This is a genomic window from Acidovorax sp. GW835-FHT14G06 (assembly GCF_058793595.1).
The window spans coordinates 57106-171688 of record NZ_JBXAGA010000008.1 but is presented as its reverse complement, the minus strand read 5'-3'; the positions used below and the strand labels follow the sequence as shown (position 1 = coordinate 171688).

Genomic DNA, 114583 nt, shown 5'->3' with positions numbered 1-114583 from the left:
TCGTGGGCCAGTTCCTGCAGTTTGCGCGGATCGGTTCCAACGCAGGCGAGGCCGAGGTGCCCACCACGGCATCGCTCAACGACCTGGCCCAGGCCGTGGCCGAGGCGCAGGCCGACCATGGGCGCACCGTGCGGCTGGCGCTGGGCACGCTGCCCGACGTGCCGGTGCGCCCCCAGGCCCTGCGCCGCGCGCTGGACAACCTGGTGGAAAACGCCTGGCGCCACGGCACGCCGCCGGTGCTGCTGCGCACGGGGGCGGATGCCGACGGCGTGTGGCTGGAGGTGCAGGACCAGGGCCCGGGCATCGCCCTGGCAGAGCTGGACCGCATCCGCCAGCCCTTTGCGCGCGGCGATGGCGCGGCACGCTCGGGCGCACCCGGCGCAGGGCTGGGCCTGGCCATCGTGGAGCGTGTGGTGCGCAGCCACGGCGGGCGGCTGGAGCTGCACAGCGCGCAGGGCGCGGGGCTGCGCGCGCGGCTGGTGTTGCCACGGGGCGGGCAGGCCTGAGAGGGTGATGCCACCGGACGCGCCCTGCCCCCAGGACATGCTGCACACTGAAAATTCAGCCAAAAGTGCCGCATGCGCCAGTGCAATATGCGGCAACAGCTCTTAAATCAATAGCAATTCAGTAAACCCGGCATGCCCTCAGGCCACCGGCATCTTCAGCTTGCGGTACAGCGTCTGGCGGCTGATGCCCAGCTGGCGCGCTGCCTGCGACAGGTTGCCGCGCGCGGCCTGCAGCGCCTGGTCGATGGCGGCCTGGGACAGCTGCTGCAGGCTGAGGGCGGCGGGCAGGACATCCGCGCCAGTGCCTGCTGCGGCGTTGCTGCGCGGGGATGCGGGCGCCGCCGTGAGTGCCTGCACCAGGTCGTCGGGCATGTGCTCCCAGCCCAGGGTGTCTTCGCCCTCGGCCAGCATGGCGCAGGCCGTGCGCAGCACGTTGGCCAGCTGGCGCAGGTTGCCGGGCCAGGGGTAGGCGGCCAGGCGGGCCAGCAGGTCGGGCGCTACCTGCACCTCAAAACCCAGGCCCTGCTCGGTGGCCAGGTCGGCCAGCAGGCGCTGCAGCAGCGCCACAAAGTCACTGCGCTCGCGCAGTGCAGGCAGCTGTACCGTGAGGCCGTTGATGCGGTAGTACAGGTCCTGCCGAAAACGCCCTTGCTCCGCCGCCTGCATGAGCTGGTTGTGGGTGGCGCAGACCAGTGCAAAGTCCACCGGAACGGCCTTGCTGGCGCCCACCGGCGTCACGCTGCGCTCTTGCAGCACGCGCAGCAGGCGGGTCTGCAGGGCCAGCGGCATGTCGCCGATTTCGTCGAGGAACAGCGTGCCGCCATGGGCCTCACGCAGGCGGCCCAGGTGGCCCTCCTTGCGCGCGCCGGTGAAGGCACCGGCCACATGACCGAAGAGTTCGGATTCGATCAGGTGCTCGGGAATCGCCGCGCAGTTGATGGCCACAAACGGTGCGTCGCGGCGCGGGCCGCTGGCGTGCAGCGCGCGCGCAAACACCTCCTTGCCCACGCCCGATTCGCCCTGCACCAGCACCGCAATCGGTTTGCCCACCACGCGGCGGGCCTTGTCGGCGGCGGCGCGCCAGCGGGCGTCGCCGGTGTCCAGCAGGGCCAGTGCGTCCTGCGTGGGCGCTGCGCGGGCCGCCGTGGCGGGCTGCGACGGGGTGACCCACGCGGCGGCATCCATCTGCACCTGGGCAAACAGCAAGGCACCGTGGGGTGTGCGCAAAGCCTGGGGCTGCTGGGGGCGGCGCTTGTGGTGCGAGAGCAGGTCGTCCAGCCGCACGTCCAGCACCCGCTCCAGCAAGGTGGCGCCCACGTCGCCCGCGTGCAGGCCCAGCTGCGCCAGGCCTACGCGGTTGGCGCCCACGATCCAGCCGTCGGCCGACACCGCCACGATGCCCTCGGCCACGCTGCCAATGCCCTCGGGCGCGCTGTGCAGGTGCAGGCGGATGTTGCGTTTGCAGGTGGCGGCCAGCAGGCGGTTTTCGATCATGCGGGCTGCCGTGCTCACCAGGCCCAGCGTGTGGGCGTGGCCGTTGCGGTAGTCGCCCGAGATGTCGAGGATGCCCAGCAGCTCGCCCGTGGCCGACAGGATGGGCGAGGCCGCGCAGGTGAGAAAGCTGTTGCGCTCCAGAAAATGCTCGCCGCCGTGCACCTCCACCGCGCAGGCCTCGGCCAGGGCCGTGCCGATGGCGTTGGTGCCCCGGTGGGCCTCGTGCCAGGAGGCACCGCTGGTCAGCGCCACGCGCTCGGCCTTGTCCACAAAGTACGGGTCGCCCAGCGTGTGCATGAGCATGCCGCGCCGGTCGGCCAGCACCACCACGCTCTGGCTGTGGCGCACTTGCTCGAACAGGTACTCCATCACCGGCCGCGAATGCGCCAGCAGCTCGGGGTTGCTGGCCAGCACATGGCGCAGCGTGCCGCTGCTGGGGTGGTCGATGGCCTGGGGCCGCCCGGTGGGAACCAGGCCCGCCGCCATGCTGCGCGACCAGGAGCGCGCCAGGCGCTCGTCCACCAGGCCGCTGGGGCACTGGCCAGAGTCCAGCAGGTGCTGGCGGGCCTGTCGCAAGGCGACGGGGGAAGTGTTGGGGCGCACGCTTTGTCTCCGTGCGGGCTCAGGGCGGCCCGCTTGTGGTGTGTGGGCCAGTATGGCGGGCTCCACGGCGCGGGGCAAGGGTGTGGGCGCAAGCGGGGTGCCAACTGTTCCATTTCGTGACAGGTGTCGCGGCCCGGCACAGCGCCGCTGGGACTGCTGCGACAGGTGAGCCCCCGGGTCAGAAGAAAAATCCTAATGAAATCAACACGCCGCGCGCCTCGGCCCGCTGGCATGGGTTTTGAGTAGGGGGTTGGTATCGGACAGGCCCTATGGGGCCCGTCCGATGCACACAACCATCGCAGGAGACAACACCATGACCGTTTACGCAGCCCCCGGCGCCGCTGGCGCCAAGATCGCCTACAAGGCCCAGTACAACAACTTCATCGGCGGCCAATTCGTGGCCCCGGTCAAGGGCCAATACTTTGATGTGATCTCGCCGGTCAACGGCAAGGTCTACACCCAGGCCGCCCGCTCCACTGCGGAAGACATCGAACTGGCGCTGGACGCCGCACATGCTGCTGCCGACGCCTGGGGCAAGACCGACGCCGCCACGCGCGGCAACATCCTGCTGAAAATTGCCGACCGCATCGAGCAGAACCTGGAGCTGCTGGCCTACGCCGAAACCGTGGACAACGGCAAGGCGATCCGCGAAACGCTGAACGCCGACATTCCGCTCACCGTGGACCACTTCCGCTACTTTGCGGGCTGCGTGCGGGCGCAAGAAGGCGCCTTGAGCAATATCGACGAGAACACCGTGGCGTACCACATCCAGGAGCCGCTGGGCGTGGTGGGCCAGATCATTCCGTGGAACTTCCCGATCCTGATGGCGGCCTGGAAGCTGGCCCCGGCGATTGGCGCGGGCAACTGCGTGGTGCTCAAGCCTGCAGAGTCCACGCCGATTTCCATCCTGATCCTGGCCGAGCTGATTGCCGACCTGCTGCCGCCCGGCGTGCTCAACATCGTCAACGGCTATGGGCGCGAAGCAGGCATGCCGCTGGCCACCAGCAAGCGCATTGCCAAGATCGCCTTCACCGGCTCCACCAGCACCGGCCGCGTGATTGCGCAGGCTGCCGCCAACAACCTGATCCCCGCCACACTAGAGCTGGGCGGCAAGAGCCCCAACGTGTTCTTTGCCGACATCATGGACAAGGACGATGCGTTCCTGGACAAGGCCGTCGAAGGCTTGGTGCTGTTCGCGTTCAACCAGGGCGAGGTCTGCACCTGCCCGAGCCGTGCGCTGATCCAGGAAAGCATCTACGACCAATTCATGGAACGTGTCTTGAAGCGCGTGGCCGCCATCAAGCACCAGAACCCGCTGGACACCGACAGCATGATGGGCGCGCAGGCCTCCAAAGAGCAGCTCACCAAGATCCTGAGCTACCTGGACCTGGGCAAGCAAGAGGGCGCCGAAGTGCTCGCCGGTGGCGGCCAGGCCCACCTGGGCGGCGACCTGGAAGGCGGGTACTACGTGCAGCCCACGCTGTTCAAAGGCCACAACAAGATGCGCATCTTCCAGGAAGAAATCTTCGGCCCCGTGCTGGCCGTGACCACCTTCAAGGACGAGGCCGAAGCCCTGGCGATTGCCAACGACACGCTGTATGGCCTGGGCGCCGGTGTGTGGAGCCGCAACGGCAATGTGGCCTACCGCATGGGCCGCGCCATCAAGGCCGGGCGTGTGTGGACCAACTGCTACCACGCGTACCCCGCGCACGCGGCGTTTGGCGGCTACAAGGAGTCGGGCATTGGGCGTGAGACGCACAAGATGATGCTGGACCACTATCAACAGACCAAGAACCTGCTGGTCAGCTACAGCGAAAACAAGCTCGGTTTCTTCTGAGGGGTGGCGGTCCACAGACCGTCCCTGGCGTCGTTGCTCCGTCTTGCCGTAGCGTTGCTACTGTCTGCGACGGAGACGCCTAGCCAGAAACGGCCTGTGAACCGCAGGACACGCTGCTGGCGGCGCGTTGTTCCAACGCGCCGCTTTTTGCTTCTTTTGCATCGCACGCTGGAGACAACCATGGTCGAAAAAGTCATCGCCACCCCTGCCGCGCTGGAGCTGGTGGCCTTTCTGCAAGCAAAGCATGGCCCTGCGCTCATGTTCCACCAGAGTGGGGGTTGCTGCGACAACAGCGCGGCCAACTGCTATCTGCCGGGGGAGATCACGATGGGCGCAGGCGATGTGTACCTGGGCGACATCGGCGGCTGCCCGTTCTACATCGGGCGCGCGCAGTACGAGACCTGGAAGCACACGCAGCTCATCATCGATGTGATCGAAGGCACGGGCGGCACCTTCTCGCTGGAGGGGCCGGAGGGCAAGGCCTTCCACACGCGTTCGCGGGTGTTCACCGACGCAGAGCTGGGCGAACTGGGCATCGCGCACGGGCCTGCGGCCTGAGCGCCCTGGGGGGAGTACATCGGCCCTTTGAGGGACTTTGGAGGCTCAGGGGCAGGTAGCGCTAGTGGAACATGCCTTGGCAGCTATTGAATTCGTAGCGCCGCCGTGGCACCACGGCCACCCGCTTCATCCCCCAGGCGGAACACCGACACCACGTGCACCAGGTCTTCGGCCTGGTTCTTGAGGCTGCTGGCGGCGGCGGCCATTTCTTCGACCAGCGCAGCGTTCTGCTGGGTGACCTGGTCCATCTGCGTCACGGCCTCGCCCACCTGGGCCACGCCAAGGGACTGTTCGTGGCTGGCAGCGCTGATCTCGCCCACGATGTCGGTCACGCGGCGGATGGCGCCCACCACCTCGCTCATCGTGGCGCCTGCGCGGTCTACCAGGGCGCTGCCCTGGGCCACGCGCTCCACGCTGGCGCTGATGAGCGTCTTGATCTCGCGTGCGGCCTCGGCGCTGCGCCCGGCCAGGCTGCGCACCTCGCTGGCCACCACGGCAAAGCCACGGCCTTGCTCGCCCGCACGGGCAGCCTCCACTGCGGCGTTGAGCGCGAGGATGTTGGTCTGGAACGCGATGGAATCGATCACGCCGATGATGTCGGAGATCTTCTGCGAAGACGCGTTGATGCCATGCATGGTGTCCACCACCTGCGCCACCACCTCGCCGCCCTGCACGGCCACGGTGCTGGCGTTGGCAGCCAGCTGGCTGGCCTGCTGCGCGCTGTCGGCGTTCTGGCGCACGGTGGCGTTGAGCTGCTCCATCGACGCGGCGGTTTCTTCCAGCGCGCTGGCCTGGCTTTCGGTGCGGGCCGACAGGTCGGTGTTGCCCTGCGCAATCTGCACGCTGGCCGTGGCCACGCTTTCTGACCCGCTACGCACGTTGCGCACCACCTGCGTGAGTTGTGTGCGCATCTGCTGCAGCGCCTGCAGCAACTGGCCCACCTCGTTGGTGCCATGGGGAATGGGAGCACCACTCAGGTCCCCCTGCGCCACAGCGCGCGACAGCGCCACGGCCTGGGACAGCGGCCCGGTCATGGAGCGCACGAACACCAGCGCCGTCGCACTGGTGGCCGACAACGTAACGACCAGAGCCAGCGCCACCCACAGCAGGTTGCGCTGCAACCCCGCCACGCGCGCCTGCAGGGCCTGGTCCAGGCTGGCCATGGACAGGTTGTTGAGCGCATTCAGTGCCTCGATGGTGCGGGTGAACGCGTCGAAGTAATCCTTGGACGGCAGCTGCAGCTCGGTGGCGTTGATCACGTCACGCTCCACCATCTGCAGCGACTGCTGGATCTGCCCCTGCACCGCCTGCACGCTGCTGCCCAGTGCGCGTTGCAGTTCGGCGTTGCCCTGCAAGGAGCGGTCCAGTCCCCGGAAGGTATCGGCCTGCAGTTCAGCCACGCGCTGTTGCAGCACCAGCAGCTGGCCCTTGCCCTGGGGTGTGAGCTCGCGCTTGCCCAAAGCGCTGGCGCCCTGGGCGCGCAGCATGCCCAGCTTTTCGCCCAGCATGGGGGCTTGGGCCAGCGATGCCTGTACCAGCGCGTGGGTGTCGGCCTCGGGGTCGATCTGCAGGCCATAGGCATGCACCAGCGACTCATTGAGCTGCAGCAGCGTCGCGATGAGCTGGGTATGCTGCGCGGTGCTTTGCGCCTGCTCGATGCTGCGCGCGCCCACGGCCTGCTCCAAGGTGCGCCAGGTCTGCTGCGCCTGGGTCCAGGCCGCCATCTGCGCGGCGGGCACCTTGGCGGCGGCAAAGCGGGCGCTCACGTCGTCCAGCGCGGCGTTGACCGCATCGCGCGCTGCGGGGCGGCGCGCGGCCAGCGACTCGTCGCCGCCGAGCATGCCCACCGACAGGCCCCGGTGCACCTGCACGCGCTGCACCAGCAGTGTGAGCGCCTGGGCGGGTGCCACGCCCTGCGCCTCCAGGCGCGCGTGGTCGATGGCGTGGAGGGAGTCGCGCACCACCAGGTAGGTGGGCAAGGCGCTCATGAGGAGCCCGATGGTCCCCAGGATGAGGAATTTTTCGAGCAGGTTCAACCGGTGAAGCAATGACATGGCAGTGGGCGCAGGCAACGCAGCGTGCGCAATGGAATAGGCCCCAGGGGCGGGTGTCGGCACCGCCGACTGGATGGCGGCCCTCCTGAGGGCCGAACGGAATGTCCCGCAATGTAGGGACGTGTCCGCAGTAGGGTTTTGACTCAGGTCAAGTCACGCAGAGCTTCGCCCCCGTGGCTTGACGGCGTGCACTGGCCTGCGTGCCGGTATGGGGGAGGCTGCACCGGCCGGGGCGCTGGAGAATAATGAACGCTTCCCCATCCTTTGGAGCCCCTGGCATGCACTCGATCACCCTGCGCTTCCTGGCGTCCCAGACGACCCTGCCCCAGGCGGGCCGCGTGCCCGGTGGCACGGTGCTGCGCTGGGTGGATGAGGCCGGTTTTGCTTGCGCCAGTGCCTGGGCCCAAGGGGACTGCGTCACAGAGTTTGTGGGCGGCGCCCACTTTGTGCGCGCCATCCGCCCGGGCAATCTGGTCGAGGTGCATGCGCGCCTGGCCTACACCACCGACACCAGCATGTGCATGGCGGTGGAGGTGCGCAGCGGCGCCGTGCACGGCGCGCCGCTGGAGGACGTGGTGCACTGCGTGGCCGTGTACACCGCCGTGGATGCCAGCGACCAGCCGCGCACCGTGGACAAATGGAGCCCCGAGACGCCTGGCGACATGGCGCTGGCCCAGCGCGTCAAGGCACATATCGACGCGGCGCGCGCAGCGCAATGACCGGCGCAGCACAGGCCGCGCCAGCGGCTAGCCCCTTGCGAGCAAGCGATCTGCTGGCCGCTCTGGTGGTGGTGATCCTGTGGGGCGTCAACTTTGTCGCCATGAAATGGGGGCTGCGCAGCTTCAGCCCGTTTCAGCTGGGTGCTGCGCGCTACCTGTGCGCCGCGCTGCCGCTGGTGCTGCTGGTGCGCCCGCCGCGCATGCACTGGCGCTGGGTGCTGCTGTTCGGGCTGTTCCAGGGCGTGGGGCAGTTTGGCTTTTTGTTCATGGGGCTCAAGGTGGGCATGACGGCGGGGCTGGCCAGCGTGTTGCTGCAGACCCAGGTGTTCTTCACGGCGCTGCTGGGCTTTGCGCTGTTGCGCGAGCGGCCGGGGCTGCCGTTGCGCCTAGGCATGGTGCTGGCGGCGCTGGGGCTGGTGTGTTTTGCGATGAACTACGTGGGCCCAGGCTCGGGCATGGGCGTGGCGGCGGCCACCACGCTGGCGGGCCTGCTGCTCACGCTGTGTGGCGCAGCCATGTGGGCGTCGTCCAACATCGTGGCGCGGCTGGCACAGCAGCACAGCCCGGGGTTTGACCCGCTGGCGTTCGTGATCTGGAGCAGCCTGGTGCCGGTTCTGCCGTTCATGGCGCTGTCGGCCGTGTTCGACCCCGATGCCGCGCGCTGGCTGCAGTGGCAGACGCTGGCCAACGTGCCGCTGCTGTCGTGGGCCGCCGTGGCCTACCTGGGCTGGGCCGCCACCATCGTGGGCTACGCGCTGTGGACCAACCTGCTGCAGCGCTACCCCGCCAACCGCGTGGCGCCCTTCAGCCTGGCGGTGCCGGTGGTGGGGCTCACCGCAGGCTGGCTGCTGCTGGACGAGGGCGTGGCGCCCTGGCAGTGGGCGGGCATTGCGCTGGTGGTGGCCGCGCTGGCCTGTGTGGTGCTGGGGCCCAGGCTACAAGCCAAAATGGCCCGTAGCGCTAGTTGAATATACCGCACAAGCTATCAATTAGATAGCAGTCAGCCGCAACACCTACTACAGCAACCTGCGGCGCGCAAAACGCACCACGGTCACCCCGGCACGTGCCTGGCGCACCGAGGGCATGACCAGCACGCAGTCGTCGTACGGAGTAACCACCGGCACGCCGTCGTTGTCGCCAATCACCGTCCCCGCCTTCTCGAACACCTCCAGCCCAGTGTAGGGCGCCACGAACCGGAAGGCGCTGCTGGTGGCGACCACGGGGCCGGTCACCTCCAGCGCCCACTGGCGCGGTGCGTCGGGCAGGCGCCAGCCGGGCAGCTGCTGCGCCAGCGCGTCGGCGCTCAGGGCGCCAGACTGTTCGATGAAGCGCACACACTGGTCCTGCGCCACGGCACGGCTGGCCGGGTCGCCATGGAAGCCACATTCGATGAGCAGCGAGCGGGTGCCGTTGTCGTCCAGAGCACCAAACCGCCCGTAGTCGCGCATGCGCACGCCGTCCTTGTGGCCTGCGTCCACCACGATGTGCTCGGGCGATTGCATGGCGCGCGCCAGCGCCAGGTTGCGCGGCTGGATGCCAGTGAGCAGCAGCGGCGCCGAGGGCTCGTGCATGGAGTGGATGTCAAGCAACCAGTCGGCCTGCGCCACCCACGGGCGCAGCGCGGCGGCGCGGCGGCGCTCGTTGGTATCAACGGCATCGATGCGCTCGTCCAGCCATTGGCGGTTGAGGTCTTCGTCGGTGAAACGCGAGGCGTCGTGGTTGCCGGGGTCAAACCGGTCGAAGGCGTCGAGGTTGCAGAACGCGAGCGTGAGCGTGCCCTGCTGCGGGCGAACCCCGGCGTCGAGCAGGCCTTTGAGCGCCCAGGCGCCGCACAGCTCGTTGCCGTGCACCAGGGCGCTGATCATCACGTGGCGCCCGGGCTGGCCCGAGTCGAAGTGCCACACGCCTTCGGTGCCGGTGTTGCCCGCGCGCCAGGCACTGATGTCGGGTGCGGGCAGTTCAAACGCCAAGGGTTGCACGGAAGTTGGGGGAATGTGGCTGCTGCTCATTCTTCGATCTTGGCGAATTCAACAATCTTCTTGTACTTGGCCACTTCCGTGGTCAGGAACTGGTCGATGTTCACGGTGGGCGAGGCCACAGTGGAACCGCTGGCTTCCATCTTCTTGCGGAAGTCCGGCGATTGCAGGCTGTCGGCCAGCGCCTTCTTGAGCTTGTCGGTCACGGGCTTGGGCAGGTTGGCAGGCGCCATGAGCGCAAACCACACGCTGATGTCCACGTTCTTGTACTGCGGCGACTCGGCCAGCGCGGGAATGTCGGGCGTGGTGGCCGAGCGCTTGGCCTCGGTGGTGCCCAGTGCAATCACCTTGCCGCTCTTGATGTGCGGCAGGCCGCTGGAGAGCACGAACACGCCGTACTCCAGGTTGTTGCCCATGAGGTCGCTGGTGAGCGGCGCCACGCCCCGGTAAGGGATGTGCGTCATGAACAGCTTGCCTTGCTCCTTCACGGCCTCGCCCGCCAGGTGCAGTGCCGTGCCCACGCCCGAACTGCCGTAGCTGAACTTGCCGGGGTTCTTGGACACTTTCTGCGTGAACTCCGCCATGTTCTTGACGCCCGCCCCGGTGGAGGCCACCAGCACCAGCGGCTGGGAGGCAATGAGGCCGATGGCAGTGAAGTCCTTGATGTCGTACTTGACCTTTTTGGTCACGAGCTTGTTGATGGCGATCTCGTTGTTGGCGCCCACCAGCAGGGTGTAGCCGTCGGGCGCCGCGTTGGCCACTTTCTGGGCGCCGATCGCGCCACCCGCTCCGCCCAGGTTCTCGATCACCACCGGCACGCCAAGCTTGTTGCCCAGCTCGGTGGCCACCGTGCGTGCGGTCAGGTCGGTGCTGCCGCCGGGTGGGTAGCCCACAACGATGGTGATGGGCTTGCTGGGGTAGGCGTCTTGCGCGATGGCGGGGGCTGCGAGAACGGCCAGGCCGCACAGCAGTGCAGCACGGCGCAGGGGATGGACGGTGGTCATGGCGGAACTCCTTGGCAAAAGCGGGGGTGGGGCAGGTGGGGGTATGGATTTGATTGTGAAAAAGCCGCCGTTGGCCGTTGGTGCCAAAACGGCACCAGGCCGTGCTGATTCAGGATACATGGCACGGGGAAACCCGCAGGCCACTCACGTTCAGCGAGAGTGCATCAGCGCTGGGCCAGGGCCTTCCACAGCGCCTCAGCCAGCGGCCCCAGACGGCGCTTGGGGCGGTACAGGCGCACGTCAAAACGCACCTCCATGCGGGCGTCACCCGCCAGCGCGAGCCGCTGGGCCTTGCAGTCGGCAAACACCATGGACCAGGGCAGCCAGGCAACGCCCAGGCCTTTTTGCACGTATTCGTAGTGGGCGTCGGCCGAGTCGCACTCCACCACGCGCTGCAGCCTTGGGGCATGGGGGTTGTGCGCCAGGTGGTCTTCCACCAGCCGCCCCAGGGCCAGCTGGGGCGCGTAGGCCAGATAGGGCACCAGCGTGGCGTCGGGCCCGAACCGGTGCAAAGCCTGCCCTTGTGCCGTGGCGCGCGACACCGGCACCAGCCGGTCGGAGGCCACCGTCAGGTGCATGAACTGCCGCGCATCGAGCCGGATGGCCAGGGCCGGGTGGTGGTACACAAGCGAAAAATCAGCCTCGTTGCGCTCCAGCATGCCCACGGTGTCGGCCAGCGCCCGGGTGCGAATGCACAGCTCGCCGCCTTGCAAAATGGGCTGCAGGCGCACCAGCCAGTCGGCCACCACGGTGCGCGCCAGCGTGCGGCCCGTGGCCAGGGTCACGGTGCGGGCCTGGCGCCCGGCCAGGCTTTGCAACTCTTCGTGCGACTGTGTGAGGCTGCGTGCCAGGTGGCCAGCGGTCTCCAGAAAACTTTGCCCGGCAGGCGTGAGGGTGACCGGGCCGCCATTGCCGCGCTCCACCAGCGGCGTGCCTGCCCAGGCCTCCAGCGCGCGGATGCGGCGGCCAAACGCGGGGTGCGTGACGTGCCGAAGCTCGGCCGCACGCGTGAAGCTGCGCTCCTGCGCCAGGACGATGAAGTCTTCCAGCCATTTCAACTGCATCGTCGGCTCCTGAAGGGGCGGCTGTCCGGTCGGTGGGCTGGTGCCTGGGCTGTGCCAGCCCCGTTAGAGGACCAGACACCGCGGTCGGAGTGAGAGGGCTCAGCCCCGGGCAGCTTCCAGAACGCCTCGGGTGCGTGTGGCTTCGGCACGCGCCACCGCAGCAAAGTCCTCGCCTTTGGACGCGTAAAGAATGGCCCGCGACGAGTTCACGATGATCGGCCCGTCACTGCGCAGCCCGGCGCGCACGGTGGCGGCGGCATCACCACCCTGGGCACCCACGCCCGGAATCAGCAGCGGCAGCGTGGGCGCGATGGCACGCACGCGCTCGATCTCCTGCGGGTAGGTGGCGCCCACCACCAGGCCCAGCTGGCCGTTCTTGTTCCAGGGGCCTTGCGCCAGACGCGCCACATGCTCGTACATGAGTGGCTGGCCCTCGACGCTGGCCAGGCGCTGGGTCTGCAGATCGTCGCCGCCTGGGTTGGACGTGCGGCAGAGCAAAAACGCGCCCTTGCCGTGGTACGCCAGATAGGGCTCGATGGAGTCGAAGCCCATGAAGGGCGACAGCGTGACCGCATCGGCGCCGTAGCGCTCGAAGGCCTCCTTGGCGTACTGCTCGGCGGTGGAGCCGATGTCGCCACGCTTGGCGTCCAGGATCACCGGCACCTGCGGTGCGTTGGCACGCATGTGCTGCATCAGGCGTTCGAGTTGGTCCTCGGCGCCATGCGCGGCAAAGTAGGCGATCTGCGGCTTGAAGGCACACACCAGGTCGGCGGTGGCGTCCACGATGGCCGCGCAAAAGTCGTAGATCTTGCGGGGGTCGCCCTGCATCGCGGCGGGAAACCGCGTGGGTTCAGGGTCCAGGCCCACGCACAGCAGGGAGTTGTTCTGTGCCGTGGCGTCGCGCAGCATGTCGGTGAAGTTCATGGGGCGTGATTTTAGGTGGGTGGGCACGGGATGCCCCCGCCGGGGACCGTGATCGTCAAGGAGAGGCGCTGTGCAGTGGAGATGTCAGGCACCCCGGGGTGTGCCACCGGGCAACAAAAAAGGCCGTCGAGACGGCCTTTTTGCGGGAACACAGGGAGCAACAAGTCCCTGGTGAAAACGAAAGATCAGCGGGGCACAGCCAGCAGGCGTTGCACGTCGCGGTCGTTGGGCAGCGCGTAGTCGTAGCCACGCACGATGCGGCTGTCTTCGGTGCGCACGAGCTTCAGGCTCACGTAGGTGTAGTTGGCGGCCGCCGAGTAGGTGCCCACCAGCACCAGGGAGGCATTGTGGTTGCGGGCAATGTCCTTGATCTCACGCGACAGCAGCAGCTCGCCCTGGCCTTCGCGCACGAACACGTCACCGCGCAGCTTGATTTCCTTCACGTTGAAGCCGCTGGCCGCCATGCTGGTGGCGTACTGCTCGGACAACGTGCGGCCCAGCGGGGCGGCGCGGCTGAGGTCGTTGACATTGACCACGGTGGCCACGAGCACAGGCCCGCCGCCCAGTGAGTTCATGTCGAAACCGGTGGTCAGCTTGGTCACCGCATCGCGGCTGCTCTGGATGAACTGGCTGCTTGCGGCTTCCTGGTAGGTAGGCTCAACGCGCACCGGAGCGGAGTTGTTGGCGCAACCAGCCAGCACCACGCCGGCCAGCACCGTCAAAAGAAGTGCAGGGGTTTTCATTGCGAGACAACCTTCATGTTGACGTTCTTGTACGAGGGGCGCGTGAACAACGGGGTGTCAGCGTTTTCCAGGTAGTACACGTCGGTCTTGCGGGCCAGGTACTGGCCACCGCGCGTGACGGTGGTGGTCAGGATCAGCTCGGTGTTGGTCGGGCCACCGGAGTTGATGCTGTTGGCGTAGTCGGCGGCGAGGGTCAGACCGAGTCCAGCTGCGAGTTGGGCGTCGATGTGCTCATGGCGCAGGCCGTAGGCGGCAAACAGGCCTGCAGCCAGCATGGTGAACTGACCAGGGATGAAGTGCGGGCGGTCGCTGTTGTGGCGCACGACCTGGATACCGTAGGAGACTTCCAGGGCCTGGCCCAGGTTCTGCTGTACCACGGCACCGTTCTGGACCAGCTTGGTGATCAGGAACTCGCGAAAGGCGGTTTCAAACTGCGTGGCGTTGGCGGGCAAGGACACATGCAGTGGGGTGTTGGGGGCCACGCCGGCCTTGTCCAGGGTGCTCAGCGTCTGGTTGACCACATCGCGCGAGACCAGGTCCCAATGTCCGGCGGAGCGGACCTTGGGCTGCGAGGTGTACTCGAAATTTTCCGCGACGGGAATAGGCGCCCTCTGTGCGCACCCCACCAAAGTTGCCACAGCGCCAGCCAGCACGGCCAAGCTGATTGCCTTTGAAAACGACATGATTCCCTCCTACGGACTGAATTTGCGAGGATCCGAACAGATGCGACCCGCACGATTGAAAAATAATTCTGGGCGGTATCCTCAACAAAAACAAGAAAAAATTACGCTAACTACGCTCCGGCGTACACAGTTCGTTGTTTTTGGTCACAGTTGTGTGCCGATGCAAGGCGTGCAACCAGGCAGAGCCACTCCTGAAGGGCCCGCCTTGCATTTGCTTACACGGCAGCGGCTGCGCGCTGCTCCAGGATGTCAAAAGCGGGCAGCTTTTTGCCTTCCAGCACTTCCAGGAAGGCCCCGCCACCGGTGGAGATGTAACCCACCTGTTTTTCAATGCCGTACTTGGCAATGGCCGCCAATGTGTCACCACCGCCTGCGATGCTGAAGGCGGGCGACTCGGCAATGGCGGCAGCGATGGTGCGGGTTCCGTTTTCGAAAGCCGCGAATTCAAACACGCCCACAGGGCCATTCCAGACGATGGTGCCTGCGGACTTGAGCTGCGCGGCCAGGCGGGCGGCGGTCTCGGGGCCAATGTCCAGAATCATGTCGTCGGGCGCAACGTCCGTGGCGGCCTTCACGGTGGCGGGAGCGTCTGCTGCAAAGGTCTTGGCCACCACCACATCGGTGGGGATCGGCACCTCCGCGCCACGGGCCTTCATGGCGGCCATCACGGACTTGGCGGCATCCAGCAGATCGGGCTCGGCCAGGCTCTTGCCAATGGGCAGGCCCGCAGCCAGCATGAAGGTGTTGGCAATGCCGCCGCCGACGATCAACTGGTCCACCTTGTCGGCCAGGCTTTGCAAAATGGTGAGCTTGGTGGACACCTTGGAGCCCGCCACGATGGCAGCCAGCGGGCGCTGGGGATGCGCCAGGGCCTTGGTCAGGGCGTCAATCTCGGCCGACAGCAGCGGGCCGGCGCAGGCAATGGGGGCGTACTGGGCAATGCCGTAGGTCGTGCCTTCAGCGCGGTGGGCGGTGCCAAACGCGTCGTTCACAAAGATGTCGCACAGCGCGGCCATCTTGCGGGCCAGCTCTTCCTTGTTTTTCTTCTCGCCCACGTTCAGGCGGCAGTTTTCCAGCAGCACGATCTGGCCGGGGGCCACTTGCACGCCGTCCACCCAGTTGGCGACCAGGGGCACATCGCGGCCCAGCAGGTCGGCCATGCGCTTGGCAACGGGGGCCAGGGAGTCTTCGGGCTTGAACTCGCCTTCGGTCGGACGGCCCAGGTGGCTGGTCACCATGACTGCGGCACCGGCGTCCAGCGCCATGCGGATGGCGGGAATGGAGGCGCGGATGCGGGTGTCTTCGGTAATGTTGCCGGCGTCGTCTTGCGGCACGTTCAGGTCGGCGCGGATGAAGACGCGCTGGTTGCGGGCCTTGCCCTGGGCGCACAGATCGGAAAAGCGAAGGATGTTCATGGGGTGGAGGTTTCCTGGAGGGGCCGGTGGATCAGGGGCGCCATTTTAGGCGGCCCTGCTGACGCGGCCGGCTGCCGCCAGCACCTACCAGCCCCAGCCGATGTGCAGTGGCAGATACACCGCCATGCCCACCAGAATGGTGCCCAGGATGCCCCGGCGCCAGAAGTAATACACGCTGGCGAACAGCACGGCCGGCAGGCGTGCGTCCATGAAGGTGTCGATCAGCTCGCCCTGCACCATGAGGATCTCGGGTGCAATGACGGCAGTGAGCGCGGCCAGCGGGGCATATTTGAGGCCACGCTTGAGCCAGTCTGGCAGGGGCAGCTCACGCTCCGGGATCATGAAGAACGAGCGCGATACCACCGTGATCACAGCCAGGCCCACCGTGGCCAGCAAGGGATAGATCCAGGACCAGCTCATGGGTGGCGTTCCTCGCGCAGCGGCACCACATCGCCCGCCTCGACATGCTCGCGCTCTTCCGGCGGCATGACGCTGTCGGCGGGCACCAGCAGCAACTCGGGTTGGCGACGGCGGCGGTCCACGGCCTCCATCAGCAGTCCCGCAGCCACGGCGGCCGCCAACGCCACCAGGATGTTGAGCTTGAGCGGCAAGGCAAACGCAGCAATCGCTGCAGTGGCCGCAACACCCGTGGCGAGCCAGGTGGCCCGATCAAACAGCAGGGACAGCAGCACGCCCAGCAAGGCCAGCACCCCCGCAAAACCCAGCCCCCAGGACAGGGGCACCGCGTTGGCCAGCAGGATGCCGGCGATGGACGGCACCTGCCAAGCCAGCCAGTTGGTGGACGCCGCGCCCCAGAAATACGGCACCTGTTCTGGGGCCGGCCGGGGTTCCGGAAAGCGCTTCATGAACGCCACGTAAATCACGTCCCCGCTGAAATACCCCACGGCCAGGCGCTGGCGCAGCGGCAGGTGCGCAAAGTAGCTGCGCCACATGCTGCTGAAGATCACAAACCGCAGGTTGACGCAGGCGGCCGTGAGCCACACCACCCACAGCGGCGCGCCCACGGACAGCAGCGGAATGACGGCGAGCTGGGCGCTGCCGGCATACACCAGCAGCGACATGAACACGGCCATGCCGATCGACATGCCACTTTTGACCATGGCCACCCCGGTGACCAACCCCCAGGCCGCAATGCCCAACGAGGTGCCCGCCATGTCGGTGACTGCCATCCGGAACGATGGATGGCGCAGCGTAGGGCCCAGCGCTGCCGACACACTCATGCAGGGGTCGCGCCCAGCACCATGCCAGGCTGCAGGTCAAATCCACGCAAAAAGTCGGCCGCCGCCAGCCGCTTGCCACCGGCGCGCTGCAAGGTGGTCAGGCGCAGGGCCGTGCCACCACCACACGCCACAGTCACCCCCGAGCCATCTACGGCCAAAATTTGCCCAGGGCGCTTGTCCGATATACCTTGGTTGCTATCAATAGCATAGCTCCAGATCTTGACCGTCTCGCCATTGCAATCGGTGCTGGCCCCAGGAAAAGGATCGAACGCCCGGATGCGCTGGCCAATGACCGCCGCGGACAGCGTCCAGTCGATGGTGCTCTCGGCCTTTTCGATCTTGTGGGCGTAGGTGACGCCGTCGGCTGGTTGCGGTACAGCGGTGAGGCCGCCACAGGCCGCCAGCTCCAGGGCCTCAACGATCATGCGTCCGCCCAGCGCGGCCAGGCGGTCGTGCAGGGTGGCCGTGGTGTCGCCTGGGGCGATGGCCATGCGCTCGGTCAGCAGCATGTCGCCCGTGTCCAGCCCTGCATCCATCTGCATGATGGTGATGCCGGTGTCAGAGTCACCCGCCTCGATGGCACGGTGGATGGGCGCCGCGCCGCGCCAGCGCGGCAGCAGGCTGGCATGGATGTTCAGGCACCCGAGGCGCGGCAGCTCCAGGGTCCACTGCGGCAGGATCAGCCCATAGGCAGCCACCACCATCACATCGGCCTGCGCGGCCAGCAGGGCCTCGCGCGCTGCGGCCGCATCCTCGGGGTACTTTCCATCCAGGCGCAGGCTGCGGGGCTGCTCCACAGCGATCCCGTGCTCCAGAGCACACTGCTTCACAGGCGACGCCTGCAGCTTCATGCCGCGACCCGCGGGGCGGTCAGGTTGCGTCAGGACCAGCGGTACCGTGAAGCCTGCGGACAACAGCCGCTCCAGCGCCACACGGGCAAATTCGGGCGTACCGGCAAAAATGACTCTCATGAAAACGGATATCGGCTCAGGTGGGGCGCAGGACTCAGTGGCTCAGCGGGCCCATCTGTCAGTCGCGCGCATTGTCAAAATTCGGCAACTCGTCGGTGAACAGCACCTGGCGCACCACGCCCTGGCGATCCAGGTGGACATGGGCCAGGCGCAGGTCCGAGTTCTGCCGGAAACGGTAGGTCCAGATGTCACCATCGAAACGGGCCACCTGCTCGACACGCAGGGGCATCCCGAAGGTGTTTTGCAGGTCGGTACGGGTCCAGCGGCCACCGGACAGGCTCTCAAACCGTTGCTGCGTCAGCACCTGCTCGTTGCGCATCAGCCGGCCACTGGCATCAAAGTCGAGGTTGTAGGCAGCAAACCCGGCGGGCAGTTCTGAGTACAGCAAGCGCTCACCCGAGGTCAGCGCAATCGTGGCCGTTGGCGGGCCCAGGCGGGCGATCACATCGGCCCGCAATGCGCCAGGCTGTTCGCGTGCCGGCAGTACGCAGCCCGCCAGCTGACACACCAGCGCAACAAGCGCCAGCACTCCGACGCCCCGACGGACGCAGAGCGCTGTGCGCATCACCCGCGCGCCTCCCGCTGCTGCTTGACCATCTTGGTCTTGATGCGGTTGCGCTTGAGGGGGGACAGATATTCCACAAACACCTTGCCCATGAGGTGGTCCATCTCGTGCTGGATACAGACCGCAAGCAGGCCGTCCGCCTCGACCACGCGGGACTGGCCCTGGGCGTCCAGCGCGCGCACATGCACGGCATCAAAACGCTCCACTCCGTCATAAATGCCGGGCACCGAGAGGCAGCCTTCTTCGTTCAGGTGCTTTTCGGCGCTGGTCCAGACCAGCTCAGGGTTGATCAGCACCAGGGGCTGATCGCGCTCCTCCGACACGTCGAGGACCACCAGCCGCTCATGCACATCCACCTGGGTGGCCGCCAGGCCAATGCCGTGCGCGTCGTACATCGTGGCCAGCATGTCGGCCACCAGAGTGCGAATGCGGTCGTCCACCGCCTGGACAGGGCGTGCGACCTTGTGAAGCCGGGGGTCCGGGTAACAGAGAATGGGAAGGATTGCCATGGCTGCAGGTAAGAGATGTCGCTATTTTCGCCACTTTTGCGGCCTGCTGCCGCCTTGCGAGCCAATAATCGTTGCCGAATCAAGGGCTTGAGCAGAGAATCTAAGAAGCTTTGTAACGTATTTGCCCGGCCGCACGCCTGCTTTGTGCGCCGAGGTGCCAGCGAGGGGGCGTTTCCCAATGCATGAGAAAAGGAACAACATGACGGCATTCACCAGCGTGCGGCGGACCGCCCTGGGCGCACTCACCATCATTGCTGGCGCCCTGCTGGTCATGCCGGCTCAGGCGCAGAACTACCCCATCTCCAGCAGCCAGCGCGCCACTGCGCAGCAGGTGTCCGAGCGGGGTGTACCGCTGGAAGAGCTGGCGCCCAACGCACCCGACACCTACACCGTCAAGCGGGGCGACACGCTCTGGGGCATTTCGGGCATGTACCTCAAGCGCCCCTGGCGCTGGCCTGAGCTGTGGGGCATGAACCTCAAAGCCATCCCCAACCCGCACCTGATCTTCCCGGGCCAGACCCTCTACCTGATCAAGGAAGATGGTTACGCCCGCCTGAGCACCAGCCGCTCCAACGAGCCGGAGACCGTGCGAATCTCGCCGCGTACACGCAGCGACAGCTTGGCAGACTCCGCGTTGCCCACGCTCAAGCAGCACCTGATCGAGCCCTTCCTGGTCGAGCCCCTCGTGGTGGACGAGCAAGTGCTGTTGCGCGCCCCACGCGTGATCGCAACGACCGACGAGCGTGTACTGATGGCGGCCGGGGACCGCGCCTATGTGCGTGGAGATGCTTCGGCGCCCATGCTGGCGGAAGCCGGCGAGTCCCGCTACTACCGCGTGTTTCGCAATGCCGTAGCCCTCAAGGACCCCATCTCAGGCGAGGTGCTGGGATATGAGGCGCAGTACCTGGGCAAGGCGGAACTGGTGCGCGGCGAGTCGTTTGAGGAGATTCCGAATGGCAAGGGTGGATACACGGCGGAATATATCCCTGCCACCGTGGATCTGTCGGCCACCAAGGAGGATGTGCGTGCGGGCGACCGCCTCCTGCCAGCACCGGCCCGACCCTTCATGAGCTTCACCCCGCGAGCGCCCCAGATCGAAGTCGATGCGCGTGTAGTGTCCATCTATGGCAGCTCTGCGGTGGCCTACGCGGGTCAGAATCAGGTGGTGGCCATCAACATGGGTTCGCAGGACGGACTGGAGCCCGGGCATGTGCTTAGCCTGCTCACCAAGGGCGACCGCATCAAGGACATGACCGACAGCAACAAGGCGATGGTCAAGTTGCCCAGTGAAATCAACGGTACCGCCATGGTGTTCCGCACCTTTGAGCGCGTTTCCTATGTGCTGCTGCTGGAAATCCGTAACGGTGTGCGCGTCGGCGACCGCTTGGTCAACCCCAAGTAACGTCAAGGGTCGGCAGTTCCCATCGCAGCGCGGGGTTTCTGCGCTGCGGTGACAACACTGCTGCGCCGCAATGGTATCCATGGACCACGACGAGCTCGGCGCCTGGCTGAGACTGACCTTGACGCCTGGCGTGGGCAATGGCGCTGCGCGGCGACTGTTGGCGGGCTTTGGTCTGCCGCAGTCCATCTTCCAGCAGACCGAGACGGCACTGCAGCACTGTGTGCCAGCTGCTCAGGTGCGGGCCTTGTGCGAGATTCCGGAAGGATGGGAAGCACTGTGGCAGACCACAGCCCAATGGCTTGCCAGCGCCGCGCCGCAAGGCCCGGCACGAGCCATCGTGAGCCTGGGTGACCTGCGCTATCCGCAGGCTTTGCTGGACACGGAAGACCCACCGCTGCTGCTCTACCTCTTGGGCCCAGCGTCACTGCTGGAGCAGCAGCCCTTTCCGAGTGACCGCTGCCTCGCAGTGGTCGGCAGTCGCAACCCCACCGCTCAGGGCGCGGAAAACGCCCGCCTCTTTGCTCGGGCATTGTGCGGGGCGGGCTTGACCATCGTGTCAGGGCTTGCGCTCGGCGTGGACGCGGCGGCCCATGAAGGCGCGCTGGACTCGGCGACGACCCCTTGCGCAAGGGCCGCCACCATCGCCGTGGTAGGCACCGGGCTCGACCGCGTGTATCCGCGCAAGAACCTGGACCTGGCCCATCGCATTGCGGCGCAAGGACTGATCGTCAGCGAGTACCCTCTGGGCACTCCGCCGCTGCCCGCCAACTTTCCCAAGCGCAACCGCATCATTTCGGGCCTCTCGCAGGGAACGCTGGTGGTGGAAGCCGCATTGGCGTCGGGATCACTGATCACCGCCCGAATGGCTGCCGAGCAAGGCCGCGAAGTGTTTGCCATCCCGGGTTCCATCCACGCACCGCAGTCACGCGGCTGCCATGCGCTGATCCGCCAGGGCGCCAAGCTGGTGGAGTCCGCCCAAGATGTGCTGGAAGAACTCAAAATCCCCGCCACCACGGTGCCGGGTCTGCCCCAAGAAGGTACGGACGCTGCGGCACTGGGCGGGGCAGAAGGCCCCGTGCTATCGGCGCTAGGCTATGACCCCATGGGCCTGGATGCGCTGGTCGCGCGCACAGGCATGGACGCATCGGCGCTGCAGGTGGCCTTGCTGGAGCTGGAGCTGGACGGCAGCGTGGCGCGGTTGCCGGGGGGCTTGTTTCAGAGGATCGGCAGGGGTTAGTAGGCCGCTCGGGAACGCAGTACGACCAGACGGACACATGTGGCACCAAAGCCCATCAAGGGTGGCGCACCAGACCAGACGCGCTCAATCCAACAACCGCTCAGGGTTGGCGTCCAGCTTGGCCAGGGCATCGCGTGTAGCGCGCAGCGTGAGGCCTTCTTCGTCCTGAGCTACCAGCAAGCCAGCCTGCAAGTATGCGGCCAGGCGGCGTAACTGGATCAGGTAGCTGCTGCCATCCACGGCCGCAAAAAGGTGCAACTGTTTGCGCTGGCTTTGCCAGGCGTACTGCACTTGGGCCGATGCACCGTTGTGGTCCAGCGTGTACCAGGTGCCCGGCTGCAAGTCCTGCGCCCAGGCCACCATGGCATCGTCCACCGGAGCACCGTTGTCGGCGACCACATGGATGGACGAGGCATCGATGCCCAGCATCATCTCGATGTTGTCCGCATTGAGCGGCATGTCACCCAGCGATGCATCACTGATGAAGTCTTCGAGATTGGCCAGCCGCTTGGCCATGGCATCGATGTGCGCCTGGGGAATAGACGCCGTCTTGGACAAAAAGGCGTCGGCCAGGGTGTCGGTCAACACCTTGACCTGGGCATCCTGGGCTGCGCCATTCACGCCCAGCAGGGTCAGCCCCTGGCGCAGGCGCTGCAACAATGCGGGCAGGTTCTGGATGACCTGGGCCCGGTCGCTGCGATTGGGCTTGGCGCTGGCCGCCCAGACGAGATCAGCGGCAGTGCGCTTGAACGCTACGGTATCGGCATGCTGCGGGCCGTCGCGCACAGCCGACAGCGCCAGCACCTCGGCCCAGGTCTTGAACAGGAACTCGCGGATCTCGTCGCGTACCGGCATGTCACGCAGCATGGTGCGCAGCTCAATGGTGTATTGGATGGCCAACGTTTCCCGTTGCTCGACCTGCTGGGCCACGCTGACCAGTCGCGAAGTGACCTGCTTTTCGGTCAGGAACTTGGCCAGGAATTTTTCGAACTCGTCATACACCAGCTGGAAGACACGACGTCCGGTCTCTGGGTACTGCTCGATCACCTGCACCACACGGCGAATTTCGGCTTCCATCGCGCTGCCGTTGATGCTGGTCGCGTCGAAACCCAGCACACAGGCGCCCATACGGTCGATCAGCTTGCGGGCGGGGTGATCGAGATTGCTGAAGAACTCGGGCTCGGCCAATGCCACACGCAACACAGGCACCTGCAACCTAGCAAACCACACCCTGACGGCGGGCGGGATACGGTCTTCGGCAAGGATGCTCTGGAACATCAAGGCGACCACCTCGATGATCGCCTTCTCGCCCGAAGTGGTTGCCTTCTTCTTGAGTTCGGTGGAGCGCTCTCGTACGGCGCCTACCAGCTGCACCACCGCAGCAGAGCTGTAGTCCTCCATCAATGTGGCTACGCCGCTGTAATAGGTGTCTGCATGCACGCGGTGCGCCGTGAGTGCGTGGGCCAATGCAGCCGATGCGGGTGGCGCATTGACCATGTCGAAACCGGTGGCGGGCTGCGTGAGCAGACGCCGCAGCTGTCCCATCACACCCTGTGCACGCTGGCGCGCACGAGCCAAGGGCGTCATGCCCGTAGCAAAGGCCGTGGGCATGCCGTGCTGACGTGGGTAGCCACCGTGCATGGGTGGCGGCATCTGCGAGCCCGGTGGCCCCATGGGCCGGCCTACGGCGATGCCAGGGGGCTGCATGCCTCCGCGGGCTGCAGCCATGGCCTGGCGGGTCTGCGCCAAGGCTTGGGAAGCCAGCCCCCCCGAACCCGAATCGCCCCCGCCGCTACCCGTTACCGAACCTCCCTGGGTACGACGCACTTTGGATCTGAGATCGGCCTGCGGCGTGATGCCCTGCTCCACGTAGAACACGTTGACCGCCTGGTAGTGCTTTTGCAGCAGGTTGGCCAGTTCGCGCTGCAGGGGGTCCACCACGGTTTGCAGGTCCGTGCGCGGCAGACCGGCCTCCACCCATTGCTCCACGAGCAATAGGCATACGGTGTCAGGCCGCAGGATGTCGCTGCTGTCCAGCTCCTGGCCCTCCAGCGACTGGGTGCGCTGGCGCAAGGTGTCGAACTGGTGGCTGACCTGCTCATTCACTGTCAACGCCATGCGCGAGGCCAATATCTTGTTCTCGACCACATCGTCGCTGAGCAGCTCAAACTGGCTGAGCCCGCCGCTGCCGGCTGCCAGCTGGCCGCGTGTAGAACTGACATGGGGAGCGAGCGCCTCTTGCCAGGCCTTGCCGGCGCGATCCGTCCATGCGGAATGTTTTTGCTGGTACTGCAGCCACGCATCCCGGCGCGACTGCATTTCACGGGCTGTGCCCGTCTGGTTCATCAACGCGGTGAGGAAGTCCTGGACAGTCTTGTCCAGGTCCACCAACCCTCCACAGATCCCTTCTACAAACCGCTGGCGCGCCTGGCGGGCCAGGCGGCGTTGCGGAACGGAAGGGGGCGTGGTGTGCATGAACAGATATTAGCGGGTCAGACGGTAGCTCCGGCATGGGGATCGTTGGGATCCCCCTCCTTTTTGGCGGGCTTGACGAGGTCCTCGCGCTTCACGCCCAGCCACATGGCAATAGCCGCCGCCACGAACACCGAGGAATAGATGCCGAAAAGGATACCGATGGTCAGCGCCAATGCAAAGTAGTGCAGGCTGGGGCCACCAAAGAAGAACATCGACAGCACCATCGCCTCGGTGGAGGCATGGGTGATGATGGTTCGACTCATCGTGCTGGTGATGGCGTGGTCGATCACCTCGTGCGTGGTCATCTTGCGGTACTTGCGGAAGGCCTCGCGGATCCGGTCGAAGATCACGACCGATTCGTTCACCGAGTAACCCAGCACGGCCAGTACGCCCGCTAGCACCGCCAGCGAGAACTCCCACTGGAAGAATGCGAAGAAGCCCAGGATGATCACCACGTCGTGCAGGTTGGCGATGATGGCCGCAACGCCAAACTTCCACTCAAAGCGAAAGGCCAAATAGATCACGATGCCTACGACCACCATGGCCAGCGCCATGAGCCCGCCATGCACGAGTTCCTCGCCCACCTGCGGGCCTACGAACTCCGTGCGGCGCAGTGTGACCTCGGGGTCGGCAGCCTTGAGGGCACCCAGCACCTGCTCGCTTTGCTGCGCGGATGTGACGCCCTTTTGCACGGGCAGGCGGATCATCACGTCACGGGCCGTACCGAAGTTTTGCACCTGCACTTCGGCATAACCCAGCCCCGCCACAGTCTCGCGCACCTTGGCAAGTTCAGCAGGCTGGCTATAGGCCACTTCCATGACCGTACCGCCCGTGAACTCTACCGACAGGTGCAGTCCGCGAGTGACCAGGAAGAACACGGCGAGCGCGAAGGTGATGAAGGAGATCGCGTTGAAGATCAACGCGTGCTTCATGAAGGGGATGTCTTTTCGGATGCGGAAGAATTCCATGGTCTTCCTCCTTTAGTTCGTCTTTGCCACAGCGCTGTCGGGTTCAGGCTTCCACACCTGGCCGATCGATACGCTCTTGAGCTTCTTCTTGCGGCCGTACCAGAGGTTCACCAGGCCGCGCGAGAAGAACACGGCAGAGAACATGCTGGTCAGGATGCCGATGCAGTGCACCACTGCAAAGCCGCGCACTGGACCGGAGCCGAAGGCCAGCAATGCCAAGCCCGCGATCAGCGTGGTCACGTTCGAGTCCAGGATGGTGGCCCAGGCGCGTTCATAACCCGCGTGGATGGCCGCCTGGGGCGACACCCCGTCGCGCAGCTCCTCGCGGATGCGTTCATTGATGAGCACGTTCGAGTCAATGGCCACACCGATCGCAAGTGCCATGGCGGCAATGCCAGGCAGCGTGAGCGTGGCCTGAAGCATGGACAAAATGGCCATCAGCAACAGCACATTGACAGCCAGCGCCACAGTGGAAAACACGCCGAACAGCGTGTAGTAGATGCACATGAACACGGCAATGGCCAACATGCCCCACACCACGCTGTGGATACCGCGCTCGATGTTGTCGGCGCCAAGGCTGGGGCCGATGGTGTATTCCTCGATGATTTCCATGGGCGCGGCCAGCGAGCCAGCGCGCAGCAGCAGGGCGGTGTCGTTGGCCTCGGCCGTGGTCATGCGGCCCGAGATCTGCACACGGCCACCACCGATTTCGGAACGGATGACAGGGGCCGTGACGACCTCGCCCTTGCCTTTTTCAAACAGCACGATGGCCATGCGCTTACCCACGTTCTCGCGCGTGATGTCCTTGAAGATGCGGGAGCCCTTGGCGTCGAGCGTGAGGTTGACAGTGGGCTCCTGCGTCTGGCCGTCAAAGCCCGGCTGCGCATCGGTCAGGTTTTCGCCGGTCAGGATGACCTGCTTCTTGACGATGACGGGCTGGCCGTTGCGTTCCAGGTAGCGCTCGGAGCCAAACGGCACGGGACCACGGCCTGTCTCTGCCGAACGGGCTTCGGTGCCCTCGTCCACCATGCGCACTTCCAGCGTGGCGGTGCGGCCCAGGATGTCCTTGGCCTTGGCGGTGTCCTGCACGCCGGGCAACTGCACCACGATGCGGTCCAGGCCCTGCTGCTGGATCACTGGCTCGGCCACGCCCAGCTCGTTGATCCGGTTGTGCAACGTGACCATGTTCTGCTTGAGCGCCTGCTCCTGCACCCGGCGTGTGGCCTCGGGCTTGATCGATGCACGCAGCTTGAAATCTGTGCCTTCTGGCGTGGTGGTGACTTGCAGGTCGGCAAACTGGTCGGCGATCAGGTTGCGCGCGGCCGTGGCCGTGGCTTCATCGCGCACCTTGATGTCGATGGACTGGCCGTCGCGGCTGATGCCGCCATGGCGGATGTTCTTGTCGCGCAGTGCCGTGCGGATATCGCCAGCATAGGACTCGGCCTTCTTGGTCAGCGCCGCCTGCATGTCCACCTGCAGCATGAAGTGCACGCCGCCGCGCAGGTCCAGCCCCAGGTACATCGGATTGGCGTGCAGGGCCTTGAGCCACAGCGGCGAGCGCGACACCAGGTTGAGGGCCACGATGTAGGAAGGGTCGTTGGCATCGGGCACCAGCGCCTTCTGGATCGCGTCCTTGGCCTTGAGCTGGGTGTCGGGCGTGTCAAAACGCGCGCGCACCGAGTTGCCCTCCAGCGCCACAAAGTCGGGCGTCACGCCAGCGGCCTTGAGCGCTTCTTCAACCCGCTGCTGCACGGCGGTGTCCACCTTGATGGTGGCCTTGGCCGACGAGACCTGCACGGCAGGCGCCTCGCCAAAGAAATTGGGCAGGGTGTACAAGGCACCCACCAGCAGCACGATCACCAGGATCGCGTACTTCCAGACCGGATAACGGTTCATGATCGCGCTCTCACCTCAGTTGTGCAGGCGCCCTACGCGCCAGCGCCCCCTGACCCCGCGCCCGGCCGGGCCGGGGCGCGCAGCGCCTCAGGGGGATGTTCATAGATTACTTGACGGAGCCCTTGGGCAGCACCTGCACCACAGCGCTGCGCTGCATCTGCACTTCCACGCCGCTGGCGATCTCGATGTGCAGGAAACCTTCGGACAGGCGCGTGACCTTGCCGACGATGCCACCGGCGGTAGCCACTTCATCGCCCTTGGCGATGGCGTCGATCATGGCGCGGTGTTCTTTCTGGCGCTTCATCTGGGGGCGGATCATGACGAAGTACAGCACCACAAACATGAGCACCAGGGGCAGCATGCCGGTCAGAGAGGACATGATGTCACCGCCGCCAGCGGCTGCGGCAGGTGCGGTTTGGGCGAAAGCGGAAGAAATAAACACGGACTGGACTCCACAACGGATGGTCAAAATTCACACAACTCGCCCACACCAAGCGCCGAAGCGCCCGCTGGGGCAGAACAGGGCATTGTATGCGGCGGCCTGGGCACCGCCCAAGGGGTAAGACCCAAGCCCACAGCGGGTGTTTGCCACCTGCCGAACCCACCAGGGCATCCGCAGGGAAATACGGGCAAAACCCGGCTGATGCGCTAGTGAAATATGCCTCGACAGCTGCATTATTTATAGCAAAAGCCCGCACAAGTGCGGGCTTTTACACGGGGGATCGACCGAGAAGGGCCGCTCAGGCCGCCTGGCGCTGGGCCGAAGTGCCTGTGCGCCACTGGGCCATCAGGCCGTCCCACTTGGGACGCGCAGCCTTCAGGTGCCGCTCCTTCACGTGGCCATAACCACGGATCTCTTCGGGGATGCGGGCAATTTCCACAGCCAGCGCCAGATTATCGGCGCTCAAGCGGGCCAGCAGTTCGTCGATGCAGGCGCGGTATTCGACGATCAGCGCACGCTCCATGCGCCGCTCCTCGGTCTTGCCGAAGATGTCCAGTGCCGTGCCGCGCAGGCCTTTCATCTTGGCCAGCAGGCCGAAGGCGCTGCGCATCCAGGGGCCAAACGGCTGCTTCACCAGCTCGCCCTTGTCGTTCTTCTTGGCAGTCAGGGGCGGTGCCAGGTGGTGCACCAGCTTGTAATCGCCTTCAAACATGTTCGCGATCTTGTCCGTGAAGGCCTTGTCGGTGTGCAGGCGCGCCACTTCGTACTCGTCCTTGTAGGCCATGAGCTTGAACAGGTAGCGGGCCACAGCCTCAGACAGGCGGGTGCCGCTACCCAGTTTCGCTTCCGCCGCCTTCACCTTTTCGACGAAGGCCTGGTACTCGGAGGCGTAAGCGGCGTTCTGATAGCCCGTCAGGAACTCCACGCGCTTGGCCACCATCTCGGCCACGGACGGCTTCTTGACGAACTGGATCACTTGCGCGGCCTGGAACAGCGCCTGCACAGCCACCAGGTCGTGCGCGCAGCGGCGGCCCCATTCGAAGGCGGCCTTGTTGTTGTCTACCTGCACGCCGTTCAGCTCCATGGCGCGCATCAGCGAGGCGAAAGTCAGCGGCACACGGCCCTTCTGCCAAGCATAGCCCAGCATCAGCGGGTTGGTGTAGATGCTGTCGCCCAGCAACTGGGTGGCCACCTGCTCGGCATCGAAGCTGCCCACGCCGCCCGCGCCCACGGCGGCCGCGATGGCGCTGTCGCAGTTGACACCGGGGAACTGCCAGTTGGGGTTGGTCACGAAGGCCGCCGTGGGCGTGCCGTGGGTGTTGAGCGCCACGAAGGTGCGGCCCGGCTGCATCACGGCCAGGGTGTACTTGTGCGCAGCAACGATGGAATCGCAGCCAATCACCAGGTCGGCCTTGGCAGTATCGACCTTGGTGGTGTAGATGGCCTCGGGCCGGTTGGCGATCTGGATGTGGCTCCAGGTGGCGCCGCCCTTCTGGGCCAGCCCACCGGCGTCCTGGGTGATGACACCCTTGCCATCCAGGTGCGCCGCCATGCCCAGCAGCGAGCCGATGGTGATCACGCCCGTGCCACCCACGCCGCCGACCACGATGCCCCAGGCCGTCTCGGCCACGGGCAGGATGGGCTCAGGAATGGAAGGCAGCGCCGACAGGTCGCCCTTCTTTTCCTTCTTGGGCTTCTTGAGCTTGCCGCCTTCGACCGTGACGAAGCTCGGGCAGAAGCCGTTCACGCACGAGTAGTCCTTGTTGCAGGTGCTCTGGTTGATGCGGCGCTTGCGGCCGAATTCCGTCTCTACCGGCTCCACGGAGAGGCAGTTCGACTTGGTCGAGCAGTCGCCGCAGCCCTCGCACACCAGGTCGTTGATGACCACGGTCTTGTCGGGCGTGGCCAGGGTGCCGCGCTTCCTGCGGCGGCGCTTTTCGGTGGCGCAGGTCTGGTCGTAGATGATGACCGTGCAGCCCTTGATCTCGCGGAACTGGCGCTGCAGCGTGTCGAGCTCGTCACGGTGGTGCACCGTCACGCCCTCGGCCAGCGCCACACCATCGTACTTCTGCGGCTCATCGGTCACGATGATCAGCTTGATCACGCCCTCGGACTTGAGGCTGTTCATGATCTGCAGCACCGAGTGGCCCTCGGGCCGCTCGCCCACCTGCTGGCCACCGGTCATGGCCACGGCGTCGTTGTAGAGCACCTTGTAGGTGATGGTGGTGCCCGCCGCGATGCTCTGGCGGATGGCCAGCAGTCCGCTGTGGAAGTAGGTGCCGTCGCCCAGGTTGGCGAACACGTGCTGGTCGGTGGTGAACGGCGCCTGGCCCACCCAGGTCACGCCCTCGCCGCCCATCTGCGTGAAGGTCGACGTGTTGCGGTCGGGCATCCAGTTGGCCATGTAGTGGCAGCCGATGCCGGCCACGGCGCGCGAGCCCTCGGGCACGCGGGTGCTGGTGTTGTGCGGGCAGCCGCTGCAGAACCACGGGGCGCGCTCGCCGGTGTCCACCTTCAGCTCGGCCATGCCGCGCTCGCTGGCTTCGATGACGGTGATGCGTGCATCCATGCGGGCGATGATGTCGTCAGGCACGCCCAGTTTTTTCAGGCGCTTGGCAATCGCCTTGGCGATGATGGCGGGCGTGAGGTCGGCCTTGGCGCGCAGCAGCCAGTTCTGGCTCGGGTTGGGCATGGACCATTCGCCACCCGTCGCGTCGCCCTCGGGCTCGTCGAACTTGCCCAGCACGTGGGGGCGCACGTCCGAGCGCCAGTTGTACAGCTCTTCCTTGAGCTGGTATTCGATGACCTGGCGCTTTTCCTCGACCACCAGGATCTCCTGCAGGCCCTGGGCGAAATCGCGCGTGATGGTGGCTTCGAGCGGCCACACCACGTTGACCTTGTGCACGCGGATGCCGAGCTGGCGGCAGGTGTCGTCGTCCAGGCCCAGGTCCACCAGGGCCTGGCGCGTGTCGTTGTAGGCCTTGCCGCTGGCGATGATGCCGAAGCGGTCTTGTTTGCCTTCGATCACGTTGTAGTTGAGCTTGTTGGCGCGGATGTACGCCAGCGCCGCATACCACTTGTAGTCCATGAGGCGCGCTTCCTGCTCCAGCGGCGCATCAGGCCAGCGGATGTGCAGGCCGCCGGGCGGCATCGCAAAGTCCTCGGGCATCACGATCTTCACGCGGTCCGGGTCGATGTTGATGCTGCCGGACGATTCCACGACCTCCTGAATCGTCTTCATGCCCGACCACACGCCCGAGAAGCGGCTCATGGCAAAGGCGTGCAGGCCCATGTCCAAAATCTCTTGCACGCTGCTGGGGAAGAACACCGGCGTTCCGCAGGCCTTGAAGATGTGGTCGCTCTGGTGCGCAGCCGTGCTGCTCTTGCTGATGTGGTCGTCTCCCGCAATGGCGATCACGCCGCCATGCTTGGCCGTGCCCGCCATGTTGGCATGCTTGAACACGTCCGAGCAGCGGTCCACGCCCGGGCCCTTGCCGTACCAGATGCCGAAGACGCCGTCGAACTTCTTGCTTTGCGGGTACAGGTCCAGCTGCTGCGTGCCCCAGACGGCCGTGGCACCCAGCTCTTCATTCACGCCGGGCTGAAAGACGATGTTGTTGGCCGCCAGGTGCTTCTTGGCCGCCCACAGCGCCTGGTCATACGTGCCCAGGGGTGAGCCCCGGTATCCACTGATGAAGCCCGCAGTGTTGAGCCCCGCCGCCGCATCGCGCTGGCGCTGCAGCATAGGCAGTCGCACCAGGGCCTGCACCCCGCTCATGAAGGCGCGGCCCTCGCCCAGGGTGTATTTGTCATCCAGGGTGACTGTCTCTAGCGCTTTGCGGATGGACTCGGGTAGGGGGGCATTCATGGGCAGATTCCTGTGGGGAGGGCGTGCAGCCACCGCCTTTTGGGCAGGGGCGGACGCATGTTCAATGGTTTGCAAAGCAGTTTATGCACTCTGAGGGGATATGTCCTTTCGTTTTCATGCTAGGTTTACCCTTGTTTTTGAAAGGATCATTCTTAAAATGGCCCACAAATGGATAATTTAGACAAATTCGACATCGCCATCCTGGGTGAGTTGCAGGCCGACGCCCGTTTGACCAATGCCGAACTCGCCCAGCGCGTGGGCCTGTCGGCCGCGCCGTGCTGGCGCAGGGTGCGCGCGCTGGAAGAGGCGGGTTTCATCAAAGGCTACAGGGCCGAGATCGACCGGCACAAGATCGGCCTGGGCGTGCTGGCCTTTGTGCGGCTGGACGCCGACCGCAATACGGGCGGCCTGACCTTGTCCATGGAGGAGGCCATCCGCAAGATCCCCGAGGTGGTGGCGTGCCACTACATCAGCGGCACCGGCACGTTCGAACTGCAGGTGGTGGCGCGTGACCTGGACAGCTTCTCGCAGTTTGCGCGCGATGTGCTGCTGAACCTGCCCAACGTCAAAGACATGCACACCAGCTTCTCGCTGGGCGAGGTGAAGGCCAGCGGGGCGCTGCCGCTGACACATCTCACACGCACACGCGCTTGAAGGCGCGCCGCCCTGGTTCCGCTGGCCCGTGCCATCGGCAAGCGCTGCAACACCCCAGACCGCAAGCCAAGACCACTGCCCGAAGGGTTGAAGCGAAATCGGGCGATTGCGCTCCAACGCGATCCCCTGGGAGATCGTAAACAGGGTCCTAGCGCGGCCACAGCGCCCACAGGCGCAGGTTCTGCTTGAGCCGGCCCGCGATGTCACCCGCCTCCTGCCCCCAACCCGTGAAGTAGTCCGCACGCACCGCACCGAGGATGGCGCTGCCCGTGTCCTGCGCGAGCACCAGGCGGTTGAGCTGCACCTGCGGACCGGACGAGGCCAGCCACACGGGGGTGCCGTAGGGAATGCTCTGCCGGTCCACCGCAATCGATCGCCCCGGCGTCAAAGGCACGCCCTGTGCGCCGCGCGGGCCAAAACCGGCGTCCAGCGGACTCAAGGGCTCCTCGCGGAAGAACACATAGCGCGGATTGCTCCACAGCAGCTCATTGGTGCGCTGGGGGTTGGCAGCCACCCAGGCGCGGATGCCGGGCCAGGTCGCATCGCGCGTGAGCCCCTGGTCCAGCAACCAGCGGCCCACGCTCTGGTAGGGCTGGTCATTGGTGCCTGCGTAGGCCACCCGCACCAGCGAGACAGAGCCATCGGGCTCGGTGATGCGCAAACGGCCCGAGCCCTGGATGTGCAGCACCATGGACTCGATAGGGTCACGCAGCCACGCAATGGCCCGACCCGCCAGCGCGGCCTGGGCCTCCGGCAGGGTGTCGATCTGCTGGCGCGTGTACCAGGGCCTGCGCGCCCCCAAGCTGGCAGGCACCCGATAAATGGGTACCGTGAAACCATTGCCGGGCTGGCGCGCAGCGTCCATCATGGGCTCGTAGTAGGCCGTCAGCAGACCATCGGGGTTGCCGTCGGTGGCCTCGACGCGGTAAGGCTGAAGCCGTGTGATGAGCCAGGCGCGCTGCTCATCGGCCGTGGCAATGCTCAGCTGGCGCACATCGCTGCACAGCGCAGTGAAGGGCGGCTGGGGCCGCTCGCAGCTTTTGATCCACGCGTTCCAGGCTTCGTGCAATGTATCTTCGGTAAAGCCCGGCAGCTCAGCCCAGCGCACGGGAATCCAGCGGCTTTTTGCCTGCGCCATGGGCGGTGGCAGCGGGCCTGTATCACCCGGCAACACCGCCGCACTGGGCGGCAGAGGTGCAGGAGTGCCCACAGGGCGTGCGGGGACAGGGGCAGGGGGCGTGGAGCAGGCGGCCAGCGTTCCTACAATCAGTGCGGTCAAAGCAACGCGCAGGAGTGTCAATTTCATGGGGCTGATTTTGCTTGAAGCGCTGCTGGCGCTGGTGGTCCTGGTGGCCATCGTGTGGTGGACCATGTTCTCGGGCCGCAAGGGGGGCGAACTCCAGGCCCCGCCGCCCACCGACAGCGACAAACCGCCGCCCCCATCACCCTGAACGGACGATGAGCCCCAATCAGGGGCGGCACTGTCCTACAACCGATGTGCCCGCGTGCCGATGTCGCATGCGCATCACAGGCCCCAAGATGGCGTGAGCTGGGTGATGCCACTGCACGGGACGCGATAACGCTCCGGCAGCGCGGCGGGTGCAAGGCCCGCCCACCCAGCGCCACCGATTTTCCAGGAGCACACACATGCGCACACACATTCAAATTCTCGGGGCTGCCGCCGCCATCGTTCTGGTCACCGGATGCGCCAGCATGGACGACACCCAGCGCCGCACTGCCACCGGAGCGGGCATTGGGGCGCTGGCAGGCGCGGTCATCGGATCCGCCACCGGCGGCAGCGCCGGGACCGGCGCCGTGGTGGGCGCCGGTGTCGGGGCACTCGGCACCTACATCTGGTCGCAGAACATGGAGCGCCAAAAACGCGAGATGGAACAGGCCACCCAGGGCACCGGCATCGCCGTGACCCAGACGGCCGACAACCAGCTCAAGCTCAATATCCCCAGCGACATCTCGTTTGCCGTGGGCCGCTCGGACATCCAGCCCAACTTCGCGCCGGTACTGGACCAGTTTGCCGCAGGCTTGCGCAACAACCCGAATACTGACGTACGCATCGTGGGGCACACCGACAGCACAGGCAGCGATGCCACCAACAACCCCCTGTCGATGGACCGCGCCGGCAGCACCCGCAGCTACTTGACGGCGCGCGGCGTGGATGGCCGCCGCATCGTGATCGAAGGTCTGGGCGAGCGGTACCCCATTGCCACGAACGACACCTCTGAAGGCCGTGCGCGCAACCGACGGGTCGAGATTTTTGTGGGTGAACGACCACGAGGCTGACCGGGCTGACCGCCCGGACTGCGAACTCCAGGCCAGACAGGTGCGCTCAGTGTCCCGTGCGCAGCAGGTTGGCCAACTCCACGGCGGACTTGACCTGCATCTTGTCGAACACCCGTGAGCGGTGGACTTCGACCGTGCGCACACTGATATCGAGCTGGTCAGCGATCAGCTTGTTGGGCAGGCCGGCTACCACCAGGTCCATCACATCACGCTCGCGCTCCGTCAGCTCGCTCAGTCGCACCTGCAAGTCGCTGCGTTCGCGCACCTGCGCCAGCCTCTCGGCCGACTGCGCGAGCGCCTGCTCGATGCGGTCCACCAACGCGTTGTCAGAAAACGGCTTCTCGCAAAAATCAAAGGCACCACGCTTGACGGTGTCCACTGCGGTGGGCACGTCGGCGTGGCCCGTGAGAAAGATCACGGGCATGGTGGACAGATCCCCACGTGCGGCCAGCACGTCAAACAGTGCCAGACCACTCATGCCCGGCATGCGCACATCCAGCAGCAGGCAGCAGGGCTGTCGCTGGGGAGGCCGCTTCTGCAGCATGGCGTCAAAGGCTTCGGCCGAATCAAAGGATTCGCTGGGCAGTCGGCGCGAGCGTAGCAACCACGCCAGCGCCTCGCGCACGCTGGCGTCATCGTCCACGATGTACACGGTGGCGTTGGTGATGGGCTCCATAGATCAGTTCAGTTGTCCATTGCAATGTCGGTCACGCGCTGACGATGAAACCACCCCGGCCCGAGCGCTGGCAGTTGTAACGTACCTCACGGAGTGGTTCCATTGTTCACGGGCAGCGTGAAGGTAAATACCGTACCACGTGGCTCATTCGGCGCAAATCCGAGAAAACCGCCGTGCTGTTCGATGACCGTGCGGCACATGCTCAGCCCCAGCCCCATGCCCTCCGGGCGGGTGGTGAAGAACGGGGTGAACAGCCTTTCTGCGACCTCAGGGGGAATCCCGGTTCCCACATCGGTTACCGCAAATTCGATCCAGCCATTGTGCGGATTCGAGGCAGCACGCCGCACCCGGATATCCAGCACGCGCGTGCGCACACTGGGGTCGTCCATGGCCTGCATGGCATTGCGCGCCAGGTTCAGCAGGACCTGCTCCACCATCGTACGGTCACACAGCGCGGGCGCCAGGCCCTGCTCCACCGACGTGTTGACGCGCACGCCCAGTTTGCGGGCCTGCAGGCTTACCAGCGGCAGGATGGCATCGAGCAATTGCTGCGCGTGCACGGCCTCACGGGCCTGGTCACGGCGCCGGACGAAGTCGTGAACGCTTTTGATCACACGGCCCGCGCGCTCGGCCTGGCGGGCAATCTGGCGCATGGCCATGCGCACATCCTCCAGCGCATCGGACTCGGGGGCAGACGCCGTCACTGGCGTGGCATGTTCCAGCAGGTTGATGGAACCATTGGCATAGCTGGAGATGGCGGCCAGCGGCTGGTTGAGTTCGTGGCTGAGCAAAGACGCCATCTCACCCACTGTGGCCAGCCGCGCAGTGGCCTGCAGCCGCTCCTGCGAGGCGCGCGACAGCTCCTCGACCCGGCGCTGCTCGCTGATGTCCAGAAACGCGCTCATCCAGCCTGTGTGCTGGCCTTGGGCGTTGATGAGCGGGGCCTCGATGATCAGTACCGGAAACCGCGTGCCGTCCTTGCGCATGAACTCGGACTCAAACCCCTCGCGCGGCGGCATGGTGCCTGCAAAGCGGATGGCCTGGCGCTGCTGGTATTCCTCCACACGCTCGGGCGGCCAGTAGGGGGCCGACATGCTCAGGCCCAGCAGCTCCTGCGGGCTGAAGCCCACCATCTCGCAGAAGGCTGGGTTGACGTAGGTGATGCGGCCCTCCAGGTCGCGCGCGCGCAGCCCGGTGACCAGCGAGTCCTCCATCGCCTTGCGAAAGGCCAGCGCATCGGCCAGGTCGCGCTCGGCGCGCAGGCGGCGGCGGTTGTCGCGCACCAGCACCACCATCACCGTCACCAGCGCAATCGACATGGCCGTCACCAGGGCTGTCAGTACATTGGGGAACAGGCTGGGTGCGCTGTGCCAGCTGTCCATGCGCAGCACCAGCGTGCCGCCCGGCAAGTCCAGCAGGTGCTGTGCCGAGAACATGCGCGAGCCCCGTCGCGCCGCACCCAGCACGGCCAGTCGTGTGCCATCGGCCTCGGTGAATGAAGCCTCCTGGCTGCGCGTAAGGTTATGTCCCACCAGATTGGCCAGGATGTCCTGCAACGCATAGGTGGCTACCAGATACCCAATGGTGCGGCCGCTGGCGGACAGCGGAACACACAGCTCCATCATCTCCGAGCCCAGGCCATCCCCATGGGGCTGAAAGTAGCTGCTGGAGTACGCAGGCCCTCCGAGGCGACGCGCGTTAGCGCAGGCGATGGTGAGGTCCGACTGGCCGCTGTCGCGCAGCCGCATGTCCCAGGCCACCGGGCGGTAGGGCGACTGCACATGGGTGCGCATGCGCAGGTTGGCGTCGCGCAGCTCAATGCGCACCAGCTCACGCCGGTTGCGCAGCAGCTCAGAGGCATCGACCTCCCAGGCCAGCTGGCTAGGGTTGTCGCTGGGCAGTGCCTGCAGGCTCTGCACGTTGTGCGTCAGCGCCGTGCGGATGTCAGAGACTGCGTCGGCCGTGTCGCGCTCCAGGCGGGTCTGCACCTGGCTGGCTTCGTAGCGCCCGGCCAGCCACACCATGGTGGCCAGCATGGACACCACGAGCAGCACCAGCGCAGTCCACAACGACCAGCGCCGCCAGGCGCCACGCCAGCGCTGCAACAGGGTGCGTTTGACAGGGACGGCCGTCACAGTACGCGGTGGGTCAATGCGGGCAGCTGGGCACGCATGGCACCCAAGCGTTGCGCGTCCAGCTCGCCGGTGACCACGCCAGCGCCCTGATCGCGCTGCGCGACGATGTCGCCCCAGGGGTCCACCAGCATGCTGTGGCCCCAGGTGTGGCGGCCGTTGGCGTGCACACCGCCTTGAGCAGGAGCCAGCACATAGGCCAGGTTTTCCACCGCGCGGGCGCGCAGCAGGACCTCCCAGTGCGCCTGTCCCGTGGTGCGAGTGAAGGCGCTGGGCACCAGCAACAAGTCGGCACCAGCGAGTGCGTGCGCACGGTACAGCTCCGGAAAGCGCAGGTCGTAGCACACGGACAGCCCCACGCGCCAGCGCCGCCCATTCCGGGCTTGCACATCAAAGTGCACGGGCGTGTCGCCGGCTTCTATGACCCGGCCTTCGTCGTACTGCACTGCGCCGTCGCTGAAGCGAAAGAGGTGGATCTTGTCGTAGCGCGCAACGCAGGCACCCTCCGGGTCAAAGACCAGTGTGGAGTTGCGCACCCGGTCCGGCACATCCGTGGCCAACGGCAGCGTGCCGCCCACGATCCACATCTGCAGCGAGCGCGCGGTGTCGGCCAGAAATTGCTGGATCACACCAGAACCGGCGGTCTCTCGCAGCGCCAGCTTGTCAGTGTCCTTGTGCCCCATCAGACAAAAATACTCAGGCAGCACGGCCAGTTCGGCGCCGCCCTGCGCAGCCTGTTCCAGCAGCTCGAGCGCAACGCGCAGGTTGCCGTCCAGGGCAGTGCCAGACACCATCTGGATGGCAGCGACTTTCATGAAGGTTCTCCGGTCTTGGTGGGTGGGCTGGCGCGGGGCGTCGCCTCGGTGGCGGGGCTCGACTCGCGCCCGCGCCGGGCCACGCGCACCACCCGCGGGTCGGTCCAGGTGCCATCGATGCGGAACTCCTGAGTGGCAGCCTCGATGAGCGGGCCACGCAAAAACACCTGCGCCAAAAAACTGCCCAACCCAATCACCGGGTTGATGGCCGTGGCCACGAGCGAGGCAGTCATGGCATTGATCTCCGGCACCACCACCACACGCAGGTCCTGCGTCTCCTGGTCAATATTGGCGCTGCCTTCCATCAGCACAGCCGCATTGACGCCTTTCATCTGCAGGTTGTTGGTGGTGGCCACGCCGCGCTCAATGCGCACGTCACCGCGCACGAAATCGAACGCAAATCCTTCGCTGAACACATCGCGGAAATCCAGAGTCAGGCGGCGCGGCAGCGATTGCAGACTGAGTACGCCCAGCAGTTTGGCCAAGCCAGGATCAGCCTTCAGAAACTGGCCGGATTCGACATTCAGGTTGATCTGCCCGGTCATGGTGCGGTAGTCGGGGCTGAAGGGCGCGCCAATCCAGCCCACCTGCCCTTCCATACGGCCCTTGCCGCGCCGCACCACGTTGGCCATGCCGAGACGGGCCAGCAGATCGCCCGAATCGCGGATATCGAGCTTGAAGCTCAGCACCGTACGCCGTTCTGCAGAGCGGGGGCCTGCAGTGGCGGCATTGAGCACCGCCCAGTTGCCGTTGGCAGTGAAAGCGGCCTCGGGCGCCGTGATGTTGAACTTGGACAGACGCCATTCGCGCTGCACCCCCTCGCCACCCCGGTTCTGGGCCTCCATCTCCACCCGTCCCAGCCGCTTGCCCCGCAGCTCGAAATCTTCCACCACGATGTCCAGCGCAGGCAGGTTGCCCGGTTGCTCGTTGAGCAGTTCTTCGACCTGGGTCACGTCGCTTTGCGGCATGTTCACACGCGACAGGCGGGCAAACAAGCGGCCGTTGCTGAACTCGGGCGATCCGGGCGGGCGGTATTCGAGGTAACCGTTGAGTTCTGTGGCATCGAGGTTGGCACGCCAGGTGGTGCCGTCGCGCAGCGCACCCGCCACCACGTTGTGCAGCGTGCGGCCCTGCAACGTGAGTTCACGCGCACGCAGTGCCAGGGTGGTGGGCAGGTAGTCTTGGGCCACGGCCTGCCCGGCAGGCGCGGTCGCCGCTGCGGGGCTGCGGGTGGCGGGTTCGGCCGCAGTGGCCCGGGTGAGCACCTCGTCCCAGGCGTCCACGTCCAGCTTGCCCTGGCTGATGTTGGCAGCCACGCCCTGCGCAGGCATGGGGGCTGACTCGCCGTTGCTCAGGCCGACACCAATTGCGCCCCGCAACACGCGCGGCTGAGGGCCGCTCAGGTCGCGCAGGTAGGTGGCCAAGCCGAGTGAACCCAGATCCAGCGTGATCTGGTCCCGCAGCGGGGGGGCACTGAGGCCGTTGGCATTGCTGCTCCCACTGCCGTTGTTGCTCGCCAGACCCACCAGCGATTCGCGCGCCACCTGGTTCTCGAAACGCAAGGGCAGGCTACTGTCCGCCGCCTTGCCCAGCGGGGGCGGCAGGGCCAGTGCCAGGCCCTGCAGGCTGGTGTTGACCTGCAGCTCGGGCACACCCCGGCGAAAGGACAGGGCCAGCGTGTACGGCGCGCTGCCAGTGGCCCTGCGTGCCAGTTGCGACAACATGCCCAGCTGCGGGGTTTGCTGCAGCCCTTCGGCCGTGGCGGTGCCCTGCGCACGGATCTGCACCGCCGACTCGGTGGCAGGGGCATTGGCCGCCAGCGCGCGCATGCCCCCCTCCAGCCGTACCGGGCCGCCCAGCGCCAGGGCCTGCACATTGGACAGCGAAAACCCGGTCTCACTGAACTGCACAGCGCCCCGCACGCGGGTGAGTGCGGGGGTGTCGGGCGTGATGCGCAGCTCATTGCCTGCCAAAGTGACGCTGCCCTGCACCTTGGACTTGTTGATGTCGCTGATGGGCAGGCTCAGCCGCAGCTGGAAGTCGGCGTTACCCGTGCCACTGGCCTGCTCCAGGGCGTTGCCTGTCATGCGCCCGAGCGGCGAGGTGGCCATGAGCGTCAGCAACTCTGCCAGCGGGCCGCGTGCGTCGGCACTGACGCCCACCACGGTGTGCGCCAGGTCTGGTATGCGCGCTTCGACCTTGGACAGCCGCAAGCCCTTGCTGCCCGCAAAGCCGCCACTGGCGCCGCGCACCTGCATGGACGAGCGCTCAAAAATCAGCTCGCCGCTCAGGTCGGTCAACGCAGGCCAGGGCAAGGCGCCCGCAGGCTGCAGCGCTGTAGGTACGTAGGCATATGTGACGTCCTTGACGCGCGCCGCGATGCGGAATTCGCCCTGCTTGGGGTCGTTGAAGGGCAGGTCGTGCAGATCGCCCTTGACGCGGAACTGCACATTGCTGGCGTTGCCGGCCACCACCGCATCGCGCACATAGTGGCGCGAATCGGCGGGGATGGACAAGGGAAGGTAGCGATGCACCCGGGTGCCGTCGGCACGGTGCAGCGTGCCCGTGAGGTCCAGCACGCCTGGAAAACGCGACCGGTGGGGCGCCTTGGCTGCGTCGCTGGTGTGCCAGGTGGCACGCGCATCCCCTTGGGCATCGGCGTTGGCGAACTGCACGTCATTGGCCTGCACGGCGATGCGGCCGCCGTCCAGCTGCCAGCGCACATCGGCGCTGAGCCGGTCCAGCGGCAGGACGGGTTCCTCGAACACCCCTGGCAGCACCAGCGCACCCGACGCCATGGTCAGCGCAGCCTTGCCCCCTGCCTGCGTCATGTCGATGTCCACGTTCGCACCGCGCAGCCCCAGGTGGTCAGGGGCCGAGCCATCGGTGGCACCCGCCAGCGCCAGCCCCTGAATACGTCCCTTGACCTGGTACTGCTGCAACGCACCCAGCGGACCTTTCCAGCTGGCCTGGATCTCGTCCACCAACCCTTGGGGCGTGTAGGTGCGCAATGCATCATGAGCGGCTGTCCCCAGCGGCAGGCGGCTGGCCACCTGCGCGAGGGCAGCAAGGTCCAGCCGGTCGGCGCGCAGCTCGCCTTGCTCCGGGGCTTTGCCGCTGGCATCGGTGTGCACCAACCGCAGGTTGCCACCCGGCCAGGTCAGGCCATCATCGGTCTGGAACTGCAGCGCCTGCGTCGAGAACTCAAAGCCACCCGTCAAACGGCGCCCCCCCAGACGACCCTGGATGGAGGGCAACACCAACGGACGCAAATCAGAGGCCAGGGTGGTGTTGACATCGGCCAGCGCAAGGTCGGCCGTGCCACCCACCACCTGCCCGCTGCGCACATCGGCCCAGGCCCGCAGCGCGCCCCGGCCCTGCGCCACCTCGATGCCCACATCGGCGTGGTGCCGCAGGTGCGACACATCCACCCGCGTGAAATGGGCAAACACCTGCCCGCTCCAGTGCTTCCAGTTGCCATCGCGGGCGCGCAGCAGCGGCGCGCGAAACAAACCCACGAGGGTGAAACGGTCACCCCATTCCGGCGGCGGTGTGGCGTCCACCCGGAGGTTGTGGCGCCAGTTGCCATTGCGTAAAACCAGGTCCACCTTTTCCAGCGCCAGCTCCGGAGCGCCGCGCTGCTCATCGGTCCAGCGTACCGTTCCGTCCTTGATGTACACCTCGCCCTGCGAGAACAACCAGTCCGCCGCCGCGCTGCTGTCGCCCTGGTTCTGGGCAAACTCCAGCCCAGCCACATAGATGCGCCCGTCGCTCGCCCGGCGCACATCCAGGTCAGGGCCTTCGATGTAAAGCTGCTCGAACCCCCACTGCAGCAGCGAGCGTGGCGACAGCGCCACCACCACCCGGGGCAGGTGCAGCGCAGTGCGTCCCGAGGCATCCAGCAACGCCACGTCGGAGAGTTCAATGGAAGGGATCAACCCCTCGGTGCGGGCCACGATGGCGCCGATCTGCACAGGAACCCCCAATACCCGTGCGGCCTGCGCCTGCAACTGTGGGCGGAAATCACCAATTCGCGGCACAATCCAGCCATGAAGAGCCCCCCATGCGATGGTCAGCAGCAGCCAGAAGGCGAGCAACAAGCCCAGCGACCACCGCGCAAAACCTGCGACTATTTTCAGCAGGCGTGAGGGGTGCGAGGTGGGATCGATCATGGTGAGATGGAAAGTGGCAGGAATTATGACCCGCAGCCCTGGCGTGGGTTCACTCGCGACCCGCGCGCCCAGTGACCTTTTGTACGCGGCCGGGCGCCCAGCCCAGCACCCCGCTCCCCGTCCAACATCTGGCTGTGGCTGCCATGCACCCTTCTCTGTCTGACCCCCGCTGCCACCAGCCTCTGCCTGAGGGGCCCCTGGCTGAGCATTCCCGCTTCTACCAGCGCCTGCACCGCCGCTACGCCAACGACCTGCTCCTGCTGCCACCGGGCGTGCCGGTGCTCGCCACCATGGAGCAGGCCTACGAGGCATTGTGTGCGCGCGGCTGCGACACCGGCACCGCGCTGCGCGTGTTGCGCCAGCTGGCCATGGAGCGGCTCATCCAGCTCGACTGCGAAGCGCAGACGCCGCTGGCCGATATCACCCAGGCAGTCACCGAACTGGCCGAGCTGGCCCTGGACCGCGCCTGCCAACAGGCGCGCCGAGAACTCGACGAGCGCCATGGCGCCCCGCGCGGCCCACAGGGCCAGGCCGTGCAGCTGTGGATCATCGGCATGGGCAAGCTGGGTGCCCGCGAGCTCAATGTCTCCAGCGATATCGACCTCATTTATGTGTACGAGCACGATGGCGAGACCGCTGGCACACCGGATGGCCGGGGCCGCATCTCCAACCACGAATACTTTGCGCGCGCCGTCAAGGCCATTTACAGCCTGGTGGGCGACACCACCGAGCACGGTTTTGTCTTTCGGGTGGACCTCGCCCTGCGGCCCAACGGCAACTCGGGCCCAGCATCGGTGTCCCTGGCAGCGCTGGAGGAATACCTGCAGGTGCAGGGCCGCGAATGGGAGCGTTTTGCCTGGCTCAAAAGCCGTGTGGTCGCCCCGCGCGACTGCATAGGTCGGCCCGAAGTGCAGGCATTGCGTGGCGTGGTACTGCCGTTTGTGTTCCGCCGCTACCTGGACTACAGCGTGTTCGACGCACTGCGCTCGCTGCACAGCCAGATCCGGGACCATGCCTCCAAACGCAGCGCCGGGCACCCCGAGCGCGCCAACGACGTCAAGCTCTCGCGCGGCGGCATCCGCGAGATCGAATTCACCGTGCAGTTGCTGCAGGTGGTACGGGGCGGGCAGTTCCCCGAGCTGCGCCGCCGCCCCACACTCGATGCGCTGCAGCGCCTGGCCCATGCGGGCCTCATGCCGCAGGAGACCGCCGACGCGCTGGCCCGGGCCTATGTGTTCCTGCGCCGGGTGGAGCACCGCATACAGTACCTGGACGACCAGCAGACCCACGTGCTGCCCACGCGCGACGACGACCTGGCCTGGATCGCCAGCACCCTGGGCTACAAGGACTGTTGCGCTTTCCTGCACGAGCTGGATGCCCACCGCGAGCTGGTGGCCCAGGAGTTCGACACCCTGCTGGGTGGCAACGGAAAAAAACAGTGCAGTGGTGGCGGCTGTGGCGGCCCCCGGGCGGCAGCACCGCCGCCTCCAGAGCTGGAAGGCCTGCTGGAGCAACTGCCGCCGGGCTTTCGCGAGCGGGTGGCCGAGTGGCGCAACCACCCGCGCGTGGCCGGGCTGCGTGACGAAGCGCGGGCCCGCCTGTTCCGCCTGGTGCAGCGCACGGCCCAGTGGCTCAAGGAAGGACGCGTCACCGAAGAGGCCACCGTGCGCCTGGCCAACTGGCTGGAGCCGCTGCTGCGGCGCGAAAGCTATCTGGCGCTGCTGCTGGAGCGGCCCTCGGTACACGAACAGCTGCTGCACCTGCTGGGGGCGGCCAAGTGGCCCGCGCGTTACCTGCTGCAGCACCCCGGCGTGATCGACGAGCTGGTGGGCGATGCACTGTTGTCCGAACGTTTTGTGGTGGCCGACTTTGAACGCGAACTGGGCATGCGCCTGGCGTCGCTGCGCTCCACCGGCGAAGACGACGATGAAACCCTGCTCAACCTGCTGCGCCGCGCCCAACATGCCGAGACCTTCCGCACCCTAGCGCGCGACGTGGAGCGCCGAATCACCGTCGAGCAGGTGGCCGACGACCTCAGTGCCCTGGCCGACAGCGTGCTGCGCATCACCAGCCAGTGGTGCTGGAGCCGCCTCAAGAACCGCCACCGCGACGAACCCCAGTTCGCCATCATTGGCTACGGCAAGCTGGGCGGCAAGGAGCTGGGCTACGGCAGCGACCTGGACATCGTCTTTGTGTTCGACGACGACGATGAGCGGGCACCCGAGGTATACGCGGCCTTTGTGCGCAAGCTCATCAACTGGCTCACCGTCAAGACTGGCGAGGGCGACCTGTACGAGATCGACACCGCGTTGCGGCCCAACGGCAACTCGGGCCTGCTGGTGACGAGCTTCGAGGCCTACGCCAACTACCAGCAGCAACGCGGCAGCAACACCGCCTGGACCTGGGAACACCAGGCCATGACACGCGCGCGGTTTGTGATGGGGAGCGAGGCCCTGCGCGAGCGCTTTGACGCAGTGCGCGAGGCCGTCATCACCTCTGCCCGCGACCCGGAGGCGCTGCGCGGCGAGATCGTGACCATGCGCGAGCGGGTGCGCTCGGCCCACCCCACGCCGGCCGGGCGCTTTGACGTCAAGCACAGCCCGGGCGGCATGGTAGACGCCGAGTTTGCCGTGCAATACCTGGTGCTGTCGCAGTCTGCCGCCCACCCCGAATTGCGTGGCAACCTGGGCAACATTGCACTGCTGCAGCGTGCCGAGCAGGTGGGCCTGCTACCCGCGGGCGTGGGCCACGCAGCGGCCGACGCCTACCGCGAGCTGCGCCGGGTGCAGCACGTGGCGCGCCTGGACGAGGCGCCGACACAGGTCACACCGCCCGCACTGCAGGCCGAGCGCGATGCCGTGCTGGCGCTGTGGAAGGCCGTGTTTGGCGCTGCGCCTTAGCATGCGGCGACCCACACCGCAGTGACAACCGGTTGCACTTTGGTGCAGCGGCAGTTTCTGAAAAATTCATTAATTCAAACAACTGTTTGAATTCTGGTGGTTTAATCCGGGGCCATGAGTTCTGGTGCCCACCCCACTGCCGCTGCAGCCCAGCGCACTGCCCGGAGCGACGGCGAAGACACGCGCGCACGCTTGCTGCGGGCTGCGCTGCAGCTGTTCTCCGAAAAAGGCTTCGCCCAGACGTCGGTGCGAGCCATCGCCCAGGCGGCGGGTACCAACGTGGCGGCCATTGCCTACCACTTTGGAGACAAGGCCCAGCTGTACACCGCCACGTTCTACGAGCCGTTTGGCAGCGGCAGCGATCTGATCCCGGTGTTTGCCAACCCGGCCCTGGACCTGCCGGGCGCGCTGCACCATTATTTCGCGGGGTTCCTGGAACCGCTCAAACACGACGATCTGGTGACGCAGTCGCTGCGCTTGCATGTGCGCGAGCTGCTGGACCCCACCCATGTCTGGCCTGAACTTATCGAACGCGAGTGCCGCGCCCCCCACATGGCGCTGGTCCAGGTTTTGTGCCGCCACATGGGCGTACAGGTGGTGGACGATGACATGCACCGGCTGGCCTTCTCCATGGCCGGACTGGTGATGCAGCTATGGACGCAGCGCGACCCCCTCGTGGCCATTGCCCCCCAGCTGGCGGGTGCGGGGGTGGTGGACCAATGGGTGGAGCGGCTGTCCGGCTATGCACTGAGCATGGTGCAGGGAGAAATCGCCCGACGGCAGGCCACACAAAGGCCGGAGCGTCGCACTTTGAGGACTTCACACAAGAAGGAATCCAACGCATGAACATGCGCAAGACCCGTTTCGTATGGGCCGCTTTGCTGCCCCTGGCCCTGGGCGCCTGCGCGGTCTCCGCGCCGCCAGCGCAGGCGCCGGCAACTCCACCCGATGCCTGGCAGGCCCCGCTGCCGCACCAGGGCTCGCTGGGCGACATGGCCCGGTGGTGGACCCAGATGCAAGACCCGCTGCTGGTGGAACTGGTCGATGCAGCCCAGGCCCTGAGCCCAGGCATCGCACAGGCGCAGTCGCGCATCGCACAGGCCCGCGCCACGCAGGTGGGCAGCCAGGCGGCGTTGCTGCCTTCGCTCGACGCACAGGCCAGCGCCAGCCGGGGCTTCAACGATCAATTGGCCCGCTTGGCCACCACCTCGCAGGTGGGCCTGCAGGCGAGCTGGGAGGTGGACCTGTTTGGCGCCAACCGCGCGGCCAAAACCGCGGCCGATGAACGGCTGGCGGGCGCACAGGCGCTGTGGCACGAGGCGCGCGTGAGCGTGGCGGCCGAGGTGGCGCAGCAGACCAGCAGCATCCGCACCTGCCTGGCCCAGCTGCATGTGACCGAGCGCGACGCGCAGTCCCGGGGCGAGACGTCACGCCTGTCCCAGCTCAGCGAACGTGCGGGCTTTACCGCACCCGCCACGGCGGCACTGGCCCGAGCTAGCGCCGCCGAGGCCCAGGCCCGCGCCTCGCAGCAGCGCATGCAATGCGATGTGGAGGTCAAGGCCCTGGTGGCGCTCACTGGCTGGGAAGAGCCCACGCTGCGTACCCGGCTGACCCAGCCGGTGGCTGCGGCACCGGACACTCTGTTTGCCGTTGACGCAATGCCCGCCCAGGTACTGGCCCAGCGCCCGGACGTGTACAACGCCGAGCGCGAAGTGGCTGCCGCCAGTGCCGACGTCGCCAGCGCCCAGGCCCAGCGCTACCCGCGGCTGACCCTCAGCGGCAGCGTGGGTGCAGCCCAGGTGCGCACGGGGGGCGTGACCACCGACCTGAGCACCTGGACCATCGGCCCGCTGGCGCTCAGCGTGCCCATCTTTGACGGTGGCCGCCGCGCCGCGCAGACCGATGCGGCGCAGGCCCGCTACGACGAGGCCGCGTCGCAGTACCGCGCCAAGGTGCGCCAGGCCGTGAGCGAGGTCGAGCAAGCACTGGTGCGCCTGCAAAGCACGACCGAGCGCAGCGCCAGTGCACGCACGGCGGCAGAGGGCTACCGCGCATCGTTCGACGCGACCGAGGCGCGGTGGCGCGCTGGCCTGGCCAGCCTGGTGGAGCTGGAGGACGCCCGGCGCACCGCGCTGGCCGCCGAGAACGCGCTGGTCGCGCTGCAGCACGAACGCCAGACCGCCTGGATTGCGCTGTATCGCGCCGCTGGCGGTGGATGGAAGCTATGAGACACCCCCCTGAGGCGCTTTGCGCCTTCCCTCCGCTCTCGCATTGCTGCGCAATGCGGGCAGGGGGCCGCAGCCCTCGCTGCGGGGTGGCCCTTGCTTGGCTGCCCTCGTCTGCGCATCGCCAGTTTCGAGCGCAGTGGGCCACGCCCAACACCATGCACAGCTGATATGAATTTTTCAGGACAGATGCACATGCAACACTCCTCTTTCTCCTTCAAGTTTTCCCCCACCGCCTTCGCCGTGGTCATTGCCTGCATGCTGGCCACGGGCGGTGCGCTGGTTTTCTCGGGTGTATCGCTTGCAGCCGATGCGCCCACGGCGGGCCAGCCCCGGCCTGCGCTCACCGTGAGCACAGCCCAGCCGCAGCGCATGCAGGTGCCGCTGCGCCTGGCGGCCAACGGCAACATCGCCGCCTGGCAAGAGGCGAGCATTGGGGCTGAAAGCAACGGCCTGCGCCTGACCGACGTGCGTGTGAACGTGGGCGATGTGGTCAAGGCCGGGCAGGTGCTGGCCACCTTCTCGGCCGACACGGTGCTGGCCGATGTGGCCCAGACCCGCGCCAGCCTGCTCGAAGCCCAGGCCAATGCGGCCGAGGCCGCCGCCAATGCCGACCGCGCCCGCTCGCTGCAGGCCACGGGCGCGCTCAGTCAGCAGCAGATCCAGCAGTTCACCACGGCCGAGCAAACCGCCAAGGCCCGCGTGGAGGCCGCCCAGGCCGCGCTGAACGCGCAGCAGCTGCGTCTCAAATACACCCAGGTGGTGGCGCCTGACAGCGGCGTGATCTCGGCCCGCACAGCCACCGTGGGCGCGGTGGTGGGTGCAGGCACAGAGCTGTTCCGCATGGTGCGCAAGGGCCGCCTGGAGTGGCGCGCCGAGGTCACGTCCACCGAGCTGCGGCGCATCCAGCCCGGTACCAAGGTCAGCGTTACCGCTGCCAGCGGCGCAGTGGCCGAGGGCACCGTGCGCATGGTTGCGCCCACGGTGGACCCACAGACGCGCAATGCGCTCGTCTACGTGGACCTGCCCGCCAACACCGACTTCCGCGCCGGGATGTTTGCGCGGGGCGAATTCGCGCTGGGCAGCAGCGACGCACTCACCGTGCCGCAGGAGGCGCTGGTGGTGCGAGACGGGTTCTCATACGTGTTTGTGGTGGGCGGCGACCAGCGCGTGCAGATGCGCAAGGTCCAGACCGGCCGCCGCGTGGCTGACCGGGTGGAAGTGCTGTCGGGCCTGGACGCAGGGGCCTCCGTCGCCGTGCGCGGTGCGGGCTTCTTGAACGACGGCGACCTGGTGCGCGTGTCGGCCCCCGCAGCAGCGCCAGCGGCTGGCAAGCAGTCCTCCAGCCAGCACTTCATGCAAAAAGTGCCAGTAGCGCTAGTGGATCATGCGTCAGCAGCTATCAATTAAGGAGCGTTCCAGATGAATGTGTCCACCTGGTCCATCAAGAACCCCATTCCGGCGCTGATGCTGTTTGTGCTGCTGACCTTCGGCGGCCTGCTGTCCTTCAACGCCATGAAGGTGCAGAACTTTCCCGACATCGACCTGCCCACAATCTCCGTGACCGTGGCGCTGCCGGGCGCCTCGCCCGCGCAGCTCGAAAACGACGTGGCGCGCAAGATCGAGAACAGCATCGCCACGCTGCAGGGCCTAAAGCACATCTACACCAAGGTGCAGGACGGCGGCGCCACCATCACCGCCGAGTTCCGGCTGGAGAAGCCCACTCAAGAGGCGCTGGACGATGTGCGCTCCGCCGTGGCCCGTGTGCGCGGCGACCTGCCGGGCGACGTGCGCGACCCCATCGTGACCAAGATGGACCTGGCCGCGCAGCCCGTGCTGGCCTTCACCATTGCGTCGGCCCGCATGGACGACGAGGCGCTGTCCTGGTTTGTGGATGACGCCGTGGCCAAGAAGCTGCTCACCGTGCGCGGCGTGGGCGCCGTCAACCGCGTGGGCGGCGTGCAGCGCGAGGTGCATGTGGCGCTCGACCCGGTCAAGCTGCAATCCCTGGGCGCCACGGCAGCCGATGTGTCGCGCCAGCTGCGCCTGGTGCAGACGGAGAGTGCCGGCGGCCGCACCGACCTGGGCGGCAGTGAACAACCGGTGCGCACGCTGGCCACGGTGCAGTCGGCTCAGGAGCTGGCGGGCCTGACACTCGCGCTGTCGGACGGCCGCCACGTGCGGCTGGACCAGGTGGCCACGGTGACGGACACCATTGCCGAGCCCCGCGCGCTGGCCCTGCTCAACGGCAAGCCCGTGGTGGGCTTCGAGGTGGCGCGCAGCAAGGGCGCCAGCGAGGTGGAAGTAGGCTCTGCCGTGCAGGCGGCCCTCAAGGAAATGCGTGCGCAGCACCCTGATCTGGAGATCACCGAGGCCTTCAACTTTGTGCAGCCGGTGCAGGAGGAATACGACGGCTCCATGCACCTGCTGTACGAAGGCGCGCTGCTGGCCGTGCTGGTGGTGTGGCTCTTCCTGCGCGACTGGCGCGCCACGTTTGTCTCGGCCGTGGCGCTGCCGCTGTCGGTGATCCCGGCGTTCATCGGCATGTACTGGCTGGGCTTCTCGATCAACGTGATCACGCTGCTGGCGCTGTCGCTGGTGGTGGGCATTCTGGTGGATGACGCCATCGTGGAGGTCGAGAACATCGTGCGCCACCTGCGCATGGGCAAGACACCCTACCAGGCGGCCATGGAGGCCGCCGACGAGATCGGCCTGGCCGTGGTGGCCACCACCTTCACGCTGATCGCGGTGTTTTTGCCCACCGCCTTCATGAGCGGTATTGCGGGCAAGTTCTTCAAGCAGTTCGGCTGGACGGCGTCGCTGGCGGTGTTTGCCAGCCTGGTGGTGGCGCGCCTGCTCACGCCCATGATGGCGGCCTACATCTTGAAGCCCATCGTGGGCGACCACAAGGACCCACGCTGGATGACGGTGTACCTGCGCTGGGCCGCGTGGTGCATCAAGCACCGGTGGATGACCTTCATCGCCACAGCGGCCTTTTTCATCGGCTCGCTGGCGCTGATCCCGCTGCTGCCCACAGGCTTCATCCCGCCCGACGACAACTCGCAGACCCAGGTGTACCTGGAGCTGCCACCCGGCGCCACGCTGGCGCAAACGCGTGCCGTGGCCGAAGACGCGCGCCAGCGCATCGCCAAGGTGGAGCATGTGCAAAGTGTGTACACCACCATCGGCGGCGGCTCGGCCGGCACCGATCCCTTCATGGGCGGTGCCAGCACCGAAACGCGCAAGGCCACGCTCACCATCCTGCTGTCCGAGCGCGGCGACCGTCCGCGCAAGCAGGGCATCGAGAACCAGATCCGCGCCGCACTGGAGACGCTGCCCGGCGTGCGCAGCAAGGTGGGCCTGGGCGGCTCGGGCGAGAAGTACGTGCTGGTGCTCACGGGCGACGACCCGCAGGCGCTGACCACGGCGGCATTGGCGGTGGAGAAAGACCTGCGCACCATCCCCGGCCTGGGCAGCATCTCGTCCACCGCCAGCCTCGTGCGCTCCGAGATCGCAGTGCGCCCCGACTTTGCACGCGCCGCCGACCTGGGCGTGACCAGCAGCGCGATTGCCGAAACGCTGCGTATCGCCACGGTGGGCGACTATGACGTGTCGCTGCCCAAGCTCAACCTGGCTGCGCGCCAGGTGCCCATCGTCGTCAAGCTGCAGGACGACGCGCGCAAGGACCTGTCGCTGCTGGAGCGCCTGCCCGTGCCGGGCGCCAAGGGCCCGGTGATGCTGGGCCAGGTGGCCACGCTGGAGTTCAGCGGCGGCCCGGCCGTGGTGGACCGCTACGACCGCGCGCGCAACGTGAACTTCGAGATCGAACTCTCGGGCCAGCCGCTGGGCGACGTAACCAAGGCGGTGGAGGCGCTGCCTTCCATCCAGAACCTGCCGCCCGGCGTGCGCCAGATCACGATTGGCGATGCCGAGATGATGGGTGAGCTGTTCGCCAGCTTTGGCCTGGCGATGCTCACCGGCGTGCTCTGCATCTACATCGTGCTGGTGCTGCTGTTCAAGGACTTCTTGCACCCCGTGACCATCCTGGCGGCGCTGCCGCTGTCGCTGGGCGGGGCGTTTGTGGGGCTGCTGATCGCGCAGAAGAGCTTCTCGATGCCCTCGCTCATCGGGCTCATCATGCTCATGGGCATCGCCACCAAGAACTCCATCCTGCTGGTGGAGTACGCCATCCTGGCGCGGCGCGAGCACGGCATGACGCGGTTTGAGGCGCTGATCGATGCCTGCCACAAGCGGGCACGGCCGATCATCATGACCACGCTGGCCATGGGTGCGGGCATGCTGCCCATCGCCATCGGCCTGGGTGCGGCGGACGCGAGCTTTCGCTCGCCCATGGCAGTGGCGGTGATTGGCGGGCTCATCACCTCCACGCTGCTGAGTCTGTTGGTGATTCCGGCGGTGTTCACCGGAGTGGACGACCTGGGCCAGGGCTTCGGCCGGCTGGCTCGTCGCCTGCGTTTGGGGCGGGATGCTGCTGGCGCACCGGCTGCCCCCACACCGGCGCGCACCGCGCAAGCCGCCCCGCCCCCTGCCCCCTGACGCCAAGACCGGCTCAGCCCCCCCGATATGAGCCCAAAAAGCAGGGCAATCACGGGGGTTGCGCGGGCTTTGGCGAGGGGTAGCCGGCGGATAATGCAACGCGCACCATGAACCTCGTCAGCCTGAACATCGAATCCATCCAACTGGGCCACCCCCTGCCATTTGTGCTGCGGGGTGCCGATGGGGTGTTGCTGGCACAAAAAGGCTATGTGATCCGCACCCGCGACGAGCTGGCCAAGCTGGTCGAACGCGGGCGCGAGCTGTGTGTGGATACGGACGAATCCGGCGGCAGCCACCGCGCCTACCTGGCGCAGCTGCAGCGCATGTTGATCGCCGACACCAACCTGGGAGAAATCGCCGCCATGAAGATGACGGCGGGCGAGCAGGCAGCCGCCGCCCGCACGGGCAAAACCTTGCCCGACTGGCCGGAGCTGCAGTTGCGCGCCACGCAGCTGCTGCGCGCCCCGTCGCCCAGCGACTTCGGCGGGCGCTTTCAGGCGCTGCACGACGAGCTGGTGCGCCATTGCGAACAGACGCCCGACGCCACGCTGCTGGCCCTGATCTATCTCTCGGCCCAGGAAACGCGCATGTACAGCGCCACCCATTCCATGCTGGTCGGCTGCGCGTGCATGGTGGTGGCCCGCGAGATGCTGCGCTGGCCCAGCGGCCGGGTGCAGCAGCTGGGGCACGCGGCGCTGAGCATGAACATCGCCATGACCGAGCTGCAGGACCAACTGGTGCTGCAGACCCAGCCCCTGACTGCCGCCCAGATTGCCGCCGTGGAAGACCATGCCGCACGGTCCGAGGCACTGCTGCGCCACCTGGGTGTGGCCGACCCGGTGTGGCTGGAGGCCGTGCGCTGCCACCACCACCGCACGCCCGGGCCCCTGGCCAAGAAGACCGAAGCCCAGCAGATGGCGCGCCTGCTGCAGCGCGCCGATATTTTTGGTGCCCGCCTGGCCCCCAGAGCGGCACGCCTGCCCATGCCTGTCACGGCCGCCATGCAGGCCAGCTACTACGACGAAGAACACCAGGTGGACGAGGCCGGGGCGGCCCTTGTCAAGACCCTGGGCGTGTACCCCCCGGGCGCTTTCGTGCGCCTGGCCAGCCGGGAGGTGGGGGTGGTCATCCGCCGGGGCACCACAGCCACCACACCGCGCGTTGCCGTGGTGACCAACCGCGACGGCATGCCAACGGGCGAGCCCATCCCCCGCGACACGGGCATGCCCCCCTGGAAGGTCACCGGTGTGGTGGCGTTCAAGGACGTGCGGGTCAAACTGCCGCTGGATCGCCTGCTACAGATGGTCTGACGCCCCGGGGCACCGCTGGCCCCTGGTTCTGCGTGCCGCTGCCATGGCGGCCGATCGGTGCAGGGTTTCCCCGTCTGTTTCGCCCCGGAGCATCGCCGCACGCCCAGCACCGGGGTTGGCGCTGCTCTTGCCGCGCTCCTCGCCCACGCCACCAGGGATTTGTACCGGCCGCACTCCCGGGACTGTTTTCGCACCCTTACCCCGCTTCGTTCAGAAATCTGAATCCAAATGCGCTCGCGCCACGTAAACCATTCAGTACAAATAAAAACTCATGTGGACAAAAAATGATGAAATGGTTAAATTGGCTGCACTCGCTGCCCAAAGCCCTATGAACCGCCTTACAAGACTCCTCTCGACAGTCGCCGCGCTGGCGGCCTGGCTGCTGCTGGCGCCCACCGCGCAAGCTGCCGATGCGCCTGCAGGGTGCCCGGCCACGCTGCAGCACACCTTCCCGCGCCTGCAGGACGAAAAGCCCCAGTCGCTGTGCCAATACAGCGGAAAAGTAGTTTTGGTGGTCAACACCGCCAGCTTCTGTGGCTTTACCGGCCAGTACAAGGGGCTGGAGGAGCTGTATGCCCGCTACAAGGACAAGGGTCTGGTGGTGCTGGGCTTCCCGTCCAACGACTTCGCCCAGGAAAAAAGCAGCAACAAGGAAATCGCCGACTTCTGCGAAAACACCTTCGGCGTGAAGTTTCCGATGTTTGCCAAGAGCAGCGTGAAGGGCCCCGAGGCCTCGCCGCTGTACCAACAGCTGGCGCAGCTGTCGGGCACGGCGCCACGCTGGAACTTCCACAAATACCTGATGGGCCGCGACGGCAAGCTGGTGGACAACTACTCCAGCCTGACCGGGCCGGACAACAAGGGCCTGGTGCGCGCCATCGAGCAACAGCTGGCCCTGCCCACGCCCCGGTGAGCGCCATGACTTCTTTACATTTCTTGAAAAAAAATACAGCGGTCCTCTGGAACTTCACCAGCGCGGCCCCACTCTATCCATTGCGCAAGACGATTGCGCAGCGTACAGTTTTAACGTTGCGAAGCCTTTCGGGCCCCCGGGTTCCGACTGACCTCCTGGAGCGCTTCTCCTCCCTCCCTCTCTTATTCGTTTCGGGACGCTTCGCAACCTTTTTATTCCGTGCACCGACCAGAGGGAGCCGGTCATGAAAATCGCCATCATCGGCTCCGGCATCTCCGGGCTTTCCGTCGCGCACCGGCTGCGCGGCCAGGCAGACATCACACTGTTTGAGGCGGGCGACTACTTCGGCGGGCACACCCACACGGTCGATGTCACGCTGCCCGATGCATCGGGCACCCCCGCCACCCATGGCGTGGACACCGGCTTTCTGGTGTTCAACGAGCGTACCTACCCGAACCTGATCCGCCTGCTGGCCGAGTTGGGCGTGGAGACTGCCAAGTCGGACATGTCGTTCTCGGTGCAGGTGCCGGGAGCCCTGTCAGGCCACCGCACACTGGAGTGGAGCGGCACCAACCTCAGCACCGTGTTTGCCCAGCGCTCCAACCTGGTCAACCCCCGCTTTCTGGGCATGCTGCGCGACCTGCTGCGCTTCAACAAGCTGTGCACGCGCATTGCAGAGAAACAGGCCGAGGCGGCGCTGATGCAGCCGCTGGGCGACTTTTTGCGCGAGCACCGCTTTGGCGATGCGTTCCGCGACTGGTACTTTTTGCCCATGCTGGGCTGCATCTGGAGCTGCCCCACCGACCAGATGCTGAAGTTCCCCGTGGCCACCATGATCCGGTTCTGCCACAACCATGGCCTGATCCAGGTGAGCAACCGCCCGCAGTGGTGGACGGTGTCCGGGGGCGCGCGCCACTATGTGGACAAGATCGTGGCGGGCATTGCCGACAAGCGCCTGAACACCCCCGTGCGCCGCATCGAGCGCGATGCCGCCGGTGTGCGCGTGGTGACTGCAGGCCACACCGAGCACTTTGACAAGGTGGTGCTGGCCACCCATTCGGACCAGTCGCTCGCCCTGCTGGCCCAGCCCACACCGCACGAGCGCGCGGTGCTGGGTTCCATCCGCTACCAGGCCAACCGCGCCGTGCTGCACACCGATACGTCCGTGCTGCCCGAGCGCCGCGCTGCCTGGGCCGCGTGGAACTACGAGCGTGCTCAGCAGCGCAGCCGCGAGTCGGCCCGCGTGTGCCTGCACTACCTCATCAACCAGTTGCAGCCCGTGCCCTTTGCCCAGCCCGTGGTGGTGTCGCTCAACCCGGTGCGCGACATTGCGCCCGAACACGTGATCGGCAGCTACGAATACGCCCACCCGGTGTTCGACATGGCCGCCATCCGCGCACAGCAGCAGGTGGGCAAGCTGCAGGGGCAGCAACACACCTGGTTCTGCGGCGCCTGGACGGGTTACGGCTTCCACGAAGACGGCCTCAAGTCGGGCCTGGCCGTGGCCGAGCAATTGCTGGCGGCCCTGCCAGCCCCCCTGGCGGAGGCTGCGTGAGCCACACCCCGGCCACACCCGCAGCGCCCCTCATTGGCTTCGGCCAGGTACGTCACACGCGGCTGCGGCCCCGGCGGCATGCGTTTGCGTATCCGACGTTTTTCCTGATGCTGCCCATGCGCAGCCTGCCAGACCTGCCTGGTCTGCGCAGTGAGCTGGCCGTGAACCGGCGCGGCGCCATCAGTTTCCATGACGTGGACCACGGCGACGGCCGCAGCGCCGCGCAGGGCGGGGCACTGGCGTGGCTGGACGAGCTGCTGCGCACTGAAGGCATCGCCGACGCCACGGGCGAGGTGTGGCTGCACTGTTACCCGCGCGTGCTGGGTTACACCTTCAAACCCGTGAGCTTCTGGTACTGCCACCGTGCCGATGGCAGCCTGCGCGCCATCGTTGTGGAGGTGAACAACACCTTTGGCGAGCGCCACTGCTACCTGCTGGATGCCCCGCAATACGGCGTGGAACAGCAGGCGCGCAAGGTGTTCCATGTATCGCCGTTCTGCGAGGTGAGCGGCGGTTACCGCTTTCGCTTCATGCGCACCGAGGCCGGTGCACAGGACGCGGGTCGCACCGTGGTGCGCATCGACCACGACGACGACACCGGCCCGCTCATCCAGACCAGCGTGAGCGGCACCCTACAGGCCATCACCCCACAGACCCTGCGCCAGGCGCTCTGGGGCTACCCCGCCATGACGCTGGCCATCATTGCCCGCATCCACTGGCACGCGCTGCAGCTGTGGCTCAAGCGCGTGCGTTTCCATCGCAAGCCCGAGGCGCCTGCCTCCATCGTGACCCGTTGATCTCCATGTCGTTCCAGCCCCGCGAGACCGCCGCCATGAACTCCACCACCGCCACCCGCTCCGACCGTAACGCGCAGGCCCTGCCCGCAGGCACTCCGGCTGCCGCCCGCACCGCGCTCCGGCTGCTGCAGCGCCTGCAGCACGGCCACCTCACGGTGCAGCTGCCCGACGGCACCTTGCAGCACTTCGGGCACGGCGATGGCCCGTCGGCGGCCATCACGCTCAAGAACTGGAATGTCTGCAGCGCAGCGCTCAAGTCGGGAGACATCGGCTTTGCCGAGAGCTACATCGCGGGCGACTGGACCACCCCGCACCTGACCGACCTGCTCAAGCTCTTCATCGCCAACCGCCAGCAGGTGGAGGGCGTGATCTACGGCACCTGGGCCGGCCGCCTGCTGTACCGCATCAAGCACCTGCTCAACCGCAACACACGCGCCAACAGCCAAAAGAACATCCACGCCCACTACGACCTGGGCAACGCGTTTTACGAGCTGTGGCTGGACGACACGATGAACTACTCGTCCGCCTGGTTCGAGGGCGATGCAGGCGGCGACATGCGCGCCGCCCAGCACGCCAAGGTACGCCGCGCCTTGCGCATGGCCGGTGTGCAGCCAAATTCCCGGGTACTCGAGATCGGCTGTGGCTGGGGCGCGCTGGCTGAGATGGCCACCGTCGAATTCGGCGCCCACCTGACGGGTGTGACACTCTCCACCGAGCAGCTCGCCTTCGCGCAAAAGCGCATGGCGCAGCAGGGGGTGGCCGAGCACGCCGACCTGCGCCTGCAGGACTACCGCGACATCCAGGACGGCCCGTACGACGCCATCTGCTCCATCGAGATGGTCGAGGCCGTGGGCCGCGAATACTGGCCCACCTACTTCCAGTCGGTGAACCGCCTGCTCAAGTCTGGCGGCAAGGCCTGTATCCAGAGCATCGTCATCGACGACAGCCTGTTCGAGCGCTACATCAGCTCCACGGATTTCATCCAGCAGTACATCTTCCCGGGTGGCTGCCTGCCGTGCCCACGTGAGTTCCGCCGCGAGGCCGAGGCTGCTGGCCTGCGCGTGGTGGATGAGTTCGCATTCGGCCAGGACTACGCAGAAACTCTCAAGCGCTGGCGCGAACGCTTTCTGGCGCAGCGCACGCAGATCCTGCAGCTGGGGTTTGACCAGCGCTTCATGCACATCTGGGAGTTCTACCTGGCGTATTGCGAGGCGGCGTTTGCGATGAGCAACATCGACCTGGTGCAGTACACCCTGGTCAAGGACTGAGGATGCTATGAAAAATATAGCTGCTACCGCAATATTCACTAGCGCATTGATGGCTTTTGGCCCTCAAACCGCAATGGCGCAGGTTGCAGAGGCCGGCGCAGCCACTGCGGCCCCGTTGTCGGGTGCCCGCCTGGTGGGCCAGGGCGTGCTGCGGTTCCTGGGGTTTGAGATCTACCGTGCGCGGCTGTGGGTGCAGCCCGGTTTTGATGCGGACAACTACGCCGCCCACCCCCTGGCGCTGGAGCTGACCTACCACCGCGACTTTTCGGCCGAGGCCATTGCCAAGCGCTCCATCGAGGAGATGCGCCGCGTGGGCAGCTTCACGCCGCAGCAGGCCGCACGCTGGCAGCAGGCACTGGCCGCCGCGCTGCCGGATGTGAAGGCAGGCGACCGGCTGCTGGGCCTGTACCAGCCCGGCACGGGTGCCGTGTTCAAGATGGGCGGGCGTGTGGTGGGCGAAGTGCCTGACGCCGAGTTCTCGCGCCTGTTCTTCGGCATCTGGCTGTCGCCGCAGACCTCCGAGCCCGGACTGCGGCAAGAGCTGATCGCGGCCACCCGCACCACAGGCCCAGGCCAGCAATGACCACCGCCACGCCCATTCGCGCCGGCCAAGGCCTGGCCTATGGGCTGCTGGGCCTGCCGCTGGCTTTTGTGGCGCTGCCGCTGTATGTGCTGCTGCCCAACCATTACGCTCGCGAGTTCGGTATGCCGCTGGCCACGCTGGGCTCGGTGCTGCTGGCGGCGCGCTTGTTCGATGCGGTGTCCGACCCGCTGCTGGGGCGTCTGTCCGACTACCTGTTTGGTCGCTCGGTGCGCGCCGTGCTGGCGGTGGGGGCGGTGTCTGCCATGGTGCTGGCACTGGGTCTGACCAGCCTGTTCTTTCCGCTGGTGCGCGGGGCCGATGCGTTGATCGCCTGGGCGCTGGTGGCGCTGCTCATTACCTATACGGCCTACAGCCAGTTGGGCATTGCGCACCAATCCTGGGGCGCGCGCCTGGGTGGGGACGAGCTGCAGCGCGGACGCATCGTGGCCTGGCGCGAGGGCGCTGCATTGGTGGGCGTGGTGCTGGCCTCGGTGCTGCCCGCGCTGCTGGGCCTGCCGGTGATGCTCAGTGTGTTTGCCATCACCCTGCTGCTGGGCTGGTGGGCCTGGACCAGAGCCCCGCGCCCCGCAGCCTATGCGGGTGGCACAGTAGCAGGGGTGTACCGCCCACCCCAACGCGCCAGCCTGTGGCGGCCCTGGGGGCGGCCCGCCTTCCGCCGACTGCTGGCCGTGTTCATGCTCAACGGCATTGCCAGTGCCATCCCGGCCACACTGGTGCTGTTCTTCATCCAGGACCGCCTGCAGGCCCCGCCCGCGCAGGAGCCCATGTTCCTCGCGGCCTATTTTGTCTGTGCGGCGCTGTCCATACCGCTGTGGCTGCGTGCTGTGGCGCGCTGGGGCCTGGCGCGCACCTGGCTGGCGGGCATGCTGCTGGCGATTGCCGTGTTTGTGTGGACTGCGTTTTTGGGCGCGGGTGATGTGGTGCCGTTCCTCGTCGTTTGTGCGCTGTCGGGCATCGCACTGGGCACCGACCTGGCCCTGCCCAGCGCCCTGCTGGCGGGCGTGATCGCCGCCGAGGGCGACAGTGGCCAGCACGAGGGCGCGTACTTCGGTTGGTGGAACTTTGCCACCAAGCTCAACCTGGCCCTGGCCGCAGGCCTGGCACTGCCCCTGCTGGGCTGGTGGGGCTACACGCCGGGCACGCGCAGCGATGACGGCCTGCAGACACTGGGCCTGGCCTACGCCGTGCTGCCCTGCATGCTCAAGCTGGCGGCAGCGGCAGCGCTGTACGCCCTTTTTCTGCGGCACCCACGCGGTGCAGCGATGGCTGGAACCTGACCCCCACACACCCAAGGCACAACCCATGATGCAACGACGCCTCCTCCTCTCCGCCGCAGTGGCTGCGCCCGTGGTGCTGTCCGGCTGCGCCAGCCAGAACCTCGATGGCTACGCCAGCGAGAAGCCAGTGCTGGACCTGGCCCAGTACTTCAACGGCAAGATCGACGCCTACGGCATCTTTCAGGACCGCAGCGGCCAGATCGTCAAACGCTTCACCGTGGTGATGGACTGCTCATGGAAAGGCAACGAAGGCGTGCTCGACGAAGCCTTCACCTACTCCGACGGCACCACGCAGCGCCGTATCTGGCGCCTGACCAAACACGCGGACGGCCGCTACACCGGCACCGCCGACGATGTGGTGGGCACGGCCAACGGCCAGACGCGCGGCAACGCCTTCCGCTGGAACTACACGCTGGCCCTGCCCGTGGATGGCAAGGTCTACAACGTGGATCTGGACGACTGGATGTACCTCATCGACGACCGCGTGATGCTCAACCGCGCCACCATGACCAAGTTCGGCGTGCGTCTGGGCGAGATCACCCTGTCCTTCACCAAACGCGCACCATGAGCCTCAACCCTCCCTTGCGCGACTGGCAGGGCCGCCGGGCCTGGCTCATCGGGGCCAGCAGCGGCATTGGCCGGGCCACGGCGGCGGCGCTGCATGCGCGCGGTGCGCAGGTCATCGTGTCGGCTCGCAGCGGCGATGCACTGGATGCGTTTGCGGCCCAGCACCCGGGCAGCGTAGCCCTGGCCTTTGACACCGCCGAGCCCGAGCAGGTGCAGTCAGCCGCCGCCCAGGTGCTGGCAGGCGGCGCGCCCGACCTGGTGTGCTACTGCGCGGGCTACTACCGCGACATGCGTGCCACCGACTTCGACCTTGCCGTGATGCTGCGCCACGAGCAGATCAACTACAACGGCGTGCTGCATGTGCTGGCTGCGGTGTTGCCCGCCATGCTGGCCGCAGCGGACGCCGGGCGCCCTGGCCATGTGAGCCTGATCAGCAGCGTGGCGGGCTTTCGCGGGCTGCCCAAAAGCCTGGCCTATGGCCCCACCAAGGCGGCCCTCATCAACCTGGCCGAGGCGCTGTACCTGGACCTGCATGACCTGGGCATGGGCGTGAGCGTGATCAACCCGGGCTTTGTGGCCACGCCGCTCACGGCGGGCAACGACTTCACCATGCCAGCCCTCATCTCACCCGAAGCAGCTGCGGCTGCCATCGTTCAGGGCTGGGAGCGGGGGCATTTCGACATCCACTTTCCCAAGCGCTTCACCCGGGTGATGAAGCTGCTGCGGCTGTTGCCATACCGGTGGTACTTCCCGGCCGTCCGCCGCTTCACAGGCCTTTGACTTTTGCCATGCAGCCCCCGAACACACACCCCTCCACCGAAGAAGCCGTCACGCGCGTCATTGCGTTCTTTGAAAACCTCTCACCCACCGACGTTGCGACGATCGGCCAGTTCTACGCGCCACAGGCGCGCTTCAAGGACCCATTCAACGAGGTGGTGGGTGTGCCCGCCATCCAGGCCATCTTTGCCCACATGTTCGAGGCACTGGAGCATCCGCGTTTTGTGGTCACCGGCAGGGTGGCGCAGGGCACGCAGTGCTTTTTGACCTGGGACTTTCTCTTCGCGTTCAAGGACTTTCACAAGGGCGTGACGCAGACAGTGCGCGGTGCCTCGCACCTGGTGCTAGACGAACAAGGTCTGGTGACGCTGCACCGCGACTACTGGGATGCTGCCGAAGAGCTGTACGAAAAGCTGCCCGTGGTGGGCGCACTGATGCGCTGGCTCAAGAAGCGCGCCAACAGCTAGGGCGTGTTCACCCCACTGCCCGGATGCGCGAATGCCCAGGCAAGGGCACTGCGCGTTGCAGCACCCCTTCTGCCAGCCACAGCGCACTGTTCCATGCCCGCTGCGCCACATAGGGCAGAGGCAGCTGCTGATAGTCGTCGTTGAAGACCTCAAAGCTGTAGTCGCCCTGGTAGCCCATGCCGTCCAGCGTGCGCACAAGCTCGGCCAGCGCCTGGCTGTGCACGCCTTCGCCGGGGAACACGCGAAAGTGCCGTGCGGTCTCGATGCGCTCTTGTACCGTGCGCGTTTCCTGCCACATGAAGTCGGACAACTGCACGAGGTAGATCTTGGCGGGGTCCACGTCCTGCAGCGCCGAGAGCGGCGTGCTGGTGGCGAACTGGTGGTACGAATCAATGGCCAGCCCGAGGTTGGGGCAATCGGCCTGCTCTACGGCCGCCCAGGCCTGGTCCACTTCGTTGATATGCCGCCCCCACGACAGGCCTTCAAACGCCACGCGAATGCCGTGTGGCAGCGCCAGCAGGGCCAGCTTGCGCAGATCGCGCGCAATCGCGTCGGCATCCGGCGTGGCGTGCGCTGACGTGGAGCTGCAAGCCAGCAGCACCGGCGCACCCAGGCTGCGCGCCATCAGGATCATCTGCTTGGCGATGTCCACCTTGTAGCTGTGCAGATGGCCAGACAGCCCCTCGAAGTCGCGCAGCACCTGAAAGCCCGTCACGCGCAGGCCACTGCTGCGCACGGCATGCACGGCGGCCTCGATGCCTTCGGGGTGGCCCACGATGTCGCGCGCGGCCAGCATGATCTGGCCAAAGCCTGCAGCCTTGACGGCGGCGAGCTTGGCCTCCAGCGGGCCCGCCAGGCTGATGGTGTCCATGCCAAAGTCGGCGACGTTGCGTTGCATGGTGGATGTGCGCATGGGGCAGTCTCCAGGCTCAGTGTGCGTCCAGCACCAGCTCGAAGCTCGGTGAACCTGCGTCTGCGCGGGTGAGAGCGCCGCGTGTGCCGGTGTGTACGCCCGTGGGGGACTCGACAAAGTCCACACCGCGCGCGCGCAGCGCGTGCACCGTAGCCAGCACATCGGGCGTGCCAAAAGCCACGCGCTGCAGCAGCTCCTCGGGGTCGGCATCCAGCGCATCGACCAGCGGTTCAATCAGCTGCCAGTGCAGCGTGCCACAAGGGCTGGCAAGGATTCGGCCGTGTGTGAGCACGCCAAACGACTGTTCAGGCGACAGCTCGGCAAAACCGAACAACTCTGCGTAGAAATGGATCCAGTCCTGTGCGCGGCCGAGGCCGATGTACTGCACCACGCCAAACAGGTGCAGGCCCTGCAGCGCGGGCGGACGTGGGTTGACGGTGGGGATGGACACAAAGTCCACGTCGTAGATCGAGAACTCCTTGTGCCGGTCTACCAAGTAGATGCGGCTCGCGCCCACGCCGTGGATGGCGGGAATGTTGAGTTCCATCACCTCGACCTCGGTGTGCACGGCCCAGGCGCCTAGTTCCAGCACCCGGCGGTAGGCGGCGGCTGCGTTGTTGACGCGGAACGCGACGGCGGCGAGCACCGGCGCTTCAGTGAGCGCGGGCGGGGCATGCACGCCGGTGCGCTCGGTGTCCTGGTGGGCGTTGACGATGATGTTCATGTCGCCCTGGCGGTACAGCAGCACCTCGCGCGAGCGGTGGCGCGCCACGGGCTGAAAACCCATGCGCTCCAGCGCCTGGCCCAGCGCCTGCGGGCGGCTGGTAGCGTATTCGATGAACTCCACACCTTGCAGGCCCAGGGGGTTGGGCAATTCGCCCAGCGCTTCGCGGGCGGCCATCATCGGGGTGCTCATGGTGTCGGCTCCTTGTGGGTTGCAGTGGGCGAGGGCGTCAGCGCGTGCTGACCAGGCGGCGGAAGTGGGCGTCCATGCGGGCCGCGTCGGGTGCCTCGCCAGTGAACAGCTCAAACGCTCCCAAAGCCTGGCCCACGGCCATGCCACCGCCGTCCGATACCCGGCAGCCCAGCGCGCGTGCGGCCTGCACCAGGGCGGTATCGAGCGGGAAATACACCACCTCGGAGACCCACATGGCGGGCCGCAGCAGGGCCACATCGAGGGGTAGCCCTGGCAGCTTGTCCATGCCCGTGGGCGTGGCGTGGATCAGCCCGGTAGCGTTGGCCATGGCCGATCGGATCTCCCCGGCCTCGGCACGATGGCCATGCAAGGCGTTGACATCGGCGGACAGTTGCGCAGCCCGTTCGGGCTGGGCGTCCACGATGGTCAGGCGCTGTGCGCCCAGCCGCAGCACCGCGTGCGCAATGGCGGCGCCTGCACCGCCCGCGCCCAGCAGCACGATGTGGCGGAGATCGGCGCCAGGCAGCGCCCGGGCAAAGCCCCAGGCCCAGCCAGAGCCGTCAGTGTTGTGTCCCACCAGCTTGCCGTCTTGCACCACCACCGTGTTCACGGCGCCCATGGCACCCGCTTCCTCCGAAAGGCTGTCGAGGTGCGGGATGACGGCCTGCTTGCAGGGGTAAGTCACGTTGAAACCTGCGTACCCCATGATGCGCGCGGCGGCTAGCAGCGTGGGCAACTGCTCGGGCCACTGCTCAAGGGAGTGCGCCGAGCGGTCCAGATCGATGAGCTGGTAGTGCAGGCGCATACCATGGTGGCGTGCCTCTTCCTCGTGCAGGGAGGGCGACAGCGACTTCTGGATGCCGGCGCCGATCAGCCCGATCAGCACCTTGTGGGGGCTTGTGGAAGACATGGTGGAAGCGGTGAGCGATACCGGGAGATCAAGGAGCTGTGTGCTCATGGGGCGGAATGTGGCATGGGGGGCTGCCGGGGTTTGTCACCTCCGGCAGCGCAGGGGTTGCAGCGGCTGGGCTTATTTGCCACCGCGCAGTTTGGCCAGCGTGGCGTAGACCTCTTTCACAGTCTCGGCGCCCACTTTTTCGCTGTGCTTTTCGACCACAGGCTTGACCTTGGCGCGCAGCTTGTCCAGCTCGGCGGGCGAGAACTCTGACACCTGCATACCCGCCTTCTTGAGGTCTTCAAGCGCCACGTTGGCCTGCACGCGCGACACGCCGCGCTGGTAAGTGGTGGCCTCGGCCATGGCATCGGTCAGGGCCTTCTGGTCGGCGGGGTTCAGGCTGTCCCAGAACTTCTTGCTCACGATCACGGCCTGCGGGTTGTACATGTGGCGCGTGACGGTCAGGTACTTTTGCACCTCGGCGAACTTGGAAGACAGGATGGTGGAGAAGGGGTTCTCCTGCCCGTCCACCGCCTTTTGCTCCATGGCGGTGTAAAGCTCAGGGAAGGGCATAGGTACGGCATTGGCGCCCAGCGCGTTGAACAGGTCGATGTAGATGGGCGACTGGATCACGCGGATCTTGAGGCCAGCGATGTCCTCGGCCTTGGTGATGGGCCGCTTGCTGTTGGTCAGGTTGCGAAAGCCCAGCTCCCAGTAGCCCAGGCCCACGAGGTTTTTGGCCTGCAGTTTGTCGAGCAGCTTCTTGCCGAAGGGGCCATCCGTCACGGCATCAGCCTCTTGCGGCGACGCGAACAGAAACGGAAAGTCGTAGATACCAAATTCCTTGGTCTGCGCGGACAGGATGCCTGCGTTGAGCACCGTCATTTCCACCGTGCCGCCCTGCAGCGCGGACACGGTCTGCAGGTCGCCGCCCAGCGTGCCGCCGGGGAAAAGCTTGACGGCAATGCGCCCGTTGGTCTTGGCCGCCACCAGATCGGCGAACTTTTGCGCGCCCTGGGCTTGCGGGTGGTCCTTCTGGTTCTGGAACGCGAACTTGATGGTGCGTTCCTGGGCGTGGGCGGCGGGCAGCAGCGATGCAGCCAGCAGTGCGGTGGCAAGCAGTGTCTTGAGCAGCTTCATGGAATGGTCTCCTTGGGTTTTTGGCAGGCAGAAACAGAGCGCGCTGGAGGGCTGGTCAGCCACCCAACCAGCGCAGGGGCACGGTGACGATGGATGGGAAAAGCACCAGCAGGAACATCACGATGAACTGCGCCACCATGAACGGCATGACCCCGCGGGTGACTTGCGACATGGATATGCGCCCCACCCCGGCCACCACGTTGAGCACCGTGCCCACGGGGGGCGTGATGAGGCCAATGGCGTTGTTGATGATGAACAGCACGCCGAAGTACACCGGGTCAATGCCCGCAGCCTTGACCACCGGCATCAGCACGGGGGTGAGGATGAGAATGGTGGGCGTCATGTCCATCGCAGTCCCCACGACCATGACCAGCACCATGATCGCAATCAGCAGCAGTGTCTGGTTTCCCATGAAAGGCTCCAGCATGCCGATAACGGCAGACGGTAGATCAGCCACGGTGATGAGCCAGGCCGACACCATGGCGGCAGCGACCAGGAACATCACCACGGCGCTGGTGCGTGCCGAGGTCTGGAAAATCTCCACCAGCTGGCGAAGGCTCAGCTCGCGGTAGACGACCATCGCAACAAACAGCGAGTAGACGGCAGCCACCACGGCGGCCTCGGTGGGCGTGAACACACCCATGCGCAGGCCGACCAGGATGATGATGGGCAAACCCAGTGCCCATACGGCTTCGCGCAGCGCCTGCAGCAGCTCTGCCCGCGTTGCTCGCTGGGGGGGTGCCACGTTTTCACGCCGCACCAGCCACCACCAGGTGACCGCCAGCGACAGCCCCAACAAGATGCCCGGCACAATGCCCGCCAGGAACAGCTTGCTGATGGACACATTGGCCGCCACGCCAAAGATCACAAAGCCGATGGAAGGCGGTATCACCGGGGCAATGATGCCGGCGGAGGCGATGAGCCCGGCCGAGCGCTCCTTGTTGTGGCCCGCCGCCACCATCATGGGCAGCAGCAGCGACGCGAGTGCCGCCGCATCGGCCACAGCCGAGCCCGACACGGCAGCCAGGATCACTGCCGCCATGATGGCCACATAGCCCAAGCCACCGGGCACATGGCCCACCAGTGTGAGCGCAAGCTTCACGATGCGCTTGGACAAGCCGCCCACATTCATGATCTCGCCCGCCAGCATGAAGAAGGGCACCGCCAGCAGCGGAAAGCTGTCAGCACCGTTGATGACGTTCTGGGCCAGGATCTGCGCGTCGAACAGGTCCAGATGCCACATCAGTGCGACGCCGCTGATGAGCAACGCAAACGCGATAGGGATGCCAATCGCCATGGCGATCAGCAGGGAGCCAAGGAAGATGGTAACGGTCATGGTGCGCGTTCCGGTGCGAAGAAGGTTCAGCGGCGGGGGCCGGCGGGGGGAGGGTTGGCACTGGCGTCCTCCGTGCGGTGTTGCAGCGCCGCGAGTTCTTCGCTTTCTTGCACCATGACCAGCTCGTGCTCACTCAGCGGCACGAACAGCGTGCGCAGCAGATCGCGCAGCAAAATGGCAATGGCTGACACGCCCATCAGCACGCCGCTGGCGTAGAAGATGCCCACGGACGCCCCGGTGACAGGCGCTTCGGTGTCGGCGTTGATCAACATCTGCGCCCAGCTGCCTTTGAGCAACAGCCAGGAGACATACAGCATCGCAATCTGGGCCAGCACCAGACAGGCTTTTTTGCCCACGGCGGGAAGGCGCGACACCAGCAAGTCGGTGCCCAGGTGCCCATGCTCGCGCAATGCCACCACAGCCCCCATGAAAGTCAACCACACAAACAACCAGCGTGAGAGCTCCTCGGACACCGTGATGCCGGAGTTGACGGTGTAGCGCAACACCACGTTGCCGAACACCAGCACCACCATGATGGCCAGGCACAGGCCAGAAAGCATGTCGAGTGCGCGGGTGTATCGCCCGAGCCAGCGGTCGGCCAGTGCAAACATGGTGTCTCCAGTTCTTGTCGAGTACTGGACTTTATTTTGTACGAACTGGTTAGTATTTGAATTAGGTGCAAACCCTGCTCTGAATGTTGTAGTCAGAACGTGCGGGAGCGCAGGACATTCATTCGGTTCGTCGATCCATGGATCAACCGCAGCCTGCAAAAGGCGTACTCCTGCCCGGCCATGGAAAACGAAGCGCCCCCAAAGGGCTGGAGTCGATTCAGGGCCGCAGAAAGCGCACGATCATTTCAATGATCGATTCACGGCGTTGCGCCGTGGCGGCAGGCGTATCCAGCGAGCGCTTGAAGATCGCGCCAAAGGTGTGGCGGTTGGCCACATTGAAGAAGCACAGCGCCGAGATCGACATGTGCAGATCGACCGGGTCCACGTCGGGGCGAAACACCCCTGCTGCCACGCCCCGCTGGTACACATCGCGCACCGCGTGGATCACGGGGATGTTGAGCTCCTGGATCGTGGTGGAGCGGCTGATGAATTCGCCCCGGTGCATGTTTTCGTTCATGACCAGGCGAATGAAGTCGGGATTGGCAAGCTGGTAGTCCACCGTGAAACCGACCAGCGTGCGCAGTGCCTGCTCGGGCGCCAGGTCTTCGAGGTGCAGCTCGGACTCAATGCGCCGGATGCGGCGGTAGGCGTCTTCCAGCACCGCCACATACAGACCTTCCTTGCTACCAAAGTAGTAGTAGATCATGCGCTTGCTGGTGCTGGTCAGTGCAGCGATCTCGTCGATCCGAGCCCCGGCCAGGCCCTTGTCGGCAAACTCTGCCGTGGCCACCTGCAGGATGTTGGCCATGGTGCGGTCTGGGTCGTTCACGCGCACCCGGTCGGCGCCCGGCGTGGCCGCGGCCTCGCGCGCGGCGCGCTGGCGGGTCGCCCTGGTACCAGCGGTGGGGGGTGGGTTTTGAACCATTTCGTTCATATGCCCGGGAGCATACGGCAAGCAGGGGACCGGACTGCACAAAGACCCGCTGCACTCTGCGGGAGGACGGACTCGCCGGAGCCTTTCAGCAACCGAGCGACGGGGTCAGGCAGGCTTGGTGTCCGCGAAACTCGGGCGCTGCATCAGCTTGTCGAGCAGCTTGCCCAGGTTGGGGTACTCGCTGCGCCAGGCGATCTCGGGAAAGCGGAACTCCAGCCAACCCAGAGCGCAACCCACTGCGATATCCGACAGGCTCAGGTGGATGCCGCTGCAATAGGGCTTGTCGCCCAGGCCCTGGCTCATGGACTTGAGGCCATCGTTCACCTTGAGCAGTTGGCGGTCGATCCAGGCCTGGCTGCGTTCGCTGTCCTTGCGGTGCACCCAGGTGGCTTCCAGGCGGGCCAGGATGCCGGCATCCATCACGCCGTCGGCCAGGGCCTCCCAGGTTTTGACTTCTGCGCGTTCGCGCCCCTGTGTGGGGATGAGCTTGCCCACGGGCGACAGGGTGTCGAGATATTCGACGATGACACGCGAATCAAACACAGCCTCGCCGCCTTCCATCACCAGACAGGGTACCTTGCCCAGGGGGTTGGATGCGGAGATATGGGTGTCGTCTGCCCAGACGTTTTCTTGCACGAACTGGTAGTCGAGCTTTTTCTCAGCCATCACGATACGTACCTTGCGCACGTAGGGGCTGGTGGTGGCTCCGATCAATTTCATGGTGTGTCTTCCAGTGCGCGGGGGATGCTAAACAATTCGGGTTTGATTCTATCGACAGCAGCCCGCGCAAGGCTGACTGATGCGCGGCCCCCACAAACGCCGCCAACGTACCGCGCCTACACCCCGCCTACAATTGCGCGCCATGAGCCTGTCCACCATCACCGCCCTGTCGCCGCTTGACGGCCGTTACGCCCCAAAACTTGCCGCCCTTCGCCCGATCATGAGCGAGCACGGCTACATGCACCGCCGCGTGCAGGTGGAAGTGGCATGGTTCATTGCCTTGTCGGATGCAGGGTTTGCAGAATTCAAGCCCCTCACCACCGGAGCGCGCGCTTACTTGCTGGGTCTCGTCAAGAACTTCTCCGAGGCCGATGCTGCAGCCATCAAGGAGATCGAGAAAACCACCAACCATGACGTGAAGGCGGTCGAGTACTGGATCAAGAGCAAGTTTGAAGCGCGCCCCGAGCTGGAAAAAGCCTCCGAGTTCGTGCACTTTGCCTGCACCAGCGAAGACATCAACAACACCAGCCACGCACTGCAGCTTCGCTCGGGCCGCGACCAGGTGGTGCTGCCAGGGCTGGACCGCATCGTGCTCAAACTGCGCGAAATGGCCCACGCCTTTGCCGAAGTGCCCATGCTCAGCCGCACCCACGGCCAGACCGCCAGCCCTACCACCGTGGGCAAGGAAATGGCCAACGTGGTGATGCGCCTGCAAACCGCCTGCGACCGCATCGCCAGCGTCAAGATCATGGGCAAGATGAACGGTGCCGTGGGCAACTACAACGCCCACCTGTCTGCCTGGCCCGACTTTGACTGGGAAGCCTTCAGCAAGAAGGTCATCGAGACACCCGAGCCCCTGGGCCTGGGCCTGACCTTCCAGCCCTACAGCATCCAGATCGAGCCGCACGACTACATGGCCGAGCTGTTCGACGCCGTGGCGCGCGCCAACACCATCCTCATCGACCTATCGCGCGACATCTGGGGCTATGTGAGCCTGGGCTACTTCAAACAGCGCCTGAAGGCGGGCGAGATTGGATCGTCCACCATGCCACACAAGGTCAACCCCATCGACTTTGAAAACGCCGAAGGCAACCTGGGCTTGGCCAACGCGCTGCTCAAACACCTTTCCGAAAAACTGCCCATCAGCCGCTGGCAGCGCGACCTGACCGACAGCACCGTGCTGCGCAACATGGGCGTGGCCCTGGGCTACGCGACGCTGGCCTACGCCTCGTTGCTCACAGGCCTGAACAAGCTCGAAATCAACGAAGAAGCTCTGGCTGAAGACCTGGACGCGTCCTGGGAAGTGCTGGCCGAACCCATCCAGACGGTGATGCGCCGCTTTGGCGTGCAAGGCGCCTACGAGAAACTCAAGGAAGTGACCCGGGGCAAGACCGTGACGGCCGAGGCCCTGCATGGCTTGATCGCCTCGCTAGAGATCCCGCAGGCAGAAAAAGACCGATTGCTGGCGATGACGCCCGGCAGCTATGTGGGCAAGGCGGCCGAGTTGGCGCGTCGGGTGTAGCCATACCTCCATGCGGCAGAGCAGTACAACCAAGAGAGCCCTGGAATGAAAACGCCTTTCATCCGGGGGCGTTGGTCAAACGAATCATTTTTTGCTCTGCTTGTTCTTCTCGCTATTTCGACAGTCGGGTCGGCACTGTATGGCCCGTACTTGGAGAACCCGTTTGTTTTTGACGACGGCAATCTCTTCTTCACGTCCAGACTTACCACCGCTGCAGTAGAGCCCTGGGAGCTGCTTACCCGGTCGCTACCGTACTTCACCCTCGGCTGGGTCCAAACACAATTTGGCACCATGGAAGCACATCGGCTGATCAGCTTGGTGCTCCACATTTCGGTCGCTTGGCAGCTTTACCAATTGCTCAAGCAGATGCTCGTTGTGGACGCGGGCCGAAACGAATCTGCTGCTACAGCTCGAGAGCGGGCCTACGTCGTTGCAGCGTTGCTGGCCGTTGTATTTGTGGCGCATCCAGTGGCTGTCTATGCGGCGGGCTACCTGATACAACGCACTACCGTCATGGCCGCGCTGTTTTCGCTGATCAGCTTGCGTTATTTGCTGATGGCATTGCAGGAGGGTAGCTATGCCAAGGCGCTGCGAGCGGCACTGATGTCGTCTTTGGCAATGTTGTGCAAGGAACATTCAGTGACTGTTCCATTTGCAGCCTTGTCACTCGTTTTGCTGCTGGATCGGGTGGATCGACGAACGGTACAAGTCTGCTCCACTTTCATTTGCGCGAATTTGCCAGCCGTTGCCTTGGTGTTCAGCGTGGGTATGGGATTCGTTGGCCAGCCGTACGAACCAAGACTGAGCGACCTGACAGGTGAAATCTACGGCCTGCCTGCATTCCAGGGCCGCGGTGATCGGTGGCTATTTTCGGCCTACACGCAGGCCCAGCTGTACTACCAATACTGGCTGCAGTGGCTGATACCCTCCACCACCAGAATGTCTGCAGACCTGCGGGTCGATTTTCTTCAACCCTGGACTTCCGTTCGCGCTTTGCTGCAACTGGGCCTGTTTGTAGCGGTGCCTTCTTTGGTGGCGGGCCTTTCACTGCGGACGGGCAAGTTCCGCTTATTCGCTTTTGGTCTCGCGTTTAGCGCTTTGCTGTTTTTGGTTGAATTCAGCCTTGTGCGCTTTCAGGAGCCGTACGTGCTCTACCGCAGTTATATCTGGGCCATTGGGTATGCTGCGACGGTCGCCGCTTTGGCACGACTCCTCCCGTGGCGCGTGACACTTGCACTGGGCGTGCTGGTGATCCCTCTTTTGTTTGTGCAGTCGCAAGACCGGCTTGAGAGCTTTTCTTCACGAGCAGCCCTCTGGGAAGATGCTGCAGCCAAACTCCCGAAACCTGAAGTTGCAGGAGCGAGCCGGATCCTCTTCAACCGGGGCAACGAGCGTTTCCAGAAGGGCAACGTTGAGGGAGCACTGTCGGATATCAGCAAGGCCATCGAACTGAGCCCCAGTAACTCCAGCTTCTACCTCGCTCGCGCGGCCACGCTCACCCGGATGGGTCGCCCCCAAGAAGCACTTTCTGATCTGGAAACTGCCGAGCGGATAACGCCCCACGACGAACCGCGAATTTGGTTTGAAAGATTTCGCGCGCTGTATGCCCTGCGACACCCTGGTGCGGAAGATGCGCTGCAAACTGCGGCGCGCCTGGGAAGTTTTTCAGCCCGATATGTCATTGAGAAACGTCGGAGCAATGGCTCTGATGTAGAAGTTTTTGTTGAAGGAACCCGCTGAGAATGGCGATCAAATCCACGATATTCAAAGCGAACCTTGCGATCGCCGACATCGACCACGGCTACTACGCCGACCACGCACTCACTCTGGCACGCCACCCCAGCGAGACCGACGAGCGCATGATGGTGCGGCTGGCGGCCCTGGCCATTCAGGCGCACCAGCTCAATGACCTGTGCAATGGCGACGCCACACTCGCGTTCGGCGCAGGCCTGTCGGACCCCGATGACCCGGACGCCTCGCTGACCGACTTCACCGGCCGCAAGCGCGTGTGGATCGAAGTGGGGCAGCCTGAGGACAAACCATTGACCAAGGCCTGCAGCAAGGCCGACTCGGTGATCGTCTACTGCTTCAACCACGCGGCCGAGATCTGGTGGAAGGGCATTGAAACCAAGCTTTCGCGGCTGGACAAGCTGCAGGTCTGGCGCATTCCGACCGAGGCCTCGCAGGCGCTGGCCCAGTTGGCCGAACGCAGCATGCAGCTGCAGGCCACGGTGCAGGAAGGGGCCATTACCCTGAGCAGCACGCAGGGCAGCGTGCATGTGGAGCCTGTGCGCTGGAAGTGAGGCATTTCGGACCGAAATGCCTGATGGCGCCGGTTCTATTTGCCTAAGCAGCTATTAAATACATAGCAATTGGCCGCGCGAATCTCAATCGCGCGGCATGAGCGTTCCGCAACGCCAGCACTGCTCGAACCCGCCTTCCACGATCTCGCCGCAGCGGCAGGCCCAGTGGCGCTGCGGCAGGTCTTGTAGTTGTTGCAGCAAGGCCTGGGCACGCGTGGCGTGCTCGTCGTGGTCCAGCCAGATTTCGGGCAGGCACTGGTCGGGTGGCAAGTGCCCAGCGGCGGCGGCCAGGTACTGGCGCTGCACGGAGGCTGCCATGCCCGCCTCACACAGCAGGTCTGCCCACAGGGTGGCGATCGCAATGTTCGGGGCTTGGGTCAGGCGCAGCATGGCACCACCATAGCGGTTTGCCGGGCCTGCGTACAGCCCATCGCCCATCAACCCGCCCCGCCGTTGGCAGCCCCCGGCAAAGTCACGCCCTCTGCTGCACGCTCTGCGTACCGGTTGAAACGCCAGGCCGAGTGCTCCAGCGTGATGCGGCGCCACACCCCCCGCTTTTCCGCCGGAGTGAACGATGGCCAGAACTGCACCTCGTCGAACGTGCGCCCACAGCCCTTGCACAGGTCGTCGCCCTGACTGGTGGAGCAAATCGCGATGCAGGGCGTGTCGGGCGTCGTGTCATACCAGGTCTGCCATGCGGCCATCGCTGCCGAAGGCAGCTTGTCTTCATCGATCTCTGTGGCGCGCCCATAGACCATCAGCGCATAGACCTCTCCCAGGGCCTGCACCTCAGGCGCCAGGCCCAGACCGTCGGGTGATGCGGGGGCACGGTGGCGCCAGTGATTGATGGCAGCTTCGATGTCGGTGATGTGGATGGCAGCCATGAAAACGGGGCAAGAGGCGCGCAAGCGCAGGGGCACAAGAGGGGCTGGATGATAGCGGCCCGCCACGAGGGATGCTGGCAGTGGTGGTATCCGCCGTCTTCCCCCAGGCGAGACCTTTCGCCCTGCCCGCACCCTGGGGTGTACGCAGTAACCACAACACCCCGGCCCTTGCGCTGCCTCGCCGGGAATGTTCCAATCGTTGTCTCGAAGGGGAGTAGCTCCCGTCTTGCCAGCCCACCCACCATCATCCGGGTGTGAGCAGCGCAAGGCATCGGATTTGTCGTCAATACGAAGCCATGCTTCCGGCAGTCCGGGTTCGTACACAGCCAGCCTGTGTGGAACTGAGCAAGACCTTTGATGGGCCCACCGTGGGCTGATCAAGGCCGTCCCTTCGCTTGCCAACTCTCCCCTGTCTGGGGCAAGCCTTCCTTGACCAGGTCACCGCAAGCCCCCTATCCCTGCGGGGGACTCGGCGCTACAGTGGCGCCAGGATCCTCGTTTCGCGCCACTGACATTGAGGAATTTATGGACTTTTTGGCTTCGCCCGAATTCTGGCTCGCACTCGGCCAGATCATCATCATCGACATACTGCTGGGAGGCGACAACGCGGTAGTCATTGCGCTGGCCTGCCGCAAGCTGCCCCCCGCGCAGCGCACCAAGGGCATCATCTGGGGCACTGCGGGCGCCATCGTGCTGCGCGTGATCCTGATCGCCTTTGCGATGACACTGCTGGCGCTGCCCTTCCTCAAGTTTGTGGGCGCGCTGCTGCTGGTGTGGATCGGTGTGAAGCTGCTGGCACCCGATGAAGAGGGCCATGACGACGTACAAGGAAGCGACAAGCTGCTGGCAGCCATCAAGACCATCATCGTCGCCGACCTGGTCATGAGCGTGGACAACGTGATCGCGATCGCGGGCGCCGCACAGAATGCTGGCGAGCACTCCTTCCTGCTGGTGGTGTTGGGCCTGCTGATCTCTATCCCGATCATCGTCTGGGGGAGTCAGCTGGTCATCAAGCTCATGGAGCGTTTTCCCCTCATCATCACGCTGGGCGGCATGCTGCTGGGCTGGATTGCCGGCGGCATGTTGGTCACAGACCCAGCCCTCGCCAACCCAGACAAGTGGCAGTGGATGCTCAAGATGCCCCTGGATGGCGTGAGCGGCGAAGTGATTAATGCGGTCAAATACGGAGCCAGTGTGGCAGGCGCGCTGCTCGTTTTGTTGGCTGGCAAGATCATCCTTGCTCGCCGCGCCAGTGCCGGCTCGGCACCAGCCGGACACTGACCGCTTCGCACGGATTGCATTGCATCTGAGGCAGCGCAGGGGGCCATACCGCTCCCCTGCGGCGTGCCGCACACCTGGAGGTGGGTATGGACAGAGTCATCGTGTATGTGGACGACGCGGCGTACGCCCAGCAGGTGTTGGCGCCCCTGTGCGGGCGCCCGGCCAGCGCGCACACCCATTGGGTGCTGGTAGCCTGTGCGCCGCGCATGACCCACCGCGTCAGTAAGTGGGTAAGTCATAGCACCCGCGAGAACTGGCGTACCAAGTGGGCGGACAAGTTGTTCGCACAGATTGTGCCGACGCTGCATGCCCCCTCGGGGGCGGTTACCACCGTAGTGGCAAAGGGGCCCTTGGCCGAGCTGACTGCGCAGATTCAGGCAGATGCTGGCGGCGTGGTGGCAGCCCCCGTGGTGGACGCGCGCCGTCCCAAGTCCGAACCTTTGCAGCCCGCTGGCCGCGTTGACGGACGCTGGTCGTCACTGTCGGGTACGCTGGGCAGCGTGCTCACCGGTTTTGGCGTGCTCTGGGTGCTGGCGCTCGAATAATCCGGCAGAGGCGCCCGGCCTGGCCAGGCAAGCCACCTCCAGTGATCGCAACTCAGCAGGCCAGTGCTATTCTTCGGCCATGCGACTTCTTCTGAAATGGCTGCTCAGCGCTGCATCGCTGCTGTTTGTGGCTTACATCTACAGCGGTGTGGAGGTGAAAAGCTTCACCTCGGCGCTGATTGCGGCTTTCGTGATCGGCCTGTTCAATGTGGTGCTGCGGCCCGTGCTGGTCGTACTCACCTTGCCCGTCACCATCGTCACGGTCGGGCTGTTTCTCTTCGTCATCAACGCACTCATGTTCTGGGCAGCGGCCAGCGTGCTCGACGGCTTCCATGTCGCGGGTTTTGGAGCCGCGCTACTGGGCTCGCTGATCTATTCGGTGCTGGGGCTGGTGATCGAATCAGCGCTCGGCGGCCTGTTCACGAAGAAGTGATTCCATCGCACGCAGGCGCGTGTCGATGATTGATGCCTCGATGTGGTCCACCGCCGCACCGCCTCGGCGTGCCATATCCTGGCCGGCTTTGAAACGATCTACGGCGGCTGCATAGTCATACCGCGCGGCCTGCGCTTCGGCCTCGGCACGTATCGCCCTCAAACCCTGACCTTGCGTTTGCCAGGTAGACGCCAATAGCTGCCACACGGTGGAATCCTTGGGGTGGGTCGCCACCCAGGTCTGCAACGCCTGCGTGGCATCAACGGGTCGGTTGGCGCGTAACAGGGCTTGTGTACGCAGCACGAGTTCTGGTCTGTGTGCGTTGCCATCTGGAATAGACGCTAGGGCGGCAGAGGCGTCACCGGCTGCCAATTCAATCTCCGCCATCAACAGGCGCACCAGTCGGTGGGCGGCAGGATCCTGCCGCACAAGATCATCCAGTTGGCGAGCCACGGCGCGCGCGCCCGTTGCGTCACGCAAATGGCTGCTAGCCAGCGCCGCCGCATACAGCGCCGCGGCGCGGCGCGGCAGGGGCTGCGACTGAAAACCAGAGCCTCGTGGCTCGGCAATCCATTGGCGCAAAGTATCCACCCCGGGGTTGGATAGCACACGCGCACGTGCTGCCACGATGGCATGCTCGCTGGAAGCCTGTACGACGGCTCCAGGCGAAGGTGTTATGCCCGGTGGTATGCGCGACTGCATGTCTGCCATGCGTTCCGTGGTCAGCGGGTGGCTGCGCAAGTAAGGCCACGATCCATTGTCATTGAGCCGATTGGCTTGCTGCAGCTTTTCGAACATGCTCACAAAGCCTTGGGGCGCAAAGCCCGCAGGGGCCATCAGCCCGTAGCCGATGCGATCCGCCTCACGCTCCATGTCCCGCGAAAAATTTAGCTGATTCTGCATGGCCAACGCTTGCCCCCCCACCACCAAGGCCTGCGTGGCGCCAGGGTTCTTGCTGGCCGCGAGGGCGCCCAGCACCATGGCCCCCAGCAGCAATGGGGTCTGTTTGCTTTGCTGCGTGATTAGCCTTGAGATGTGGCGCTGGGTCACATGGCTCAACTCGTGGGCCAATACCGAGGCCAGTTCAGCGCGTGTGGCCACTACACCGATCAGCCCCAGATGCACCCCCAGATAACCACCGGGCAGGGCAAAGGCATTCACCGTCCGGTCGCGCCCCAGCAGGATCTCCCATGCAAAGCGCTCGTCCAATTCGGCGCTCAGCTCGCCCCGCGCCTTGGCGGCTGCCAGGAGCGGCTGCCATATCCCTTGCACATAGTCGACCAAGACAGGGTCATCGATGTAGTCCGGATCACGGTACAACTCGCGGATGATGCGGTCGCCCAGACGGCGTTCGGCGCTGGTGGTGAGGTCGCTTGTGTCGCCTAGGGTGGGGAGACCCGTTTGAGCCGTTGCCTGGGGCGAGGTAGACATCAAAAATGCCATCAGAAATAGGGCACGCAACGACGTTTCCACTGAGGCCGTAAACCGGTAACGCATCGGAAATGAAATCAGAACGAGTCGAGGGGAAGGAATCCCAGAGGCTCGGCAGTAGCTTCGTCAAGTAGCACGGTCCACGCGTTATCGCGACCAACCAGTGGCAGGGTGCGCAATTGGGCGACGGTTCTGCCAGTTTGCTCGATGGCGCGAGCGATCAATGCCAAATCATTGGGAAAGCGAGCGATTAATTCGCTGGCCGGTTTAGCTACCGTCAAGATATCTCTGGTGCTGTCTCCATAGGGCTGCCAAAGATCGGCCCGCGCCGAGAGCGGCGCACCGCCTATAGCTGCCATGGTGGAGTCAAACTGCTCTGCCGCGTCTTTGAAGGGACGTAATGCGATTGTCGTTGGACCTGTGATCGGCAGCTTTTGCAATGAAGTAGGGGCCTTGCTCAGCAGTTCGCCGTCCACGTCAATCGCATGAACAACGCTCATGCGTGAGTATTCAAAAACGAGATGTACGGGCCTTGCCACAAACACGGTCCACAAACCGTAACTCAACGCTGCGACCTGGAGCAAGCCCACGATGGTGAGGTCGGTGGCAAGCTCACGCCTGGGTTTTGTATGGTTGAAAATGATCAAAGTAATTAGAGGCCCCATGATCACGTCCACACCTGTCACTAAGACAAAAAGCGCCCGCCCCCCAGAAATCTCTCGGTAGGGGTACGGGTACCAAACTCCAAACACCAGGACAGCAGCCAAAGCCGCAATACAAAGGCTGACGCCCAGATGAATGCCACTGGCGCGGAGGCGCCCTCTCCACTTCTGCATAGCCGTATGATGTCTCCGTCTGATGAATGTTCAATGAGCAATTGCCTCTAACCGCGTTTTTACCTCATGTCCGCCCTCACCCACTTTGATACCAAAGGCCAAGCCCACATGGTCGATGTGGCCGCGAAATCCGCCACCCACCGTATTGCCATTGCCAGTGGGCGGATTGAAATGCAGCCAGAAACACTGGCATTGATTGAAGCAGGAAACGCCAAAAAGGGCGATGTGCTGGGCATCGCACGCATTGCAGGTATCCAGGCGGCCAAAAAAACGAGCGACTTGATCCCGCTGTGTCACCCTCTCGCCTTGACCCATGTTGCTATTGAATTCGAAGCTGCCAGTGCTCGCGGATTAGGCGCTATCGGCATATTTTGCACTGCAACCGTAGAAACGGTGGGCCCCACTGGCGTCGAGATGGAGGCCCTCACAGCTGTGCAAATAGCGCTCCTTACCATTTACGACATGTGCAAGGCCGTGGATCGGGGCATGTCCATCCACGGCGTGCACGTGGCAGAAAAACACGGTGGCAAATCGGGTAGTTTTATTGCGCCTTGAGGGTCACCGGTAGTAAAGCAAATTTTGACGCAAAAATTCGGGGTGGCTTGATCTCACAGAGAAGGGCGGCTACCTGCGCATACTGTTTCCTGAGATCACGAATTGACATTCACGGTCACATTTCTCAGGCCGCGGGTTGCGTAAAGTTTGTAGTTATGCATGAGCAAATTTTCAATGTTTGGTAACTTTTTCAACACCTCTGACGTAGATACCTTTGCAATTCTCGTGGTGCGAGAGTTGGTGAAAGGACTTCCTCCGCAGCATTTGGACACGCAATCCAAGCAAGCAGAGAAGGCACGTACCCGTATTGATGACAAGGTCCGGAGCCATGCCCAGCAGCTTGTCGACAACCATCGATTGAACATTTATCAAAAGGCTAAGTTGGGGGGCCGGCTGCAAGATGGCCTTCTGGCAGCTGGTTACCCTGAAAGCTTCAGTAAGTCTTTTGCGTATGACGTTGTTCGTCTCGTAGCACTTACGTCGACGCAGACGCATCCCAAATGATGCTGGCGTGGCTCAAAAAAAAATGGGCTTCCCCCAGAAGTGCAGCTTCATTGTCCGCAGCGGAGGCGCGTATCTCATCCGAGGGCGAACCTGTGCTGGCGCCTATCGGGCCTTGGGCCTTGTACTTGGCGGGACAGGTCGCCGAAGCCGAGCAAGCGACATTAGCGCAATTGGCAATCGAACCAGATCATCCCGATGGCCTTCTGGTGCAAGGCCTTATCGCCTTGGAGCGGGGGCGCAAGGTCGATAGTCTGCGTGTTTTGGAGCGAGCGGCATCGTTGCACCCTTCGAACGCTGAAATACATGTCGCGCTCGGTCAAGCGCTGTTGATCTCAGGTCGAGGCAAGAAAGCATCTGCCGCTGCATTCCATCGGGCTCTTGAGGCGGCTCCTGGTCACGCGATGGCCAGTTTGAATCTCGCCAAACTAGCGCTTGCCAGTGGGCAAGAGGAAGATGGCATGAAACTATTGCAGTCGGCGGTGACCCGCGATCCTTCTTTGGCGGAAGCGCAGTTTCACCTCGGCAACTTGTTTCGTGTTCGTGGAGAACTGGATCCGGCAGAAAAGCATTATCGCTACGCTGTTTCATCTCGTCCTGACTATGTAGATGCTCTGGTCAATCTGGGTAGTCTCTTGAAAGATCGGGGTCGCAATGAGGAGGCTGTCAGGTATCTTGAACACGCTTTGCGACTAAAGCCGGATATCGACGAGGCTGCGTTCAATTTGGCAATGATCCGTGTGAATCAGAGAATGTGGGAAGAGGCTAGCCACTGGCTTCAAAGCACGCTGAGCACAAATCCCAAGCAGGCAGATGCGCAATATTGGCTGGGCAATGCATCCATGGGGCTTGGCGATGCAGCGACAGCACGAAAAGCCTACCAGGCAGCCCTTCGGATCAATGCCAACTACGTGCAGGCCAGATGGGGCCATGCCATGGCCCAGTTACCCGCTGTACCGCAGTCTGATGAGGAACAAAATAATGCTGTAGGTGCGTTTGGGAAAGAGCTGGACAAATTAAAAGCCTGGTTTCGGGTCCATCGTCCGACTGATGCCTACAAGGCTGTTGGTGCCCAGCAACCCTACTACCTTGCTTACATTCCGCAAGATCACCGTGCGGTATTGTCACAGTATGGCGAATTGTGCACATCTCTCATGGGGGTGTGGGCACGCAAAGTGGGGGTGCCGACACCTGTTCGGAGTACTGGCTCAAAATGCAAAATTGGTATTGTGTCGGCACATATTCATGAGCATTCTGTCTGGCGTGCCATTGTGCGAGGATGGGTGGAGCATCTCGATCCCACTCGGTTTGAGATTCATATTTTTCATACGGGAACTGGACGGGACGCTCAGACGGAATTGGCAGCGCGAAGAGCCACTCGTTTTTATTATGCTGAGGGGGATTGGGTGGCATGGGCCAAGGTGATTTCAGACGCCCGTATCGATGTCTTGGCGTATCCAGAGATTGGCATGGATTCAACGACTGTGCGATTAGCCTCCTTGCGATTGGCGCCAGTACAACTTGCCAGTTGGGGGCATCCTATTACCACCGGTTTGCCGACCATGGATGTTTTTGTCAGCGCCAAGGCTCTGGAGCCACAAGATGCTGATGCAAATTACACCGAGGAACTTTTCGAGTTGCCTGGCATTGGGTGCTGCTATCACCCATTCGCGCTGAAACCTACCCCAATTGACTTAACGCAATGGGGTATTGGCAGCGCTGATCGAATTTTACTGTGCGCCGGTACGCCTTTCAAATACTCTCCGCAAAGCGATGAATTATGGATCGATATCGCGAAACGTTGCCAGCCCTGCAAGCTGGTTTTCTTTCGCGCGAAGCCTGAGCCTCTGTCGGCTTTGCTCGAAGCGCGTCTCCGTAAAAAATTTGAGGAAGCTGGCCTGAATTTTTATACCCATGTGCGGTTTATCCCTTGGCTATCGCAGGCAAACTTTTTTGCCTTACTGGATCGCGCTGATGTTTATCTTGACACTGTCGGTTTTTCCGGGTTTAACACTGCAATGCAGGCCATCGAGCGGTGTACTCCCATTGTGGCATGGGATGGGCAGTTTATGCGAGGCAGATTTGCAAGCGGTATCTTGCGGCAACTTGGACTTGATGAGTGGATTGCCAATTCGATGAGTGATTACGCAGCGCTGGTTGAAAATCTATGTGCAAGTAGCGCACGCCGAGATAGCGTGAGACAACAAATCAGTACACGCCGCGCTCGTCTTTTTAGCGACCCCTACGCAGTCGATGCCTTCGCTCAAAAGGTGACTTCACTGGGGCGGGGGATATAAACTCTCACTCAGCGACTTATACTGTAGCTTGGGAAAGGCAGATTTGCCAATTCTGGGTGCTCATTCCTGCCAAGCTCTTCCCAATGGTTTTTTGCGCGGAGGCACACGCTCTCGGCTTGCATGGAGCACATTTTTCGTAGCGTTGTCAGGGCATTTTCTGGTTGATGGTTGAGCGCTTGAGCCAGCGCATACTTGAACATCGGGGCCGCGTAGGCAAATCGCTCCGAAATGCGACGCATTGTGTCTAGCTCATCGACTGACATGCCCGGTTCCGCCTGGCTGCGTGAGACGCGCAAGAATTGTTGAAGACCATCAAGAACCAGCGCTGGCGGCTTGGGTTCTTCGACTCCAAGATCCCCAATACGAGCCTCCTGAAACCGCATCAGGCGCCAGTCTTCCTCTATTGGAAAATACTCGATAACCACTAAAATTGTTAATACGGACATCAAGCTACCTACAACCAAAAGTCCTAATTTCATCGCTTTTGGGCTTGCAGCGAATTTCGTTAGTTGCGTTGATGGATTTTTAGAATAGGACAGTGCGCCAATAAAAAATCCAACGGGCAATAAAAAGTAAGCATAGTTCAAGGGGTACTCCACCATCGCGTGGTTGAAGACCATCGCCACTCCAACCAGTGTGGCCCATCTCATTGCATTGTTGCAACGGCGCGCTTGGTCCAAGAACCAAGCCCCGATTCCGGCCAAAACCAATAGCGCTATCGGTAGTCCATTCCAAAGCGCAAGGTCAATAAACAGATTGTGGGCACTTTCGAACAACGCATATGTGGCTCTGTGGTCGAGTGTGACCGCCACTTGCGCAATGCTGACTTGCCCCCACCCGTAGCCAATCCACGGAGCCCGATCGATGGCATCCAACATGGAGAGCCAAAATACCTTCCGAATTCCGATCGTGCCCATTCGTTCAAGCGCCGTGTTATTGCCTGAATCAAGGAGCAGCCAGTCGCTCAGTAATGGCCAGAGCCATGTCATGAAGAAATAAAACGCGACACCCGCCGTTAGCGCCGCTGGTGTTGTTCGTAGCGTGCATCGGCGCCGCATCAATGCATATGCTGGCAGCAGCCAAAGGAGAGCCATAAAAACCGTCCTTGACCCCGTCATCACCAAGGCCCACAAAAGTAGGAACGCGACCGCCATTGCGAAAGGCAAGCGCAGTCGGCGGGTTTCCCATAAAAGTAAAAGGCCCGAAATACCAAGGAGCAGCAAGGTAGCCAACTGATTCGGTTGCGCCAGATTGGCAAAGGGGCGGCTTTGCGGAGGGATTTCTGCGATATAGATTCCTTGGTAGCTTGGCATGAGCCATTGGTGAAAAGCCAGCCCCGCCGAGCACAACGCCGCCATTAGTAGCGCAACCCACAGTACCTCATTGGCACTCAGATCACGCGCGATGTGGGTGTTTCCTGATTGATTTGGCGCACCGTTGAATGTGTGTGACTGAGAGCACAAAGCACCTGAGTAAATGGCCAGGGCAAACCCTAGCAGATAAAGGCTGGACATCCATCCATCGGTTGCGAAATAGAGCTGCCCACTTGCAAGCTGTAAGAGGGGGACCAGAGCTAATACAGCTGCTCCCATCGCCATTTTGGGAAATGGTGCAAGCCTAGTGCACGCCCAGGCCAGCAAAGGAGCAAAGGCTATTGCAGCTGCCAATTCTTGGTGAAAACTGAGCCAAGGTGAATAGTGGTTGGGTATCAGAAAGCTTAGACACAATACCGAAGCCACCCACAGCATCAATTTCTCTTTCACCAGATTCCTCATTCTCAAAAAGTGAAATTAAAAAAAAACGGTGCGCCATTAAGCGCACCGTTTTAATCAGGTCTTCTGCTAGTCAAGCAGAGACAGAATATTAGCCGCGGCAAGAGCCTGGCAGGTACTTGGCTGGCATGCCAGTTGTAGCCGCAGGGCCGCACTTCCATTTGAAGACGACTTTGTTGATATCGGTGTTGGCGATTGCCACGGTGTCGCTCACGTAGGGCGTCATGACGATCTTCGTGCTAGCGGCTTCCTTCAGGCTAGCTTCAGCAGTCGTCGTGATGGTAACAGCGCCAGTATCGGTCGTAAGGATAGACAGAACGTATTTGGTTGGAGCGCTGGCAGCAGTTTGGGCGGTATTTTGTTCGCAGCCCCAAGTATTGGCAGCAGGCAGCACCGAGCTGGAAATGGTTTGAATGGTTTCAGTGATGCTAGTGCGGCAAGCGGAACCAGCCAAGATAGCTTCCGACACCTTAGCGCGGATAGTGTAGTCTTGGTAGGCAGGCAGAGCCACGGCGGCCAAAATACCGATGATCGCAACAACGATCATCAATTCGATCAGGGTAAAACCCTTTTGGATAGAACGCTTCATGAAGAACTCCTAGGAAAAGTTGCAAATGCTGAGTAGTTATGCAAACGCCGTGCCTGCTTACTAGTGGCGGGCAATCATCAGCTCAAACCGCTACTGATCCCTATGAACAGGCCAAGTGCCTGTCCTCGCCCCGACTACAACATCAAAAGTCAAGAACTTTTCGAACAACGTTTCCCAAAAGACTCTGCTTGCAGCATTGTTAACAAACCCACCCACCGGGACCAACCACGGACACCCAAGTTGGCACGACAAACCGCCTCGGATCACTCTCGAACTTACATTTTTGTCGCCCAGTATTGTCACCACAAAGCGCAAGCGCCTCACACCTGCATCGTCTGCCCCGCAGTCAACCAACGGATGTCATTCACGCTGTGATGGGTGCTTGTAGTGCAGTCGAGCTGTTTGATCTCGTCCATGATGAGCGAGGTCTCCGACGGCTTGGTATGGGTGATGTAGATGGGGTATCGGTGAGTTCCCGGGATGAGCGCCAGTTCCTGCGCCAGGGTCTCGGGCGACAGGTGAAGGCTGCGGTGAGCCAGATCACGTTCGCGGTTACTGAAGGCGGTTTCGATTACTAGGCAAGCTACCGGAAGTGCATTGACGCGTTTCCAGAACGAAGGGTTGCGTTCGGTATCCCCACTGAACACCCACCAACCTGAATCACCTCGCACCGCAAACCCCACGGCAGGCACGGTGTGATGGGCGGGCAGAACCTCGATCTGTGTTCCTGCAATGCTCAGCACATCACCGGACACGAAGGTCTGGTATTGCAAAAATGGGGATGCAGCGGATGGTATGGCGCTGAAATCCGGCCAGATGACGTTGTTGAACACATGCGTCTGCAACGCCGCGATGGTGGCAGCCAGTGCGTGCACCTGAACCGGGCGACGGCGCAGGGACGACACCGCGTCGAGCATCAGAGGTAGAGCGGCGATATGGTCCAGGTGGGAATGGGTCAGCAACACATGGTCAATCTTGCCCATCTCTTCCAGCTTGAGGTCGCCCACGCCAGTGCCTGCATCGAGCAAGATGCTGTCGCCAATCAAGAACGATGTGGTGCGACAGTCCTTGGCAATGGCACCGGAGCATCCCAGCACGCGAACCTTCATGTGAAGCTTTCTACTTGGTGTCGAAATTGGTGGCGCTGTCCCAGTCTGGGTTGAAAGGTAACCCACGCAGGCCTTCGACCCGTGCTGCATATAACTCGTACAGAATGCAGTGAGGTCTGAGACCTCTCAACTGCACCATCAGTTTGTCGCATTGTGCCCATTCCTGGGCTGCGTAGGCACGTAGAAAACCCTCCCATACCAACAGTTCTTCGGAGAGTCCAGCGGATAGTTCAACTTGGGGTACGAGTGGCTGGTAAATGGGAACGGCCTGTGCCTTGCCTTTGACGCGTACACGGTCCATCGCTTGCCACACAAACTGAGGTGCCAGCTGCATGGCGGACTCACTCACCACGATGGGAGTGCCGTAGTGCTTGGATAGCCCCTCCAGGCGGGAGCCAAGGTTGACCGCATCGCCGATAACCGTGTAGCTGCGACGGATATCAGAGCCCATGTCACCCACACACATGACGCCGGTATTGAGCCCAATGCCCACCCCAATCTCGGGCAGGCCACGCTGGCGATGGTTGGCATTGATTTGTCCAATCGCCTGGGACATTTCCAGGGCCGCAGTCACCGCCAACTGCGCATGGTCTGGCGTGGCCACGGGAGCCCCCCAAAAGGCCATGACGCAGTCGCCCATGTATTTGTCAATCGTGCCCCGGTGGCTGCGGATGATGTGGGTGAGTTTGCTGAACACCTCATTCAGCAGGCCTTGCAATTGCAACGGCTCCATCCGTTCGGACATGGCAGTGAAGCCGCGCATATCGCAGAACATCACCGTCAGCTCCCGGTTGGTGGCCTGCATGCTGTAGTGCTCAGGCTGCTTGACCATCTCTGCCACGAGCTCTGGCGGCACATAGGCGCTGAACAGCGCTGCGAGCTCGCGCTTGGAGCGGCTCTCCACAAAATAACCGTATGCCATGTTGAGGGCAAAGGCCAGCATAGCCATCACAACTGCCGTAGCCAGCGGCAACGCCAAACCCTGCGCGATGTACATCCACAGGTTCAACCCCACGAGCGCAGAAACCACGCCAGCGCTCAGCAAGATCGCAGACGATGCCGACAAGAGCGGTAACGCCACCGCCAGCAACAACCCTGCGCAAAGGAGCTGCAGCACATCGAACCCGGCGGCATAGTCGGGCCGAACAATGCTCTTGCCATCCAGGAATGCCGACAACACGTTGGCGTGTGCCTCAACGCCTGGGTATGCTCTGCCCACCGGAGTCACGCGCAAATCCAACAAGCCAGGTGCTGTCGAGCCAACCAGCACCAATTGATCCTTGAGTTGGCCGGGTGGGAGCACGCCATCCAGAACGTCCGACGCTGAGATGTACCTAAAGGAGCCACCTTTGGCATCTCCCGGTCCCCGATAAGGAATGAGGGTGGCCAGTTGCTGGTCTACGGGGAGCGCCAGCGTGCGACCATCCTGGCGCAACACGATGCTCTGGAGCAAATCGTGCGTCCCGGAGGGCATGGGGTTCACAAAGCCCGGATGAATCTCGGGCAGACCGATGGCGGTGCGAAACATGGCCAACGCCAGCGATTCGTAATACTGACCCTGGTACTCGGCCAACAGGGGTAGGGAGCGCACGACCCCATCCTCGTCCGTGATCGAATTGAAGAACCCTGCAGCCGGTGCCGCGCGCGTCAAGGCCTCGATGTTGCTGCTGTACCCACGCCACGTAGTTGCCCCAAGGGGCAATCCCCGCAAGCGATCCACCGGTAGGGCGGGGTCTGGCAACATTCCTTTCGTAATGCCGTCGCGGTCTTCGCCCGATAGGTAGTAACCCAACACCACCGGTTGCCCGTGCAGGGCCTGCGCAAAAAGGGTGTCATAGTCCAGCGATGGCGCCAGGCGTTCCAGTTGTTCCTTGAAGGCAGGCTGGCCGCGCAGAGGGCCCTGCGCCAGTTGTTGCAAAGTGGAGAGGCCCGAACTTTCATCGGCCTCTGCGAACAGAACGTCAAACCCCAACACCGACACTTGCTGGCGCTCAAACAGTTCGCGTACCAGCGCGGCCATCTTGTCCCTGCGCCAGGGCCATTGCCCCACGCGGCCCAGGCTCTTCTCGTCGATATCGACGATGACGATCCGTTCATCCAGCGTTCGCGGCATGGTCACCCGCAAGCGGGTGTCGTAGATGATGTTGTCCAGTCGCTCCAATACCTGCAGGTGGAGCACGTCAGCCACGTGCAGCAACGCAAAAACCAGCGGTATCAGCGTGACTGCAATGCGTTGCCAACGTCGGCGGAACAGATGCGACAGGGACTGCAGCATAGGTCCGCGCGCAGGAATAAAGGGTTCAGGTCAACAAGGGCCAGCAGTGATGATGCGAGCCCTGTCCGGGATGTCAGCTTTGCTCGAACTGCATCTCTGTGCCGGCCAGCTCCAGGCGATCACCGTGCTTGAGAGGAACGGGCGAAGCACCAATGGCAGAGCCGTTGAGCAGCGGCATGTCAGGACCTTCGACATGGGCCAAGACAAAACCCTGGTGTCGCTTGGTGATGGAAGCCACAGCCACACCCGGCTTACCAATGGTGGTCACCACTTTCTGCAGCGACACTTCACGCCCCGCTGCAGCACCGGACATGACCCGAATCACGGCCGAAATCGGCGCGGGCGCTGGGGCCGCCGGGGCGGGTCTGGCAGCAGCCACGGAGGGCGGCACCATACCGGGTTTGAAGATCATGGTCTTCTCGAAGTTCTGGCCTTCGGCATCTTGCAGGAACCGGATCTTGTACTTGCCCACCTCCACCGTATCGCCACTACGCAACTCCTGGCGCTTGACGGCCTTGGCGTTCACATATGTGCCGTTGGTGCTGCCCAAGTCCTCAATCTCCACATCCTGTCCCACCATATGGAGCACGGCATGCTCACCGCTCACCGCAAGATTGTCGATCACGATGTCGTTGTAGGGACGCCGACCCAGCGTGGTCCGCTCCTTGGTCAGCTGCACTTCCTTGATGACAACGCCGTCGATTGAAACGATCATTCTCGGCATGATCCACTCCTGATGTGATGAATTGTTGTAGTTCGGGCCGTTCAAGAGGCCCCTAGCAATCGGGACATGAGGCCGCGCTTTTTGCCTCCTGCGGCAGCCTGCACCAGCAGCACGCTCACGTTATCACGACCGCCGTTGGCGTTGGCGGTGTCAATGAGCAGTGTCGCTTTTTCCTCCAAAGGCATGGGCGCCCGCACCAGCTCCGCCAGGTCCGAATCGGACACCATGTCGGTGAGCCCATCGGAGCACAGCAGGAACAGATCATTCGGCGCCACCTGGAACTCGTTGACTTCCATCAGCACATTGGGCTCCACCCCCAGGGCCCGCGTCACAAGGTTGCGGTTGGCAGAAAGCGCTGCCTGCTGGGAAGTCAGCAACCCCGCATCCACCTGCTCCTGCAGCCAGGAATGGTCACGGGTGATTTGCTGCAAGGCGCCATCGCGCAGCCGATAGCAGCGCGAATCTCCAATGTGCCCCAGGATCAGGCGGCTACCTTGGAACACGGCAACCACCAGCGTGGTGCCCATGCCCGCGTATTGGGGATTGGAAAGGGAGGCCCCCAAAATGGCGTGGTTGGCATTTTCAACACAAATTTCGAGCGCGCGGCGCACATCGGTGGACTGCGGGCTGGTTCCGGCCTGGGCCAGCCAACGGGCCATTTCAGTGCGGATGAAGGTGGTGGCCATGCCGCTGGCCACTTCGCCGGCGTTGTAGCCGCCCATTCCATCGGCCAGGATGGCGACCTGTGCGTCGCGGTCGACAGCCACCGCGTCTTCGTTATTGGAACGCACACGTCCCTTATCGGTCCGCGCAAAAAATTCGTAGGTCATGGATGTGGGGCGTGCGTCATGGGGCGCCTGAAATTGGCGGGGCTGCCGCACCCCGCACAGCGGGTGGCTCCATCACGGTTTCCTGAAAATCCGCCATTTCTTGCCCTGTTGCATCGCGGTCCGCATCATAGACGACTGGTTCAGGGCTAAATGTGGCATTGCCTGCCATGGCCTGCCGCAGATCCTCCGCGAACTGCCGCCCAGTCTGATAGCGCGCCTCTGGGCGCTTTTGCAACGCCAGAGCCACGACCCTGGCCACAGCGGCTGAGAGTTCGGGGCGCAGCTGACGCACATCGGGCGCCTCCACGCTGGCGATCTTGTGCATCAGTTCGGTCATGGACGCCCCCCGCAGCGGCAGCGTGCCCGTCAGCAGCTGGAAGAGGGTAATGCCCAGCGAATAGAGGTCTGAACGCCCATCGACCTTCTTTCCGGCCAGCTGCTCGGGGGACATGAAGCTGGGCGTACCCAGAACCAGCCCCGTGCGAGTCTTGCTCGAATCCGTGATGCGCGCAATGCCGAAGTCCGTCACCTTGACCGCATCAGTCCCGCCATCAAACATGATGTTGGCAGGCTTGATGTCGCGGTGCACGACGTTGTGAGCATGGGCATAGTCCAGTGCGTCCGCCACCCGGGCCGCGATGGAGAGCGCAGTGGGTACTGGCAGCAAACCGTCCTGACCGCAGGCATGGGTCAGGTCCTGACCCTTGAGGAACTCCATGGCGATGTAGGCAAGGTCATGCTCCTCGCCCGCGTCAAAAATGGTGACGATGTTCGGGTGCTGCAATCGGCCAGCAGTTTCGGCCTCGCGGAAGAACCGGGCGCGCGCGTCAATCAAGGCGTCGCCTTCAAACTCCTGCCCCAAGGCCAGCGTCTTAATGGCCACCACCCGGCCAATCTTTGGATCGCGCCCCAGATAAACCACCCCCATCGCGCCTTTGCCAATTTCGCGGTCAATCTGGTAGCGTCCCAGCATGGGCACGCCGACGGTGGCGTCGCCTGGTAGCCGGGGAGTTCCGGGGCTGGCATGCGGCACAGAGTCCGCCACTCCCAGCGGAGCTTGCGCAATACTTTGGGCCTGAGCCCTGGCGCGCTTGTAGCGGCTTCGCACGTCCTTGTATTGACGGTCATGGCGCAGGATGTGTTCGTATACCGCCTGGGCCTTGGCGAATTGGCGCTTGCGCTCAAAATCTTCCGCCAGATGGTAAAGATTGTCTAGCAGCGCGCCGCTGGCAGGTACCTTGCGCAGGCGCTCAAAGGCCATATCCAGTTGACCTTGGCCCTGAAGGGCCAGGCCCATCATCCGGTCAGCCTCGGCGGCTTCCGCAGAACGCCCGGACGCTTCGCCCTGCCGTCCGCGGTGCAAAAGCGCCACCACGGTCGCACCTGCCAGTACGGCAAGAACAGGCAACAACAACGGAACCCAAAAGCCTCCATAACGCAGCAGGGTCCATTCGGCGGTGACAGCGGCCAGCACAAGCGCGGCCCCCACCCCCACACCAACAGGGCGCGCCAGACGCGGCGCCAACAGCACTACATACAAAACCACCAGCGCCAAAACCAGCCAAAAAATGGGCATGGCCCAGCCGGGCTCCATCACCCCCAGCCCGAGGCGAATGGACGACAAGGTTTGCGCCAACACTTCCACGGGATAGACAGCGCGCCCCCCCCACTGCGCCGCTGGGGCGCCCAGCGTTTCCGTCACTTCGCCAACCAGCACAATCTTGCCCTGGAGACTGCTGGCAGGCGTGGTTCCATCGAGCACGCCGGCGGCCGACAGCATAGGGAAGGTTCCCACTCCATCGCCAGCGACCTGCCAGCGGGGACGCAGCACGGCGGCTGCATTCGTGGGAATGCTAAGCCCCCCCAGCCGCAGCCCCGCAGGAGCATCCGCCACGCGGAGATCACCCAACCCCAGATGCAGGCTGTGTTGCGCCGCCAGCAACGCCAAGGACGGGACCCCGACGCTGTCGTAGCGAAGAAGCAGCGGAATTTGGCGCACACGGCCATCCTGGTCGGGCTCTGCATACACATGGCCCACGCCAGCCGCCACCGCGCCCAACGACACGATGGGGTGCTGAGCAGACTGTAAGGGGGTCACAGCAGCACCCGGGTCGGGTACCGTGCTGCGACGCACGTACGATGGCAGGGGTGTAGAAGCCCCGCTGCTTTCATAGCGCGAGGCCAAGAAAACGTTGCCCGCCTGCTGGATGGCGGCTGCCAGACGCGCATCGCCGTCGAGCGCAGCTTCCGCCTCCCCCACCAAACGCCCCAGCTCGGCCGTCAATGCGGCTCCCTCAGGTGCAGCGGCAAGGGTTTCGCGGATTTTTCTCAGGTAGCCCAGGCTCCTGTCGTTCTGGGGCTGTGTGAATGTGGGGGTGTAAACAACGGTTTGAGCGCCAGCTGCTGACAGGCGATCAATCAGGCGCGCGTGAATGTCACGAGACCAGGGCCACGGCCCCACTGAGGCAAGACTGGCATCGTCAATGCCTACAATCACCACGTCGGCCAACGGGGCGGGCGACGAGGTGCGGACGGCGGCGTCGTAGAGCTTGTGTTCGAGCGACAGCGATGCGCCAGTGACCACACACATGCCCGCTACGGCCAGTGCCACCAATCCGCCCCAAAAGCCATCGGTACGCCACCCATCCATCCGCCGCGCCGAGGTTTTTCGTCCCACTTGCTGTTATTCCACTCAGTATTGGGTGGGTTTCAAGCAATAACCGCGCCCATCAAGTCCCGGGTGTCAGGACGGCTGAAAAGTGGGGATTTGCAGCGAATGGGCAGCGGGGGTGGAGTTACCTGTCGTTCTTGTCACGCAACCCGGGGACCGGACGCTACCGCCATGCCATTTTTGTCACTCGCTGGCCCACAAGAGGTGTTGTCCCGGCGTGCAAGCCCCCCCGGTTGCAACCCTCAGGTGGCGGATGCTCTGTTCGATCCCTTGCGCCAAAACTTGCCCACGCCCACCACCAGCGCGGCGCCCAGCGCAGCAGCTACATAGTGCAACGCGGGGTGCGCCACAGCGTAGTCATGCAAGATGGCATCGCTGGCGATGGTTTCTCCACCCACCCAGCCAATCAGCGCAGCGCCCAGCACCACAATGACAGGGAAACGCTCCATGAGCTTGATCATGAGGGTGCTGCCGAAAATCACCAGCGGGATACTGATGGCCAAGCCCAACACCAGCAGGACCACGTTGCCCTGGGCTGCGGCCGCCACGGCGATCACGTTGTCCAGGCTCATCACCAGGTCGGCAATGAGGATGGTGCGGACTGCGGCCATCAGGCTGCCATAGGTTTTGGACTCGCCCTCGTCCTCCTCGTCGTCGCTGAGCAGCTGGAAACCAATCCACAGCAGTAGGCAACCACCCACGATCTGCAGGAACGACAGCTCCAGCAGCTTGGCAGCCACAACGGTCAACAAAATCCGCAAGACCACGGCGGCGCCGGAGCCCCAGAACACGGCTTTCTTTTGCTGATGAGGGGGGAGGGACCGGGCGGCCAGCGCGATGACCACCGCGTTATCGCCCGAAAGAATGATGTTGATCCAGACGATCTTCACCAGGCCGATCCAAAAATCGGCGCTTTGCAGAAACTCCATGACTGACTCCACTGTTATGAATGCAAGAAGCGCCCGGAACCTGAGTTCCGAGCGCTTCTCTTTTTGTAGGAGCCGCCAGTCTAGCGGTCTGTGCCGCGCACCGCGTCCGTAATTGTGCTTACGGACGGGACGGCGACAGCCAGCTTACTTCAGCTGGGCCTTGAGCAACTTGCCCAGTTCCGAAGGGTTGCGGGTGATGATGAAACCCGACTCTTCCATGATGGCCAGCTTGGCATCGGCCGTATCGGCGCCGCCAGAGATCAGCGCGCCAGCGTGGCCCATGCGCTTGCCGGGAGGGGCCGTGACGCCAGCGATGAAGCCCACGATGGGCTTCTTCATGTTGGCCTTACACCACTGGGCGGCTTCGGCTTCGTCCGGACCGCCGATTTCGCCAATCATGATCACGGCGTCGGTGTCGGGATCGTCGTTGAAAGCCTTCATCACGTCGATGTGCTTGAGACCGTTGATGGGGTCGCCACCAATGCCCACAGCGCTCGACTGGCCCAGGCCGACTTCGGTCAGCATGGCCACGGCTTCGTACGTCAGCGTACCCGAACGGGACACCACGCCGATGCGACCCTTGCGGTGGATGTGACCGGGCATGATGCCGATCTTGATTTCGTCGGGCGTGATCAGGCCAGGGCAGTTGGGGCCCAGCAGCAGGGTCTTCTTGCCGCCAGCGGCTTCCTTGGCCTTCATCTTGTTGCGCACCATCAGCATGTCCTTGACCGGAATGCCTTCGGTGATGCAAATGGCCATGTCCAGGTCGGCTTCGACAGCTTCCCAGATGGCGTCAGCAGCGCCTGCGGGTGGCACATAGATCACCGACACGGTAGCGCCGGTCTGCTGGGCGGCTTCCTTGACGGAGGCGTAGATCGGGATGTTGAAGATCGACTCGCCCGCCTTCTTGGGGTTCACGCCCGCCACGAAGCAGTTCTTGCCGTTCGCGTATTCCTGGCACTTTTCGGTGTGGAACTGGCCAGTCTTGCCCGTGATGCCCTGGGTGATGACCTTGGTGTCTTTGTTGATGTAGATCGACATGTGTGTTCTCCGGGCTTACTTGACGGCAGCAACGATCTTGGTCGCAGCTTCGGCCATGGTGTCTGCAGCGATGATGGGCAGGCCGGACTCGGCCAGCATCTTCTTGCCCAGCTCTTCGTTCGTGCCCTTCATGCGCACGACCAGCGGCACGTTCAGGTTCACGGCCTTGCAAGCGGTGATCACGCCGGTGGCGATGGTGTCGCACTTCATGATGCCGCCGAAGATGTTGACCAGAATGCCTTCGACCTTGGGGTTCTTCAGCATGATCTTGAAGGCTTCAGTCACCTTCTCGGGGGTAGCACCGCCGCCCACGTCCAGGAAGTTGGCTGGCTCGCCGCCGAACAGCTTGATGGTGTCCATGGTGGCCATGGCCAGGCCCGCGCCGTTCACCAGGCAGCCGATGTTGCCATCGAGGCTGATGTAGGCCAGATCGAACTTGGAGGCTTCCACTTCGGCCGGATCTTCTTCGTCCAGATCGCGGAAGGCCACGATTTCTGGGTGGCGGAACAGGGCGTTGGCGTCAAAGTTGAACTTTGCGTCCAGGGCCATCAGGTTGCCCTTGGAGTCGCAGTTCAGGGGGTTGATTTCCACCAGCGACGCGTCGGTGTCCATGTAGCACTTGTAGATCTTGGCGAAGATGTCCACGGCCTGATCGATGGAAGCGCCGGTCAGGCCGATGGCTGCTGCCACCTTGCGGCTCTGCGCTTCGGTGATGCCGGTCAGCGGGTCGATCATCTCGGTGATGATCTTCTCGGGCGTGGAGTGGGCCACTTCCTCGATGTCCATGCCGCCTTCGCTCGAAGCGATCAGGGCGACCTTCTGCGTGGCGCGGTCGGTGACCAGCGACACATACAGTTCGTTCTTGATGTCGGCGCCGTCTTCAATGTACAGGCGGCGGACCTTCTGGCCCTCAGCGCCAGTCTGGTGCGTGACCAGCTGCATGCCCAGGATTTCGCTGGCGCGTGCTTTCACGTCGTCAATGGTCTTGGCAACCTTCACGCCGCCGCCCTTGCCACGGCCACCGGCGTGGATTTGGGCCTTGACCACCCACACGGGGCCGCCGAGCTTCTGGGCTGCTTCCACGGCTTCTTGCACCGTGAATGCGGGAATGCCACGCGGAACGGGCACACCAAAATTGCGCAAGATTTCCTTGCCTTGGTATTCGTGAATCTTCATGAGGTCTCTCTCAGGGAAGGGTGGTAGTTACCCGTTTACCATGAACAGATGTCTGGCCGCGGGCTTGGGACATGGCAACCCGCGACTGTATCATGCTGCAACGCACCATCCTTGTGCCTAACTTACACCCTGGGCTGGCCTGATAGCCTTCCCATCTCCCCTTTTCTATCCGGCAGACGCTGCCACCTTTTTGCAGGAGCACCTCCATGTCCAAAGTCTTTATTGATGGCGAAGCCGGTACCACGGGCCTGCAGATCCGCGAGCGCCTGCAGGCCATGCCGCAGATCGAGCTGGTCAGCATTGCGCCCGAGTTGCGCAAAGACCCGGCCGCCAAGCGCGACCTGATCGCCGGTGTGGATCTGGTGGTGCTGTGCCTGCACGACGACGCAGCACGTGACACCGTGGCCATGGTGGACGAGATCGAGCGCACCTCTGGCCGCAAGGTCAAGGTGATCGACGCCAGCACAGCCCACCGCACGGCCGATGGCTGGGTGTACGGGTTTCCAGAACTTGCAGCGTCGCAGACGCAAGCGGTGCGCGACGCCACGCGCGTGTCCAACCCCGGCTGCTACGCCACCGGTGCCATCGCCATGCTGCGCCCGCTGGTCGATGCGGGCCTGATTCCTGCGGACTACCCATTGAGCCTGCCCTCGGTCTCGGGCTACTCCGGCGGCGGCCGCACCATGATCGAAGCCTACGAGGCAGGCACTGCAGCGCCGTATGAAGCCTATGCCCTGGGCCTGACGCACAAGCACATCCCCGAAATCTTGCGCTACACAGGGCTCACACGCCGCCCGGTGTTCATCCCTGCGGTGGGCAACTTCCGCCAGGGCATGCTGGTGCAGATGCCGCTCCACCTGGACCTGTTGCCCGGAGCCCCCAAGGCCAGCGACCTGCACGACGCGCTGGCGGGTCACTACAGCCGCACCAACACGCCCGAGCAGTGGGTCAGCGTGCTGCCGCCCACCGACGATTTGAAGCTGGCGGCCGACACGCTGACCGACACCAACAAGCTGGAGCTGCGCGTGTTTGCCAACGAGCAGTACCGGCAGGCCGTGGTCATTGCGCGTCTGGACAACCTGGGCAAGGGCGCCAGTGGCGCTGCAGTGCAGAACCTGCAATTGATGCTGGGCCTGTAGCCATTCAAGGGGCGTCACCAAGCGGGGCCGATGCCCCGCTTGCTGGTGGTGCGCTCAGCCCTCGTCAGACTCGTCGGCGCCCAGCACCGCGCGCCGCACCACATCGCCTGAGAACCCCCGCACCAGCAAAAACCGCATGTGTTTGGCGCGGGTTTGTGGATCTGCGGCGGGCTCGCCAAACTTGCGGCGCCACACCTCGCGGGCACGCTCCAGCTCGCTGCCTTGCAACTGGGCCACTGCTTGCTGCACGGCCTCTGCCCCCAACCCCTTGGACTGCAGCTCTTGCCGGATGCGCGCCGCACCCAGGCGCCCAGCGCGCCGGTGCAACACCGACTCCACCACGCGCGCCTCGCTGATGAAGTCCTTGGCCTGCAGGTCGTCCAGCACCGCAGCCAGGTCTTCGCCCTCCTGCACATGGGGCGCAAGCTTGCGCTGCAGCTCGGCGCGCGAATGCTCCCGCTGGCTCAGCAGCCGCAGCGCACGGCCTTTGAGCGAGAGCGCAGTGAATCCCATGACTGATCCAAAGCTATAGTTTTAATAGCTGCAAGCGCATATGAAATGTGCACCTGCAGGCTATTTGCCTTCAGAACCGAAAATCACTCGTCTGCAGCCACTGCTGGGGCCTGCAGTGCGCCAGGCAGCAGCGCAATGCCCAGGCCTTCGCGCACCTTGTTTTCAATTTCACGGGCGAGGTCGGGATTCTCGCGCAGGAACTCGCGGGCGTTGTCACGGCCCTGACCAATCTTTTCGCCGTTGTAGGCGTACCAGGCACCGCTCTTTTCCACGATCTTGGCCGTCACACCCATATCGATGATCTCGCCCTCGCGGCTGATGCCCTCGCCGAACAGGATGTCGAACTCGGCCGTCTTGAAGGGCGGGCTCACCTTGTTCTTGACCACCTTGACCTTGGTCTCGTTGCCGATGGCTTCGTCACCCTTCTTGATGGTGCCGGTGCGGCGGATGTCGAGGCGCACCGAGGCGTAGAACTTGAGCGCATTGCCACCGGTGGTGGTTTCGGGCGAGCCGAACATCACGCCGATCTTCATGCGGATCTGGTTGATGAAGATGACCATGCAGTTGGTCTTCTTGATGGTGGCGGTGAGCTTGCGCAGCGCCTGGCTCATCAGGCGGGCCTGCAGGCCGGGCAGCGCGTCGCCCATTTCGCCTTCGATTTCGGCCTTGGGCGTGAGCGCGGCGACCGAGTCCACCACGATCAGGTCCACGGCACCCGATCGCACCAGGCTGTCCACAATCTCCAGCGCCTGCTCGCCGGTGTCGGGCTGGCTGATCAGCAGGTCGGACAGCTGCACACCCAGTTTCTGGGCGTACTGCACATCCAGCGCATGTTCGGCATCCACAAACGCGCAGGTGCCGCCCAGCTTTTGCATCTCGGCGATCACCTGCAGCGTGAGCGTGGTCTTGCCCGACGATTCCGGGCCGTAGATCTCGACCACGCGGCCACGGGGCAGGCCACCCACGCCCAGCGCAATGTCCAGGCCCAGCGAGCCGGTGGAGACGACCTGGATGTCCTCGATCACCTCGCCTTCACCCAGGCGCATGATCGTGCCCTTGCCAAACTGCTTCTCGATCTGGGCGAGCGCGGCGGCCAGGGCCTTGGCCTTTTCGGTGTTCACGGGCAATGCGGGGTTGGTGCCTTTGACTGCGACGTCCATGAGAAACTCCTTGAAAAACAACAGGTTGGATGCTTGCATCGCTCTGCGGTTAATCACAGGCTGGATGCTTGAACAGTAGTTTATGCGAGCAATGAAATCCAGATAAAGCGATTTTTAGTCAGTTTGCCTGACAATGCCGCATGACCAATTTTTCTCCTGCCGCACCCGCCCCGGGGCCGGATGACCGCTGGCGCCAAACCCACCTAGGCCGCCGGATGGGCAGCGCCCTGCGTCGCTTCGACGCGCGGGTACTGCAGCTCATGGCGCGCAATGTGGAGGTGCCGCTGGCGCTGTCCAACCTGGCGGCACGCGACCAGGTGACGGCTGCACACGTGCACATCACCCGGCACCTGGCCTTGCAGGGCGACCGGTTGACCGACCTGGCCCAGCGCGCGGGCATGACCAAGCAGGCCATGGCCAACCTGGTGGACCAGTGCGAGGCATGGGGGCTGGTCACGCGCCAGGCCGACCCGCTGGATGCGCGGGCGCGCCGCGTGTGCTTCACGCCCACCGGCCTGGCGTGGCTGCAAGCGTTCCGGGATGCAGTGGCGCAGGCCGAGGCGGAGTTCCGCGCCGAGGTGGGCCAAGACGTGGCCACCGTGGTGGCCATTGGGCTGGAGGCCTATGCGGGCGGCGATACGGGTGCCTGAGCCCCCATTGGCTCGGCGCACGCCAGCAGCCATTCCCTGAAGCACTGCAGCGCGTGCAGCTGCGTGCGGCCTTCGGGGTAGCAGAACCAGTAGCCCACATCACTCCGGTAACCGCCGCGCAGGTCGGCATCGGGCAGAGGCTCGCGCACCAGGCCTGCCGTGATTTCATCCTGCACCAGGCAGCGCGGCACCAACGCCAGGCCCATGCCCGCCATCACGGCGCGGATCATGGTCTGGAACTGGTCGAACTGCGGCCCGGCCAGCGGGTCGATGAGGCCCTCCACCCCATGCGTCTCGCTCCAGCGCAGCCAGCCCTCGGGCACGGTCACGTGGCGCAGCAGCGTGTAGCGGGCCACATCGCGCGGGGTGTGGATGGGCCAGTCGGCCACCTTGGTGCGGGGGGCGATCAGCGCCACCTCGTTGCCCGTGATGTGGTGGGCGTGCGCACCGGGCCAGTGGCCGTCGCCGAACAGGATGGCGCAGTCCAGCTCGGGGCGGGTGAAGTCGTAGCTATGCACATAGGGCACAAAGTGCAGCGTGATTTGCGGGTGCTGTTGCTGGAACTGCGGCAGGCGTGGGATGAGCCATTTGGCCGCAAACGTCGGCAGGCTGGACAGGTGCAGCGCCCCCCCACCGTCATCGCTGGTGATCAGCTCCAGCGTGGCAGCCTCCAGCTGCGCCAGCACGCCGCGCACGGCCTTTTCGTAGCGCTCGCCGGCGGGGGTGAGCGCCAGGCGCTTGCGGCTGCGCTCGAACAGCGGCACGCCGATCCAGGTCTCCAGTTCCTTGATCTGCTTGCTGACCGCACTTTGGGTGAGGTGCAGGGCCTCGGCCGCGCGGGAGACACCGCCGAACCGCGTCACCGTGGAAAACGCCCGCAGCAAGTGAAGGGGGGGAGAAAGGCGACGCAAAGAGGACATGCTAAGTCATCAAATCATTCCAAATGGGAATGTTATCAGGCATATCCATTGCTTGGTAGAGCGCATTGAATCCTTTAACCTCAATGCAACTCATAGGAGAAACGCCCATGCAACGCCGTCATCTGCTCTCAGCGCTGGCTGCCGTCTCTTTCGCTCCCGGAATGTCTTTGGCGCAAGAGGGCAAGCCTTTGCGCATCATTGTTCCGTTCCCACCCGGGGGCGCTACGGACATCACGGCCCGCAGCCTGCAAGAGTCGCTGGCCCGCATCCTCAAGCAGCCCGTGGTGCTGGAAAACCGGGGCGGCGCAGGCGGCTCCATCGGCATGGCCGAAGTGGCCCGCGCGCCGGCAGACGGCCTCACCATAGGCGTGGCCACGCTGTCCACCCACGGCGTGAACCCCGCCGTGTACACCAAGCTGCCCTACCACCCGACCAAGGACTTCATCGGCGTGACCGAGATCGTCAAGGCCCCCGGCGTCATCGTGATCAACCCGGCTGTGCTGCCGGTCAAGGACTTTGCCGAACTGGTGAAGTACCTCAAGGCCAACCCCGGCAAGGTGTCCTACGCCACCCCCGGCAACGGCACCATCGGCCACATGTGGGGCGAGCTGTTCAAGAGCAGCACCGGCACCTCCATGGTGCACATCCCCTACCGTGGTGCAGGCCCGGCCATCAACGACGTGCTGGCGGGCCAGGTGGCGGTGTACTTTGACCAGGTGGCTTCGTCGCTCCCGCACGTCAAATCGGGCAAGCTCAAGGCGCTGGCCGTGTCGTGGCCCGAGCGGCTGGATGTGTTGCCCGATGTGCCCACCTACGCCGAACTGGGCTACAAGCAGGCCAACGAGCCTTCATGGTTTGGCCTGGTGGCCCCGGCCGCCACCCCCGCTGCGGCGGTAGACCGCATCCAGCAGGCTGTTGCCCAGGCGCTCAAGGAGCCCGCCGTGCGCGAGCGACTGGCAGGCCAGGGCCTCTACCCCTCGGGCACCACACCCAAGGAATTCACGGCCCAGATCGCCAGCGAGATCGACAAGATGAAGCGCGTGGCGGCCTACGCCAAGGTGGTGCTCGACTGACCTGATTTCCCCGGGCCCTGGGCCCGGGGACGGCCACAGCTGGGATGGTGAGACGACGCAGGCCCCCCTGCTTCCTGAGCCATTTCAAAGTCTCAGGGATAACCATAGTCACATCCCGGTCTGGGCGGCTAGGCCAGCCGCCCTCCTTTGCGCACACTCTGCCTATGCATGCAGCCTTGAAACTGATCCACCACCGCTTCGAACAAGCCCAGCCTGGCGTCACCGGTTCACCCGGGCAGGCCTCGCCCACCCCTGCCGCCCGCAAGGTGACGGCCGTACCCGGCAACACCCCGCTCGTGCTCGACTCGCCCCACAGCGGCACCCAGTACCCTGCCGACTTTGGTTCGGCCTGCGACCTGCCCACGCTGCGCCGTGCGGAAGACACGCACGTCGAAAAGATCTACGCCTTTGCCCCGGCGCTGGGCGTGGCCTGGGTCGAGGCCCACTTCCCCCGCATCTACCTGGATGCCAACCGCGACACCACCGAGCTGGATACCAGCCTGATCGACGGCGAATGGACCGACCCCATCTCCACCGACCCCAAGGTGCTCAGCAAGGTGCGCCTGGGCAAGGGCCTGATCTGGAAGTTCACCGACGAGGGTGAACCCATCTACAACCGCCAGCTCACCGTGGCCGAGGTGCGTGCGCGCATCGACCAATGCTGGCGCCCCTACCACGCGGCAGTGGCGCAGGCCATCGATGCAGCCCATGCGCGCCACGGCTACAGCATCCACCTCAACTGTCATTCCATGCCCGCCGTGGCCGGGCGCTTTGCCACCGAGTTCCCGGGCCTCGAACACGCCGACTTCGTGGTCGGCGACCGCGACGGCACCACGGCCAGCCCGGCGCTGTCGGCGCTGATCTGCGAGCACCTGCGCGCATGCGGCTACAGCGTCGAATACAACCACCCCTACAAGGGCGTGGAGCTGGTGCGCCGCTACGGCAACCCCGCGCAGCACCGCCACAGCATCCAGGTCGAGATCAACCGCAAGCTCTACATGGACGAGCAGACGCTCGCGCAGATGCCCGAGGGCATGGCGCGGCTGCAGGCGGACCTAAAGACCCTGGTGCAGAGGCTGCTGGCACACGATCCGCGCTGAGCACCCGACGCAGGCCCGGCGGGCTCAGGCCACCAGCGTGGAGACCCCTTCGTAGAGCAGGCCCATGCTGTCCGCCGTGGCGATGTTGCTGTGGGCCAGGCCCGCGCGCGAACCATCGAGTGCGACCACCGACAGCGCCTGAAAGCCCGCGTCCTGGCCGTTGTGCAGCAACCAGCCCGTGCCGTGCGCCGCATGCACCAGCCAACCCAGGCCATAGCGGCCTGCGGGGGCGTGCCCCAGGTCCTGCAGGCCCTTCACGTAGCTGCGCGGCAAGGGGGTGGCGTCGCCGCGCAACGCCCGCAGATGCCACTGCAGCCACCGCGCGTCCTCCTCCACCGTCAGGCTCACGGCGCCTGCCGGGTCCAAGACCTCCAGCCACACACGTTCCGGCGCCTCGGCCAGCGGCAGGGGCTGCAGCCGCCCGTCCAGGATTTCATGCCCGGCGGGCTGCTGGCTGCCCGCACGCATCGGCTCTCCCACAAAGAGCGAAAGGCCCAGGGGCTGGGCCACGCGCTGGCGCAGCAGACCCGCCCACCCCAAGCCCGTGGCCGCGCGCAGCATGCGGGCCGCCAGCGCATAGCCTGCATTGGAGTAGGCAAAGCCCGGGTCCGCGCCCGTCCCGCGAACGGGCGGCTGGCGCAGGAGCCATTGCAGGAAGAACGCCTCCGCCTCCGCAGGTTGCTGCCAGCGCGCCAGCACCTCGGGGCCCACTGCATTCACGAACAGGTCCACGTCTTCGATGGCTGAAAAACCCATCACCCCGGCGCGATGGTCCAGCAGGTCGCGCAGCGTGATCTGCTGATAGGCGGGCAGGGCGCTCTGCGCCAGCTCGGGCAAGGTCTGGGCCAGCGTGCTGTCCCAGCGCAGCAGGCCCTGGTCCACCACGCTCGCGGCCGCGCAGGCCGTCATGGCCTTGGTGTTGGAGCCGATGGCCATCAGGTCGCCGGTGGCCAGGGGCGCATTGCCACCCAGGCGGCGCAGCCCCGCGACGGCTGTGCGGACCTGGCGCGGGTCCGCCCACCCGGCTGCGGCGCCCACCACACCCTGCTTCACCAGCCCTTGGGCTAGGGTCTGCACCCGCTTGTGGGCTTCCCGCGGGCCGTCGTCGTCGCCACCGCCGCAGGCGGTGAGCACGCCGCCTAGCGTGGACAGGCCTGCGGCGGCCAGCCAGTGGCGGCGCGAGAGGAGGAGGGCGCTGCGCGCCGTGGAAGGGGTAACAAGGTGGGTAGGGTTCATGGCATCTCGTGAAGTGAAGAAGATGCCGGGATTGTTGAAACGCGAACCTTGGGCGAACCCAAAGATCTGTGTGGGGAATGACGGCTGCCGGCTACGGGTTGTCAGCCCGCCACCGGCCAGCGCAGCGTGAAGCCCACGCCCCGCCCGTGCAGCCCCGGCCCCAGGCGGACCTGCCCGCCCAGGTGGCCGATGGCCTGCTGCGCAATGGTGAGCCCCAGGCCCGATCCGCTGCTGCGCGCGCGTGGCGAGCGCCAGAAACGCTCGAACACCCGGTCCTGCTCACCGGCCGCTATGCCCGGGCCGTCGTCGGCAATCCAGACCACCACGTCGCCGCCCTCCTGCCGCACCCGCAACTGCACCTCGCGCCCCGCACCGGGGCCGCAGCCGTGCTTGAGCGCGTTGTCCAGCACATTGCCCAGGGCGGACCAGAGCAGCTGGCGGTCCAACGGCAGTTCCAGGGTGTCCGGGCCGTCCAGCGACAGCTCCACGCCCAGACCCTCGGCCCAGCCCGCGCGCTCGGCCAGGCAGTCCTGCAGCAGCGCCATCAGGTCCTGGGGCGCGGCGGGGTGCAGCGCGGGGGCTTCTTCCAGGGCTGCCAGCGTGAGCAGCTGTTCGCTCAGGTGCGCGGCGCGCTGCACGGCGCGCGTCAGCGCCTCGCTGGCCTGCGCGCGTGCGGGGCCTTCGGGGGCTTGCGCCAGCACATGGGCCTGGGTGGCGATGACGGCCATGGGCGTGCGCAGCTCGTGGGCCGCGTCGTGCACCAGCGCCTTTTCGCGCGCCAGGTGGGCGCGCAGGCGGGCCAGCAGCTGGTCGAACGACTGGGCCAGGCCATGCAGCTCGCGTTGGGGCGGCAGGTGCTGCAGCGGCCGCAGGTCATGGGCCGAGCGCGCGGCGATCTGGGCATCCAGCCGCGCCAGCGGGCGCAGCCCCGTGCGCACGGCCAGCCACAGCGGCAGGCCCACCAGCGGCAGCGCCAGCAGCACCGACGCCGCCAGGTCTTCGCCCATGAAGCCCAGCAGCCGCGCATCGGCCAGGCGGGGCTCGGCCACCACAACGCGCCAGGGGCCCGTGCTTTCCCAAGCCACCCAATGGGGTGTGCCGGCCACGTCCATCGCGGCATGGCCCGCGTCGCCTGCCAGCACCACCGCGCGCACACCGGCCGTGCTGCTATGCAGAAGCTGGCCTGTGCGGTCCTGCAGCTGCAGCAGCACCGAGGTGCCCTGCAGCAGGTCCACATCGGCGCGCATGGCGTTGAGGGTGTGGGCCATGCCGTGCACCAGCGCGCGGGCCTCGGCGGGTTGCTCCAGCGTGGCCAGCGCCCGTGCCAGCCCCTGCGCGAGCTGGCGCACGCCGGGGTTGGCGTCCATGGCGCGGTAGTGGGTGATGGCCGCCTGGCCCAGCAGCACCAGCCACACCAACGCCATGGCCGCGAGCAGCGCCAGCAGGGTGCGGCGCATGAGGCTCGGGCCCCACCAGCCGCGTGGGGGCGCGGGGGTTTCGGTAGGTGGTGTCATGGCTGCAGCCGGTAGCCCACGCCACGCACCGTGACCACGCGCTCTGCGCCGATCTTCTTGCGCAGATTGGAGACATGCACCTCCAGCGTGGCGGCGTCCAGCGCGTCGCCCAGGGGTTCGAGCCGCTGGGCAAGCACGTTCTTGGCCACCACCTTGCCGGGTTCGCGCGCCAGCTCCACCAGCAGCCGGAACTCGCGCGGTGACAGCGCCAGGGGCTCGTCGCCCAGCCAGGCCTCGTGCCGCCGGGGCGCCACGCGCAGCGCGCCCAGCGTCCACTCCTCGCTGGCCTGGCGGGCACTGCGCCGCAGCACGGCGTGCAAGCGCGACAGCAGCTCGGGCACATCGAAGGGCTTGAGCACGTAGTCGTCGGCACCGCCGTCCAGGCCGTCAAGCCGGTCCTGCAAGGCGGTGCGGGCTGTGATCACTATCACCGGCAGGCTGAGGCCCGCGCGGCGCCAGCGACGCAGCAACGCCATGCCCTGGCCGTCGGGCAGGGTCAGGTCCAGCAGCACGGCGGCAACCTCGTTGGCGTCGGGCAGGGGCGGCGTGGCGGCCACGCTGCGCAGCCATTGCACAGTGAAGCCGCCCTGCTGCAGGGCTTGCAGCAGGGCCTGGCCCAGGTCCAGGTCGTCTTCGATGAGCAGGATGTGCATGGCCGCCATTTTCCGTGTCCCAAGCTTGCAGCCAGCCAAAGGCGCCGGACAGGGAGCTGGCGCCTAAAATCCTCGCACAGGCAGACAATGACGACACAGGCCCGCCCACGGGCCGTACCACCCAAGGAGACAGTCCGCATGCGCATCCTCATTGCCGAAGACGACCAGGTGCTGGCCGATGGCCTGCTGCGCACGCTGCGTGCCTCGGGCGCCGTGGTGGACCATGTAGCCAGCGGCAGCGAGGCCGACGCGGCGCTCATGACCAACAACGAGTTCGACCTGCTCATCCTGGACCTGGGCCTGCCCAAGATGCATGGGCTGGAAGTGCTGAAAAAGCTGCGCGGCCGAGGCTCGGCCTTGCCGGTGCTCATCCTCACTGCGGCCGACAGCGTGGAAGAGCGAGTGAAGGGCCTGGACTTTGGTGCCGACGACTATATGGCCAAGCCCTTCAGCCTGCAGGAGCTAGAAGCCCGCGTGCGCGCCCTCACGCGCCGGGGCATGGGCGGCACCAGCAGCGCCATCAAGCACGGCCCGCTGGTGTACGACCAGGCGGGCCGCGTGGCCACCATCGACGGCAAGATGATCGAGCTGTCCGCCCGCGAGCTGGGCCTGCTGGAAGTGCTGCTGCAGCGCGCCGGCCGGCTGGTGAGCAAGGAGCAGCTGGTGGAGCGCCTGTGCGAGTGGGGCGAGGAGGTGAGCAACAACGCCATCGAGGTCTACATCCACCGCCTGCGTAAGAAGATCGAAGGCGGGCCCATCCGCATCGCCACCGTGCGCGGCCTGGGCTACTGCCTTGAGAAGATCCCCAATTAACTATCAAAACGATAGCAGCTTGTGCATATGAATCTAGCGCTATCGGGTGTTTTGGCTTCAAAAATGCCACGGCGGCCGCTGTGAAGATCTTCCAGCGCGAGCAGCGCTCCCTGTTCGGCGAAATCCTGGACTGGATGCTCACGCCGCTGCTGCTGCTGTGGCCCGTGAGCCTGGCGCTGACCTGGCTGGTGGCGCAGGGCCTGGCCAACAAGCCGTTTGACCGTGCGCTGGAGTACAACGCCCACGCCCTCGCCCAGCTGGTGAGCGTGGTGGGCGACAAGGCGCAGTTCAACCTGCCCCAGCCCGCCAGCGAGATCCTGCGGGCCGACGACTCCGACATCGTGTACTACCAGGTCATTGGCCCGGGCGGCGAGTTCCTCTCAGGCGAGCGCGAACTGCCCGAGCCCCCGAGCGACGAGGTGCCCCTGTCGGGCGAGGTGCGCCTGCGCGATGCCGAGATGCGCGGCATCGACATCCGCGTGGCCTATATCTGGGTGCGCCTGCCGCTGAAAGACACGCCGGTGGCGCTGGTGCAGGTGGCCGAAACGCGCGAAAAGCGCAGCGTGCTGGCCACCGAAATCATCAAGGGCGTGATGCTGCCGCAGTTCGTCATCCTGCCGCTGGCCGTGTTGCTGGTGTGGCTGGCGCTGGCGCGGGGTATCCAGCCGCTCAACCAGCTGGAGCAGCGCATCCGCGCACGCAACCCCGACGACCTCTCGCCGCTGGACGACCGCACCGTGCCGCTCGAAGTCGCGCCGCTGGTGTCGTCCGTCAACGATCTGCTCACGCGCCTGAACGACTCACTGGCCACGCAAAAACGCTTTCTGGCCGATGCCGCCCACCAGCTCAAGACTCCGCTGGCGGGCCTGCGCATGCAGGCCGACCTGGCCCAGCGCGAAGGCACCAGCACCGAAGAGCTCAAACGCTCGCTGCAGCAGATCGGGCGCTCCAGCATCCGCGCCACGCACACCGTCAACCAGCTGCTGGCGCTGGCCCGGGCCGAGGGCAGCGGCGTGGGCATTGCGCGCCAGCCGTGCGACCTGGCACGCCTGGTGATCGAGGTGGTGCGCGACTCGGTGCCCCGCGCGCTCGACAAGCACATCGACCTGGGCTACGACGGTGCGGAGCCCGGATCGCCGGGCGTGCTGATCGACGGCAACCCCACGCTGCTCAAGGAGCTGGTGCGCAACCTGGTGGACAACGCCATCAACTACACACCCTCCATGCCCGACAAGCCCGGTGTGGTCACCGCCCGCGTGCTCGCCGACACCTTTGGCCATGTGCTGCTGCTGCAGGTCGAAGACTCGGGCCCCGGCGTGCCCGAGGCCGAACGCGAGCTGGTGTTCCAGCCGTTCTACCGCGCCCTGGGCAGCGAGGCCGACGGCTCCGGCTTGGGCCTGCCCATCGTGCTGGAGATCGCCAGCAAGCACGGCGCCGAGGTCACGCTCGAAGACGCGCGCCCCGGCCAGACCCCGCCCGGCGCACGCTTTAGCGTGCGTTTTGCGGCGCGGGACGTGGTGGCGGGCAGCTGACCCGGCAGCTGGCGCATCAGCCAGCAAAGCCGGCGCGCCGCAGGGTTGATGCGCAGGCAACCCGCCACAGCACCGGCCATCCGGCATCATGCGACCCCAGAGCCTGTTCCAAGTTTTTTGCACCGACACAGCCCCCCGATGACGCCATCGCCTCGCCGCTTTGCCAACACGCACCCCGCCGTGGTGATCGGCAACTTCCCCTGGTACGAAATGGTCTGGCGCTCGCTGCGCGGCGATTTCAAGCCGCGCAGCGAGCCTGCGGGCGGCTACGGGGCCTTTGCCCGGCAGTGGACGCAGCCCGTGGACCCCGCGCGCCTGGCACAGCGCCAGCAGGCCCCCGTGATCACCTGGCTGGGCCATGTCTCCATGCTGCTGCAGGTGGCGGGCCTCAACGTGCTGATCGACCCCACGCTGTGCGATTTTGCGGGCCCCCTGGGCCGCTTTGGTGCTCCGCGCCGTGTGCCCGCGCCCCTGGCGCCCGAGGACCTGCCGCCCATCGATGTGGTGCTGATCTCGCACAACCACTACGACCACCTGTGCTACGGCACCTTGCGCCGCCTGCGCGACGCGGGCCAGTCGCCCCGCTTTGTGGTGCCGTTGGGGCTGGCCGACTGGTTCACCCAGCGGGGCATGGGCCCGGTCACCGCACTGAACTGGTGGGAGCACACCGACATCGCCCCCGGCGTGCGCGTGGTGTTCACACCGTCGCAGCACTGGAGCCGCCGCACCCCGTGGGACACCAATGCCTCGCTGTGGGGTGGGTACCTGCTGGAATGGACGCGCCCACAGGCGGCGGCGCCCTGGCGCTTTCTGTTCCCGGGCGACACGGGCTACAGCGAAGACTTCAAGGCCATCCGCCAGCGCCTGGGGCCGGTGGACTTTCTGGCATTGCCCATCGGCGCCTATCTGCCCCGCGACTTCATGAAGCCCATGCACGTGAACCCGGAAGACGCCGTGCAGCTGATGCTGGATGTGGAGGCCAGGCAGGCCATGGGCGTGCACTGGGGCACGTTCATGCTGACGCAGGAGGCGTTCGACCACCCGCCCCGCGACCTGGCCGCGGCACTGGCCCAGCGTGGTCTGTCGCAAGACCGCGTCTGGCTCATGCGGCAGGGGGAGACACGCGCCATACCCCTGAAATAGCGCGGCCGCAGCGCTGGGCTGACGCAGCAGCCGTGCTTATGCCACGCGCTGCACCGACATCAACGCCATGTAGAGAAAGCCCCGGGCCGTGGGCACGCGGTACACACCCTGGGCGCCCAACACCTGGGCGGCCACACCCGACAGCTCCCAGCCATCGGTGGCGTCGCCCTTCCACAGCGGCACCTTGAGGTGAAGGAAGCCCCTGGCTTCGCCAAACTCCCGCACAGCGGCAATGCGCGACACCACCGGGGCCTCGTTATGGAAATTGGCCCAGGCCCACAGCCAGGTGCCGCTGGCTTCCGACACCGAGCCGATGAACTCGATGCTGGCCACCACGCGGGGCACGCCACCGTCCGAGAAGGTCAAGGTGCCCGCCGCCTGGTCGTAGTCCCAGCGCTCAAAGCGCGAGATGCCGTAGTCCGACTCCAGCGCGCGCTGTTTCTCCCGCAGCGCGTGGTGGCCGTCCGTCACCGCATCGATCCAGGCCGCCTCGTCCTCGCCGTCCAGGGCATCCACGCTGCGCGCCATGGAGTCCTCGTAACAGTGGTGGCACAGGATCTGAAGATCCAGGCAATCCGCGTTGTGTTCGTTCCACTCGCCGCCTTGTTTCATCAGCTCGGCGTTGCAGCTGGCACACCAGGCGTCCGGGTAGGGGGTGTCTGGCGACGGCGCATCGCAAAACCAGCGCTGCACCGGGTGGCGGCACAGGTGCCCGCAGACGTAGGTGGGTGCGGCTTCGCCATGTTCACCGCACTGGATGGATGTCGGCTCTTCGTTCATGGGGCGGTGTCTACCTTAGCCACACGTGCGCAGCGTCTTGCCGGCCATCGCGGTGCGCAGCACATCCAGCTGCGCCCGCAGCGCGTCGTTCACTGAGGGCAGGCGCAGCGTGAAGCCGGGGGATTCAGCGCGCTCCTGGATCACGCGGGCGGTGCGCACGCCTTTGTTGCCGAGATTGGCCAGCTCACGCTCGGCCGCCTCCTTGGAGGCGAAGCGGCCCAGCGACAGGCCCAGTTCGAGCGTGCCCCCCGCGCGGTCGTGCTCCACCTTGCGGGCGCGCAGCTCGGCGCGTTTGCGGTCCAGCGTTTCCATGTCGTCAAACCGGCCCATGTAGACCATCCAGCGGCCCGGCACGGGCGTGGGCTCCAGCGCCCAACTGCCTGGGGGCAAACCGGCGGCAGCCGTACGCAGCGCTTCGACCTGGCGGTCGTCAAACACGCCGGCCTGCAGGCACTCGGCGGAGTCCGCTGGGGCCGGGGCAGCCGGTGTGGAGGCGGGGGTGGGGGAGTCGTTGGCGGCGGTGGCCACGGATGCGGGAGCGGGGGGCGCAGCGGAGGAGGTCTTGCTGGGGTTGACCTTCAGGATCTGCAGCGTCTCGGGCCGGATCTGCTGGTTCATGCGCTGTGGCTCGGACTGCTCTTGCGGCGCGTAGCCAAACTGGCGCAGCAGCCCTTGCGACCACGCGTAATAGCCCGCGTTGGCCAGCAGCAGCACGATCACGGCAAGACGGAGCATGGAGCACGGCCTTTCAAGAACACTCGCATCAGGAAGAAAAGCTGTCTCACACCGGGGGCACCGCCGTCGGCCGGACGCTGATTTCAGAACTGGTGATGGCCTGCATGCCACCGGCTGTGTGCACCAGCAGCGCACCGTCATCGCCCACGCCATGCGCGGTGCCGGTGTGGCCGTCGCTCAGCGTCACCGCGCGGCCCTGCAGCACATCACGTGCCGCAAAGCGGGGCTGCATGGGCGCAAACCCATAGCCCGCAAACGACTGCAGCATGGCCACCAGTGGCGGCACGATGCGCAGCAGGGCGGTGGGTGCGTCCAGGCCCGGCTCCACATCCTGCAGGCTGCCGGGGGGCATGCTCATGCCCTCGGGGCTGCGGGGCAGCACGTTGATGCCAATGCCCACCACCACGTAGCGCGCGGTGCTTGTGCTGGTGCTGGCCTGCGAGGGCGCAGTCTGGGGCGCCACAAAACTGGCCGTTTCCACCAGGATGCCGCCCAGCTTGCGGTCGCCCGCGGCGCCGCCCAGCCAGAGGTCGTTGGGCCACTTGAGCCCCACGCGCGCAGGCTGCCCCGCCCCCAGGGCAGGCAGCACGGGCTGCAGGCTTTCGGCCACGCTCACCCCCACGGCGAGCGACAGGCCGGACCAATCCTGGGGAGCCAGCGGCAGGCCCAAGGACATCATGAGAGAAGCCCCCACATCGCTTTGCCACACCCGCCCCAGCCGCCCGCGCCCGGCAGTCTGCTGCTCGGCCACCAGCAGGGTGGGATCGCACTGGCCGTTGCGCGCACGGCGCATCAACTCGGTATTGGTGGAGTCGATGGAGGGCAGCACCTCGACGGTAAAGCCCGGCAGTAGCGGTGACACCGCCTCCCAGATGGCTTCGGCGGGCCAGCGGATAGGGGCGGCGTTCACTGGCTACGGCCTCGCGGCTTGGCCTTCCGAGGCGCCTCAGCGGCCTTGGCAGCTTTGGAGGAGGACGGCTTGGACGGTGGCAAGGGCACCGGCGGTGCCCAGCCGCGCTTGGGCGCCAGCAGCGTGCCCCGGCAGTTGGTGCTACCGCACCAGCAGGGGTATTCGGCCTTGAGCTTCTTGGTGTAGCGCTCTTCGATGATCAGGCCGTAGTCGTAGTTCAACTCTTCGCCCGCCTGGATGTTGCGCAGCGCGGTGATGAAAATGCGGCCGTCCCGCTCGTCGGCATAGCAGTTGGGGTTGCAGCTGTGATTGATCCAGCGCGACGAATTGCCGCCGAACTTTGCATCGATCACATGGTCTTCATCCACATGGAAGTAGAACGTGTGGTTGGGTTGCAGGGGGTCGTGCGGGTGGCGGTCCTGGGCTTCCTGCCAGCCAATCACTTCGCCCGTGTATTCCACAAGGACTTCGCCCTCTGCAATATCCTGCACGGCAAAAACGCCCTTGCCGTGCACGCCAGAGCGCCGGGTCTGGATGCGGCGGCCCTGCGCGGGAGACGGGGTTGCAGGCGGTGCGGTGCGGGGCATGGCAAAAACTCTGTTAACTTGAATATGCACACATGCGCGTGCGCGTGTACGCGTGAGGCAACGAATTGTAGAAGCGACCGGCCGGATGCCGGACAGCCAGACTGGCGAGAAACCAAAAAATGACCAAGACCCTGGTAATTGCAGAGAAACCCTCGGTGGCGCAAGACATCGTGCGCGCACTGACCCCCGTGGCGGGCAAGTTCGAGAAGCACGAAGACCACTTCGAGAACGACCGCTATGTAGTCACCAGCGCCGTGGGCCACCTGGTGGAGATCCAGGCCCCCGAGCAGTTTGACGTGAAGCGCGGCAAGTGGAGCTTTGCGCACCTGCCTGTGATCCCGCCGTACTTTGACCTGAAGCCCGTGGACAAGACCAAGAGCCGCCTGAACGCGGTGGTCAAGCAGGCCAAGCGCAAGGACGTGTCCGAACTCATCAACGCCTGTGACGCGGGCCGCGAGGGCGAGCTCATCTTCCGCCTGATCGAGCAGTACGCCGGTGGTGCCAAACCCCTGGGCAAGCCCGTGCGCCGCCTGTGGCTGCAATCGATGACGCCCCAGGCCATCCGCGATGGCTTCAACGCCCTGCGCTCTGAGCAGCAGATGGCGGGCCTGGCCCACGCGGCGCGCAGCCGCTCTGAGGCCGACTGGCTGGTGGGCATCAACGGCACCCGCGCCATGACGGCCTTCAACTCGCGCGACGGCGGGTTCTTCTTGACCACCGTGGGCCGGGTGCAGACGCCCACCCTGTCGCTGGTGGTGGAGCGCGAAGAAAAGATCCGCAAGTTCATCAGCCGCGACTATTGGGAAATCCACGCCACCTTCGGCGCCCAGGCCGGTGAATACCCCGCCAAGTGGTTCGACCCCAAGTGGAAAAAGGGCGAGGATGCAGAGATGCGAGCGGACCGCGTGTGGTCTGCCGCCGAGGCCACGGCCATTGCCAACGCCGTGCGCGGCAAGCAGGCCACCGTCACCGAAGAGAGCAAGCCCACCACCCAGGCGTCGCCCCTGCTGTTCGATTTGACCAGCCTGCAGCGCGAGGCCAACGGCAAGTTCGGCTTCTCGGCCAAGACCACGCTGGCCCTGGCGCAAAGCCTGTACGAGCGCCACAAGGCCCTGACCTACCCGCGTACCGATTCGCGCGCGCTGCCTGAAGACTATTTGCCGGTGGCCAAGCAGACCTTTGAAATGCTGGCCGACAGCGGCATGCGGCATCTGGCACCCCACGCGCTCACCGCGCTGAATAACAACTACGTGCGCCCGTCCAAGCGCATTTTTGACAACAGCAAGGTCAGCGATCACTTTGCCATCATCCCCACGCTGCAGGCGCCGAGCGGCCTGAGCGAAGCCGAGCAAAAGCTGTACGACCTGGTCGTGCGCCGCTTCATGGCGGTGTTCTTCCCCAGCGCTGAATACACCGTCACCACCCGCATCAGCACCGTGGCCCCGCACAGCTTCAAGACCGAAGGCAAGGTGCTGGTCAAGCCGGGCTGGCTGGCCATCTACGGCAAGGAAGCCGCCGAAGAAGTCGAAGGCGGCAAGGACGGCGACAAGGGCCAGAACCTGGTGCCGGTCAAACCCGGCGAAAGCGTCAACACCCTGGCCGTGGACCCCAAGGGCCTCAAGACCAAGCCCCCCGCCCGCTACTCCGAAGCCACGCTGCTGGGCGCCATGGAAAGCGCGGGCAAGCAGATCGACGACGACGAACTGCGCGAAGCCATGCAGGAAAAAGGCCTGGGCACCCCAGCCACACGCGCGGCCATCATCGAAGGCCTGCTGACCGAAAAGTACATGCTGCGCGAAGGCCGCGAGATCATCCCTACGGCCAAGGCCTTCCAGCTGATGACGCTGCTGCGCGGGCTGGAGGTGGAAGAACTCTGCCGCGCCGACCTGACCGGCGAGTGGGAGTACAAGCTCTCGCAAATGGAAAAGGGCCAACTGAGCCGCGAAGCCTTCATGGCCGAGATCGCCGCCATGACCGAGCGCATGGTCAAGAAGGCCAAGGAATACGACCGCGACACCATCCCCGGCGACTACGCCACGCTCGAATCCCCATGCCCTAACTGCGGCGGCGTGGTCAAAGAGAACTACCGCCGCTTTGCCTGCGTGGGCAAGGCAGGCGCAGAAGGCTGCGGCTTCAGCTTTGGCAAATCGCCTGCAGGCCGCACCTTTGAAACCGCCGAGGCCAACGCCCTGCTGCGCGACAAGAAGATTGGCCCGCTGGAAGGCTTCCGCTCCAAGGCAGGCTGGCCCTTCACGTCCGAGATCGTCATCAAGTACGACGACGAGGCGCACAACTACAAGCTCGAATTCGACTTTGGCGACGACAAAAAGGGCGAAGAGTCCGGCGAGATCGTGGAGTTTGAAGACGCCGCGCTGGGCGCCTGCCCCATCTGCGGATCGGACGTGCACGAGCACGGCAGCAACTACGTGTGCAGCAAGGCCGTGCCCACCGCCGCGCAGCCCACACCGAGCTGCACCTTCAAGAGCGGCAAGATCATCCTGCAGCAGTCCGTGGAGCGCGAGCAGATGCAAAAGCTGCTGGAGACGGGCAAGACCGACCTGCTCGACAAGTTCGTGAGCATGCGCACGCGCCGCAACTTCAAGGCCCACCTGGCGTGGGACAAGGAGGCGGGCAAGGTCAACTTTGAATTTGCGCCCAGCAAGTTCCCACCCCGCCCGGGAGCTGCTTCAAAAACAATAGCAACCAAGGCAAAAGCCACTGGCGCTGCCGCCAAAAAAGCCCCTGCAAAGAAGGCCGCAGCCAAAACGACGGCGGCCAAAGCCCCGCGCAAGGCCGCCGCAGGCAAGGCCCCCAGCGCCGCCCTGGCCGCCGTGATTGGCAGCGAACCCGTGGCACGCCCCGAGGCCGTGAAGAAGATGTGGGAATACATCAAGGCCCACAACCTGCAAGACCCCAAGGACAAGCGCACCATCGTGGCCGATGACAAGCTGCGCGCTGTGTTTGGCAAGGACAGCGCGGGCATGTTCGAGCTGGCGGGCATTCTGGGCAACCACCTGGGCGGCGAATGATGCAGATGCTGAACACGGAATACACCGTATCGCCCGCACGGCTCGCACAAGGCTTCTGGCGCACCGCGCTGGCGGCTATGGCGGTTGCAGGTGCGCTGAGTGGTTGCGGCAGCACCTCGGGCGTTGCGCGCTCCAGCGACCCCGCCAGCCAGCAGCAGCCCCAGGGTGCCAGCGGCGTGACCGTGTTTGGCGACATTGACGTGAACGTGACGCGGGAGCGCACCCGCTGACGCACCCTTTACAGGCATCCTCACAGCATGCGCAGCCGCACTGAACGCTCCGCACTGACGGCCATCGCTGTCGTGGTGGTGGCTGCTGCCGCCGCTGCATGGTGGACGAGCGATGCCTGGCTGCCCCGCGCAGGACCGTGGTCCGAGCAGGTGTGGAGAAAGGTCACCCGTCCCGGCCCCGACACCTTGCCGCCCGACAAGCGGCCCACACAGGCGCAGGCCGCACGCACCGGTGCCTCCGCGCCCGCCGCGCCGCAACCGCGTAAGTGTGTGAAAGAGGGCCGCACCACCTACACCGACCAGCCCTGCCCACGTGGAAGCCAGGAGTTACCAGTGGATGGCGCCGTGACCTCACTCCCACCGTAGAGGTTGGCAGCCTGGCGGGCGGAGGCCAGCGTCTGCCATGGCGTGCTGCAGGAACACTGGCCCCACAACCTAGCCATCGCCTCCGTGTCTCCAAGGTTCCTCCCCTGCGGACCTCCGCGCCAACATGTCACGCCGTTGCCATGGCGCCGCCCTAGAGTCGGCCTCTTTTCAGAAACGGAACCGCTGCCATGAAAGCCTTGTCCTCCTTCGCCG

At 64.9% G+C, this 114583-nt stretch carries 101 protein-coding genes (2 of these 101 running past the window's edge); 45 read left to right on the top strand and 56 right to left on the bottom strand.

Annotated elements, in window-relative coordinates:
- Positions 1-506 carry the 3' portion of an ATP-binding protein gene (locus AC1Q64_RS15895; RefSeq protein ID WP_492252000.1) on the top strand. Its footprint begins 883 nt before the window's first position, so only the last 506 of its 1389 coding nucleotides appear in the window; its start codon lies off the left edge, out of view; it ends in the stop codon at positions 504-506.
- A gap of 138 nt (positions 507-644) precedes the next feature.
- Here the strand turns inward: AC1Q64_RS15895 and AC1Q64_RS15890 are convergent, their stop codons facing one another.
- On the bottom strand, positions 645-2603 hold the full coding sequence (locus AC1Q64_RS15890; RefSeq protein ID WP_492251999.1) for a sigma-54-dependent Fis family transcriptional regulator: 1959 nt from the start codon (positions 2601-2603) through the stop codon (positions 645-647).
- A gap of 313 nt (positions 2604-2916) precedes the next feature.
- Here AC1Q64_RS15890 and exaC point away from each other — a divergent pair, with 313 nt between their 5' ends.
- Together exaC and AC1Q64_RS15880 are read left to right on the top strand one after the other, a co-directional pair.
- Positions 2917-4440: an acetaldehyde dehydrogenase ExaC gene (exaC, locus tag AC1Q64_RS15885; protein WP_492251998.1), complete on the top strand. Its 1524-nt coding sequence runs from the start codon at positions 2917-2919 to the stop codon at positions 4438-4440.
- A gap of 180 nt (positions 4441-4620) precedes the next feature.
- Complete coding sequence (locus AC1Q64_RS15880; RefSeq protein WP_492251997.1) at positions 4621-4998, top strand: DUF779 domain-containing protein; 378 nt, start codon at positions 4621-4623, stop codon at positions 4996-4998.
- A gap of 83 nt (positions 4999-5081) precedes the next feature.
- Here AC1Q64_RS15880 and AC1Q64_RS15875 read toward each other — a convergent pair whose 3' ends face one another.
- On the bottom strand, positions 5082-7052 hold the full coding sequence (locus AC1Q64_RS15875) for a methyl-accepting chemotaxis protein (protein ID WP_492251996.1): 1971 nt from the start codon (positions 7050-7052) through the stop codon (positions 5082-5084).
- Positions 7053-7330: 278 nt separating this feature from the next.
- Here AC1Q64_RS15875 and AC1Q64_RS15870 point away from each other — a divergent pair, with 278 nt between their 5' ends.
- Both AC1Q64_RS15870 and AC1Q64_RS15865 read left to right on the top strand, forming a co-directional pair.
- Entirely contained in the window at positions 7331-7771 is a 441-nt protein-coding gene (locus AC1Q64_RS15870) for an acyl-CoA thioesterase (RefSeq protein WP_492251995.1), read from the top strand.
- Positions 7768-8739 carry an EamA family transporter gene (locus tag AC1Q64_RS15865; RefSeq protein WP_492251994.1) on the top strand — a complete coding sequence of 324 codons (972 nt, stop codon included), beginning with the start codon at positions 7768-7770 and terminating at the stop codon, positions 8737-8739. Before AC1Q64_RS15870 ends, AC1Q64_RS15865 begins: the two co-directional genes overlap by 4 nt.
- A 48-nt stretch (positions 8740-8787) precedes the next feature.
- On the opposite strand, the gene AC1Q64_RS15860 is transcribed toward AC1Q64_RS15865, so the two are convergent.
- From AC1Q64_RS15860 to def, 12 genes are all read right to left on the bottom strand, one after another.
- Entirely contained in the window at positions 8788-9780 is a 993-nt protein-coding gene (locus tag AC1Q64_RS15860; protein WP_492251993.1) for a M14 family metallopeptidase, read from the bottom strand.
- A complete protein-coding gene (locus tag AC1Q64_RS15855) occupies positions 9777-10751 on the bottom strand; it encodes a Bug family tripartite tricarboxylate transporter substrate binding protein (protein WP_260668883.1) in 975 nt (324 codons plus the stop codon). Before AC1Q64_RS15855 ends, AC1Q64_RS15860 begins: the two co-directional genes overlap by 4 nt.
- A gap of 164 nt (positions 10752-10915) precedes the next feature.
- Positions 10916-11815, bottom strand: a complete 900-nt coding sequence (locus AC1Q64_RS15850) for a LysR family transcriptional regulator (protein WP_291436101.1) — start codon at positions 11813-11815, stop codon at positions 10916-10918.
- 99 nt (positions 11816-11914) lie between these two features.
- Positions 11915-12739 (bottom strand): orotidine-5'-phosphate decarboxylase, encoded by an 825-nt coding sequence (pyrF, locus tag AC1Q64_RS15845; RefSeq protein ID WP_291436103.1) that lies wholly within the window; start codon positions 12737-12739, stop codon positions 11915-11917.
- 185 nt (positions 12740-12924) lie between these two features.
- Positions 12925-13482, bottom strand: coding sequence for a FlgO family outer membrane protein (locus AC1Q64_RS15840; RefSeq protein WP_492251992.1), 558 nt, complete (start codon positions 13480-13482; stop codon positions 12925-12927).
- Positions 13479-14165 (bottom strand): hypothetical protein, encoded by a 687-nt coding sequence (locus AC1Q64_RS15835; protein WP_056742898.1) that lies wholly within the window; start codon positions 14163-14165, stop codon positions 13479-13481. Before AC1Q64_RS15835 ends, AC1Q64_RS15840 begins: the two co-directional genes overlap by 4 nt.
- Positions 14166-14380: 215 nt before the next feature.
- Positions 14381-15580, bottom strand: coding sequence for a phosphoglycerate kinase (locus AC1Q64_RS15830; RefSeq protein ID WP_291436107.1), 1200 nt, complete (start codon positions 15578-15580; stop codon positions 14381-14383).
- Positions 15581-15664: 84 nt separating this feature from the next.
- Positions 15665-16000 carry an AzlD domain-containing protein gene (locus tag AC1Q64_RS15825; protein ID WP_056742894.1) on the bottom strand — a complete coding sequence of 112 codons (336 nt, stop codon included), beginning with the start codon at positions 15998-16000 and terminating at the stop codon, positions 15665-15667.
- Complete coding sequence (locus AC1Q64_RS15820; protein WP_492251991.1) at positions 15997-16821, bottom strand: AzlC family ABC transporter permease; 825 nt, start codon at positions 16819-16821, stop codon at positions 15997-15999. The genes AC1Q64_RS15825 and AC1Q64_RS15820 overlap by 4 nt, the downstream gene beginning before the upstream one ends.
- Positions 16818-17792, bottom strand: a complete 975-nt coding sequence (gene fmt, locus AC1Q64_RS15815) for a methionyl-tRNA formyltransferase (RefSeq protein WP_492251990.1) — start codon at positions 17790-17792, stop codon at positions 16818-16820. The genes AC1Q64_RS15820 and fmt overlap by 4 nt, the downstream gene beginning before the upstream one ends.
- 58 nt (positions 17793-17850) lie before the next feature.
- Positions 17851-18357 carry a hypothetical protein gene (locus tag AC1Q64_RS15810; RefSeq protein ID WP_291436114.1) on the bottom strand — a complete coding sequence of 169 codons (507 nt, stop codon included), beginning with the start codon at positions 18355-18357 and terminating at the stop codon, positions 17851-17853.
- Positions 18357-18866, bottom strand: coding sequence for a peptide deformylase (gene def, locus AC1Q64_RS15805; protein WP_492251989.1), 510 nt, complete (start codon positions 18864-18866; stop codon positions 18357-18359). The genes AC1Q64_RS15810 and def overlap by 1 nt, the downstream gene beginning before the upstream one ends.
- Positions 18867-19065: 199 nt before the next feature.
- Between def and AC1Q64_RS15800 the strand changes: the two genes are divergently transcribed.
- Entirely contained in the window at positions 19066-20268 is a 1203-nt protein-coding gene (locus AC1Q64_RS15800; RefSeq protein WP_492251988.1) for a LysM peptidoglycan-binding domain-containing protein, read from the top strand.
- A gap of 79 nt (positions 20269-20347) precedes the next feature.
- Positions 20348-21505 (top strand): DNA-processing protein DprA, encoded by a 1158-nt coding sequence (gene dprA, locus AC1Q64_RS15795; protein ID WP_492251987.1) that lies wholly within the window; start codon positions 20348-20350, stop codon positions 21503-21505.
- 84 nt (positions 21506-21589) lie between these two features.
- On the opposite strand, the gene AC1Q64_RS15790 is transcribed toward dprA, so the two are convergent.
- From AC1Q64_RS15790 to AC1Q64_RS15770, 5 genes are all read right to left on the bottom strand, one after another.
- Positions 21590-23980 carry a DUF1631 domain-containing protein gene (locus AC1Q64_RS15790; RefSeq protein ID WP_492251986.1) on the bottom strand — a complete coding sequence of 797 codons (2391 nt, stop codon included), beginning with the start codon at positions 23978-23980 and terminating at the stop codon, positions 21590-21592.
- 17 nt (positions 23981-23997) lie between these two features.
- A complete protein-coding gene (secF, locus tag AC1Q64_RS15785; protein ID WP_291436123.1) occupies positions 23998-24948 on the bottom strand; it encodes a protein translocase subunit SecF in 951 nt (316 codons plus the stop codon).
- Between the two features lie 12 nt (positions 24949-24960).
- Positions 24961-26844: a protein translocase subunit SecD gene (gene secD / locus AC1Q64_RS15780; RefSeq protein WP_492251985.1), complete on the bottom strand. Its 1884-nt coding sequence runs from the start codon at positions 26842-26844 to the stop codon at positions 24961-24963.
- 106 nt (positions 26845-26950) lie between these two features.
- Positions 26951-27286: a preprotein translocase subunit YajC gene (gene yajC, locus AC1Q64_RS15775; protein WP_015016243.1), complete on the bottom strand. Its 336-nt coding sequence runs from the start codon at positions 27284-27286 to the stop codon at positions 26951-26953.
- Between the two features lie 298 nt (positions 27287-27584).
- Positions 27585-31154: an indolepyruvate ferredoxin oxidoreductase family protein gene (locus AC1Q64_RS15770; protein WP_492251984.1), complete on the bottom strand. Its 3570-nt coding sequence runs from the start codon at positions 31152-31154 to the stop codon at positions 27585-27587.
- A 168-nt stretch (positions 31155-31322) separates the two neighbouring features.
- Between AC1Q64_RS15770 and AC1Q64_RS15765 the strand changes: the two genes are divergently transcribed.
- Positions 31323-31808, top strand: coding sequence for an Lrp/AsnC family transcriptional regulator (locus tag AC1Q64_RS15765; protein WP_492251983.1), 486 nt, complete (start codon positions 31323-31325; stop codon positions 31806-31808).
- Between the two features lie 148 nt (positions 31809-31956).
- Here AC1Q64_RS15765 and mltA read toward each other — a convergent pair whose 3' ends face one another.
- A complete protein-coding gene (mltA, locus tag AC1Q64_RS15760) occupies positions 31957-33114 on the bottom strand; it encodes a murein transglycosylase A (RefSeq protein WP_492251982.1) in 1158 nt (385 codons plus the stop codon).
- Here mltA and AC1Q64_RS15755 point away from each other — a divergent pair.
- Both AC1Q64_RS15755 and AC1Q64_RS15750 read left to right on the top strand, forming a co-directional pair.
- A complete protein-coding gene (locus tag AC1Q64_RS15755) occupies positions 33113-33259 on the top strand; it encodes a hypothetical protein (protein ID WP_291436137.1) in 147 nt (48 codons plus the stop codon). The genes mltA and AC1Q64_RS15755 overlap by 2 nt on opposite strands.
- A 196-nt stretch (positions 33260-33455) precedes the next feature.
- The gene (locus AC1Q64_RS15750; RefSeq protein WP_291436138.1) at positions 33456-34106 is read left to right on the top strand and encodes a YiaD family glycine zipper/OmpA-like lipoprotein; all 651 of its coding nucleotides are present in this window, start codon (positions 33456-33458) and stop codon (positions 34104-34106) included.
- Between the two features lie 46 nt (positions 34107-34152).
- On the opposite strand, the gene AC1Q64_RS15745 is transcribed toward AC1Q64_RS15750, so the two are convergent.
- The 4 genes from AC1Q64_RS15745 to AC1Q64_RS15730 form a co-directional block, all read right to left on the bottom strand.
- On the bottom strand, positions 34153-34782 hold the full coding sequence (locus tag AC1Q64_RS15745) for a response regulator transcription factor (RefSeq protein ID WP_291436140.1): 630 nt from the start codon (positions 34780-34782) through the stop codon (positions 34153-34155).
- Between the two features lie 86 nt (positions 34783-34868).
- Positions 34869-36917: a two-component system sensor histidine kinase NtrB gene (locus AC1Q64_RS15740; RefSeq protein ID WP_291436142.1), complete on the bottom strand. Its 2049-nt coding sequence runs from the start codon at positions 36915-36917 to the stop codon at positions 34869-34871.
- On the bottom strand, positions 36914-37729 hold the full coding sequence (locus tag AC1Q64_RS15735; RefSeq protein ID WP_492251981.1) for a carbon-nitrogen hydrolase family protein: 816 nt from the start codon (positions 37727-37729) through the stop codon (positions 36914-36916). Before AC1Q64_RS15735 ends, AC1Q64_RS15740 begins: the two co-directional genes overlap by 4 nt.
- Positions 37726-41901 carry a YhdP family protein gene (locus AC1Q64_RS15730; RefSeq protein WP_492251980.1) on the bottom strand — a complete coding sequence of 1392 codons (4176 nt, stop codon included), beginning with the start codon at positions 41899-41901 and terminating at the stop codon, positions 37726-37728. Before AC1Q64_RS15730 ends, AC1Q64_RS15735 begins: the two co-directional genes overlap by 4 nt.
- Before the next feature lie 143 nt (positions 41902-42044).
- Between AC1Q64_RS15730 and glnE the strand changes: the two genes are divergently transcribed.
- The 15 genes from glnE (at position 42045) to AC1Q64_RS15655 (ending at position 61118) form a co-directional block, all read left to right on the top strand.
- On the top strand, positions 42045-44801 hold the full coding sequence (gene glnE, locus AC1Q64_RS15725) for a bifunctional [glutamate--ammonia ligase]-adenylyl-L-tyrosine phosphorylase/[glutamate--ammonia-ligase] adenylyltransferase (protein ID WP_492251979.1): 2757 nt from the start codon (positions 42045-42047) through the stop codon (positions 44799-44801).
- Between the two features lie 114 nt (positions 44802-44915).
- Positions 44916-45647, top strand: a complete 732-nt coding sequence (locus tag AC1Q64_RS15720) for a TetR/AcrR family transcriptional regulator (protein ID WP_492251978.1) — start codon at positions 44916-44918, stop codon at positions 45645-45647.
- A complete protein-coding gene (locus tag AC1Q64_RS15715; protein WP_492251977.1) occupies positions 45644-47029 on the top strand; it encodes an efflux transporter outer membrane subunit in 1386 nt (461 codons plus the stop codon). The genes AC1Q64_RS15720 and AC1Q64_RS15715 overlap by 4 nt, the downstream gene beginning before the upstream one ends.
- A 192-nt stretch (positions 47030-47221) precedes the next feature.
- Positions 47222-48436, top strand: a complete 1215-nt coding sequence (locus AC1Q64_RS15710) for an efflux RND transporter periplasmic adaptor subunit (protein ID WP_492251976.1) — start codon at positions 47222-47224, stop codon at positions 48434-48436.
- 12 nt (positions 48437-48448) lie between these two features.
- Entirely contained in the window at positions 48449-51583 is a 3135-nt protein-coding gene (locus tag AC1Q64_RS15705; protein ID WP_492251975.1) for an efflux RND transporter permease subunit, read from the top strand.
- 107 nt (positions 51584-51690) lie between these two features.
- On the top strand, positions 51691-52893 hold the full coding sequence (locus AC1Q64_RS15700) for an HD-GYP domain-containing protein (protein ID WP_492251974.1): 1203 nt from the start codon (positions 51691-51693) through the stop codon (positions 52891-52893).
- Positions 52894-53221: 328 nt separating this feature from the next.
- Entirely contained in the window at positions 53222-53806 is a 585-nt protein-coding gene (locus AC1Q64_RS15695; RefSeq protein WP_492251973.1) for a glutathione peroxidase, read from the top strand.
- A gap of 244 nt (positions 53807-54050) precedes the next feature.
- Complete coding sequence (locus tag AC1Q64_RS15690) at positions 54051-55361, top strand: NAD(P)/FAD-dependent oxidoreductase (protein ID WP_492251972.1); 1311 nt, start codon at positions 54051-54053, stop codon at positions 55359-55361.
- Positions 55358-56158, top strand: coding sequence for a DUF1365 domain-containing protein (locus AC1Q64_RS15685; RefSeq protein ID WP_291433379.1), 801 nt, complete (start codon positions 55358-55360; stop codon positions 56156-56158). The genes AC1Q64_RS15690 and AC1Q64_RS15685 overlap by 4 nt, the downstream gene beginning before the upstream one ends.
- A gap of 35 nt (positions 56159-56193) precedes the next feature.
- Positions 56194-57426 (top strand): SAM-dependent methyltransferase, encoded by a 1233-nt coding sequence (locus AC1Q64_RS15680; RefSeq protein ID WP_291433492.1) that lies wholly within the window; start codon positions 56194-56196, stop codon positions 57424-57426.
- A gap of 73 nt (positions 57427-57499) precedes the next feature.
- The gene (locus tag AC1Q64_RS15675; RefSeq protein WP_492251971.1) at positions 57500-58009 is read left to right on the top strand and encodes a chalcone isomerase family protein; all 510 of its coding nucleotides are present in this window, start codon (positions 57500-57502) and stop codon (positions 58007-58009) included.
- Entirely contained in the window at positions 58006-59307 is a 1302-nt protein-coding gene (locus tag AC1Q64_RS15670; RefSeq protein ID WP_492251970.1) for an MFS transporter, read from the top strand. The genes AC1Q64_RS15675 and AC1Q64_RS15670 overlap by 4 nt, the downstream gene beginning before the upstream one ends.
- 25 nt (positions 59308-59332) lie before the next feature.
- Positions 59333-59875 carry a DUF3833 domain-containing protein gene (locus AC1Q64_RS15665; RefSeq protein ID WP_291433385.1) on the top strand — a complete coding sequence of 181 codons (543 nt, stop codon included), beginning with the start codon at positions 59333-59335 and terminating at the stop codon, positions 59873-59875.
- Complete coding sequence (locus AC1Q64_RS15660) at positions 59872-60654, top strand: SDR family NAD(P)-dependent oxidoreductase (protein WP_492251969.1); 783 nt, start codon at positions 59872-59874, stop codon at positions 60652-60654. The genes AC1Q64_RS15665 and AC1Q64_RS15660 overlap by 4 nt, the downstream gene beginning before the upstream one ends.
- An 8-nt stretch (positions 60655-60662) precedes the next feature.
- Entirely contained in the window at positions 60663-61118 is a 456-nt protein-coding gene (locus AC1Q64_RS15655; RefSeq protein WP_291433389.1) for a nuclear transport factor 2 family protein, read from the top strand.
- 7 nt (positions 61119-61125) lie between these two features.
- Here AC1Q64_RS15655 and AC1Q64_RS15650 read toward each other — a convergent pair whose 3' ends face one another.
- The 8 genes from AC1Q64_RS15650 to AC1Q64_RS15615 all read right to left on the bottom strand — a co-directional run bounded on the left by AC1Q64_RS15650 (position 61126) and on the right by AC1Q64_RS15615 (position 68583).
- Positions 61126-62031, bottom strand: coding sequence for a sugar phosphate isomerase/epimerase family protein (locus AC1Q64_RS15650; protein WP_492251968.1), 906 nt, complete (start codon positions 62029-62031; stop codon positions 61126-61128).
- 16 nt (positions 62032-62047) lie between these two features.
- Complete coding sequence (locus AC1Q64_RS15645) at positions 62048-62947, bottom strand: VOC family protein (protein WP_492251967.1); 900 nt, start codon at positions 62945-62947, stop codon at positions 62048-62050.
- A 37-nt stretch (positions 62948-62984) separates the two neighbouring features.
- Complete coding sequence (locus AC1Q64_RS15640) at positions 62985-63857, bottom strand: shikimate dehydrogenase (protein WP_492251966.1); 873 nt, start codon at positions 63855-63857, stop codon at positions 62985-62987.
- A 120-nt stretch (positions 63858-63977) separates the two neighbouring features.
- Complete coding sequence (locus AC1Q64_RS15635; RefSeq protein ID WP_291433395.1) at positions 63978-64982, bottom strand: TRAP transporter substrate-binding protein; 1005 nt, start codon at positions 64980-64982, stop codon at positions 63978-63980.
- 55 nt (positions 64983-65037) lie between these two features.
- Positions 65038-66318 (bottom strand): TRAP transporter large permease, encoded by a 1281-nt coding sequence (locus AC1Q64_RS15630; protein ID WP_492251965.1) that lies wholly within the window; start codon positions 66316-66318, stop codon positions 65038-65040.
- A gap of 26 nt (positions 66319-66344) precedes the next feature.
- Positions 66345-66929, bottom strand: a complete 585-nt coding sequence (locus AC1Q64_RS15625) for a TRAP transporter small permease (RefSeq protein ID WP_291433399.1) — start codon at positions 66927-66929, stop codon at positions 66345-66347.
- A gap of 217 nt (positions 66930-67146) precedes the next feature.
- Positions 67147-67863: a TetR/AcrR family transcriptional regulator gene (locus AC1Q64_RS15620; RefSeq protein WP_291433401.1), complete on the bottom strand. Its 717-nt coding sequence runs from the start codon at positions 67861-67863 to the stop codon at positions 67147-67149.
- Positions 67864-67968: 105 nt separating this feature from the next.
- Positions 67969-68583, bottom strand: a complete 615-nt coding sequence (locus AC1Q64_RS15615; RefSeq protein ID WP_291433403.1) for a glutathione S-transferase N-terminal domain-containing protein — start codon at positions 68581-68583, stop codon at positions 67969-67971.
- A 142-nt stretch (positions 68584-68725) separates the two neighbouring features.
- On the opposite strand from AC1Q64_RS15615, the gene purB reads away from it, so the two are divergent.
- Genes purB through AC1Q64_RS15600 form a run of 3 tightly spaced genes read left to right on the top strand, consistent with a single transcriptional unit; the run spans position 68726 to position 72408 of the window.
- Positions 68726-70105, top strand: a complete 1380-nt coding sequence (purB, locus tag AC1Q64_RS15610) for an adenylosuccinate lyase (protein ID WP_291433405.1) — start codon at positions 68726-68728, stop codon at positions 70103-70105.
- A 45-nt stretch (positions 70106-70150) separates the two neighbouring features.
- Positions 70151-71845, top strand: a complete 1695-nt coding sequence (locus AC1Q64_RS15605; RefSeq protein ID WP_492251964.1) for a tetratricopeptide repeat protein — start codon at positions 70151-70153, stop codon at positions 71843-71845.
- Positions 71846-71847: 2 nt separating this feature from the next.
- Entirely contained in the window at positions 71848-72408 is a 561-nt protein-coding gene (locus AC1Q64_RS15600; protein ID WP_291433408.1) for a YaeQ family protein, read from the top strand.
- A gap of 84 nt (positions 72409-72492) precedes the next feature.
- On the opposite strand, the gene AC1Q64_RS15595 is transcribed toward AC1Q64_RS15600, so the two are convergent.
- Both AC1Q64_RS15595 and AC1Q64_RS15590 read right to left on the bottom strand, forming a co-directional pair.
- Complete coding sequence (locus AC1Q64_RS15595; protein WP_291433410.1) at positions 72493-72798, bottom strand: DUF2007 domain-containing protein; 306 nt, start codon at positions 72796-72798, stop codon at positions 72493-72495.
- A 47-nt stretch (positions 72799-72845) separates the two neighbouring features.
- On the bottom strand, positions 72846-73292 hold the full coding sequence (locus AC1Q64_RS15590; protein ID WP_056742838.1) for a DUF3717 domain-containing protein: 447 nt from the start codon (positions 73290-73292) through the stop codon (positions 72846-72848).
- 525 nt (positions 73293-73817) lie between these two features.
- Here AC1Q64_RS15590 and AC1Q64_RS15585 point away from each other — a divergent pair.
- The 3 genes from AC1Q64_RS15585 to AC1Q64_RS15575 all read left to right on the top strand — a co-directional run bounded on the left by AC1Q64_RS15585 (position 73818) and on the right by AC1Q64_RS15575 (position 75551).
- A complete protein-coding gene (locus AC1Q64_RS15585) occupies positions 73818-74573 on the top strand; it encodes a TerC family protein (protein WP_492251963.1) in 756 nt (251 codons plus the stop codon).
- An 86-nt stretch (positions 74574-74659) separates the two neighbouring features.
- Positions 74660-75118: a hypothetical protein gene (locus AC1Q64_RS15580; protein ID WP_291433416.1), complete on the top strand. Its 459-nt coding sequence runs from the start codon at positions 74660-74662 to the stop codon at positions 75116-75118.
- Positions 75119-75197: 79 nt separating this feature from the next.
- Positions 75198-75551: a phage holin family protein gene (locus AC1Q64_RS15575; protein WP_274106834.1), complete on the top strand. Its 354-nt coding sequence runs from the start codon at positions 75198-75200 to the stop codon at positions 75549-75551.
- Here AC1Q64_RS15575 and AC1Q64_RS15570 read toward each other — a convergent pair.
- Both AC1Q64_RS15570 and tfpZ read right to left on the bottom strand, forming a co-directional pair.
- Entirely contained in the window at positions 75519-76982 is a 1464-nt protein-coding gene (locus tag AC1Q64_RS15570) for a M48 family metalloprotease (RefSeq protein WP_492251962.1), read from the bottom strand. The two genes, AC1Q64_RS15575 and AC1Q64_RS15570, sit on opposite strands and share 33 nt — an antisense overlap.
- Before the next feature lie 77 nt (positions 76983-77059).
- Positions 77060-77818: a TfpX/TfpZ family type IV pilin accessory protein gene (gene tfpZ, locus AC1Q64_RS15565; RefSeq protein ID WP_291433420.1), complete on the bottom strand. Its 759-nt coding sequence runs from the start codon at positions 77816-77818 to the stop codon at positions 77060-77062.
- Between the two features lie 66 nt (positions 77819-77884).
- On the opposite strand from tfpZ, the gene moaC reads away from it, so the two are divergent.
- The 3 genes from moaC to AC1Q64_RS15550 all read left to right on the top strand — a co-directional run bounded on the left by moaC (position 77885) and on the right by AC1Q64_RS15550 (position 81171).
- The gene (gene moaC, locus AC1Q64_RS15560) at positions 77885-78373 is read left to right on the top strand and encodes a cyclic pyranopterin monophosphate synthase MoaC (RefSeq protein WP_291433422.1); all 489 of its coding nucleotides are present in this window, start codon (positions 77885-77887) and stop codon (positions 78371-78373) included.
- 159 nt (positions 78374-78532) lie between these two features.
- Entirely contained in the window at positions 78533-78877 is a 345-nt protein-coding gene (locus AC1Q64_RS15555; protein WP_291433424.1) for a hypothetical protein, read from the top strand.
- On the top strand, positions 78874-81171 hold the full coding sequence (locus AC1Q64_RS15550; RefSeq protein WP_492251961.1) for a tetratricopeptide repeat protein: 2298 nt from the start codon (positions 78874-78876) through the stop codon (positions 81169-81171). Before AC1Q64_RS15555 ends, AC1Q64_RS15550 begins: the two co-directional genes overlap by 4 nt.
- An 8-nt stretch (positions 81172-81179) precedes the next feature.
- Here AC1Q64_RS15550 and AC1Q64_RS15545 read toward each other — a convergent pair whose 3' ends face one another.
- From AC1Q64_RS15545 to sucC, 10 genes are all read right to left on the bottom strand, one after another.
- Positions 81180-82934 (bottom strand): PglL family O-oligosaccharyltransferase, encoded by a 1755-nt coding sequence (locus tag AC1Q64_RS15545; RefSeq protein WP_291433427.1) that lies wholly within the window; start codon positions 82932-82934, stop codon positions 81180-81182.
- 100 nt (positions 82935-83034) lie between these two features.
- A complete protein-coding gene (locus AC1Q64_RS15540; protein WP_291433429.1) occupies positions 83035-83532 on the bottom strand; it encodes a pilin in 498 nt (165 codons plus the stop codon).
- Positions 83533-83852: 320 nt separating this feature from the next.
- Positions 83853-84641, bottom strand: coding sequence for an MBL fold metallo-hydrolase (locus AC1Q64_RS15535; RefSeq protein ID WP_291433431.1), 789 nt, complete (start codon positions 84639-84641; stop codon positions 83853-83855).
- Between the two features lie 10 nt (positions 84642-84651).
- Positions 84652-86916 (bottom strand): CHASE2 domain-containing protein, encoded by a 2265-nt coding sequence (locus AC1Q64_RS15530; RefSeq protein ID WP_492251960.1) that lies wholly within the window; start codon positions 86914-86916, stop codon positions 84652-84654.
- A gap of 73 nt (positions 86917-86989) precedes the next feature.
- Complete coding sequence (locus AC1Q64_RS15525) at positions 86990-87640, bottom strand: FHA domain-containing protein (RefSeq protein ID WP_492251959.1); 651 nt, start codon at positions 87638-87640, stop codon at positions 86990-86992.
- A gap of 41 nt (positions 87641-87681) precedes the next feature.
- Entirely contained in the window at positions 87682-88470 is a 789-nt protein-coding gene (locus AC1Q64_RS15520; protein WP_291433437.1) for a Stp1/IreP family PP2C-type Ser/Thr phosphatase, read from the bottom strand.
- Between the two features lie 16 nt (positions 88471-88486).
- Positions 88487-91147, bottom strand: a complete 2661-nt coding sequence (locus tag AC1Q64_RS15515; protein ID WP_492251958.1) for a CHASE2 domain-containing serine/threonine-protein kinase — start codon at positions 91145-91147, stop codon at positions 88487-88489.
- A 236-nt stretch (positions 91148-91383) separates the two neighbouring features.
- Positions 91384-92070: a TerC family protein gene (locus AC1Q64_RS15510; protein WP_492251957.1), complete on the bottom strand. Its 687-nt coding sequence runs from the start codon at positions 92068-92070 to the stop codon at positions 91384-91386.
- Between the two features lie 144 nt (positions 92071-92214).
- Positions 92215-93111 (bottom strand): succinate--CoA ligase subunit alpha, encoded by an 897-nt coding sequence (sucD, locus tag AC1Q64_RS15505; RefSeq protein WP_056056609.1) that lies wholly within the window; start codon positions 93109-93111, stop codon positions 92215-92217.
- 15 nt (positions 93112-93126) lie between these two features.
- Complete coding sequence (gene sucC, locus AC1Q64_RS15500; protein ID WP_121508197.1) at positions 93127-94287, bottom strand: ADP-forming succinate--CoA ligase subunit beta; 1161 nt, start codon at positions 94285-94287, stop codon at positions 93127-93129.
- Positions 94288-94493: 206 nt separating this feature from the next.
- On the opposite strand from sucC, the gene argC reads away from it, so the two are divergent.
- Positions 94494-95426 (top strand): N-acetyl-gamma-glutamyl-phosphate reductase, encoded by a 933-nt coding sequence (gene argC, locus AC1Q64_RS15495; RefSeq protein ID WP_492251956.1) that lies wholly within the window; start codon positions 94494-94496, stop codon positions 95424-95426.
- 54 nt (positions 95427-95480) lie between these two features.
- On the opposite strand, the gene recX is transcribed toward argC, so the two are convergent.
- Entirely contained in the window at positions 95481-95939 is a 459-nt protein-coding gene (gene recX / locus AC1Q64_RS15490) for a recombination regulator RecX (protein WP_492251955.1), read from the bottom strand.
- Positions 95940-96022: 83 nt separating this feature from the next.
- Positions 96023-97099, bottom strand: coding sequence for a recombinase RecA (recA, locus tag AC1Q64_RS15485; RefSeq protein ID WP_492251954.1), 1077 nt, complete (start codon positions 97097-97099; stop codon positions 96023-96025).
- Between the two features lie 140 nt (positions 97100-97239).
- Between recA and AC1Q64_RS15480 the strand changes: the two genes are divergently transcribed.
- The gene (locus tag AC1Q64_RS15480) at positions 97240-97749 is read left to right on the top strand and encodes a MarR family winged helix-turn-helix transcriptional regulator (protein WP_492251953.1); all 510 of its coding nucleotides are present in this window, start codon (positions 97240-97242) and stop codon (positions 97747-97749) included.
- On the opposite strand, the gene AC1Q64_RS15475 is transcribed toward AC1Q64_RS15480, so the two are convergent.
- Positions 97722-98669 (bottom strand): LysR substrate-binding domain-containing protein, encoded by a 948-nt coding sequence (locus AC1Q64_RS15475; RefSeq protein WP_492251952.1) that lies wholly within the window; start codon positions 98667-98669, stop codon positions 97722-97724. The two genes, AC1Q64_RS15480 and AC1Q64_RS15475, sit on opposite strands and share 28 nt — an antisense overlap.
- Positions 98670-98776: 107 nt before the next feature.
- On the opposite strand from AC1Q64_RS15475, the gene AC1Q64_RS15470 reads away from it, so the two are divergent.
- Both AC1Q64_RS15470 and AC1Q64_RS15465 read left to right on the top strand, forming a co-directional pair.
- A complete protein-coding gene (locus tag AC1Q64_RS15470; RefSeq protein WP_492251951.1) occupies positions 98777-99742 on the top strand; it encodes a tripartite tricarboxylate transporter substrate binding protein BugE in 966 nt (321 codons plus the stop codon).
- Positions 99743-99906: 164 nt separating this feature from the next.
- Entirely contained in the window at positions 99907-100842 is a 936-nt protein-coding gene (locus AC1Q64_RS15465; RefSeq protein ID WP_492251950.1) for an N-formylglutamate amidohydrolase, read from the top strand.
- 24 nt (positions 100843-100866) lie between these two features.
- Here the strand turns inward: AC1Q64_RS15465 and AC1Q64_RS15460 are convergent, their stop codons facing one another.
- The 3 genes from AC1Q64_RS15460 to AC1Q64_RS15450 all read right to left on the bottom strand — a co-directional run bounded on the left by AC1Q64_RS15460 (position 100867) and on the right by AC1Q64_RS15450 (position 104245).
- Positions 100867-102078: a serine hydrolase domain-containing protein gene (locus AC1Q64_RS15460; protein WP_492251949.1), complete on the bottom strand. Its 1212-nt coding sequence runs from the start codon at positions 102076-102078 to the stop codon at positions 100867-100869.
- 101 nt (positions 102079-102179) lie between these two features.
- Positions 102180-103592, bottom strand: coding sequence for a sensor histidine kinase (locus tag AC1Q64_RS15455; RefSeq protein ID WP_492251948.1), 1413 nt, complete (start codon positions 103590-103592; stop codon positions 102180-102182).
- Positions 103589-104245: a response regulator gene (locus AC1Q64_RS15450; protein ID WP_492251947.1), complete on the bottom strand. Its 657-nt coding sequence runs from the start codon at positions 104243-104245 to the stop codon at positions 103589-103591. The genes AC1Q64_RS15455 and AC1Q64_RS15450 overlap by 4 nt, the downstream gene beginning before the upstream one ends.
- A gap of 138 nt (positions 104246-104383) precedes the next feature.
- Between AC1Q64_RS15450 and AC1Q64_RS15445 the strand changes: the two genes are divergently transcribed.
- The 3 genes from AC1Q64_RS15445 (at position 104384) to AC1Q64_RS15435 (ending at position 107733) form a co-directional block, all read left to right on the top strand.
- Positions 104384-105058: a response regulator gene (locus tag AC1Q64_RS15445; protein ID WP_056056624.1), complete on the top strand. Its 675-nt coding sequence runs from the start codon at positions 104384-104386 to the stop codon at positions 105056-105058.
- An 80-nt stretch (positions 105059-105138) separates the two neighbouring features.
- The gene (locus AC1Q64_RS15440; protein ID WP_492251946.1) at positions 105139-106590 is read left to right on the top strand and encodes a sensor histidine kinase; all 1452 of its coding nucleotides are present in this window, start codon (positions 105139-105141) and stop codon (positions 106588-106590) included.
- 138 nt (positions 106591-106728) lie between these two features.
- Positions 106729-107733, top strand: a complete 1005-nt coding sequence (locus AC1Q64_RS15435; protein ID WP_492251945.1) for an MBL fold metallo-hydrolase — start codon at positions 106729-106731, stop codon at positions 107731-107733.
- Positions 107734-107769: 36 nt separating this feature from the next.
- Here the strand turns inward: AC1Q64_RS15435 and AC1Q64_RS15430 are convergent, their stop codons facing one another.
- The 4 genes from AC1Q64_RS15430 to AC1Q64_RS15415 are packed head-to-tail and all read right to left on the bottom strand — an operon-like array spanning position 107770 to position 110745.
- On the bottom strand, positions 107770-108513 hold the full coding sequence (locus tag AC1Q64_RS15430) for a DUF6882 domain-containing protein (RefSeq protein ID WP_492251944.1): 744 nt from the start codon (positions 108511-108513) through the stop codon (positions 107770-107772).
- A 15-nt stretch (positions 108514-108528) separates the two neighbouring features.
- Positions 108529-109248, bottom strand: a complete 720-nt coding sequence (locus AC1Q64_RS15425; protein WP_492251943.1) for an SPOR domain-containing protein — start codon at positions 109246-109248, stop codon at positions 108529-108531.
- 46 nt (positions 109249-109294) lie between these two features.
- Positions 109295-110158 (bottom strand): biotin--[acetyl-CoA-carboxylase] ligase, encoded by an 864-nt coding sequence (locus AC1Q64_RS15420; protein WP_492251942.1) that lies wholly within the window; start codon positions 110156-110158, stop codon positions 109295-109297.
- Entirely contained in the window at positions 110155-110745 is a 591-nt protein-coding gene (locus AC1Q64_RS15415) for an SET domain-containing protein (protein ID WP_291433481.1), read from the bottom strand. Before AC1Q64_RS15415 ends, AC1Q64_RS15420 begins: the two co-directional genes overlap by 4 nt.
- Before the next feature lie 119 nt (positions 110746-110864).
- Between AC1Q64_RS15415 and AC1Q64_RS15410 the strand changes: the two genes are divergently transcribed.
- From AC1Q64_RS15410 to AC1Q64_RS15395, 4 genes are all read left to right on the top strand, one after another.
- Positions 110865-113774: a DNA topoisomerase III gene (locus AC1Q64_RS15410; protein WP_492251941.1), complete on the top strand. Its 2910-nt coding sequence runs from the start codon at positions 110865-110867 to the stop codon at positions 113772-113774.
- Between the two features lie 5 nt (positions 113775-113779).
- The gene (locus AC1Q64_RS15405) at positions 113780-114004 is read left to right on the top strand and encodes a hypothetical protein (protein ID WP_492251940.1); all 225 of its coding nucleotides are present in this window, start codon (positions 113780-113782) and stop codon (positions 114002-114004) included.
- Between the two features lie 27 nt (positions 114005-114031).
- Positions 114032-114370 carry a DUF4124 domain-containing protein gene (locus tag AC1Q64_RS15400; RefSeq protein WP_492251939.1) on the top strand — a complete coding sequence of 113 codons (339 nt, stop codon included), beginning with the start codon at positions 114032-114034 and terminating at the stop codon, positions 114368-114370.
- A gap of 188 nt (positions 114371-114558) precedes the next feature.
- Positions 114559-114583, top strand: partial view of a glycerophosphodiester phosphodiesterase family protein gene (locus AC1Q64_RS15395; RefSeq protein WP_492251938.1) — the 5' portion only. Its footprint extends 959 nt past the window's final position; the window shows 25 of its 984 coding nt (coding positions 1-25); it begins with the start codon at positions 114559-114561; its stop codon lies beyond the right edge, outside the window.

Coding starts and splice junctions, on each gene's coding strand:
- AC1Q64_RS15595 (WP_291433410.1), bottom strand. CDS start 72,798: ATGCTGCGCCTGACCCAAGCCCCGAACATTGCGATCGCCACCCTGTGG.
- AC1Q64_RS15410 (WP_492251941.1), top strand. CDS start 110,865: ATGACCAAGACCCTGGTAATTGCAGAGAAACCCTCGGTGGCGCAAGAC.
- AC1Q64_RS15875 (WP_492251996.1), bottom strand. CDS start 7,052: ATGTCATTGCTTCACCGGTTGAACCTGCTCGAAAAATTCCTCATCCTG.
- AC1Q64_RS15880 (WP_492251997.1), top strand. CDS start 4,621: ATGGTCGAAAAAGTCATCGCCACCCCTGCCGCGCTGGAGCTGGTGGCC.
- AC1Q64_RS15525 (WP_492251959.1), bottom strand. CDS start 87,640: ATGCCGAGAATGATCGTTTCAATCGACGGCGTTGTCATCAAGGAAGTG.
- moaC (WP_291433422.1), top strand. CDS start 77,885: ATGTCCGCCCTCACCCACTTTGATACCAAAGGCCAAGCCCACATGGTC.
- AC1Q64_RS15540 (WP_291433429.1), bottom strand. CDS start 83,532: ATGAAGCGTTCTATCCAAAAGGGTTTTACCCTGATCGAATTGATGATC.
- mltA (WP_492251982.1), bottom strand. CDS start 33,114: ATGAAATTGACACTCCTGCGCGTTGCTTTGACCGCACTGATTGTAGGA.
- AC1Q64_RS15520 (WP_291433437.1), bottom strand. CDS start 88,470: ATGACCTACGAATTTTTTGCGCGGACCGATAAGGGACGTGTGCGTTCC.
- AC1Q64_RS15720 (WP_492251978.1), top strand. CDS start 44,916: ATGAGTTCTGGTGCCCACCCCACTGCCGCTGCAGCCCAGCGCACTGCC.
- AC1Q64_RS15705 (WP_492251975.1), top strand. CDS start 48,449: ATGAATGTGTCCACCTGGTCCATCAAGAACCCCATTCCGGCGCTGATG.
- AC1Q64_RS15475 (WP_492251952.1), bottom strand. CDS start 98,669: ATGTCCTCTTTGCGTCGCCTTTCTCCCCCCCTTCACTTGCTGCGGGCG.
- AC1Q64_RS15570 (WP_492251962.1), bottom strand. CDS start 76,982: ATGTCTACCTCGCCCCAGGCAACGGCTCAAACGGGTCTCCCCACCCTA.
- AC1Q64_RS15425 (WP_492251943.1), bottom strand. CDS start 109,248: ATGCTCCGTCTTGCCGTGATCGTGCTGCTGCTGGCCAACGCGGGCTAT.
- AC1Q64_RS15430 (WP_492251944.1), bottom strand. CDS start 108,513: ATGAACGAAGAGCCGACATCCATCCAGTGCGGTGAACATGGCGAAGCC.
- AC1Q64_RS15730 (WP_492251980.1), bottom strand. CDS start 41,901: ATGATCGATCCCACCTCGCACCCCTCACGCCTGCTGAAAATAGTCGCA.
- sucD (WP_056056609.1), bottom strand. CDS start 93,111: ATGTCGATCTACATCAACAAAGACACCAAGGTCATCACCCAGGGCATC.
- secD (WP_492251985.1), bottom strand. CDS start 26,844: ATGAACCGTTATCCGGTCTGGAAGTACGCGATCCTGGTGATCGTGCTG.
- AC1Q64_RS15860 (WP_492251993.1), bottom strand. CDS start 9,780: ATGAGCAGCAGCCACATTCCCCCAACTTCCGTGCAACCCTTGGCGTTT.
- pyrF (WP_291436103.1), bottom strand. CDS start 12,739: ATGAACTTCACCGACATGCTGCGCGACGCCACGGCACAGAACAACTCC.
- recA (WP_492251954.1), bottom strand. CDS start 97,099: ATGGACGTCGCAGTCAAAGGCACCAACCCCGCATTGCCCGTGAACACC.
- AC1Q64_RS15400 (WP_492251939.1), top strand. CDS start 114,032: ATGCGCAGCCGCACTGAACGCTCCGCACTGACGGCCATCGCTGTCGTG.
- AC1Q64_RS15675 (WP_492251971.1), top strand. CDS start 57,500: ATGGCGCAGGTTGCAGAGGCCGGCGCAGCCACTGCGGCCCCGTTGTCG.
- AC1Q64_RS15835 (WP_056742898.1), bottom strand. CDS start 14,165: ATGTCGTTTTCAAAGGCAATCAGCTTGGCCGTGCTGGCTGGCGCTGTG.
- argC (WP_492251956.1), top strand. CDS start 94,494: ATGTCCAAAGTCTTTATTGATGGCGAAGCCGGTACCACGGGCCTGCAG.
- AC1Q64_RS15735 (WP_492251981.1), bottom strand. CDS start 37,729: ATGAAAGTCGCTGCCATCCAGATGGTGTCTGGCACTGCCCTGGACGGC.
- AC1Q64_RS15455 (WP_492251948.1), bottom strand. CDS start 103,592: ATGACACCACCTACCGAAACCCCCGCGCCCCCACGCGGCTGGTGGGGC.
- fmt (WP_492251990.1), bottom strand. CDS start 17,792: ATGAGAGTCATTTTTGCCGGTACGCCCGAATTTGCCCGTGTGGCGCTG.
- AC1Q64_RS15580 (WP_291433416.1), top strand. CDS start 74,660: ATGGACAGAGTCATCGTGTATGTGGACGACGCGGCGTACGCCCAGCAG.
- recX (WP_492251955.1), bottom strand. CDS start 95,939: ATGGGATTCACTGCGCTCTCGCTCAAAGGCCGTGCGCTGCGGCTGCTG.
- AC1Q64_RS15820 (WP_492251991.1), bottom strand. CDS start 16,821: ATGAGTGTGTCGGCAGCGCTGGGCCCTACGCTGCGCCATCCATCGTTC.
- AC1Q64_RS15510 (WP_492251957.1), bottom strand. CDS start 92,070: ATGGAGTTTCTGCAAAGCGCCGATTTTTGGATCGGCCTGGTGAAGATC.
- AC1Q64_RS15575 (WP_274106834.1), top strand. CDS start 75,198: ATGCGACTTCTTCTGAAATGGCTGCTCAGCGCTGCATCGCTGCTGTTT.
- AC1Q64_RS15600 (WP_291433408.1), top strand. CDS start 71,848: ATGGCGATCAAATCCACGATATTCAAAGCGAACCTTGCGATCGCCGAC.
- AC1Q64_RS15450 (WP_492251947.1), bottom strand. CDS start 104,245: ATGCACATCCTGCTCATCGAAGACGACCTGGACCTGGGCCAGGCCCTG.
- AC1Q64_RS15665 (WP_291433385.1), top strand. CDS start 59,333: ATGATGCAACGACGCCTCCTCCTCTCCGCCGCAGTGGCTGCGCCCGTG.
- AC1Q64_RS15770 (WP_492251984.1), bottom strand. CDS start 31,154: ATGAATGCCCCCCTACCCGAGTCCATCCGCAAAGCGCTAGAGACAGTC.
- AC1Q64_RS15480 (WP_492251953.1), top strand. CDS start 97,240: ATGACCAATTTTTCTCCTGCCGCACCCGCCCCGGGGCCGGATGACCGC.
- tfpZ (WP_291433420.1), bottom strand. CDS start 77,818: ATGCAGAAGTGGAGAGGGCGCCTCCGCGCCAGTGGCATTCATCTGGGC.
- AC1Q64_RS15715 (WP_492251977.1), top strand. CDS start 45,644: ATGAACATGCGCAAGACCCGTTTCGTATGGGCCGCTTTGCTGCCCCTG.
- AC1Q64_RS15850 (WP_291436101.1), bottom strand. CDS start 11,815: ATGCAGTTGAAATGGCTGGAAGACTTCATCGTCCTGGCGCAGGAGCGC.
- AC1Q64_RS15635 (WP_291433395.1), bottom strand. CDS start 64,982: ATGAAGCTGCTCAAGACACTGCTTGCCACCGCACTGCTGGCTGCATCG.
- AC1Q64_RS15550 (WP_492251961.1), top strand. CDS start 78,874: ATGATGCTGGCGTGGCTCAAAAAAAAATGGGCTTCCCCCAGAAGTGCA.
- exaC (WP_492251998.1), top strand. CDS start 2,917: ATGACCGTTTACGCAGCCCCCGGCGCCGCTGGCGCCAAGATCGCCTAC.
- AC1Q64_RS15620 (WP_291433401.1), bottom strand. CDS start 67,863: ATGAACGAAATGGTTCAAAACCCACCCCCCACCGCTGGTACCAGGGCG.
- AC1Q64_RS15765 (WP_492251983.1), top strand. CDS start 31,323: ATGGATAATTTAGACAAATTCGACATCGCCATCCTGGGTGAGTTGCAG.
- AC1Q64_RS15855 (WP_260668883.1), bottom strand. CDS start 10,751: ATGACCACCGTCCATCCCCTGCGCCGTGCTGCACTGCTGTGCGGCCTG.
- AC1Q64_RS15435 (WP_492251945.1), top strand. CDS start 106,729: ATGACGCCATCGCCTCGCCGCTTTGCCAACACGCACCCCGCCGTGGTG.
- AC1Q64_RS15465 (WP_492251950.1), top strand. CDS start 99,907: ATGCATGCAGCCTTGAAACTGATCCACCACCGCTTCGAACAAGCCCAG.
- AC1Q64_RS15630 (WP_492251965.1), bottom strand. CDS start 66,318: ATGACCGTTACCATCTTCCTTGGCTCCCTGCTGATCGCCATGGCGATT.
- AC1Q64_RS15445 (WP_056056624.1), top strand. CDS start 104,384: ATGCGCATCCTCATTGCCGAAGACGACCAGGTGCTGGCCGATGGCCTG.
- AC1Q64_RS15670 (WP_492251970.1), top strand. CDS start 58,006: ATGACCACCGCCACGCCCATTCGCGCCGGCCAAGGCCTGGCCTATGGG.
- AC1Q64_RS15830 (WP_291436107.1), bottom strand. CDS start 15,580: ATGAACATCCTTCGCTTTTCCGATCTGTGCGCCCAGGGCAAGGCCCGC.
- AC1Q64_RS15555 (WP_291433424.1), top strand. CDS start 78,533: ATGAGCAAATTTTCAATGTTTGGTAACTTTTTCAACACCTCTGACGTA.
- AC1Q64_RS15690 (WP_492251972.1), top strand. CDS start 54,051: ATGAAAATCGCCATCATCGGCTCCGGCATCTCCGGGCTTTCCGTCGCG.
- AC1Q64_RS15640 (WP_492251966.1), bottom strand. CDS start 63,857: ATGTCTTCCACAAGCCCCCACAAGGTGCTGATCGGGCTGATCGGCGCC.
- AC1Q64_RS15585 (WP_492251963.1), top strand. CDS start 73,818: ATGGACTTTTTGGCTTCGCCCGAATTCTGGCTCGCACTCGGCCAGATC.
- AC1Q64_RS15650 (WP_492251968.1), bottom strand. CDS start 62,031: ATGCGCACATCCACCATGCAACGCAACGTCGCCGACTTTGGCATGGAC.
- def (WP_492251989.1), bottom strand. CDS start 18,866: ATGGCAATCCTTCCCATTCTCTGTTACCCGGACCCCCGGCTTCACAAG.
- AC1Q64_RS15745 (WP_291436140.1), bottom strand. CDS start 34,782: ATGGAGCCCATCACCAACGCCACCGTGTACATCGTGGACGATGACGCC.
- AC1Q64_RS15800 (WP_492251988.1), top strand. CDS start 19,066: ATGACGGCATTCACCAGCGTGCGGCGGACCGCCCTGGGCGCACTCACC.
- AC1Q64_RS15615 (WP_291433403.1), bottom strand. CDS start 68,583: ATGAAATTGATCGGAGCCACCACCAGCCCCTACGTGCGCAAGGTACGT.
- dprA (WP_492251987.1), top strand. CDS start 20,348: ATGGACCACGACGAGCTCGGCGCCTGGCTGAGACTGACCTTGACGCCT.
- AC1Q64_RS15530 (WP_492251960.1), bottom strand. CDS start 86,916: ATGCTGCAGTCCCTGTCGCATCTGTTCCGCCGACGTTGGCAACGCATT.
- purB (WP_291433405.1), top strand. CDS start 68,726: ATGAGCCTGTCCACCATCACCGCCCTGTCGCCGCTTGACGGCCGTTAC.
- AC1Q64_RS15755 (WP_291436137.1), top strand. CDS start 33,113: ATGGGGCTGATTTTGCTTGAAGCGCTGCTGGCGCTGGTGGTCCTGGTG.
- AC1Q64_RS15590 (WP_056742838.1), bottom strand. CDS start 73,292: ATGGCTGCCATCCACATCACCGACATCGAAGCTGCCATCAATCACTGG.
- AC1Q64_RS15695 (WP_492251973.1), top strand. CDS start 53,222: ATGAACCGCCTTACAAGACTCCTCTCGACAGTCGCCGCGCTGGCGGCC.
- AC1Q64_RS15865 (WP_492251994.1), top strand. CDS start 7,768: ATGACCGGCGCAGCACAGGCCGCGCCAGCGGCTAGCCCCTTGCGAGCA.
- AC1Q64_RS15790 (WP_492251986.1), bottom strand. CDS start 23,980: ATGCACACCACGCCCCCTTCCGTTCCGCAACGCCGCCTGGCCCGCCAG.
- AC1Q64_RS15645 (WP_492251967.1), bottom strand. CDS start 62,947: ATGAGCACCCCGATGATGGCCGCCCGCGAAGCGCTGGGCGAATTGCCC.
- glnE (WP_492251979.1), top strand. CDS start 42,045: ATGCACCCTTCTCTGTCTGACCCCCGCTGCCACCAGCCTCTGCCTGAG.
- AC1Q64_RS15470 (WP_492251951.1), top strand. CDS start 98,777: ATGCAACGCCGTCATCTGCTCTCAGCGCTGGCTGCCGTCTCTTTCGCT.
- AC1Q64_RS15680 (WP_291433492.1), top strand. CDS start 56,194: ATGAACTCCACCACCGCCACCCGCTCCGACCGTAACGCGCAGGCCCTG.
- AC1Q64_RS15750 (WP_291436138.1), top strand. CDS start 33,456: ATGCGCACACACATTCAAATTCTCGGGGCTGCCGCCGCCATCGTTCTG.
- AC1Q64_RS15605 (WP_492251964.1), top strand. CDS start 70,151: ATGAAAACGCCTTTCATCCGGGGGCGTTGGTCAAACGAATCATTTTTT.
- AC1Q64_RS15710 (WP_492251976.1), top strand. CDS start 47,222: ATGCAACACTCCTCTTTCTCCTTCAAGTTTTCCCCCACCGCCTTCGCC.
- AC1Q64_RS15660 (WP_492251969.1), top strand. CDS start 59,872: ATGAGCCTCAACCCTCCCTTGCGCGACTGGCAGGGCCGCCGGGCCTGG.
- AC1Q64_RS15810 (WP_291436114.1), bottom strand. CDS start 18,357: ATGCGCACAGCGCTCTGCGTCCGTCGGGGCGTCGGAGTGCTGGCGCTT.
- AC1Q64_RS15625 (WP_291433399.1), bottom strand. CDS start 66,929: ATGTTTGCACTGGCCGACCGCTGGCTCGGGCGATACACCCGCGCACTC.
- AC1Q64_RS15535 (WP_291433431.1), bottom strand. CDS start 84,641: ATGAAGGTTCGCGTGCTGGGATGCTCCGGTGCCATTGCCAAGGACTGT.
- AC1Q64_RS15415 (WP_291433481.1), bottom strand. CDS start 110,745: ATGCCCCGCACCGCACCGCCTGCAACCCCGTCTCCCGCGCAGGGCCGC.
- sucC (WP_121508197.1), bottom strand. CDS start 94,287: ATGAAGATTCACGAATACCAAGGCAAGGAAATCTTGCGCAATTTTGGT.
- AC1Q64_RS15870 (WP_492251995.1), top strand. CDS start 7,331: ATGCACTCGATCACCCTGCGCTTCCTGGCGTCCCAGACGACCCTGCCC.
- AC1Q64_RS15825 (WP_056742894.1), bottom strand. CDS start 16,000: ATGAGCTGGTCCTGGATCTATCCCTTGCTGGCCACGGTGGGCCTGGCT.
- AC1Q64_RS15405 (WP_492251940.1), top strand. CDS start 113,780: ATGCTGAACACGGAATACACCGTATCGCCCGCACGGCTCGCACAAGGC.
- AC1Q64_RS15655 (WP_291433389.1), top strand. CDS start 60,663: ATGCAGCCCCCGAACACACACCCCTCCACCGAAGAAGCCGTCACGCGC.
- AC1Q64_RS15840 (WP_492251992.1), bottom strand. CDS start 13,482: ATGAAAACCCCTGCACTTCTTTTGACGGTGCTGGCCGGCGTGGTGCTG.
- secF (WP_291436123.1), bottom strand. CDS start 24,948: ATGGAATTCTTCCGCATCCGAAAAGACATCCCCTTCATGAAGCACGCG.
- AC1Q64_RS15460 (WP_492251949.1), bottom strand. CDS start 102,078: ATGAACCCTACCCACCTTGTTACCCCTTCCACGGCGCGCAGCGCCCTC.
- AC1Q64_RS15700 (WP_492251974.1), top strand. CDS start 51,691: ATGAACCTCGTCAGCCTGAACATCGAATCCATCCAACTGGGCCACCCC.